Genomic DNA, 112,782 nt, shown 5'->3' on the forward strand with positions numbered 1-112,782 from the left:
GCAACGTGGCGCTCGCCAACTTCATCCGCAGCTACGGCAACCTGCACAACAAACCGCAGGACGTGCTGGATTTCTACTACCTGCAGTGTGCGCTGTGCATGGACTGCGTGGACCTGGCGCGCAGCGTGCAGTACCTGGCCGATGGCGGCCACTGTCCGTCCTCCGGCGTGCAGGTGACTACCAGCGAGGGCGCCACGCGCATCAACTCGGTGATGATGACGGCGGGCACCTACGATGCAGCGGGCGATTTCGCGTTCTATGTCGGCCTGCCCGCCAAGAGCGGCGTGGGCGGCGGCATCGTCGCGGTGGTGCCGCACGTGATGGGCCTGTGCGTGTGGTCGCCAGGACTGGACGAGAAGGGCAACTCGCTGCTTGGTCGCTACGCGCTCCATCGCTTCACGCGGATGACCGGACTGTCGGTGTTCTGAAGGCTTTGCGCGCGTGCCAGGGCGCTACGTCCGTTCCGGCACCACGAAAGCACGCAGTTCGGCAAGCCTGCCATCGCGCAGGCGCCAGACGTCGCAATAGGCCGACCGCATCTGCGCGCCGCCGGCATCGGTGATCGTGATGTCACCGATCGCGACCACGGTGTCGCCGTCGACCAGCAGATCGGCGACGTCGAATTCCGGTGGATGGATATAGGTCTCGTCCATGTAGCGACGGACCGCACCCTTGCCGGTGATCGTCCGGTTGCCGATGAAATGCCAGGTGACATCGTCGGTGCAGAATGCGAGGAAACCCTCGTTGTCGCCGGCTGCGACCGCCGCATTGGCCTGTTGCAGGATGGTCCTTGGGTCAGTGGGCATTCGTGTCCTCCATGGCTTTTTGATGGATACGGGCAGGCTTTGCGGCGGCAATGTCCCCGGAAGCTCAATCCGATGACGATTTTCATGGCATCTCCGAGGCGGTCGACGGGAATGAGAGAACGACTACCTACGCCGATGGCTGTTAGGCGGCTGCGAATGGAGTGGCACTGCATGTCGCAGATATCGCGGCTGCTGCCGATACGCCCGTCCGTCAACTCGCACTGCGGTCACGGGAGAGGACAGGAAATGTCCTGCAGGCATGGCCCAGTACAGCCAACGGACACGACCGACAGGGTGGACATTCTGATCCTCTGCAAGGACAGTGCACGCTGAATTCCGCGGCCCCTGCGGAGGACTGTCGAGATCAAATGCCCATGAAGCCCAACGCCTTCCTTCCCAGCTTGGTCGCAGTCGTGCTGCTGGTCTGCAGCGCGTACCTGCCGGCCGGCGCGGCGGATACTCCCGTTGCGGCGGTGCATCTGGTGCCGGTGCCGCAGTCGCTGGAAATGCGCTCGGGCGCATTGGAACTCTCCGGTTCGGTCAAGCTCGAAGCGGACGCAGCCGCGCCGAATGCGACGCGCGCACTGAAGGCGGCACTGGACGGCCTGGGAATCGCCATCAGCGACGCGGCCACGACGCGCGTCCGCATGCAGCTGACCGATGATGCCGCGCTGGCGGAGGAGGGCTACCGGCTGGTGGTGGCCGACGATATCCAGCTGAGCGCGCGCAGCGATGCGGGCCTGCTGCATGCGGTGCAGACCCTGCGCCAGCTGCTGCCGGCAACCACGCAGCCACAGCTGGCGCTGCCGCACATGGAGATCGTCGATGCACCGGCCTACCGCTGGCGCGGACTTTCACTGGACGTGGCGCGCAGCTTCCTGCCGGTCGAGTACGTGGAAAAGACCCTCGACCGCATGGCCTTTTTCAAGTTGAATCGCCTGCACCTGCACCTGACCGACGACCAGGGTTGGCGCATCGAGATCAAGCGCTATCCGAAGCTGATGGAGATCGGTGGCGCCAGCGCGGTAACGGGCGGGCGCAGCGGCTGGTATACGCAGGACGAGCTGCGCCAGCTGGTGGCCTATGCGCAGGCGCGCGGCATCACCATCGTGCCGGAGATCGACGTGCCCGGCCACGTGCAGGCGGCGCTGGCCTCGTACAACGAACTGGCCTGCGACGACGAGGACAACCTGGCGCCGTACTCGGGCCTCGAAGTGGGCTTCAGCGTGCTGTGCCTGGACAAGCCGGACGTGGTGTATCCCTTCGTACGCAACGTGCTGGAGGAAGTGCTGGATATCTTCCCATCGCACGAGATCCACATGGGCGGCGACGAGATCAAGCATCCGCTCTATGCCGATTTCGTGGCGCGCACCGCGGCGATGGTGGAGGAGATGGGACGCACCGCCATCTTCTGGGAGGAGGGCTCGGTGGCCGACACCAGGCCCAATGTCCTGCTGCAGTTCTGGAACGACGGCTACGACATCAGCGCGGCAGTCGCGAAGGGACACCCGCTGATCCTGTCGCCGTGTTCGCACTTCTACATCGACCATGGCAACTACGCCGGCCAGCCGCAGACCTACGACTGGTGTCGCAAGGAGGGCGTGCCGCTGGTGCGGCTCTACAGCTTCGACCCCGCGCCGTTCAAGACCGCGGTAGGCATCGAGGCGGCGCTGTGGACGGAGCTGGTGCACACCGACGCGGCCGCGGACAACCGGTTGTGGCCACGCCTGGCCGCCGCGGCGGAGTTGGCCTGGAGCCCCGCGGAGCAGCGCAGCTACACCGGCTTCGTGAAGCGCATGGGCGCGTTGCGGTCCCATCTGGATGCGATGGGGATCGCGTACCACCCGGAGCCGGATCTTGGCTGGGCTGACGAGGCAAGCGAGCCCTGAGGGGCTGCGTCAACGCCGGGAGTCGCTCCCAAGCAAGGCGGTGAGGCCGTGGCCGTTTGCGGCCTTGCCGTGATCCAGCCGACCCTGGCTGTTACCCTTCGCATCCTCGCAGCCATGCCCGCGCACCCGATGTCATCACTACGCGCTGTACTGATCCTGTCCATCGTGGTGCTCAACACCGTGCTGCACGTGACGCCGCTGCTGCTGGTGGCGTTGCTGAAGGCATTGCTGCCGTTCCGGCGCATGCGGCGGGCCTGCAATTCGTTGCTGACCGGCATCGCCGAAAGCTGGATTGCGGTCAACACCTTCCTGGTCGACCGCCTCAGCGGTACGCGCTTCCATGTGACCGGTGCGGACGACCTGCAGGTCGACGGCCATTACCTGGTGCTGGCCAACCACCAGAGCTGGGTCGACATCGTGGTCCTGCAGAAGGTGTTCAACCGCCGCATCCCGCTGCTGCGCTTCTTCCTCAAACGGCAGCTGATCTGGGTGCCGCTGCTGGGCCTGGCGTGGTGGGCCCTGGATTTCCCGTTCATGGGCCGCCACACGCGGGCCCAGATCGCGAAGAACCCCGGCCTCGGGCGGCGCGACATGGAGGCCACGCGGCTGGCCTGCGAAAAGTTCCACGAGATTCCGGTGGCGGTGATGAATTTCGTCGAGGGCACGCGCTTCACGCCGGAGAAGCACGCGCGCCAGTCGTCGCCGTACCGCCACCTGCTCAAGCCGAAGGCGGGCGGGGTGGCCTACGTTCTCGATGCGATGGGCGACGCGCTGCACGGCATCCTGGACGTCACCATCGCCTATCCGGGTGGACGGCCGACGATGATCGACCTGATGGGGGGTCGTTTGCCGATGGTGCACGTGTCGGTACGCCAGCGGCCGCTGCCGCTCGATATCCCCGGCCGCGGCGATGGCGACGAGCGCGCCGCGCGCGCCCGCTTCCAGCAGTGGATGAACGGGCTCTGGCGCGAGAAGGACGAAGAGTTGGAACGGCTGCTGGGGGATGGGCGCGGCAACGCGGGTTGAAGCGTGGTCGAGCCAGACCCCGTCTCAGGCAGCAGGAAACCGCACCATCCTGTCCATCAGGTGCTCGAGGATCGCATCCATGTCGCCGCAGCGACCCATGTGCACCGCCGAGGTCTGGATGATCGCGCTGCGCCGGGCAGTCAGCCAATGGAAGCGGGCACGCTGCGGCAGCAGGCCGATGGGGCCGGCGTCAGCGCCTCCCTCGCAGATGCGCTGGATGGCGCCAAGGTGTCGCCGGAGCGTGGCGAGATCCACGTGCGGATCAAGCGCGAGCAGGCGGGCCTCGTCGAGTTCGATCGCGGCTTCCAGGTACCCGGCCTGCTGGCAGGACACGATCACTCCCACGTTCATGAACTCTCCCCGTTCCACGCGCGGGACCACGCGGATCACCGCATAGTCGTAGCTGTCATGCGCGCGCACGCTGGGCCTCCTCGACGAAGGCATGCGGCAGCGCCAGGCGTTGCTGCAGGTACCCGGTATAGGCATCGCGCTGTTGCTGCGGGCTGCCGAAAGCGTCTGGGCCCTGCAGCCACGCATCCGGGACCAGCGCGACAATGTCCGCCAGTCGCGCGGGCGAGAGCAGTGGGCTGAGCGTCGCGTCGGCTTGCGCCAGCTCGCTGGCCAAGGGCAGCAGCACGTGGTCGCCGATGAGCGGGAAGGGCTTGCCGGCGCCGGAGGTGTCTCCATCCCAACCATGGTGGAAATACAGCGAAGCACCGTGGTCGATCAGCTTCAGCGTGCCGTGCCAGACCAGCAGGTTGGGGTTGCGCGCGCTGCGGTCGACGTTGCTGGTGTAGGCGTCGAACCACACGATCTCCGAAGCCAGCCTTGCCGGTGGCTGCTCTGCCACCGGATCGAAGTTGGCCGCGCCCGGCAGGTAGTCGAGGGCCAGATTGAGGCCGCCGCTCGCGCGGATGAGCTCCTGGATCTCGGGGTCGCCCTCGGTGCTGGCCAGCGCGACGTCCAGTTCCACGAGCACGATTTCGGGAATCGGCAGGCCCAGCGCTCGCGCGATTTCCCCCGACACCAGCTCCGCCACCAGGGCACGCGGACCTTGTCCGGCGCCGCGAAACTTCACCACGTACATGTTGTCGTCGTCGGCTTCCATGATCGCCGGCATCGAGCCGCCCTCGCGCAGCGGCGTGACGTAGCGGGTGGCGGTGACGGTGCGCAGCATCGGGCAAGGATAGCGTCTGGCGCTGATGCACGAGCATCGCCGCGGCTCCGGCCCGGGCCGATCGGCACCGGCCGCCAGACCAGACGACAGCGGGTCGTCATCTGCCCGGACTGATCCTCGCCAAGTTGGCCGGGTTGCGATCTGCCCGGCGGCCGCGCCCGGATGGCGGCCGCAGCGGGCCTGCCATCCACGTGGAGCGGATTCAGGCCACGCCAAGTTTTCCGCGCACGCCATCGGGCGGCGCACGTTCCTCCGGAGACAGCGGCTCCGCAAAGTCCGACATCTCGTAGAACGGCCGCAGCTCCAGTTCGCTCGGACCCGGCATGGGGTTGGGGCAGCGTTTCGCCCAGGCCACCGCTTCGTCCATGTCCTGCACCTCCCAGAGCCAGAACCCGGCAACAAGCTCGCGGGTTTCAGTGAACGGCCCGTCCATGACCGAGCGCTTCGGGCCATCGAACGCGATGCGCCGGGCCTGCGACGTGGGTTTGAGCCCGGCACCGGCCAGCATCACGCCTGCGCTGGCGAGTTCTTCATTGAACCGGCCCATCGCTTCGAGAGCCTCCGCCGTGGGCAGCAGGCCCTGTTCACTGTCCTCGGTAGCTTTCACGAACACCATCACGCGCATCGTGTGTCTCCTGGTCTGCATGGTGCCGGGCATCGGTCGCCTGTGGTGTGACGACGAAGCAGGGGGCTGCAGATCGACATCGGCGCGCGCGCAGGCGTCCGTGGCGATGGCCTTTGAGGTGGAGGCGCAGGCCCTCTGGGGATGGCAGCCCGAGCGCGGCGCAAGCGCAGCGTCTTCACCATTCGCCGCCTATCCTTCTGCCATGCAGAAACTTGCCGAAACCTTCTGGAATATCCGCGGCGTGCACCGGGTCGCGGGCGTGCTCGATGTGGGCACGCACATGTCGCTGGTGCGGCGCGACAATGGGCGGTTCGTGGTCATCGACGGCTGCCCCCTGGACGATGCAGCGCGCGGCGCGCTGCTGTCGCTCACCGGCAATGGCGAACGCGTGGATGCGGTGGTGCACGTACGCCCGTTCCATACCCTGCACGTCGAGGCGACGCAGCGGCTGTTTCCGTCGGCTGCCCTGCACGGCACCGCGCGCCATCGCCGGCTGTTGCCTTCGCTTGCGTGGGCCGGCGCGCCGGTGGAGGAGTGGGGCGAGGACCACCCGCTTGCCGATGTGTTCGACCTTTCGGTGCCCGACGGGGTGGACTTCATCTGTCCCGACGAACGCGTGCATGTGGCGTCCGTCCTGATGCGCCATCGCCAGGCGGGCATCGTGCACGTGGACGACACGCTCAACGTGGTGACCCCGCCGCGATGGCTGCGACGGGTGCTTCCGCAATCCTCGCTGCGCATGCATCCATTGCTGTCGCGCGCGCTCAGGCCAGAGGCCGGTGCCGCGGATGCCTATGTTGCGTGGGCACGCGGGCTGGCTTCGCGCTGGGCCGACGTCCGCATCGTCTGCGCCGCGCATTCGGCGGTCCGCGAGTTGCTCGCAGGTGGCTTTGCGCAGGAGGTCGATGCGGCGCTGCATCGGGTCTCGCGCGCACTGGAACGCCACCGCGCGCGTCACGGCTGAATTTGCTACCCGGATTCGATGCGCGTACCGCAGCGCGTCCGTCCCATCCCACAATCATTTGGAGATCCCATGCATCCGCATCTGCTGGCACCGCTCAAGACCGGCTCCCTCATGCTGCCGAATCGTGTATTCATGGCGCCGCTCACCCGCTCGCGTGCTGGCCAGCCCGGCGACGTGCCAACCGCCATGAATGCCGAGTACTACGCACAGCGCGCCGACGCCGGACTGATCGTGTCGGAGGCCACGCCGATCTCGCCGCAGGGCCAGGGCTATGCCTGGACGCCGGGGATCCACACCGATGCGCAGGAAGCCGGCTGGAGGCTGGTGACCGACGCCGTCCATGTGCAGGGCGGACGCATCGCCGCGCAGCTCTGGCATGTGGGACGCATCTCGCATCCGCTGGTGCAGCCCGATGGTGCCGATCCGGTGGCGCCTTCGGCGATCGTCGCCAAAGGGGCGAAGTGCTTTGTCGTGCAGGCCGATGGCACGCCGGGCAACGTGCCCAGCGCGATGCCGCGCGCACTGGTGACCGACGAGATCCCGGGCATCGTCGCCGACTACGCGCAGGCGGCACGACGCGCCGACCGCGCCGGCTTCGACATGGTCGAGATCCACGCCGCCAACGGATACCTGCTGCAGCAGTTCCTGTCGACCAACAGCAATCGGCGCTGCGACGGCTATGGCGGTTCGCTGGAGAACCGCGCCCGCATCACCCTGGACGTGGCGGACGCGGTGATCGCCGAACTGGGCCCGGACCGCGTCGGCGTGCGGCTGTCGCCGCGATTCACCGGGCACGGCATCTCCGACGACGAACCCGAGGAGAGCGCCCTGTACCTGGCGCGGGAACTCGACCGGCGCGGCATCGCCTACCTGCATATCGCCGAGCCCGACTGGGCGGGCGGGCCCAAGCTCAGCGACCACTTCCGCGGCGCCCTGCGCGAGGCGTTTGCCGGCGTGCTGGTCTTCTGCGGCGGCTACAAGGCCGAAACCGCGGAAGCGCTGATCGCCTCGGGCATCGCCGATGCGGTGGCCTTCGGGCGGCCGTACCTGGCCAACCCGGACCTGGTCGAGCGCTTCCGCGTGGGTGCCGATCTCAACGAGCCGGATCCGTCGACGTTCTATGGCGGTGCCGAGCGCGGCTACACCGACTATCCCACGCTCGGGCAACTGGGCTGACGTTTCGCGCAGGCAGCGGGCAGTCGGTAGACTGCACCGCATTCCCACGCCGGTTCCGGTTCAATGATCACCAACGACGTCCTGCGCAGCCTCCGTTACATGCTCGATCTGAGCGACCAGAAGGTCGTCGATATCGCCCACCTGGCGGATCCGGCGTTCGCCCTGGAGCGCGAAGACGTGCGCGCGATGCTGCTGAAGGAAGAGGAACCGGGTTACCAGGCCTGCAGCGACGAGGCGCTGGCGCATGTGCTGGACGGGCTGATCGTGCATCTGCGCGGTCGCGAGGAGGGCAAGCCCGCGCGGCCGGTGGAGAAGCGCATCAGCAACAACGTGGTGCTGAAGAAGCTGCGGGTCGCATTCGAGCTGTCGGACCTGGACATGCACCAGGTGTTTGCCGACGCCGGCTTTCCGGTGACCAAGCCCGAGCTGTCGGCGCTGTTCCGGCAGGCCGGGCACCGCAACTTCCGCCTCGCCGGCGACCAGCTGCTGCGCAATTTCCTCAAGGGACTGACGCTGCGCCTGCGCGGCAGCTAGCGCCGCGCGAGTACTGGATTGCCGCGCATCACGACTCACGAGGAAACTCGGCAGGGCGCCCACGAGGAGGGCGGCGGCATGCAGGGATCGCTGCCGCCCAGCCGCCTGCAGCTTCCGCGCGGGCCCTGGACGACGGTGCTCGAGGCGTTGGCTGCGCACTTCCCCGGCGTGGACGAAACCACCTGGCGCAGTCGGTTCGCGCGTGGACGCGTGCTCGATGCGGAGGGGCGCGCGCTTGATGTATCGGCTGCATATCGCGCGGGCGCCGAGGTCCGCTATTTCCGCGAAGTGGCCGACGAGCCCGACATCCCCCTCGCCGAAGCCGTGCTGCATGCCGATGCGCACTTGGTGGTGGCCTGCAAGCCGCACTTCCTGCCGGTGGCGCCGACGGGTGCCTACGTGCGCGAGACGCTGCTGACCCGTCTGGTCCGCCGCTTCGACAATCCGGCGCTGGTCCCGCTGCACCGTATCGACCGCGACACCGCCGGCCTGGTGCTGTTCTCGGCGCATCCCGGCAGCCGCGCGCAATACCACGCGCTGTTCCGCGAGCGGCGCATCCGCAAGCACTACTTCGCGATCGCGCCGCCGCTGCCCGGGCTGGCGTTTCCGCATGTGCACCGCAGCCGGCTGGAGCGCGGCGAGCCGTTCTTCCGCATGCACGAAGTGCCTGGTGAGCCCAACAGCGAGACCGTGATCGAGGTGGTCGCGCGCGGCGAGGGCGCCTGGACCTATCGCCTGGAACCCGTCACCGGGCGCAAGCACCAGCTGCGCGTGCACATGGCGGCGCTGGGTGCGCCGATCCTGCACGATCGACTGTATCCGCTACTGCAAGCGCAGGCGCCGGATGACCCGGGTCGCACACTGCGGCTGTTTGCCCATGCGCTGGCGTTCGAGGATCCGATCAGTGGGGAGCCGCGGCACTTCATGGCGGCACCGGGGTTCGATGCGGGGATGGGTGACGGGGCTTGAGGCATGGCCGACGGGGGCGTGCCGCGAGTGCGTCGTCAAGTTTGGTCTTTGGTATTACAACGAGGGAAGAAACCTCCCCTGTGTCATTTCGACCGAAGGGAGAAATCCGTCCCCCCTCAACGGTAGATCTCTCCCTTCGGTCGAGATGACAGGCTAAGGGGCAGGCCGAGGGGCAGGCTGAGGGGCAGGCTGAGGGGCAGGCTGAGGGGCAGGCTGAGGGGCAGGCTGAGGGGCAGGGATATCGTGTGGGTGTGGGGCGCGGAGTGCGTGTGCTTGTCATTTCGACCAAAGGGAGAAATCTCAGGCTCGGGACAGCAGATCTCTCTCTCTGGTCGAGATGACAGGGTGAGCGAGCACGGGCACGCCGGGTGGTCGCGGCGCGGCACACTCGGCACGCAGCCGGCTAACCCCCCCTGCACGCGCCCTTGCGCCAGCAGCAGCCATGCTGCCGCCATCCAATAGGGAGGGATGCCATGTCCATCCAGCTGCAATGCCGCTGCAGGACGCTGCGCGGCGAGACCGATGCGCACGGCACATACGCAGGGGCGGCGTGCTACTGCAGCGACTGCCAAGCCTATGCGCACTGCTCGGGCACTCCGGGGCTGCTCGATGCGCGTGGCGGGACCGATATCGCGTTGTTGAACGCGCCCACGGGGCAGCCGGTGCCGCCGACTACCCCGGCAGGCCGTACAAGGCTGGCGTCGTGAGCACGCGCGGAGGCGATGTGCTGCGCGCCGCGCTCGTCGTGCTGGCACTGCTGCTGTCGGGTTGCCAGGGACAACAGGACGGGAAGGTGCCAGACGAGGTGCCAGCGTCCGCCACGAGCACGGCTTCATCCGCGCCGGATGAACAAGCGGCAGGCCCTGCGGCGGACCACGCCGGCCTGCCGGGGAATACTCGGCAAGCCTCGGCGGTTCGTGGAGTGACCACAGGCGGCGACGGCTCGGCAATTGAACTCGAAGCGCTGTCATCTTCCGACCTGGAGGCGCTCACGCTCGAGGGTGAACTGGCCTGCGGATTCAGCGTCGACGGCGACATGCTGCTGCTCGCCAGGGGCCACGTGGCATCGGACGACCCTGCGCGCGGCGTGGTCAAGCTGGGCGATCAAGTGGAGGCGGTGGCCGCGCCCGGCGGTTTCAACGCGATGCTGCGCGGCGCGCGCTTCCACGGCGCCGGCAAGACCATCGACATCGAGCCCACTGGACCGGCCTCCGGTGGCGGCGAATCACCGCCGAGCCCGGCGACCCTGACCTACCACCGCGCCGATGGTGCCAGGCGTACAGTCACGGGGCAGTGGCAGTGCGGACCCTGACCGCCGGCATTCCATTCGACGACCGCTGATTCCCGCGACCCTGGCTGCGAGGTGCGCAAGTAGCGTCTCCGGCCGCTTTCACTGATCGCCGTCGCCAGCACCGGCCGCTTGCGCGATCAGCGTCGCCACGCCGCGCGGGTCTTCCTGGTGGGCGACATGGCCACCGGGAAAGCTGCGGATCACCCATCCACGTGCCTGCGCGTTCTGCCAGCTCTTGTCGGTCTTCGCCCGCTGTTCGACCGACTGGTCCGCCGGCACGAAGGCCACATAGGTGACCGGCAGCGCAAGCGCGGCGGGATTGCGATACGACACTGGCTGCTCGAAGCACTTGATCGAATGCTTGACGCTGTACGGCGGCTTGTCGCCCGGCTTCACCCACGGCACCTGCATGAAGCCGTCGCGGAAGCGGTCGGCGGGCATCGGTCCGCGGCTGCCGAACAGGTCCCAGATCGACTGGCCGTCCTCGGGCACGGCGGCGTCGAGGAACACCACGTGGCGCAGGCGTTCGGGGATCCGGTCCATCACGCCGGTAACCACCATGCCGCCGTAGCTGTGCCCGGTGAGCACGACGTCGTGCAAGTCCTCGAACAGGATCAGGTTGACGATGTCGTCGATGTGCGTCTGCAGGTCGACCTCGCTGCTGTTGAGGTGTTCGCGCTCGCCCAGGCCGGTGAGGGTGGGGCGGTACACGGTATGCCCGTCGTCGGTGAGGAACTGGCCGGTGCGCTTCCACTCCCAGCCGCCGGCGGTCGCGCCATGCACGAGGACGAAGGTCTGCTTTTCACCCGCCAGCGCAACCGGCATGACGAAGCATGCAAGGAACAGGGCGCCCAGCAGCAGGGCGATGGGGCGGAATGGCAGCTGTGTCATTGGTCGCTCGCGATGTCGGGAAAGGAGATGCGCAGGGCAGGTTGCCACGTCGGGGACGGCGCGGGGCGCGCAAACCGGCTGCGATTCCATATCCGTCCGCAGCGATGCCTGCCGGGAATCGGAACGGCCCGACGGACCCCGCGACCGGCCCGCTGATGACGGGCGGCGCGTGTGCGCGGCGGAAGGCGCGGGGAGGTTGCCGGGGTTGCGGCGCGCACGGACAGGAGCCGTCAACCCGTCGCCGTGGATGTTCTATGCTCCAGCCACCATCCGGTCGGAGGCATGGTGATGAACCCGCTGGTGAAAGCGCTCGAATCGCGCTTCAAGGCCATGGCCCCGGAGCTGCTGGCCATCTACGAAGACCTGCACCGCAACCCCGAGCTCTCCATGCGCGAAGAGCGCAGCGCAGGCATTGCCGCCGACTGGATAGAACGGCTCGGTTACGAGGTCAGCCGCGGCGTGGGCGTGACCGGCGTGGTCGGCGTGCTGCGCAACGGCGACGGCCCCACGGTGCTGCTGCGCGGCGACATGGATGCGCTGCCGATGGACGAGGACACCGGGCTGCCGTATTCCAGCCAGGTGCCCGGTGTGGCGCACAGCTGCGGGCACGACCTGCACATGGCCTGGCTGATGGGCGCGGCACGGCTGCTGGCCGAAGCGCGCGACGCCTGGCGCGGCACGCTGCTGGTGGTGTTCCAGCCCGGCGAGGAGACCGCCCAGGGCGCGCGCGCGATGGTCGAGGACTGGGACAAGGCCGGCCTGCCGCGTGCCGACGTGGTGCTGGGCCAGCACGTGATGGTGGGCGCGGCTGGCAGCGTGAGCTATCGGCCTGGGGTGATCCTGTCGGCGGGCGACAGCCTGCAGGTGCGGATGTTCGGCCGCGGCGCGCACGGCTCGCAGCCGCAGAACTCGGTCGACCCGGTGGTGATGGCGGCGTCCACCGTGCTGCGCCTGCAGACCATCGTCTCGCGCGAGGTCGCGCCGCTGGACAGCGCGGTGCTCACCGTGGGCTCGCTGCAGGCCGGCACCAAGGAGAACATCATTCCAGAAGAGGCCACGATCAAGCTCAACATGCGCACCTACGACGAGCGCGTGCGCGCGCACATGCTGGATGCGGTGCGCAGGATCTGCTGCGCCGAGGCGCATGCCTCGGCCGCGCTGAAGGAGCCGGAGTTCACCACGCTCAGCAGCTATCCACTGACCGAGAACGACCACGTCGCGACGGCGAAGGTGGTGGCCGCGTTCCACGCGCAGTTCGGCGATCGCGCCCGGGAAACCAGGCCCTCCGCCGCCAGCGAAGACTTCAGCATTTTCGGCCGCAGCTGGGGCGTGCCGTACGTGTTCTGGTTCGTCGGCGGCACCGATCCAGCCACGTACGAGCAACACCGGCAGGCTGGCACGGTGAAGGACATCCCCGACAACCACTCGCCGCGCTTCGCGCCGGTGCTCGACCCCACGCTCAGGACGGGCGTCGAGGCGATGCTGGCGGCAGCGTCGGCATGGCTGTGTGCACCGGACGCGGGCGATTCACCGGGAAATGCGGCATGAGCACGGTCGGCATCGCCGGCTCCCCGCCGGTCGGTCGATCGCGGGCTGGAGGTGCAGCTTCCCGGCGAAGCCCGGCACCACCTTTCGCAGCCTGCAGGGCTGCGCGTGCGGGACGAAAACTTCACCCTGGCCCGCTTTCGCACCGCACTGGCCCGGTTCTGTCTTCGCAAAGTCGCGACGCTTGCGTAGCATCGACCGCCACGCCAGCGCGGAGCCGTCATGAAGATCGTCCACTCGCCCCTGCACCAGCGCCACGCCGGCGGGGTCGAACTCCATCGCGCCGAGCTGGTGCCAAGCTACGAGTGTCCCGAGCGCGCGGAGTACATCCGCGAAGCGCTGGTCGAGGCAGGGCATGCACTGGTGGGGCCACGTCCGTTCGCGGTCGATGTCCTGCTGGGCGTACACGAGGCGGGACTGGTGGAGTTCCTGCGCACCGCTTACGCACGCTGGCAGGCGGAAGGGCGCGGTGGATCGATGCTGCCCAGCGGCTTTCCGGCGCGCGGGCTGCGCCAGGACCGGGTGCCGACCGGTATCAACGGGGCGATGGGCTATTACGCCTTCGATGCAGGGACGCCGATCGTCGCCGGCACCTGGGATGCCGCGTTCGCCGCGGCGCAGTGCGCGCTCACGGCCGCCGAACTGGTGGCCGAAGGCGAGCGTGCGGCCTATGCGCTGTGCCGGCCGCCGGGGCACCACGCGGCGCGCGGCAGCTATGGCGGCTACAGCTATCTCAACAATGCGGCGCTGGCGGCACAGCGGCTGCGCGATCGCGGTTTCCAGCGCGTCGCGCTGCTGGATGTGGACTACCACCACGGCAACGGCAGCCAGGACATCTTCTGGGAGCGCGGCGACGTGCTGTTCTTGTCCATCCACGGGACGCCCGAAACCGAATACCCCTACTTCCTCGGCTATGCCGACGAACGCGGCGCGGGAGCGGGCGAGGGCGCCACACTCAACCTGCCGCTGCCGCGCGGCACCACCTGGGACGAATACGCGCAGGCGCTGGATACCGCGCTGCAGGCGGTAGCCACTTTCGGCGCGGACGCGCTGGTGGTGTCTCTGGGCGTGGACACCTACGAAGGCGATCCGATCAGCGCGTTCCGGCTCGGCGCCGCACATTTTCCGCAGCTGGGCGCGCGCATGGCGGCGCTGGGACTGCCCACCGTGCTGGTGCAGGAAGGCGGCTACGCGGTGAAGGAGATCGGGACCAACGTGGCCGGGGTGCTGGGCGCGTTCGGCTAGCGCCTGCGGGGATCGTCACCGCAGGCCGGATGCCGCTTTCCGGCCCCATGTTCGGGTTCGGTCGGGCTAGCCCATCATCGGATGGTAGTCGGCGGACCCGCAGACCTGGGCCGCTGGCGGGTGGAGTCGCGTCCCTCTGACTCCACCCCCTGGTGCTTTTGAGACAGGCTCTGCTCAGGCGGGTCCGAAGCGCTTGGTTTCGGTCTTCTCGCGCTTCTCGGCCTTCTTCTCCTTCATGGTCTTGGCCGGCTTCTTCTTCTGTTCCTTCTTCTGGTTCAGGCCCTTGCTCATTTCTTCTCCTGGCGCTCTGGCGCTGACTGCGGTGCAGTCGTCAGGGGGATTATGCGCCAGCCTGCGTCGCGGCAACATGGCGCCATCGGACCGCGGCGACTTCGCGCCCGGCCCAGGCCAGCAGGCGATGCGCCACCTGTCGGCGGTGGTACCGCGTCCGGCATGACCAACCTCGGCCGTCGCGAGGCACCTCGCTGGATGGCCGCCCGGGTTGGTATTGCGACTATCGCAGGCCTGTCACCACCGTGCGGTTGCGCCCGGTGCGCTTGGCCTCGTACATGGCCGCGTCGGCGCGGGCCAGCCATTCGCCGGGAGAGTCCGTGGGGTGAAACGGGGTGGCCCCGACCGAGATGGTGACGGTGCGTCCCTGCGCCTGGACTTCCCGCTCCACCGCGCTGCGCAGCTTCTCGGCGACCTCGCGAAGCGAGCCTGCGGTCGCGCCCGGCAGCAGCAGCACGAACTCCTCGCCGCCCGGCCGGAAGAAGCGGTCGTCCATGCGCGTGCTGGCGCGGACCACGTCGGCGATCTGCACCAGCACCTCGTCACCGGCCTCGTGGCCGAAGCTGTCGTTGATCTGTTTGAAGTTGTCGAGGTCGAACACCAGCAACCCCATCGGCACGCCGCTGCGGACGCTGGAGGCGATGGCGATCTCCAGTTCGGCCTCCATGCCGCGGCGGTTGCCCGCCCCAGTGAGCGGATCGCGCAGCGCGATCGCCTGCAGCTGCGAGCGCTGTACTGCTGCGCGCGACGCGAAGACGAAGGAGAACAGGCTCACCACGACCGCGGTGGTGATGAAGCCGATCTTGTGCGCAGCGGTGCCCAGCGCCGGGTCGCTGAGCACGACGCCGGTGATGGCGACCACCGACATGAGCAGCGCGGGCCTGCGCCGCACCAGCAGGAAGTTGGCCACCAGGACCGGATACAGCCAGAGCACTCCAGACAGGCCAGCCACATGCGCGATGCCGATGCATCCGATCGAGTAGCTGACCGCCAGGAAGGTCGCCGCGCCGTCCGTGCGCCCGGTTCGCCACGCATGCACTGCGCCCACGCTGATGCAGGCGACGATGAGCAGATCGATGATGCCCGTCAGGGGCTGGCCGGACATGAATCTGTACACGGCGAACGGGGTGACCCCCAACACCGTGATCGCGGCGAACATGAGGACGGTCGCGAGCTGGAAATCGGCCTTGATCCTCTCTTTCCACATGTCGACTTTCGAGGTCCTGGGCAGGGAATACGGGGGCAGCGCACGCATTGCCTGCGTCGCGCGCGAGCAGGCCACGTTTGAGGCGCACTCAAGCCTGGCAGGCTAGCGGACAGCCACGCGAACGCGCGTGAACGCGCGCGCCCGGTGCAGGGTGCCGTGCCCGGCGCAAGTGGGTGCCTTCGATGCCACCTGACGATGGACGCCGCCCCGGCAGCCTGCGCTAAGCTGCCGCGATGCAATCCGACCAGATCGTTGCCCTGTTCGACCAGCAGGCCGCCGGATACGACAGCCGGTGGGCGAAGACCGCTGCCATCCGCGACTGTCTCCACCTCATGCTGGAGCCCCTGCTCGCGGGGCTGCCGCAGGACGCGCGCGTGCTGTGCGTCGGCGTCGGCACGGGCCAGGAGATGGCCCATCTGGCGCGCCGCTTCCCGGGGTGGACGTTCACCGCGGTGGAACCCTCCGGCGCCATGCTCGCGGCGTGCCGGGAGCGGGCCGAGGCCGAGGGCTTCGCGCAGCGCTGTCGCTTCCACCAGGGGTTCCTGGAATCGCTGCCCGCGGATGCGCCGTTCGATGCGGCCACCTGCCTGCTGGTGTCGCAGTTCCTCGTCGACCAGGTGCAGCGCACGCAATTCTTCCGCGCGATCGCGACGCGCCTGCGCGTTGGCGGGCTGCTGGCGAGCTCGGATCTCGCGTCGGACGTGCACTCGGCCGCTTACGAAGTGCTGCTGCCTGCGTGGACGCGCATGATGGCCGCCGCCGACGTGCCTGCCGAGGCCATCGAGCGGATGCGGGCGGCTTATTCGGAGGACGTCGCGGTGATTCCCGCGGCCGATGTGGCCTCGATCATCGCGGCGGGTGGTTTCGAGCCGCCGGTGCAGTTTTTCCAGGCCGGGCTGATCCACGCGTGGATCTCGTCGAAGCGGGCCTGAAGCCGCGCGGCGACCACTGCAGGCCGAGGGTCAACGGCGGTGTGACGCTCGCCATGCCCGCCGCGCGTGCTCAGCCGGCAGCGGCGATCCGCACGCGCGGCGTGAGCGCGACGTTCTGGCGATCGCTCATCAGCTGCAGTTCGCCGTCCTGGATCATCGCGGTCAGGCGCATGCCGCGTTCGAGCAGCCCGACGATGACCTCGATGTCGTCCGGCGCCAGGTCGATCACGGTCAGGTTCTTCAGCCGTGACAGCGCGCTGGCGGCCTTGTTCCACCAGATTTCGGCGCCGTTGCCGCTGTAGTTGATCACCACCACCTGGCGCGCGCGGGCGCAGGCCTTGCGGACGCGGCTCTCGTCGGGCTGGCCCAGCTCGATCCACAGGTCGATGTCGCCGGTGTAATCGCGCAGCCACAGGTCCGGGTCTTCGTCGGTGCTCAACCCGCGGCCGAACTCCAGGCGCTCATGGGCGTACAGGGCGAACGCGATCAGCCGCACCATCAGCCGCGCCGGCGTTTCCGACGGGTGCTGGGCGAGGGTGAGGTTGTGGCTGGCGTAGTAATGCCGGTCCATGTCGCTGACCTGCAGTTCCAGCTTGTAGATCGTCGAGTTCAGGGCCATGCGCGTGCCGGGATGCGGGAAGCGGGCAATTGTAGTCGCCCGGGGCGACAGTCCAAACGGTCGCGGCCATGCCTGTTACCAGCATCGGCCGGCTCACGGGCACGTGCAGGCCGCGTGGGCGCATTCGCACAGCCATCACCAAACTGGCAGGTCAGGGGCACGAATCTCGATCAGTCGGCAGGCGCCGCCGTGCAATCATCCCTGACGCGTCGCCGAAGCAGGCTGGCTGCGCATGCCGCCGGGACTCCGTGTCCACCCTACGGCGGGCCCACCGAGGAGAGCAGGATGCATCCGTTGCACCGGATACGTTGCGCCGTGGCGCTGTTGGCGATGATCACGATGGCGCCGCTGGCCGCGCAGCAGGGCGGGGGGCGTGGCACGCAGGCGGGCGGGGCGGAGGCGCTGGCTACGCAACTGGTCGCACGCATGACCACCGACGAGAAGCTGGCGCAGCTGCTCAACACCGCGCCGGCCATCGATCGGCTGGACGTGCCGTCCTACAACTGGTGGACCGAGTCGCTGCACGGGGCGATGGGCTCGCTGCCCACGACCAACTTCCCCGAACCGATCGGGCTGGCGGCGAGCTTCGACGACGCACTCGTGCAGCGCGTGGCCGCGGTGATCAGCACCGAGGTGCGAGGCCTGCATGCACTGGCGCGGCAGACCGGGCGCACCGGGCGCATCGGCACGGGCCTCAACACCTGGTCGCCCAACATCAACATTTTCCGCGATCCGCGCTGGGGCCGCGGCCAGGAAACCTACGGCGAGGATCCGTTCCTCGCCGCGCGCATGGGCGTGGCCTACGTGCGCGGCATGCAGGGCGCGCACCCGGACTGGATCGACGTCGTCGCCACGCCCAAGCACTACGCGGTGCACAGCGGCCCGGAGTCCACGCGGCACGAGGCGAACGTGTTCGTGTCCAGGCGTGACCTGGAGGACACCTACCTGCCTGCCTTCCGCGCCGCGATCGTCGAGGGTGGCGCCGCGTCGGTGATGTGTGCCTACAACCGCATCGACGGCCAGCCCGCCTGCGCCAGCGACATGCTGCTCAAGGACTACCTGCGTGATGCCTGGTCGTTCAAGGGCTATGTGGTGTCGGATTGCGATGCCGTGACCGACATCCGCAAGCACCATCATTTCGCCCCGGACCCCGCGAGCGCGGTGGCGGCGGCGATGCGCGCGGGCGTGGACAACGAATGCAGCGGCGCCACGCTCACCGATACCGATGGCCTGGCCGAGCCCTACCGCGAGGCGCTGGCACGCGGGCTGCTGTCGATGGCCGACATCGACCGCGCCCTGGTGCGGCTGTTTGCGGCCCGCTACCGCACCGGCGACCTGCCGGGCCTGCGTCCTCTGTCCATCGACAGCGCATCGCCCGCCGATGTGGGCACGCCGGCGCATGGCGCAGTCGCGCTGGAAGCGGCGGAAAAGAGCCTTGTGCTGCTCAAGAACGACGGCGTGCTGCCGCTGCGCGCGGACACGCGTGTCGCGGTGATCGGACCGCTGGGCGACGCGACCCGCGTGCTGCGCGGCAACTATTCATCGCCGCAGTCGGCGCCGCCGGTGTCCGTGCTCGAAGGGTTGCGCCGCGCCATGCCTGATGCGCAGGTGCGCCACGTCCCGTTCGGCGAGACCTTCACCGACGGCGATCCGGTGCCCACCAGCGCGCTGCGCACGCCCGACGGCGCACCCGGCCTGCTCGCCCGCTATTACAACGCGGCCGCAGTTCCGCCGGCGCGTTTCGGGCCGGGCGAACTTGATGCCTGGGTGCAGCGCACCGGGTTCGAGGCCGAGCCGGTCGTGACCCGCGTCGAGGCCGACGTCAACTCGCGCAGCCTCGACCTGGCGCAGGTGCGCGACGTGCACCGCGTGCAGTGGAGCGGCTACCTCGTTCCGCCGGAAACCGGCCTCTACCGGCTCGGCATCGGCGGTTTCAACGGCGAGATGCAGTTCGACGGCAAGCCGTTCGTCGACCTGCGCGGCGCGTCCTGGAACAGCCTGCCGACCATGAAGACCGTGCGCCTGGAGGGCGGCCGGCGCTATCCGGTGACCGTGACCACCGAGGCGCGGATCCTGACCGGCATCGGCATGGTCTGGAAACGCGTGTCCGACACGCCGGAAGCCGACATGCGCGCGGCCGCCGCCGACAGCGACGTGCTGGTGGCGGTGGTCGGGCTGACCTCGGACCTGGAGGCCGAGGAAGCGCCGATCGAGGTGCCAGGCTTCAAGGGCGGCGACAAGACCTCGCTGGACCTGCTGGCCGACCAGCAGGCGCTGCTGGTGGCCGCGCGCGCCACCGGCAAGCCGCTGGTGGTGGTGCTGATGAACGGCAGCCAGGTCAACCTGGCCTGGGCGAAGGAGCACGCCGACGCCATCGTCGAAGCCTGGTATCCGGGCCAGTCCGGCGGCCTGGCCGTGGCCAACGTGCTGGCTGGCCACGTCAATCCGGCCGGTCGCCTGCCGCTGACCTTCTACCGCTCGGTCGACGAGCTGCCCCCGTTCGGCGACTACGACATGCGCGGCCGCACCTACCGCTACTTCGAAGGCACCCCGGTGTATCCCTTCGGGCACGGCCTGAGCTACACCCGCTTCGACTACGCGCCGCTGCAGCTGGTACCCGCGGCCGGCGGTGCCTCGGAAGGGCTACGCGTGAGCGCGCAGCTGCGCAACGCGGGCGAACGCGCCGGCGACGAGGTCGCCCAGCTGTATCTGGAGTTCCCCGAGCTCGAAGGTGTGCCCCGGATCGCGCTGCGCGGATTCCAGCGGGTGACGCTGGCCCCGGGCGAAACCCGCACGCTGGAATTCGAGCTGGACTCGCGCGACCTGAGCGCGGTCGACGTGGAAGGCGACCGCCAGGTGATGCCAGGACGCTATCGCATCTGGGTGGGATCGGGGCAGCCGGGCGCGGATATCGCGGGCCAGCGCGTGGAATTCACGATCGATCGCGGGCGGCAGGTGGCGCGCTGAGGCGAACAGGGCAGGGACGCCCGCGCCCGCACTTCGATCGGCTGGACGGCCGGCTCAGAACTTCTCGCCCACCGGCAGGTAGCGCCAGCTGCCGGCGGGCATCTTGGCCAGCGGGATCCTGCCGATGCGGATCCGGCGGATGGACACCACTTTCAGGCCCACCTGCGCGCACATGTCGCGCAGTTGCCCGTCGCGCACCGCCTTGATCGCGAAACGCAGGCGGATCTCGTTCTGCCAGCTGACCTTGCACGGCGGCAGCGGCCGGCCCTCGTAGACCAGGCCGTGGTTGAGCCGGCTCAGGCCCCACGGGCCCAACGTGCCGTCGACCTCCACGATGAATTCCTGCTCGATGGTGTCCACGTCCTCGACCAGCCGCCGCCGCACGCGGCCGTCCTGGCTCAGCACGACCAGCCCGCTGGCCTCGCGCTCCAGCGGCATCAGCGGCACCAGCCGCTGGAAATGCTGCTGGAGCGGGCGCACGCCGCTGGCATCCTCGCTCCATCGCCTGGCGGGCGTGACCAGGGCCGCGGCCGGGTTGGCGCCCGTGATCGCGTCGAAACCGGGTGGCTTGTGCAGCAGCAGGGTGGCGGGCTCGCTGGCCTGCAGCTGCGCGGCGTCGTCGATCTCGACCGCTTCCTCCGTGACCATGCGATTGGGCTCTTCCACCACCTGGCCGTCGACCTTCACCCAGCCGCCCTGGACGTACTGTTCGGCGTCGGCGCGTGAACACCGCGCCAGTTCGGCCACGCGCCTGGCCAGTCGAACCGGGTCGGACATGAATGATGTGCCACGGGATCAGGGACGCGCAGTGTATCGTTCGCGCACTCTGGCGCGCCGGACGGCGCCGGTTCCGGTGTCGAACCGGGCGCGCCGTCGACCCGTTTCCTCAAGAGGTGCCATGAAAACTCCCGCAGGCCTGCAGGCGCTGATCGAAGACGGCGTGATCGATGCCGTGATGCGTCCGCTCAAGAGCGGCAAGGAGGCGGCCGTGTACGTGGTGCGCGCGGGCGAAGAGATCCGCTGCGCCAAGGTGTACAAGGACATGGCCCAGCGCAGCTTCCAGCAGCGCGTGCAGTACCAGGAAGGGCGCAAGGTGCGCGGCAGCCGCGAGGCGCGCGCGATCGGCAAGGCCAGCAAGTACGGGCGCAAGCAGCAGGAAGCGGCCTGGAAGAACACCGAGGTCGAGGCGCTGTACCAGCTGCGCGACGCCGGCGTGCGCGTGCCCGAGCCCCATGGCTATTTCCACGGCGTGCTGGTGATGGAGCTGGTGGTGGATGCGAACGGGCATTCGGCGCCGCGGCTGGGCGAGGTGGAGCTGTCGCCGGACGAGGCGCGCGGCTTCCACCGGTTCCTGGTGCGGCAGGTGGTGAAGATGCTGTGCGTCGGCCTGGTGCACGGCGACCTGTCGCCCTACAACGTGCTGGTCGCCGCCGACGGGCCGGTGCTCATCGACTTCCCGCAGGTGGTCAGCGCCGCCGGCAACAACGCCGCGCGCACCATGCTGCTGCGTGATGTGAACAACATCACCGCCTGCCTCGGCGGCTGGGCGCCCGAGCTGCTGGAGACCTGGTACGGCGAGGAAATGTGGGCGCTGTTCGAAGCCGGCGAACTGCGGCCGGACAGCGAGCTGACCGGCGAGTTCGAACACGATGAGTCCGCCCCCGATATCGACGGCGTGCGACATGCCATCAACGATGCGCGCGAAGAGGCGCTGATCCGCCAGCAGGGGCGCGAGGCGGCGGAGGAATCGGACTAGGGATGGACTGGGCCCTGTCGATCGGCATTTCCGCGAAAGCACATTGCCGTCCGGGCCATCGCGCGGCCATCCGATAGCTGTTTGTCATTTCGACCGAAGGGAGAAATCTGCCTTGTCTGCCGGACTGCAGATTTCTCCCTTTGGTCGAAATGACAGTTCCAGTTCTCACGCTCTCCGAGAGATCCCGCTTCCCGTCCTGACGGGGACGACAGGCGTGCAGGCCTTGCGGCGGAGGAACGACTGCAACCGGGCCGACTGGACCAGCCCGGTTGCTTCAAGACCTCAGGAGCCCTTGCCTTCCAGCATGCCGTGCATCTTCAGCCAGCTGACCCAGGCCTCGAACCAGCCGGTGCTGGTGGTGTCCTTCGGGTACATGCCGAAGCCGTGGCCGCCGCGCTCGTAGTAGTGGAACTCCACCGGGCGCCCGGCCTTCTGCCAGCTCTCGATCAGGCCGAAGCCGGTGTTCGAGAACAGGCCGTCGTCGGCAGCCAGCGCGACGAACAGCGGCGGCGCATCGGCCGGCACTTCCAGCGGCGCGATCGGACCATAGATGTTGCCGATGAAGGCCGGCTTGGCGTCTTCGCCCGACAGCGCGGTCACCATCGTCAGCATGGCGCCGGCCGAGAAGCCGATCATGCCGATGCGGTCCGGATCCACGTTCCACTCTTCGGCGCGGCTGCGCACCAGGGCGAAGGCCGCGCGCGAATCTTCCAGCTGCGGCGCGAGCATGGTTGCCGACTCGGATGAACCCGGATCGCGCGGCGGACGCGGACCGGCCAGCATGTCGCGGATCGACTTGGCGAAACCGTCAAGGTCAGCCGGCGTCTGGTTGAGGCGGTACTTGAGCACGAAGGCGGCGACGCCACGATCGGCGAGCGCGCGCGCCACGTCCCAGCCTTCGTTCTCCATCGACAGCGAGCGGAAGCCGCCGCCCGGTGCCACGATCACCGCGGCGCCGGTCGCCTTCGCCGGATCGGGCAGGAACGGCGTCAGCGTGGCATCGGTGACATTGCGCGCGAACACGCTGCCGTACTGGCGATGCCAGGCTTCCTTCTGCTTCGCATCGGGCAAGGGGCCTGTGTCGAGCGCGATCGCGTTCGGCTGGTCCGGAGTGTCGATGATCGTCATCTTGTCGTCCTGTGCGGACGCAAGCGGCACCACGGCCCAAAGCAGGGCGAGCGTGGCGCCCAGGGCGATGCGGTGGCGCGACCGCGGGTTCGCGGTTCGGAGCGGGCTGGTATTCGTTGTCATGGTGTCCTCCCTAGGCTGCGCATGCAGCGCCCGGGCGAGCATAGGCCACGGCGACGTTGGCGCGGCGCTGCGATCACAAACTGGCGTGGAGCGATCACTGAAGCGGAATAAGTCTCGCTTCTGGACGTTTCCCTGGGCAGGCGGGATCTACGCCGGGCCCGGCGCAAGCTGCATGCGTGCGGCGATGCCCCGGGAGACGTCAGGAACGTGAACGGTTGGGGCGCCGACTGCCGGGCTTTGCAAGGCGCGAATCACATCGATGTCACCCGACTTGCTGCAAGCGCAAACCAGGCATGCCGGGCATGCATGGATCGACTTGGCGCGCGCTGCCGCTACCATCCGCACCGCGCACCATGCGCGTGGGACACGCGGTGCCCGCTTACAGCATCGCCAGTTCCACGTTGGACAGGTTGCCGCGATACTGGTTGCGCAGCCGCACCTTGCGCGCCAGGTCCTCGATGATGTGGCCACTGAAGTCCACGCCGGTCAGCTCTTCGGCCATGTTGATGCCACCGGGCGTGTCGACGTTCACCTCCATCAGCTTGTCGCCGACGATGTCGAGCCCGGCCAGGTACATGCCGTCGCGGATCAATTTGGGCGCAACCAGTTCGGCCAGGCGCAGCGCGTCCGCATCGGGCTCGGCCAGTTCGATCTTGCCGCCGGCGCTGATGTTGCTGCGCGCGTCGCCGCTGTCGTTGTAGCGGCGGAAGCAGGCGTAGCGCCCGTCCACCTGCAACGGCCGGCCGTTGAGCGTCAGCAGGCGCAGGTCGCCGTCGGCCGCCTTGGGCAGGTACTCCTGCGCGATCGCGTAGCCGTCGCGTGTCACCGCATCGATCATCTGGTTGACGTTGGCGCCGCCGTCGTCGTTCACCACGAACACGCCCTGGCCGCCGGATCCCTGCAGGGGCTTGATCACGCCGCGTCCGCCCTGCGCGGCGATGAAGGCCTTGATCTCGTCGGCATCGCGGCTGATGCAGGTGACCGGCCGCACGTCCTCGGGGAAATGCTGGAAGTAGGTCTTGTTGGAGGCGTCGGTCAGATGGGTCGGGTCGTTGAGTACGATCACGCCGCGGCGCACCACCAGCTGGGCGAACAGCAGCGCGCTGTTGGGCGCCCATGGGCGGTCGACCAGCTCCTCGGCCGGGTCGCTGCGCAGCATCAGCACGTCCAGTTCCTCGACGCTGACGCGCTCGACGGCGGCATCTTCGTCCTGGATCTCCGCAAGCAGCGCCGCATCGTCGGCATAGGCGTCGCCGCGCGGCACGTGGGCCTTGGCGTACACGTGCCCGTCCTGGTCGTAGATGAAGCCTTCCAGCCCGATCAACGCAACGGAATGGCCCATGCCGAGCGCCCTGCGCGCCAATCGGATGGTGGTGTAGTTGTCCTGTTCGGTGGCCACGTCGTTGACGACGAAGCCCAGGCGCAGGGGTCGCTCGCTCATGCAGGTTGTTCCTCGAGGGGAAGGGGTGCGGGGTGGGAATGGTGGAGCTGCCCGACGTCGACGGTCCGGCAGCGTTCGAGCACTTGGGCAAAGCCGTCGGCGCTGGCGTAGCGCGGCAGCAGGCGCGGCGGCGCCACCCAACCGTCGTCGATCAGCGCGGCCAGGATCCCGCGGTGGGCCAGTGCGAACTTGCCGCTGAACAGCGCAGCGAAGTCGCCGCCCTCGCGCAGGTCGGCGAGGAGCTCGCGCAGGCCGCGCAGATAGACCGCGTCCTTGGTCAGTCCGCCGCCGCGCAGTGCGCGCACGGCCACGTCGAAGGCATCATCGGTGGCGAAGCCGTGGCAATCGTGCAGGCAGGCGAAGATCTCCGGGATGCCCTGCCGGTGGATCGCCATGTCGGCGGCGAGCACGCGTGCGGCGAGGATGCGCAGCCGTTCGCCCGGCAGGTAGCCGGCCAGGTATTCGGCCAGCACGCCCAGCCCCTCCTGCAGCGGATCGTACTGGGCCAGGCCGACTGCCAGCTGGCGCAGCGGCTGGCGCGCGCCGTTGTAGTGGGTGATCACGTGGGTGCCGATTTCATGCTGCAGCAAGGGCTGCAGGCGCGCTGCCGGCAGGCGCAGGTCCGCGTCCAGGTACAGCCGGCCGTGCGAAACCATCATCAGCGAGCCGACGTCGGCGTTGATGGTCACGTCCAGCACGAAATCCGGCGCCTGTTCGCGATACCACGCGACTTCGGCCTCGACTGCGGTCACGACCGCGTCGACACCGATGTCCGCCTCAAGCGGCTCACCGGGTTCGACATCGGCAAGGATGCGGCGCGCCAGCTGCAGCAGGTCCGCCTCGACGCCACCAAACAGCTCGATACTCGCGCCGATGAAGCCTTCGGTGCCGCGCAGGCGGACCAGTTCGATGGTGCGCGCGAGATCTCGCTGCTTTTCGCCCAGAACCTCAGCCAGCAGCGGCGATTCGATGTGGTCGACCGGCAGCGCAAGCAGCCGCTGGCGCATGGCGTCGAGGTCGAGCAGCGGCTCGGCATAGCGCAGGCCGGAGACGCGGGTGCGACCGCTGGCGTCGAACTCATCCCACAGCGCGTCGGTACCGAGCGGGTTGAGCGCCAGCAGCCAGTCCAGTTCGGCATCCATTGCCAGCAGCGCGGCATCGACGTCGGCCGCGATCGGGGGCAGGGCCCGCAGCGGCGGTGCAAACGCGTCCACTAGGCGCGTTTCCGGAAGGCGGGCCGCACGGCGTCAACGGCTTTGCGCAGGCCACGTTCGAGTGCGTGCAGCGCCGCGATGTCCGCGTGCCCGGTCCACTCGTCCATGAAGATCTTCTTGTACTCGGGCGAGATCGTGCACACCCGGGATCCCCAGCGGGCATACACCCATTCGGGGAAGTGCCCGCCGGTGGGGAAGCGCACGTTGGCGCGCACGTCCGGCGTGCGCCCCGCGACCGGGACGCTGCGCAAGGCCTGGGCAAAGCGTTCCGTCGCTTCACCCCAGCGGTCGGGATCGGCGGTGGTCAGGCCCAGCTCGATGTCGGGGTTGTCCGCCCGTGGGGCGCAGGCCGCGGCGGCGCCGTCGCGCCGATGGTTGTAGCTGTGCAGGTCGATCAGCAGCACGGCCTGCCAGCGCTCGAGCATGTGCTCGATGAGCTCGGCGAACATGCCGTAGAAGCGGTCCCAGCGATCGAGCGAGCGCGTGATCTCGTTTGCGGGCAGCGGCGACTTCCACGCTTGCAGTCCCCAGCAGTGCTCCGGCTGCGCATAGACGGCCAGCTCGCGCGGACGATTGAGGTCGACCTCGAAACGCGACACGGGCACGCGGATGCGCACGTCGCCGGCGCTGGTCAGCAGACCCGTCAGCGGGTCCTCCTCGCGCCAGCGTTCTTCGTCGGAAAGCGCAAGCAGCGAGTGCAGCGACGGGCGAATCGCATGCCCGTCGTGGATCGCGGTGGCCACGATGGGGCCATCGGCAAGGCGGATGTCCCAGTCGCCTGCCTGCGCCGTCTGTACCAGTTGTGGGCGCGTTTCGAACCAACCCCGCGCCGGTGCATTGCCCTCGGGTGCCATCATGGGTGCCGATGCTGTCAGGCACACAATGATCGATTCGTGATGGGGCGGCATTCTGCGCCACGGCGGGAAAACGTACGCCGCGTTACGTCGTCGTCCAGGCTCGACGCCACCGCGTCGCAAGCCGCAAGGCAGTGCCGCGGCCGGTATCAGTCCACGCGCAGCCCGATGATCGACTTCGCCATCTTCACCGCACGCTCGAAATTCGAGGCCAGGTGCAGCGCGACCGGGCCATTGTGCAGCCCCATCTTCGCGATCACGCGGTTGGGCTGTTCCTGCAGGCCCGAGACGATCAGCGCAATGCCTTGGCGATGGCAGCGTTCGGCCAGCTTCTTGAGCGCATGCACGCCGCTGGAATCGATCACCGGTACCAGCCGCATGCGCAGGATCAGCACCTTCGGCGGCTCGAAGAACTGGTCGAGCAGGTTGTCCAGGCGGTTGGCCGCGCCAAAGAACAGCGGGCCGCCGATCTGGTAGGCCTCGACACCCGCGGGAAGTTTCGCCCGCTGGTCGAGATCGACCTCACGACCTGGATCGGCATGCAGGTCGTCGTCGATCATGCTGATGCCCGAGCTGACCTCCACCGCCTCGGCCATGCGGAACATGAAAACGAAGGCGGCCAGCACGACGCCCGCCTGGATCGCGATGGTGAGGTCGAACATCACCGTCAGCACGAAGGTCAGCAGCAGCACCAGCCGGTCGCCCCAGGGCGCGGACATGGTGTTGCGGAAGTTCTCCGCCTCGCTCATGTTCCAGGCCACCACCAGCAGCACCGCCGCCAGCGCGGCCAGCGGCACGTAGCGCATCAGCGGCGCGAGCAGCAGCACGAACAGCAGCAGGAAACCCGCGTGCAGGATGCCGGCCATGGGCGTGCGGCCGCCGGCACGGATGTTGGTGGCGGTGCGCGCGATCGCGCCGGTGGCGGGCAGGCCGCCGAACAGGGCCGACCCCACGTTGGCAATGCCCTGTGCCACCAGTTCGCCGTTGGAACGATGGCGCCCGCCGGTCATTCCGTCGGCCACCACCGCCGACAGCAGCGATTCGACGCCGGCCAGGAAGGCAATGGTGAACGCGCTCGGGAGCAGTTCGAAGAAGCGATCGAAGGGAATGTGCGGAAGTTCGAATTGCGGCAGGGACGTGGGCAGGTCGCCAAAGCGCGAGCCGATGGTTTCGGCGGGCAGCCCCAGCCCCGTCGCCACGAAGGTGCATGCGCACAGCGCGATCAGGAAGCCAGGCCACTTCGGCCGCCGGCGCCGCAGGCCGAAGATCAGCGCCAGTCCCAGTACCGTGAGCGCCACGGCCGCCGGCTGGGTACTGGCCAGGTGCGTGCCGTACGCACTCCAGCGCTCCAGGAATCCCACGGGCACTTCGCCCATCTGCAGGCCGAGCGCGTCCTTGACCTGGCTGGAGAAGATGCTGACCGCGATGCCGGCGGTGAAACCGGTGATCACGGGTTGCGGCATGTACTTCATCAGCGTGCCCAGCCGCAGCAGGCCGGCGGCGATCAGCATCAGCCCGGCCATCAGCGTGCACAGGATCAGTCCGCCGTAGCCGAAGGTCTGGATGACCACAAACACGACCGGGATGAACGCGGCGGTCGGCCCGCCGATCTGTACCCGCGAGCCGCCGAAGAACGAGATCAGGAAGCCGGCGATGATCGCCGTATGCAGGCCTTTTTCGGGAGTTGTCCCCGACGCGATGGCCAAGGCCATTGCCAGCGGCAGCGCGACCACGGCAACGGTCAGGCCGGCCAGCGCATCGGCCTTGAGTGTCTGCAGCCCATAGCCCTCGCGCAGCACGCTGAGCAGCTTGGGCTCGAACATGCGCAGGTACCGGCTGCGATCCTCGGGTGTCATGGCTCAGCCCTCCCGTGGTGCTTTCAACCGGATACCGCGTCCTTGCCCGACGCTGGCCTGGCCATCGCCGATCATCTCAATGCCAGAAGCCTCGAGCGCATCCACCACCTTCATCAGCGTGCCCACCACGCCGCGCACCGTGCCATCGCTCGCTTCCATGCGCTGGATGGTCGGCAGCGATACGCCGGCCAGTTCGGCCAGCCGGCGCTGGTCGATGCCAAGCAAGGCGCGCGCGGCGCGCAGTTGTGGGGCGGTGATCACGGGGTCTCCTGCATGGTTCGATTCTAAGGTCCAGCACCGCATAATTGATATGAAAACATTGAAAGATGATGTTTCATGCATCAATCATCGGAAATCCCGGGTCGATCCGAAGCCTTGCGTCCGCGCCGGGGCTTCGTCGCGTCAGGGCGCCGGGCTGGAGGGATCGACGTCCCCGGCCAGCGTCCAGACGGGCTCACTGCCGGCCGCGTCCCGGCTCAGCAGGAAGTAGGCCGGCGCCCCCGGCGAGAAGCCGGTCGGCCCCGCATCCGCCGAGGCCGGCGAGAATGGCAGGATGTAGAGCCCGCTGGCGTCGATCGTGCGGCGGGCGCGGGTGTCGCGCAGATCACCGATGTCCTCGATGCGGCCGCCGCGCTCGAGCAGGGGTTCGCTGAAGTCCACCAGCACGTCCACCTGCGCCGGCGACTGTCCGGGCAGGACCAGGGTGCCACCCCGGACCAGCAGGTCCGGCCAGGGCTTGCCGTTGCGCGGGAGTTCGTCATAGCGCGCGTGCGGAAGGCCGGCGTGCGAGCCGGTGGCGATCGCCTCCAGCCCGGCGACCAGGGCCAGGAAGTTGAGTTTGCGCAGCTGCTGCTTGTGCAGGTCCCCCTCGATGCCGCCCGATTCGATTAGCACGGTGGAAACGCCGGCCTTCGCGGTCAGGTCACCGAAGGCGCGCGGGTTGAAAGTGTCGTCCCACTTGGCGATGTGTCCGCCGACATGGGGCTCGAGCACCGCCCTGATGGCCACCGCAACCTCGATGGCCCGGCCGCGGCTGGCGTCGACGTCGCGCGCCTCGTTGAACGCCGGCGCGAGCAGGGCGATGGCGGTGCCGCGGTCGGAACTGCCGGCGCGGTAGCCCACCTGCTGGTCATGCAGGTTGAAACCGAACGCGGGTTTGACGCGTTCGCGCAACGCGTGCAGCACGCGCGCTTCGGGCGAGGCGAGGGCGCGTGCGTCGCGGTTGATGTCGATGCCCTGCGCATTGCGGCGCTGGAAGCGCGCCGCGCCATCGGGATTGACGATGGGCAGCACGTGCAGGGTCGTGCCCTGGCGCAGGCGCTGCACCAGCGGATGGGCGGGATGTTCGCCCAGGAATCGGAACAGGTCCGCCAGCGCCATAGACGCGGTGCTCTCATCGCCATGCATCTGCGACCACAGCAGCACGCGTGTGTCGCCGTCGCCCCAGGACACGTGCTGCAGCGGTCGGCCCTCGGCGCTGCGGCCCACTTCCTCGATCCGGAAGCCGCGGGCGCCGTCGATCAGTGGGTGCGCGATCTGCCACCACTGCTCCGGCTTGAATCGGCGGTCTTCCAGGCCCGCGACGCGGACCTGCCTGTCGTACAGCCTGTCCAGTTCGTCGAGCCACGCAGGCGGCGGTGGCAGAGGCGCGTCCCGGGACGCGGTACGCGCGTCGGCTTCGCCGGCCTGCGCGCTGCCGTGCCAGGTCGGCACCAACGTGGCCAGTGCCGAGAGCAGCAGCAAGGCGGTGATGTGACGCATGCGGTTCGAACTCCGTGGCACAGCGGTGGCGCAGTATTGCAGGCGCGGGTTTCGCGGTGCGCTGGATCGCGCGCGGGGCATTGACGGGGAATGCACGCCGTCATGTCATCTTGCCGCCCTCGATGGCGATCCTGGAGTTGCGATGCCCAGTCCTGCATGCGTTCGAGTTTCGGTCGCGTTGTGCCTTGCCCTGTGCGTTGCCGGCTGCGCGACGGCGCCGGCCGTGGCACCTTCGACGGCCGGGGCCTCCGTGATCGAAGGCACGGTCGCCTCGATCGATACACAGCCGTGGACCTATGACGGCAATGCGGTGATCCGGGTCGACACCGCCGACCGTGGCAGCGTGGCGGTGGAGCTGCCGGCGCGCTGGAACCTGTGCAAGGCCGCCCCGGTCGACGTGGAGGCCCTGGCCGTCGGCATGCGTGTACGCGCCATGGGCGCGGCAGGCGGGGAGGGTGGACTGGTGGTGTGCGAGGACGCAGCGCATCGACTGGTGCCGGTGGAATAAGGCTCCGGCGCAACACTGCAGCGCGCGCAGCACCCTGCCTTTCCGCTGCGCGATGGACGAAAATGCCGCGATGACTTCCCCCCGTCTCCCCTGGGCCGGCCGCCTGCTGGCCCTGCTGTGCATCCTGTTGTCCGCGTTCAACCTGCGGACGGCGGTGACCTCGCTCACGCCGCTGCTGGACAGCCTGGGCCAGACCTTTGGCTTCGGCGCGACCATGACCGGCGTGTTCGGCATGGTGCCGACCGCAGCGTTCGCCGTGTTCGGCGTGCTGACGCCGCGGTTGGCGCACCGGATCGGACTGGAGCGCACCGCGCTGCTGTCGATGCTGCTGGCGGCCGCCGGCCTGCTGGTGCGTTCCTTCGCCGGGGGGACCGGCGGGTTGCTGGGCGGCTCGATCGTGGCCCTGGCCGGCATGGGCATCGGCAACGTCGTGCTGCCGCCGCTGGTCAAGCGTTACTTCCCCGACCGGGTCGGCACGGTCAGCACGCTGTACATCACCGTCCTGCAGCTGGGCACGATGTTGCCGGCGCTGGCGGCGGTGCCGTTGGCGCAGGCCGCTGGCTGGCGCGTGTCGCTGGGCATCTGGTCGCTGCTGGCGGTGGCGGCGGTGCTGTCGTGGCTGGCGGTGCTGTGGCAGGAGCGGCGCCACCAGGGCGTGCTTGCGGCGATCCACGACCGTGCGGTCGCGACCGGCGACGAGGCGCCCGAGCTCGCCCCGGCCCCGGCCCGCGGCAAGGTCTGGCGCTCGCCGCTGGCCTGGGGCATGAGCTTCATGTTCGGCATGACCTCGCTGATCACCTACACGATGTTCACCTGGCTGCCCAAGCTGCTGGCCGAATCCGGCGCCAGCGAAGCCTTCGGCGGGACCATGACCGCGCTGTTCGCCGCGCTCGGGCTGCTGGGCGCGCTGCTGGTGCCGGGATGGGCGACACGGGTGCGCAACCCGTTCCCGCTGGTGGCCGCCTGCGTGCTGGCGTACCTGGCCGCGTTCGCCGGCCTGTGGCTGGCGCCGATGCAGTGGCCGGTGCTGTGGGTGGTCCTGCTGGGACTGGGGCCGACGACCTTCCCGCTGGCCCTGACCCTGATCAACCTGCGCACGCGCACGGCGGGTGGTTCGGCCGCGCTGTCGGGCTTCACCCAGGGCGTGGGCTATACGATGAGCTGCACCGGGCCGCTGTTGTTCGGGGTGCTGCACGAGGCGACGGGCGGCTGGACGTGGTCGTTCGCCTTCCTCGTCCTGTGCGTGGGGCTGATGCTGGCCGGCGCCTGGCAGGCCTGCCGGCCGCGGATGCTGGAAGACCACTGGTAGCCGGCTGCCCCCGGGAGAGGGCGCGGCCCCTCACGTGAGCCCAATGGATGCCGGCATGCACCGACATGACGGCGGTGCGTCGCGGCGTCAAGCGCCGTGCCGTCGAACCAGAGGCAGATCGTGTTCGGGTTGCCCACGTTCCTGCTCCGCTGTCGTGATGCAGGAGTTGTCCTCCTGTTCCTGTCGACGAACGGGAGTCCGGGAAATCGACCGCGGCATGCGCGGACTACGCGGAGGCAGGGACCGCACCCATTCGCGGCATTCGTCGCATTGGCAGGCGGATCCGGCCGGGCCGCGGGTGACCAGCGGCCTGGATGAGCCAGAGGCTCGCCGGCAAGGCCTAGTCCTGCGGGGGTGCGGTGCCCGCCTTGGCATCGCGCTCGGCGCGCTTCTTTGCGTCCTTCTCGTCCTGCTTCTTCTTCTTGGCCAGTTCGCGCTGGCGCTTTTCAAATGAATAGTTGGGCTTGGCCACGGGTACTCCACGTATGAACGAATGCCCAGTGTCGCATTTTGCGCGGGCGCGGTCGCGTGCGCCCCACACGCGGCCTTGGCATGCCTGTCGATAGGGTGCACGAAACCCGATCACGGGATCTCCGCCTGCAGCCAGGAATTCGCGCCAGATGAGAGCGTTTGCCACCACCCGCAACTACCCCGACACGCAGCCGCGCCCGCCACAGCCGCGTTCAGCTGCCAGCAATGGACTGACCGCGCGTTTCCGCGATTTTCTTGGCGAGGCGTCGTTTCCCTGCGTGGGCGCGAAGGCTGCGCTGGCGCGTGAATCGATCGAGGTGCTCGAGTTGGCCGCGCTGGGCGACCGGCACAACGATGCCCGGCTGCTGAGCCAGATCGAATCCTTCATACCGGTCCTGGACGAAGGCGTCGACGGCGATGCGACGATCCTGCGGTCGTTAGTCGCGCTGTTCGACGGCCCCCGCGACACCGACGAGCGACGGTTCGAGGCCCTGCTGTGGTCGCAGCTGCAGCGCCTGCACGATCTGGATGCACGCGCCGGCAATCCCTGGGCAGCGGATGTCAGCCGGAATCCCGACGACCCGGCCTTCAGCCTGAGCCTGGGCGGCCATCCGTTCTTCGTGATCGGGCTGCATCCGGGCGCGTCGCGGACCGCGCGGCGCTTCGAAGTCCCGGCGCTGGTGTTCAATTCGCACCGGCAGTTCGAGCGGCTGCGCGCCGATGGACGCTACGCGAAGATGCAGAAGGCCACGCGCACACGCGACGTCGCGCTGCAGGGCTCGATCAACCCCAACCTGGCCGATTTCGGCGTCGCCAGCGAAACCCGTCAATACAGCGGTCGCGCGGTGGAGCCGGAGTGGGGTTGCCCGCTGCGGATCCGGAAGACCCGATGAGCGGGCAGGGAACGCAGCCGACGGCGCCCGCGGATGGCGGGTTCGAGCGCATCGCGCCATGCTCGGGCGTCGCCGTCGAACTGGACACCGGCGATGAGCTGATCGTGGTGGATCCACTGGGCCAGCAGGTGAGTGACCTCACCGCGTTCGCCCGCGACGATCTGGACGAATACCTGTCTTCCGGCCGCTCGATCGACTACGCCTCCAGGCTCTGGCTGACCACCGGCGATGTGCTGTACTCCAACCGCAGCCGCCCGATGTTCACCATCGTCGAGGACAGCTGCGGCCGCCACGACTTCACCCTGACGCCGTGTTCGAAACGGATGTTCGAACTGCTCTACGACGAGAAGGAAGGGCGTCCGGGCTGTGAGGGCAATCTGGCCGCGGCGCTGGCGCCTTACGGCATCGGCGTGGACCGCATCCCGGTCGCCTTCAATATCTTCATGCACGTCACCGTCGATGCCGACACCGGCGCCATCGCCGTGCGTCCGCCGCTGAGCAGGCCGGGAGACCTGGTGCGGCTGCGCGCGCAAATGCCGTTGGTGGTGGCGATGACCGCGTGTTCGGCGGGACAGTCGAACAACTTCAGCTACAAACCCATCGACTACCGGATCGAGCGCGCCCGCGATACGGGTCCAGGCTGAGGCTGAGCTTCATGCGGCCCCGCCGTGGGGAGGCAGAACGCCGCCACCCGGGAACGCAGTGACCCGTGAACGATACGCCCCGCCCATCGTCGCGCCGGTATCCTGTGGGCAGGCATACACGGCGGAGGATGCATGGGACTTCTGATCGACGGCCAGTGGCATGACAAGTGGTACGAAACCAGCGACGGCGCGTTCAAGCGCGAGCAGGCCAGCTTCCGCGATTGGCTGACCGCCGATGGCGGTCCCGGCCCGGACGGGCAGCGCGGTCATCGCGCCGAGGCCGGACGCTTCCGCCTCTACGTCAGCTACGCCTGTCCCTGGGCAAACCGGGCCTTGATCCTGCGCGCGCTCAAAGGATTGGAGGACCTGGTGCCGGTGTCGGTCGTGCACTGGCGCATGCTCGAACACGGCTGGACCTTCGAGGAGGGGCCGGGCGTCACCCCCGATCCGGTGATGGGCGCCGACTACGTGCACCAGCTGTACGTGCGCGCCAGGCCGGGCATGAGCGGACGTGTCACCGTACCGATGCTGTGGGACCAGGCCACCGACACCATCGTCAGCAACGAGTCGTCCGAGATCATCCGCATGTTCAACGACGCCTACGGCCAGCTCGGGGCGAAGCCCGGCGACTACTATCCGCAGGCGTTGCGCGCGGAGATCGACGCGGTCAACGCGCGGGTGTACCCGGAGGTCAACAACGGCGTCTACAAGGCCGGATTCGCGACCACCCAGAGTGCCTACGAGGACGCGGTGCGGCCACTGTTCGCGGCGCTCGACTGGCTGGAAACCCGGCTGGCAGGGCAGCAGTGGCTGGTCGGCGAGTGCATGACCGAGGCGGATATCCGGTTGTTCACCACGCTGGTGCGCTTCGACGCGGTTTACCACGGTCACTTCAAATGCAACCTGCGGCGGATCGCGGACTATCCGGCGTTGAGCGCCTTCCTGGGCAGGATGATGGCCATTCCGGAGATCGCTGACACCGTGCATCTGGACCATATCAAGCGTCACTATTACGAGAGCCACCTCACCATCAACCCCACCGGCGTGGTGCCCCTCGGGCCGCTGCAACCTTTACCGGCTCGCGGTACAGAACCTTAACGTATCCCGGCGCAGCATCCACACAATCTTCACAAGCATAGAGGGCAACGCCATGGCAGATCAGGACGACAAGCACGCAACCGGATCGACAATGAGTACCGGTGCCCCCGCACCCAGCGACCGCAACTCGCTCACCATCGGCCCGGACGGCCCGATCGTGCTGCACGACGTGCATTTCCTGGAGCAGATGGCGCACTTCAACCGCGAGAAGGTGCCCGAGCGCCAGCCGCACGCCAAGGGCGCCGGCGCCTTCGGCGTGTTCGAGACAAGCGCGGACGTGTCGAAGTACACGAAGGCCGCGCTGTTCCAGCCCGGGGCGAAGACCGACATGCTGATCCGGTTTTCGACCGTGGCCGGCGAGATGGGCAGCCCGGACACCTGGCGCGACGTGCGCGGGTTTTCGATGAAGTTCTACACCAGCGAAGGCAACTACGACCTGGTCGGCAACAACACCCCGATCTTCTTCGTGCGCGACCCGATGAAGTTCCCGCACTTCATCCGCAGCCAGAAGCGGCTGCCCGATTCGGGCCTGCGCGACAACCACATGCAGTGGGATTTTTGGACCAACAATCCCGAATCCGCGCACCAGGTGACCTATCTGATGGGCCCGCGCGGCCTGCCGCGCACCTGGCGCCACATGAACGGCTACGGTTCGCACACCTACATGTGGATCAACGCCGCCGGCGAGCGTTTCTGGGTCAAATACCACTTCCATACGCAGCAGGGCATGGACTTCTTCAGCAACGCCGAGGCCAAGGACATGGCCGGCAGCGATGCCGATTTCCATCGCCGCGACCTGTTCGACGCCATTGCCCGCGGCGAGCATCCCAAGTGGGTGCTGTCGGTGCAGGTGATGCCCTACGAGGATGCGAAGACCTACCGTTTCAATCCCTTCGACCTGACCAAGGTCTGGCCGCACGCCGACTACCCGCTGATCGAAGTCGGCACGATGACGCTCGACCGCAACCCGGAGAACTTCTTCGCCCAGATCGAACAGGCCGCGTTCTCGCCGGGCAATACCGTGCCGGGCATCGGGCTGTCGCCGGACAAGATGCTGCTGGGCCGCGCCTTCGCCTACAACGATGCCCAGCGCAACCGCATCGGCACCAACTTCCACCAGCTGCCGGTCAACCAGCCCAAGGTGCCGGTAAACACCTACATGTTCGACGGCCAGATGGCCTACCACCACAGCGGCGCCGCACCCGTGTACGCCACCAACAGCGGCGGCCGTTCCTGGGCCGACGACACCGGCGCGATGGAGGATGGCTGGGAGGTGGACGGCCCGATGGTGCGCAGCGCCTACACCCTGCGGCCAGACGACGACGATTTCATCCAGCCCGGTACCCTGGTGCGCGAGGTGTTCAACGACGCCGAGCGGCAGGCGCTGGTCGACACCGTCGCCGGCGCGCTGCTCGGTGGCGTGCGCAGCCCGGTGCTGGAACGCGCTTTCTGGTACTGGACGTCGGTCGATCCGGACGTGGGCCGGCGCATCGAGGAAAAAGTGCGCAGCGGCAGCGCGCCGGAGCCGGCCGCTGGAATGAGCGAAGCCTGAGCACAAGGGATGGCTGGCGGCGACAACGCCGCCAGCGGAATCCCCCCGCCGACGGGTCGGCGCATGACCGTGAGGCGGCTTCGGGAGCGGAGTCGCCGCATATGTCATCGGTTCCCGGCCCGACCGGGCTTGTGTGTGCTTGACACTCAGGGACGCGCTCCCCACGCTGTGCGCCGACACGGACGTGGGGTGGGGCGAAGCCCCGGCGCACCGATGGGCATTACCGCCTGGTTTCGGACGGCATCTGCCTGACGATCACCGTGTCGCGCAAGCGGTCGCGCCACGCGCGTCGGCCAAGTCCAATCAGGGGAAAAACATGAGTACGAACAGACTGGCGGCCGCGATGGCCGCCGTCATGGTGGCTGCCGTCCTGGCATCCGCGGGCGCGCATGCGCAGAACAAACCGGTCCAGGCCTGGGCGCCGCCACAGGGCCAAGACCCGGACCCGGCCAAGCGCCTGCCGACGGCTACACAGTCCCACGATGGTGGGCATGCAACGCAGCAGTCGGTACAGCCGCAGGTCGGCGAATACCCGCAGGCACAGCCCTACGCGGGCGAACAGCAGGTCAGGTCGCACTACGAGGAAGGCCGCGGTGGCTTCTTCGTGGGCGTGCAGGGCGGCAGGGGCTGGATCTACGAAGACGTGGACCAGTCCGCACGCGCGGTCAGCGCAGGCTATCGATGGCAGGCCGGTCCCGTGGCGCTGGTGGGCATCGAGGTGGCGCGCGGGCAGTTGAGCGACACCACGGACGACGGCTGGCGCATCTCCCAAATCGACTACGCCAGCATCGGGGTGAACGCCCGTTTCAATTTTGGCGCGACCAATCCGGTCTACGGCCTCGTGCGGGCCGGCTACATGGCGGCCGAGGACGAGTTCGACAACAGCGTCGATGGCGGCTACTTCGGCGTCGGCCTGGGCGTCGACTTCAACCGCCACTTCAACATGAGCCTGGTGTACACGAATTACGTCTATTTCAACGACTATTACTGGGAAGACGGCGACTTCTTCTACGACGCAAACCGCGCCGACATGCTGATGCTGGGCGTAGAAGCGCGCTTCTGATCCAACGCGCCAAGCTTGCGAGCCGCCCTTCCGGCACACCGGAAGGGCGGGTAGGGGGCAGTCGCCCGATTTCTGTGGGGCGCGCGGTCCAACCGGCTGGGTCCGATTACGGAACCGACGCCTTTCCCATGCGGCACAAGGATGTCGGCTCGCCGATTGTTGACCGGGCAGGTGACGGCTACCCTGTGTCGGACTTCCGAACCACAGGCGGCGGCATGCACAGGCGACAGTTTCTTGGCAACGCGGCGCTCGCAGGTCTGATGGCGTCGCTGCCGGGCGTTGGTGCTGCAGCTGCAGCCGCATCCGGTCCCGCGCGAGTGCTTCCGCCACCGCTCAACAAGGGCGACACGGTGGCACTGGTGAGCCCGTCGTCGGCGACAGATGACCGGCTCAACCTGCAGCTGTCGCAGGAGGTGATGGAAGCGCTGGGCTTCCGCGTCAGGACCGGCGCGCATTACGGCGCACGGCGCGGACACCTCGCTGGTACGGACGAAGCGCGCGCCGCTGATCTCAACGCGGCGTTCGCCGACGACGAGGTCAATGCCGTCATCTGCGTGCGCGGCGGGTCGGGCGCGGCGCGCGTGCTGCCGCTGCTCGACTACGACATGATCCGGGCCCATCCCAAGGTACTGCTGGGGTATTCGGACATCACCGCGCTGCACAACGCGATCCTTGCCCGCAGCGGACTGGTCACCTTCCACGGCCCCAATGGCACCGGCAGCTGGAACCGCTTCAATGCCGACCAGTTCGAGCGCCTGTTCTTCCAGCGCGAGCTGATGCAGTACCGCAACCTGGTCGAGGCCGGCGACGAGCTGGTGCCGCGGCGCAACCGCACGCTCACCATTGCGGGCGGCAAGGCCAGCGGTGAGCTGGTGGGCGGCAATCTCACGGTGCTGACCGCGCTTGCCGGTTCGCCTTACCTGCCTGACTTCACCGGCAGGATCCTGTTCCTCGAGGACGTGTCGGAAGCGCCGTACCGCATCGACCGCATGCTCAGCACGCTCAAGCTGATGGGCGCGCTCGACCGCATCGCCGGACTCGTGTTCGGTGAATGCACGGACTGCGATCCCGGCGACGGCTACGGCTCACTGACGCTGGACGAAATCCTGGACGACCACATCAGGCCGCTCGGAATTCCCGCCTATCGTGGCGCGATGATCGGGCACATCCGGCAGCAGTTCATCGTCCCGGTCGGCGGCAGGGTGGAGATGGACGCCGATGCCGGGACCTTCCGCCTGCTCGAACCCGTGTTCCAGGCCTGAGCGCTGCGCTGGTCGCGCGCCGTCACGTCGAGACCCGCGCCGCCATCATTCCTCCGGCGGCGTCTCTGCCTCTGCCTGCGCTTCCATCCCCGGTCCGGGCGTCAATTCGCCCGCAGCTCCAGGCACCGGCACCGATTGCACCGCACCATCTCGGCTCACGCGCCAGATCGTGTTTGACAGGTCATCGGCGACGATCAGCGCGCCACGCGGATCCACCGTAACGCCGACCGGGCGGCCACGTGCCTGTTGCGCGTCCTGGTCGAGGAAGCCGGTCAGGAAGTCCACCGGATCCCCGGCGGGCCGTCCATCGCGGAACGGCACGAACACCACCTTGTAGCCCACCGGATCGGCGCGGTTCCAGCTGCCATGCATGCCGACGAATGCGCCATCGGCGAATTCCGGCCCCATCACCGGCTCGGAGAAATCGAGTCCCAGCGCCGCCACATGCGAACCCAGCGCATAGTCCGGCGTGATCGCGGATGCGACCTTCTCCGGATCCTGCGGCCTGACGCGATCGTCGACGTTGCTGCCCCAATAGCTGTAGGGCCAGCCATAGAAGCCGCCGTCGCGCACCGAGGTGAGGTAGTCGGGCACCAGGTCCGGGCCGATCTCGTCGCGCTCGTTGACCACGGCCCAGAGCTGGCCACTGCCGGGCTGGACCGCCAGGGCGGTCGGATTGCGCAGGCCGGTGGCATAGGTGCGGTGCATGCCGGTGGCGACGTCGATCTGCCACACCACCGCCCGGTTGGCTTCGGCGTTCATGCCCCGCTCGGTGATGTTGCTGTTGGAACCGATGCCGACGTAGAGGAAGCGGCCGTCGTCGCTCGCGGCCATCGCCTTGGTCCAGTGATGGTTGATCTTTGAAGGCAGTTCGGCGAGCGTCTCGGGCGGGCCGGATGCGCGCGTCTGGCCGGGCTGGTAGTCGAACCTCACCACCGCGTCCTGGTTGGCGACGAACAGGTCATCGCCGACCAGCGCCAGGCCGTAGGGTGCGTCGAGGCCTTCGGCAAAGACGGTCTTGAGTTCATAGGTGCCGTCGCCATCGGCGTCGCGCAACAGCGTCACGCGGTTGCCGCCCGGCACGGACGTGTTGCCGCGGGACTTGATCATCCCGGCAATCACGTCCTTGGGCTTGAGCGGCTTGGCATAGCCGCCCCGGCCTTCGGCCACGAGGATGTCGCCATTGGGCAACACCAGGGTCTGGCGCGGAATCCCCAGATCGGTGGCAATGGCGCGGACCGTGAAGCCCGCAGGCGCGACCGGCTGCAGCCCACCCCATTCGACGGGGGTCGAAATGGTCATGTTGGGCAGCACGCCGCGGTGTGGCTGCGGCAGGTCGGGTTCGGAGCCGTACTGGCGCTCCGCTGGCTGCGGTGCCGCGTTGCAGGCAACCAGGATGGCCGCGGCCAGGGCGATGGCGGGCAATCGCAGGAACATGGTCATGGCTGTCCTCCAGTACGCGGTGCCCAGAAGCCGAGCCCAACCGCGATCGCGACCAGCACGGTGCCGATCACCGAAAGCACCAGGCCGGCAGGCATGCTGGCCCAGGCATCACGCGCGTGCATCAGGGCATTGAAGAACTGCACGATCCAGGCCGCCGCCAGCACCAGCAGGTAGGCGACCCGGCGGCGGGTTCGCGATCCCTTGCGGGCCAGGCCCACCACGGCGCATGCGATTGCGATGCCCGCCAGGACCAGCCCCCCCGCGATCAGCCAGGATGCGAAGTTGTTCCACTGGATCTCGTAATGCCGCGCATACGCGATGTCGCTCAGCAGCGCGCCGACGAACAGCGGCAGCGCGCCGGCGAGGACGACCGCATGCAGCGGATGGAGGGTATCGGGATACCGGTGCTCGACGATGACGGCCACGCGGGAACTCCTTAGCTGTTGACGACGCGGACAGGCGGATCGCTTTCGTGCAGGGGCTGGCTACCGCCTTTTGCGGGGCCGGGCAGGCGGTGGTGCCGCGCCGGTCGCACGGGTGCGAACCGGGGCCGGGATGGCTGTAGCGCCAGCTAGGCTAGCGGCCGCGGTGTGCACGCGGGGTGGAAGCTTGTTTCCCGGCGGCACGTCCGCTGCGTCTGCGCGCTGTGCTAATGTCGCCCCGGTAAAGACAGCAGGGGCAGTGCGCCCGTGTCGCGGGAGACCCGGCGCAACGCCGGGCCTGGCGATACCCGGCGTAACGATGGACGTGGGGCGACCGGGGGACTTGAAATGTCGAAATTGCTTGGATTGATGAGAAGGCTCGGCAGCGATGCCGCGCTTGCCGAGGAATATGCACGGGATCCTGATTCGGTGCTGCAGCGCGCAGGCCTGACCGATGAAGAGCGCAAGGCGATGGCCGAACGCGACTACGCGGCGGTCAAGCGGCTCACCGGGCTGGCGGATGGCAAGTTCGCGACCAACCACACCATCAAGCTCTACGAGTAATCGCGCCGGCGTCCCGGTGCAGCCGCCATGGGCCGATTGATCGCCGGTGCCCTGCTGGGGCTGGCACTTGCATGCATGCCGGCGTTCGCCCAGGACGATCCCCTGGAGGCGCAGGTCCGCGAGATCGAACGGCTGGCGGTGACCGCGCACTGGCGCGAGTCCGAGGCGGCGATCGCGCGGCTGGCCGAGCAGCCCGGCACGCCAACCGACGTACAGCGGCATCGCCTCGACTTCGTGCGATTGCGCAACCTTGCGCTTGCCGGAGACCAGGCCAAGGCACTTGAAGGGCTGGCCAACCTGCTCGAACACGAGCTCCCCGTCGAGCTGCGGCTGCGTGTGTACAACACGGCCATCAGCGTTGCCGCCAATCTCGAGCAATGGCCACGTGCGTTCGCCTGGCTCGGCGAAGGCCTTGCGTACCTGCCCGAGGCGCCATCCGAATCGGCTGGCCTGCTGAGCGGCGCGAGCTACCTGCATACGCTGGTCGGCGAGACCGGCAAGGCGCGTGACCTGGCCATGCGCGCGCTCGAGGTGGTGCTGCCGGGCAACGATCCCAGGGCGCTGTGCCTGGCGCTGAGCGATGTCGCGCTTGCCGAGGACCACTCGGGCAACTACGCCGAAGCCGAGGCCTGGCGCCGGCGCCAGATCGAGGCCTGCTCACGCGCGGGCGATCCGGTGTTCACCGCCAACGGCAAATACGGCGTGGGCAAGATGGCGGCCCGCCTGGGCCGCCACGGCGAGGCGCTGGACTGGGCCCGCCAGGCGCTGGCGGAATTCGAAGCGGCGGGCTTTACCGCGGGCGTGTGGAGCACGCGGCTGGTGCTGGCCGAGAGCCTGATCGAACTGGACCGGGATCTCGACCAGGCCGACGTCCTGCTCGATGGCACCCTGGCCTACTACCGCAAGCAAGAGGCGCACCTGGCCATTGCCGAAACGCAGAACCTGCGCGCGCGGCTGGCCGAGCGTCGCGGCAATCCGGTCGCCGCATTGGCCCACTTCCGCGCCGGTGCGGAAGCCACCGCGATCGCCGATCGCGACGCGCGCGAGCGTCGGCTGACCTACCTGCAGGTCGAGTTCGACACCCGCCTCAAGGAGCAGCAGATCGCGCTGCTGGAGGCGGAGAAGGAACTGGCTGCCCTGCAGGTGACCGCCACTCAGCGCAGGCAGTGGCTGCTGGCCTCGGGCATGGCCGGGCTGGTGATCATCGCGCTGCTCCTGGTACTGCTGCTGCGCCACTCGCTGCGTGAGCGCCGTCGCTACCGCTGGCGCTCCGAGCACGACAGCCTGACCGGCCTCTACAACTACCAGCAGGCGCGCAAGCTGGGCGAGGACGCGTTCGCGCAGGCGCAGCGCCGCGGCGCGCCGTTCACCGCGATCGTCCTCGACATCGACCGCTTCAAGGGGGTCAACGACCGCCACGGCCACGCCGCCGGCGACGAGGCACTGCGCGCACTGGGTGTCTGGATCCGCGACGAGGTTGGCGACAGCGGCGTCGCGGGGCGCAGCGGCGGCGACGAGTTCACGATCCTGCTCAACGCGGACGCGGCAGCGGCCGAGGCCATGCTGCAACGCCTGCGCGCGCGCATCGAACCGCTTGCGGTGTTCGGGCAGACGGTGCGCTTCAGCGTCAGCTCTGGTGTCTGCCAGGCCAACGACGGCGCCCACACCCTGGAGCAGCTGATCCACGAGGCGGACCAGGCCCTGTACCGCGCCAAGCACGAAGGCCGGGATCGCGTCGTGCATGCCTGCAACGCAGGCGACGGCCCATCGTCCCCGTCCGGCGGGCTGGTGGTCGTGGGCAGCGGCATCGAGTTCGGCCGCCACATCAGCGAGCGCAGCCTGTCGGAGATCCGCGAAGCCGACGTGGTGCTGTGCCTGGTCGATGCGTTCTCGCTGGGCATGATCCGCGATTTCCGTCCCGATGCGGTCAATCTGGGCGTGCACTACGCGGACGGCAAGGACCGGCGCGACACCTACCGCGAGATGGATGCCGCGATCATGGCTGAAGTGCGGTCCGGCAAGCGCGTGTGCGCGGTGTTCTACGGGCACCCGGGCGTATTCGCCGACGTGCCGCACGCGGTCGTGCGCAAGGCCCGTGCCGAAGGCTTCGCCGCACGGATGGAGCCGGGGATCTCGGCCGAGGCCTGCCTGTACGCCGATCTCGGCATCGACCCGGGCCGGCACGGCGTGCAGTCGATGGAAGCCACGCATTTCATGGTCTACGACCGCGTGCCCGACAACAGCGGACTGGTGCTGTTGTGGCAGGTGGCGCTGTCGGGCGACCTGACGTGCTCGCGCTTCCACGCCGAGCCCGAAGGCCTGCAGGCGCTGGTCGAACGGCTGCAGCGCTGGTACCCGGGCGAGCACGAGGTGATCCTGTACGAAGCCGCGCGCCTGCCGATCGAAAGTCCGCGGGCAGAGCGCCTGATGCTGCGCGATCTCGCGCAGGCACACTACGTGGAATACACCACCCTGGTGATCCCGCCGCTGGTGCCGCTGCGCGAGGCCGGTGCGGCCGCCGGGTCGACGAGGGAGGCCGGGGGCGGTGCCAGGGTCACGGGCGCGACGGGTCGCGGCTGAAGTCACGGTGGCGCTGTCTCGCAGCATTCACGGTCCGATCATGATGATCCGGTGTTCCTTCCATGTGCACGGCTGCGTGCCGTGACATCGTCCTTGTCCGGCTGCAACTCGTCCTGCGGGTGAAGGCCCGGCACGACAGTCCGACAAGAGGCCGCCGCAATGCCGCGCGCGAAAACGCTGAAGCTGGCCACCTTCAACGTCAACGGAATCGGCACGCGCCTGCCGCACCTGCTGGCCTGGCTGCAGCGCGAGCAGCCCGACATCGTCGCGCTGCAGGAACTCAAGGCGGTGGACGAGGCGTTCCCCGCCGCCCAGCTCGAACAGGCCGGCTACGGGGCAATCTGGCAGGGCGAGCGCTCGTGGAACGGGGTCGCCCTACTGGGGCGCGACACGGTTCCGGTCGAGAGCAGGCGCGGCCTGCCTGGCGACCGCAGCGATGGCCAGAGCCGCTACCTGGAAGCGGCGATCCACGGCGTTGTCGTGGCCGGGCTCTACCTGCCCAACGGCAATCCGCAGCCAGGCCCCAAGTTCGACTACAAGCTCAAGTGGATGCAGCGCCTGATCCGGCATGCGGCATCGCTGGTGGAGCTGCCGCATCCGGTGGCACTGATCGGCGACTTCAACGTCATCCCGACCGATGACGACATCTACGATCCCAAGGGCTGGCGCAAGGATGCGTTGCTGCAGCCGGAGGTACGCGCCGAGTACGAGCGCCTGCTCGAGCAGGGCTGGACGGACGCACTGCGGCACGTGCATGGCCAAGCGCGCATCTACACCTTCTGGGACTACTTCCGCCAGCATGCCGAGCGCGACCGCGGCCTGCGCATCGACCACCTGCTGCTCAACCCGGTGCTGGCCAACCGGCTGGTCGACGCCGGCGTGGACCGCTGGGTGCGACTGCAGGAGAAGGCCAGCGACCACGCGCCAACCTGGGTGGAAGTGCGGACGCAGGCACCGGGCAAGCGCGCTCCCGCGCGCCGGGTGCAGCCATGACGATCGAGGACTACCGCCGCAAGCGGCGCTTCGACCGCACCCGCGAGCCTGAGCCGGGCAAGGCCGCGCCGCGCGGGAAGCGTCCGATCTTCGTGGTGCAGCTGCACCACGCCAGTCGCCGCCATTACGACTTCCGCCTGCAGGTGGGCGATGCGCTGCGCAGCTGGGCGGTGCCGAAGGGCCCGAGCTACGATCCGACGGTCAAGCGCATGGCGGTGGAGGTGGAAGACCATCCGCTCGATTACGCCTCGTTCGAAGGCGAAATCCCGCGCGAGGAATACGGTGGCGGGCACGTGGCGCGCTTCGACCACGGCGTGTGGACCACCGATGGTGATCCCGCGGCGCAGCTGGCCAAGGGCCACCTGCGCTTCGAGCTGTTCGGGCGCAAGCTCAAGGGCGGCTGGCACCTGGTGCGCTCGGGCAAGCCGGCCCGGCAGCCGCAGTGGCTGCTGTTCAAGGACCGCGACGATTACGCCGGCACCCTCGAGGCGGACGACCTGCTGGCCGATGTCGCCAAGGCGCCCGAAGGCGACGTCAAGCGCGCCGGCGCGGGCAAGACCACGCGCAGGAAACTCGCCGAAGTCCCCGTCGCCAGGGCGCGACGCAAGGACTGGGCGCGCAAGGCCCTGAAGCTGGCGGGCGCGACGAAGGCGGATGCGCCCTCCGGCCCGTTCGAGCCGCAGCTGGCCAGGCTCGGCGACGCACCGCCAAAGGGCGAGCACTGGATCCATGAGCTCAAATGGGACGGCTACCGCATCGTTGCCACGATCGAGGATCGGCAGGTGCGGCTGTGGTCGCGCAACGCGCTGGACTGGACCGACAGGCTGCCCGACATTCGCGCCGCCATCGAGGCGCTGGGCCTGCGCTCGGGCGCATTGGACGGAGAACTGCTGGCCGGCAGCGGCACCCGCGCGGACTTCAACCTGCTGCAGTCCACGCTGTCGGGCGAGCGCCAGGGTCGGCTTGCGCTGGCGCTGTTCGACCTGCTGCACGTGGACGGCGTCGACATCTCCGCCGCGCCGCTGATCGAGCGCAAGTCGCTGCTGGAGGAACTGCTCGAAGGCGCGCCTCCGCAGCTGGCCTACAGCTCGCATATCGAGGGCGACGGCGAGGCGGCCTACAAGCTGGCGGGCGAGGGCGATTTCGAGGGGATCATTTCCAAGCGCGGCGATCGGCCCTACCACGGCGGCCGCGGCGACGACTGGCGCAAGACCAAGCAGTTGGCCAGCGACGAGTTCGCGGTGGTCGGCTATACCGCGCCCAAGGGCAGCCGCAAGGGATTCGGCTCGCTGCTGCTGGCCAGGCCCGACCCGGAACACCGCTGGCGCTACGTGGGTCGCGTGGGCAGCGGGTTCAACGACGCGCTGATGCGCGAGGTGGGCGACAAGCTGCGTGGTGGCGGCAGCAAGGCGACCGCCTTCGTCGGCACCACCGATACCGACCTGCGCAGCGCCACGTGGTTCGCGCCACGTTTCGTGGTCGAAGTGAACTTCCGCGGCATCGGCCGGCAGGAGCTGCTGCGCCAGCCCTCGCTCAAGGCGGTGCGCTGGGACAAGGACATCGGCGACCTCGCCGACAGCGATCGCGACTCCACCAGCACCCGGGTGACGGACATGGCACAGGCAACCGCCGCGACGCGCGGCACCTCGAAGAAGGCGGGCACCACGAAGGCTGCGACGAAGAAGGTCGGCACGAAGACGGTCGGCAGGAAGAAAGCGGCTGCCAAGGGAGCGACGAAGAAGGCCGCCCAGACCGCTGTGGGCAAGAACAGCCGCGGGCCGCAACGCGACACCAGCCTGCCCACGCTCTCCAGCCCCGACAAGATCCTGTTTCCCGACACGGGCACGACCAAGCAGGAGGTGTGGGACTACTACACCGCCGTGATGGACCACCTGCTGCCGGAAATCATCGGGCGACCGCTGTCGGTCATCCGCTGCCCGGGCGGCATCGGCCAGGCCTGTTTTTTCCAGAAGCATCTGACCGCCGGCCTGGAGCGCGTGTCCACCGCGCGGCTCAAGGAGGAGAGCGGGCGCAGTGCCGACTACCTCGTGGTCGAGGACGCGGCCGGGCTGATGGAGCTGGTGCAGTTCAACACGCTCGAGTTCCATCCCTGGGGATCGCACGCGCAGGATCCGGACGTGGCCGATCGCGTGGTGTTCGATCTCGACCCGGGCGAGGGCGTGCCCTTCGCCGAGATCAAGAAGGCAGCCGCGGACATCCGCAAGCTGCTGGAGCAGCTCGAACTCGAATCATTCCTGCGCGCCTCCGGCGGCAAGGGCCTGCACGTGGTGGTGCCGCTCAGTCCGGGCTGCGACTGGGACCTGACCAAGCGCTTCGCCCGCGGCTTCGCCGAGACGCTGGCGCAATCGCAGCCCGACCGCTTCCTGGCCACGGCCACCAAGAGCAAGCGCAGCAAGCGCATCTTCATCGACTACCTGCGCAACGGGCGGGGCGCCACGGCCGTGGCCTCGTACTCGCTGCGCGGGCGGCCAGGCGCGCCGGTGGCGATGCCGCTGGCCTGGCCAGAGCTGTCGAAGCTGCAGGCTGCGAACGTGTTCACCATCCAGGACGTGCCCGCGCGACTCAAGCGCCGACGCAAGGATCCCTGGGAGGGGATTGGCAACATCCGGCAGAACCTGGCGCGCTGGGCGCAGGACGACTGATCAAGCTGCATCCGGCAGATGGAGTGCGGAAACCAACCGCATCCTGCGTCCATGTGTCGCCAGTAGCGCTTCGGGGTGGTACCTTCTGGTAGCGCTAACATGCAGGCGGACCTGCCGCATGTTCCAAGCCGTCCGGCTGTCTCTGGGAGGAACCACATGCCGCTTTCCGTCAATGCGCCGCCGGCGCGTTCACGTCATCTGTTCCGCGCACTCTCGATTCGCATGTTCTCGGTGTTCGTGCCCGTCGTGGCGCTGCTGCTGCCGCTGTCGGCCGCGGCGCAGCCTTCCGGCGGGCCGTATGGCCCGATCCCGCAGTCCTACGCGGTGCCCACGGCAGGCACTATCCACCATGTCGCGCCAGACGGCGACGCGTCTTCCCCGGGGACCTCGCTGCAGAAGCCGACGACCATCGAAGCGGCAATGGCGCGGGTGGTCACCGGCGACACCATCGTCCTGCGGGGCGGCACCTACCGCACCGGCGGCCTGCAGCTCAACCAGGGCATCACCATGCAGCCCTACCTTGGCGAGCGCCCGGTGCTGAAGGGCACGCGGGTCGCCACCGAGTGGGAGGAGCTGCGCGACAACGTGTGGCGCACGAAGTGGGACCGGCTGTTTCCGGCCCAGCCTCTGGCGTGGTGGCGCATCGAGCGCGAGGGCATGCGCACGCCGCTGCACCGCTTCAACAACGACATGGTGTTCGTCGACGGCAAGCCGCTGCTCTCGCAGGGCTGGGCCGGCGATCTTGGCGACGCGGGCTACTACATCGATTACGAACACGGCTACGTCTACGTTGGCGTCGATCCGGCCGAGCACGAAATCGAGATCACCGCCCACGACATCGCCCTGCATCGGCCCTCGCGTCCGGTGCACGGCAAGGACTCCGACCGCAAGGGTCCGACCATCCGCGGCCTGACCTTCACCCAGTACGCCTTCCGCGCCATCGACATCGAAGGCAAGAAGCCATCCACCGGCCCCAACGACGAGCCGACCGATGATCCGGTCGGGATCTCCGACCCGTCGCAGCACGGCAAGGAAGTGGTGGGCACCACCCTCGACAACGTCACCATCAGCTTCACCTCGCGCGTGGCCGGCTATTTCCGCGGCGATGGCCTGACCATCCGCAACTCGCTGATCAGCGACACCGGCACCGAGGGCATCTACGTGATCGGCTCGTCGGACGTGCTGCTGGAGCGCAACATCGTCCGCCGCAACAACATCGAGCAACTCAGTGGCTACTACCCGGCGGCGGTGAAGATATTCAACCAGTCCCACCGCGTCACGGTGCGCGACAACCTGGTGATCGAGCATCCGCATTCGAACGGCGTCTGGTATGACGTGGGCAACGAGGAAGGCGTGTTCGCCAACAACCACGTCGAAGGCACGGGGATCGGCTTCTTCTTCGAGATCTCCAGGGGCGTGGTGGTGGCCGGCAACGTGTTCGCAAACAACGAGCAGGGCATCCGCATCCTCAACAGCGCCGATGCACGCGTCTACCACAACACCTTCTACAACTCGCCGGTGATGTTCGACCGCAACGAGCGCAGCGCCACGGCCGACCATTTCGCCTGGCATCCTGCGACCGGACCGGACGTGGACGAGCGCGAGGGCCATGTGTTCGAAGGCAACCTGCTGGTTCGCGGGGACGGCTTCACCAAGCCGCTGCTGCATTTCGACCAGCCCGCCGCGATGTGCGGCACCCTGACCCGGCCGATGTCGACCCGGGTCGATGGCAACGCCTATGTGCGCGGTCCCAGCGACGAACCCCTCGTGACCTGGAGCCCTGTACGTGGCAAGGACTGCCTGGCGCGCTACGACAATCTGGCTGCGTTCCAGAAAGCGGCGGGCGTGGAGGCGAACGGGGTCGCGCTGGTGTCGCCGCACGGCTCGCTGTTCCGCAGCGTCGACCTGGGCCGCTTCGAACTGTCGCGCCAGCCCGAAGGCCTGAATCCCGCCGCCGTCCCCGCCGAAGCGCGCAAGGTATTGGGCTGGACCGGCGACGCGCTGCCTGGCGCACATTCCACCGCCTGGCCTGCGGGCGCCGTCCAGTAGAGTCCGTCGCAGCACGGGCGCTCCCACGGCATCGTGCAGGAGCGCCTGCAGGCCCAGACCACGGTCTGCCGCGACGCGTCGCGGCAGGCTGTTGCGTTGCGCGACAACGACAGCCGGCTTCGATCGAATGAGACAGGCTGCCGCCATGTCGAACTGGTGGGGATGCCAGGTCGATATACGGCGTCACGCACTATCGAATACTTGCACGCGTCACGTCGGAGCGACACCGCATTTGCGAGCCTGCGCGCAGGCAGCAAGGAGCCCGCGCGATGTCCGACATCCCACTGACCGGAGAGGTCTCCAACAGCAAGCTGGCCGCCGTATTCGACAGCCAGCGTGCCGCGCGAGAAGCTGCGGCTGCGCTCTGCAGGGATCTGGACCTGGCGCCGCCGCAGGTCAAGGTGATCAGCGCCGACTCCACCGACGTGGACATCCAGCTCGAACCCGAGGGTGGCAACATCTGGCACACGATCATCCGCGCGCACATGTGGCTCGGCATCTGGGGCGCAGTGCTGGGGCTCGTCGCTTTCGGATTGCTGTACTGGGGCGGCGTGCCCTTCATCGTGCAGTCGCCGGTGGCGGCAATCCTGGCGCTGCTGTTCTTCGGCAGCACCGCGGGGCTGCTGCTCGGCGGGCTGGTTTCGCTGCGGCCCGACCACGACCGCTACATCCACGCCACCCACGATGCGATGGAGCAGGGCCGTACCACCATCGTGGTGCACGCCTTGAGCAGCGAACAGCGCAGCCGCGCCGCCGAGTTCCTGGCCGCCCGCGGCGCGGATGTAACGCAGACGCTCTAGGCCGCAGCCCGGGCTACCATGCTCCGTCCCCGCGCCGGAGCGCCGATGTCCACGCCGCAGCGTGATCCCTATCCCGATGCCCTGCGGGCCGGCGCACTGCTGGTCGTGGTGTTCGGACACTGGGTGGCCACGCTGCCGCGCATGGTCGATGGGCGCCTGATCGGGACCGACCATCTGCTGGCCACATGGGATGCGGCCGGCATGCTTACCTGGCTGGTGCAGGTGGTACCGTTGTTCGTGTTTGTCTCCGCCGCGGTCAGCGCCGACGGCGTCGCACGGCGGATGGCAGACAACGGGCAGGGCACCTGGTGGGCGGCGCGCGCGCTGTCGCTGGCGCGGCCAACGGTCACCTACCTTGCGGTGCTGGTCGCGCTGGCGCTGGTTGCGCTGCTGTCGGGCGGGCGCCTGCTGGGCGTGTTCGACCAGTCGCTGACCATCCACCTGTGGTTCCTGCTGATGCTGCTCACGGTGCAGGCGCTGCTGCCCTGGTGCCTGAAGCTGGATGCGCGCTTCGGCCTTGCTGCGGTGCTCGCGCTGGTGGTCGCCGCCGCCGCGCTCGACGCGGCGCGGGCGGGTGTGACATCGCTCGACGCGCTGCTCAGCATTGGCGCGCGCGTTTCGGAGCGGCCTGCCGGCATCGCCTGGCTGAACATGCTGCTGGTATGGCTGATCCCGCAGCAGTTGGGCATCGCCTGGAAGCGCGGCCGCTTCCGCGGCGTGGGTGCGGGCGCGGCGTTCGTGCTGCTGGGCGCGGCCTGGCTGCTGCTGGCAATGGCCAGCGGCTATCCGGTGGCGATGGTGGGCGTGGCGCTGGCCGGCAACAACATGCTGCCGCCGACGCTCGCGCTGATCGGCGTGATGTGGCTGCAGGTCGGCGCAGTGCTGCTGTTCGAGCCGCTGGCCAGGCGCCTGCTGGCCGGACGCGTCCCGGCGCGGGCGATCGCGGTGCTCGGCGCGCTCGGCATGCCGCTGTACCTGTGGCACAAGCTGGCCGAACTGCCGGCGGCGTGGCTGGGCGAACGGCTCGGCCTGCCGATCGACGCCGGGCTGCCGGGCGAACCGGGCTTCTGGCTGGGCCGCGCCTGCTGGATCGCGCTGTGCCTGCTGATGGTGGCGCCGGTGATCGCGGCGGTGCTGCGCTTCGAGCTCAGCCGCGATCGCGAGGTGCCTGCGGTCGATGCGATGGGGCGGATCGTCGTCGGCGGCATCGCGCTGTATTTCGGCCTGGCGGCGGCGCTGGTCTGGGGCGTGTGGCCGGGCGCAGTGGCCGGATTGCCTGCCGTGCTGCTGGCTTCGTGGCAGCTGCGCCGGCGCGGCGTCGAGGCAGCGGCCGATGCCGATGCGGCCTGATGCGTCCCGGCGTTCCCACCCGGGAACCGCGATCACCGGCATGCTCATCGCCTGCCTGTTGATGGCACTCGCCGCCTGCCATTCGGTCGAGACCAGCGCGCCCACCTTGCGCGTGATGACCCTCAACGTGCGCCTGCCGCTGGAATCCGACGGCGTCAACCACTGGCCACTGCGGCGCGATGCGATGGCGCGGCTGATCGACGCCACCGTCCCCGACGTGATCGCCACCCAGGAGCTGATGCGCGTGCAGGCCGACGACCTGTCCACGCGCCTGCCGCAGTACGCCTGGTTCGGCCGCGGGCGCCGCGGTGGCGATGGGGACGAACACATGGGCGTGTTCTACCGGCCCGACGTCCTGCGCCTGCTCGAGTCGGGGCACTTCTGGCTGTCGGACACGCCGCAGCTGCCCGGCAGCATCAGCTGGGGCCACCTCTATCCGCGGATGGTGAGCTGGGGCCTGTTCGAACGGCGGGCGGACGGGCTGCGCTTCCACCTGTTCAATACCCATCTGCCGTACCGGCCGGAGGATGGCCAGGCGCGCCTGCGCGCGGCGGAACTGATCCTGGAGCGCATCGCGCACGTGGATGGGCCGATCATCCTGGCGGGCGACTTCAACGACACGCCGGGCAGCGCGGTGCATCGCCGGCTCACCGCCGCACTGCACGATGCCTGGGAACAGGCGCCGCGACGCGAGGGGCCCGCCGGCACCTTCCATGGCTTCAGCGGCACGCCGGGGACGCGTATCGACTGGGTGCTGTCGCGCGGCCTGCAGGCGCGGACCGCAAGCACCCTGGCCGAACCGGTCGACGGCCGCCACGTGTCGGACCACTTCCCGGTGCTGGTGGAGTTCGGACCGGTATGGCCCGACGGGCGCTGAGAGGCGCCTAGGGCAATGCCGAAAAGGCCTGTTTGTCATTCCGAACGCAGTGAGAAGAGCTTTACAACGGCGAAGCCGGTCAATCTCGGAAATTCAGTAACATAGATTGACCAGCTTCGCTGTTGTAAAGCGCCTCTCGCTACGCTCGAAATGACAGTTTTCACCGTTGCCTAGGCCGTGACCACCCGGTTGCGGCCCGCGGCCTTGGCCCGGTACAGCGCGGCGTCGGCGGCTCGCACCCAGCTGTCGAGGCTGGCGTCTTGCGCGGTCGCGGCGGCCACACCGATGCTCAGGGAACAGCGCAGGCCGGGCTCGGCGTCGAACACCTGCCGCTCCGCCTCGCTGCGGATGCGCTCGGCCACCTGGCCGGCCTTCGCGGTATCCGTGTCGACCAGCAACACCGCGAACTCGTCGCCGCCGTAGCGGGCGGGCAGGTCGGTGCCACGCACGCTCTGCCGCAGGATGGCGGCGATGCGCTTGAGCACCACGTCGCCCATGCCGTGCCCGTAGCGGTCGTTGATCGTCTTGAAGCGATCAACGTCGAGCAGCAGCGTCGCGGGCCGCCCCAACCGGTGGAAGCGCTCAAGCTCGGTGGCCGCCACCTCCTCCAGGTGCGGCCGGTTGGGCAGCTGCATGGTCGGGTCGGTGCGGTTCAGACGCTGCAGCTCGCGCTTCTGTTCGGCGATGCGGCTGCCAAGGCGGTGCGTGACCATGCTCAGCACCACGGTGTAGACGAACAGGAACGGGATGGTCAGCAGCAGCGTGCGCTGCGAGGTCAGCGGCTGGAAAGGAAACCCGAGCAGGGTCCAGGTGAGCAGGAATCCGCAGGCCAGCGCGACCGTCGAACGCCCCAGCAGCCGCCATCCGCCAGCCGCGATCTTGTCCGCCGTCGCCATGGTGACGAACAGCGCGGTCGGCGCGACGCTGACCGCCATGAAAGCGATCCACATGCCGGAGAAGGCCGAATCCAGGCTCAGGCAGCGGAACTGCGCGGCGACCGGATTACGCGCGCGGATGCTGATCCAGTGGGCGATCTGCGGCCAGAGCAGGGCATTGATGCCGACCAGGATCCACATGGCCAACGGCGCTTCGCGCTCGGCCAGCACCGAGCCGATCGGCAGGGCGCACAGGGCCGTCCCCAGCATGCGCATGCCGTGGATGCGCCGGACGAACCGCAGCTTTCGGCTACGGTTGCGTTGCGTGTTGGAGTATTCCGTCATCGACGGTCACATTGCCCGGATCGCCGTATGGCCTGGGTCAAATCCGATTAACGGCCGCGGCATTGGCATCCCGAGCTTCCCGACCCATGCCATTCGGCCCGGGTCGGACACGCCGTGCGCCGCTATGCTTGGGGCCGGGGCAGCGCGGCCTGAGGTCGCGTTCCTTTATTTTTCAAAGTATTGGAGATCGATCTTGAAGAAGAACATCCTGTCGGCAGCCATGCTGCTGGCACTGGCCATGTCGGTCCCGGTGGCCGCGCACGAGAGCCACGGCTGCCTGGACGAGGCCTGCACGCTGCAGTCGCTGGTCGCGGTCGACCCCGGTGGCGGAGCGGCGGACCAGGGCGCCATCGAGGCGCAGCGCTATGGCAGCTGGGGCGTCGACACCGCCGGCATGGACCCCAATGTGTCCCCGGGCGAGGACTTCTTCGCCTACGCCAGCGGGCAGTGGGCCAAGACCACGCAGATTCCGTCGGACCAGTCGAGCTACGGCAATTTCCGCGTGCTGCGCGACCTGTCCGAGGCGCGCGTGCGGCGACTGCTTGAAAGCTACCCGAAGGCCGAGACCGCCAGCGGCGACGACGCGGGCAAGATCGCCACGCTCTACCAGGACTTCCTGGACGAGGCCGCGATCGAGGCGCGCGGCGACGCGCCGCTGCAGCCCCTGATCGCGCAGCTGCGCGAGGCCCCGGACAAGGACGCACTGGTGCGCGCCAGCGTTTCGCGCGGCTTCGGCGGCGGCCTGTACCGGCTGATGGTCTCCGACGACCAGCGCAACCCGGACCGCTACACGCTGTACCTGTCGCAGTCGGGCCTGGGCCTGGGCGACCGCGAGATGTACCTGCGCGACAACTTCGCTCCGCAGCGCGAGCGTTACCTGAGCTATGTCGCGCAACTCCTTGAACTTGCTGGATGGGAAGACTCCAAGACAGCGGCCGAAAAGGTGCTGGCGTTCGAAACCCGGATCGCCGAAGCGCACTGGACCCGCGCGCAGAGCCGCGAGCGCGACAAGACCTACAACCCGCTGCCGCTGAAGGAGTTCGCCAGCAAGGCGCCGGGCTTCCCCTGGGCGACGTTCTTCGAGGCGTCGGGCGTCGGCCAGGCCGAACTCGCCGTCGTGCGCCAGGACAGCGCCATCCCGGAGATGGCCAAGGCCTTCGCCGAAACCGACCTCGACACCCTCAAGGCCTGGCAGGCGGCCGAGCTGGTCGATTCGATGGCGCCGCTGCTGCCGGCTCGCTTCGTCAACGCGCACTACGAGTTCCGCGAGAAGTTCATGTCCGGCCAGCCGGAGCAGCGCGAGCGCTGGAAGCGCGGCGTGTCCTTCGTCGAGAGCGCGATGGGCGAGGCGATCGGCCGCGACTACGTGGCCCTGTATTTCCCGCCTGACGCCAAGGCCAAGATGGACGACCTGGTCGCCAACGTGAAGCTTGCGATGGGCGCCCGGCTTGATGCGCTGGACTGGATGTCGCCCGACACCAAGGCCGAGGCGCGCGCCAAACTGGCCGGCTTCGGGCTGAAGATCGGCCATCCGGACGAGTGGCGCGACTACAGCGCGCTGGAAGTGCGCGACGGCGACGTGCTGGGCAATGCGCTGCGCGCGCGCAGCTTCGAGTGGGACTACCGCCGCGCACGCCTTGGCCAGAAGGTGGACAAGGCCGAGTGGGGCATGACCCCGCAGACGGTGAACGCCTACTACAACTCGGTGAAGAACGAGATCGTGTTCCCGGCCGGCATCCTGCAGCCGCCGTTCTTCGACCCCGATGCGGATCCGGCGGTGAACTACGGCGCCATCGGCGGCGTGATCGGCCACGAGATCATCCACGGCTTCGACGACCAGGGCCGCAAGTCCGACGGCGCCGGCCTGCTGCGCGACTGGTGGACGGCCGAGGACGCGGCCAAGTTCGAGGCGCAGGCGGCGAAGCTGGGCGCGCAGTACGAGGCCTACGAGTTCCCGCAGCTGCCGGGCATGCACATCAACAGCAAGGTTGCGATGGGCGAGAACATCGGCGACCTCGGCGGCCTGACCATCGCGCTGGAGGCCTACCGGCGCTCGCTCGACGGCAAGCCGGCGCCGGTGATCGACGGTTTCACCGGCGAGCAGCGCCTGTTCCTGGGCTGGGCGCAGGTGTGGCGCACGCTGTGGCGCGATGATGCGCTGCGCCAGCAGCTGGTCAACGGCACGCACTCGCCGGGGCATATCCGCGCGTTTGCGCCGCTGCGCAACATCGATGCCTGGTATGAGGCCTTCGACGTGAAGCAGGGCGATCCGCTGTGGATCGCACCGGAAGACCGCGTCCGCATCTGGTGACGCACATTGAAGGGGCAGGCTTGGGCCTGCCCCTTCGTCATTGGCGGCACCGGGCGCTTTCCGACGGAAGGGCGGTGGCATATCGTGGCGCTCCTTTCCCCGATGGAACCGCACCATGATCCAGCGCATCGACGCCGGCCCGCGCATGTCGGAAGCCAGCATCCACAACGGCGTGGTCTATCTCGCCGGCCAGGTGCCCGAGACCGACGGCGCGGACATCGAAACCCAGACCCGCGAAGTGCTGGCGGCGATCGATGCCCTGCTCGCGCAGGTTGGCAGCCACAAGCAGCGGATCCTGCGCGCGCAGATCTACCTGGCCGACATCGCCGACTTCGCCGGCATGAACCGCGCCTGGGACGAATGGGTGCTGCCGGGCAACGCACCCTCGCGCGCAACCTTGGAAGCCAAGCTGGCCCGGCCAGAGTGGAAGGTCGAGATCGTGGTGACTGCGGCCGTCTGATCGCCAGGGCTGGCGGCAGGACGCACGATGGGGCGAGTCAGCTGCCGCCCGGGAGCCGCAGCGGGCGACATTGGATCCGGCGCAGGTTTGCCGCGTCTGGCGAATCGGCCGGCTCCGACTTCCGCCATGGGCGGCGCGGCGGCTGCCGGTGGTAGAACGGCGGAACCTTCCCGCGGAAACCCGGCCATGCACACCACCCGCCGCACCCTGTTCAAGCTCGGCGCGCTTGCCGCCGCCGCCACCGCGCTGCCGTCGATCGGCTCGACCACGTCCACGGCACCCATCGCGCGCGCTGCGAAGCCGCTGCGGATATTGATCCTCGGCGGCACCGGCTTCACCGGACCGTTCCAGGTCCAGTACGCGCTTGCGCGGGGCCATCGGGTCACCCTGTTCAACCGGGGCAGGAGCCCGTCGCCTGAGTGGCCGGGCGAGGTGGAGCAACTGCACGGTGATCGCAACACGGGCGACCTCAAGGCGCTGGAAGGCCGCGAGTGGGACGTGTGCATCGACAACCCCACCACGCTGCCGTTCTGGGTGCGCGACGCGGGCCAGGCGCTCAAGGGGCGCGTTGGCCACTACCTGTTCGTGTCCACCATTTCGGCCTATGCCGACGGCTCGAAGCCCGGGATCACCGAGGATGCGCCGCTGGCGCAGTACCAGGGCCGCGACGCCATGGCCGAAACGCGCGGGACGCTGCTCGCCGACATGGCCAACCTCTATGGCCCGCTCAAGGCGCTGAGCGAGGCCGAAGCACGCCGCCAATTCGGCCCACGCGTGACCATCGTGCGCCCGGGCTACATCGTCGGCCCGCGCCACGCGACCGACCGCTTCACCTACTGGCCGCACCGCATCGCGCAGGGCGGCGAAATACTGGTGCCTGGCGACGGCCTCGATCCGGTGCAGATCATCGACGGTCGCGACCTGGGCGAATGGATGATCCGCCTGGCGGAGGACGGCACTACCGGCACCTTCAATGCCTGCGGGCCGGACTACGTCATGGGCATGGATGCGATGGTGCACGGCTGCCACGCCGTCACCGGCGGACCGGCAACATTCACCCACGTGCCGGCAGCGTTCCTCGAGTCGCAGGAGGCGGGCTTCCCGATCTGGGTATCACGCGATCATGCGCAGTACGGCGGCTATGGCTCGGTGGGCAATGCGCGCGCGATCGCAGCCGGACTGACGTTCCGGCCGTTGGCAACGACGGTGGCTGACCTGCTCGAATGGTTTCGCGGCCTGCCGACGGACCGGCAGGCCAAGCTTGAAGCGGGACCAGGCCGGGAACAGGAAGCGGCGATCCTGCGGGCGTGGAGGGAGCAGGGTGGAAGGGCTGCTGGGGGACCGAGCGCTGCCGATCCCGCAGGCGGTCCGAGCCGCACGTGAAGACCTGCCACCAGATCTATGACCGTGCAGACGGGCATGACCCGCAAACATGGATCCCGGCGTTCGCCGGGATGACGGCCAAGGGCGGGGGAGTGCGGGGGACGGGCTACGAGCTAATGGCTTCCGGGCTCTGGCCTACAACTCAACGGCGTACCCGTTCGCATCGCTGCTCCGTCACTCGGTCGCCGCGCTGCTCCTGCCGGTTCTCCTGCACGTTCCGACCAACCGCACCACCGGCGATTGCGCCGCCGACCGTGGCCAGGTCGCGTCCGCGGCCGCTGCCTATCTGGCTGCCCAGCACGCCGCCAATCACCGCTCCCGCCGCCGTACCGGCGATCTTGTTGGGATCCCTGTCCGCGCGACGCACCTCGACCTCCTCGCACACCACGCGGCTGCCGTCATTGAAGCGGCGGCCTTCGTCCTGGGGTCCGTAGGTCTGGGCTTGCGCCAAAGGCATGGCCGCCAGGGCGAGCGTCGCGATCGCAATACCGTGGAATGCTTTCATCGAAATCTCCGTCGGTGACATGTAGGGCGCATGCTGGGAGGCACGGCGCAAAACCGCGGTGAAAATACGCGACTGCCGGCGCCGCGGTTCAGTTGCGTGACATGCCTGTCCACGCCGTCACGCAGGCTTGGGTGCCACGCCGCCACGATGCATGCAATGGATGAAAAACCCCGACGCCGTCCGCTCGGCGGGCTGCTGTTCCTGTTGCTTCTCGCCTTCGCCGGCTGGGCCCTGTGGTCCGGCGCGCTACCCTTTCCCGATCGCTGGAATCCATGGGCGCCGCTGCGCATCGATGATCCGCCCAACATGCTGACGCGCTTCAAGCTCGACCGCGCCTCGGCCGATCGTGCCGCCTGCAGTGACGCGCTTGCGCAGGCGCAACTGGCCACATCGCCCCTTGAGGATCGCAACACCGGCGAAGGCTGCGGTTTCGACAACGCCGTCCGCATCTCCCGCACCAGCGTGGCCGTGGGCGAACCGTTCGCGCTGAGCTGCCGCGCCGCGCTGTCGCTGGCGATGTGGGAACAGCACGCGCTACAGCAGGCCGCGCAGCGCCATCTCGGCAGCCCGGTCGCGCGGATCGAGCACTTCGGCTCCTACAGCTGCCGCAACCTGTACGGCCGCGAAGGCGGCCGGCGCAGCCAGCACGCGACCGCGGACGCCTTCGACATCGGCGGCTTCGTGCTGGAGGACGGCCGCCGGATCCGTGTGCTGGGCGACTGGACCACCGCCCCAGGCGAGGGCGAAGGTGAAGCGGAGCAGGACCCCGAAGCCGCCTTCCTGCGCGAACTGCGCGACGGCGCCTGCAACTGGTTCGATGCCGTGCTCGGCCCCGACTACAACGCCGCCCACGCCGACCATTTCCATTTCGATCGCGGACGCGCGCGCATCTGCCGCTAGGCAGCGTTCAATCCTCGATGCGACCCAGCGGAAAATAGCTCCGGTACGGCCGCGCCTCGTCCACCGCCCGCGCGAACGAGGGCCGCGCCAGCAGGCGTCGCCGGTACGCGTGGACCTGCGTGAGTGCTTCCGGGATGGCATGTGTCCATTGCGCGTAGAACAGGAACGGCGCAGCCCCGCAGTCAGCCAGGCTGAATTGGTCCCCGGCCGCCCACGTGCGTCCGGCCATATGCGCTTCCAGCCAGGCATAGGCTGTCTCGAGCATCGCCTTGGCTACGGCGACGCCGTGCGGGTCGCGCGAACCTGCCGGCCGCAGCGCGTCGAATACGCACTTCTGCTGCGGCGTGGACACGTAGTTGTCGAAGAACCGGTCCAGCATCCGGACCTCGAGCGCTGCCTCCGGATCGGCCGGGATCAGCTGGCATTGGCCCGGGTGATGCAGCTGCAGGTGTTCGATGATCGTGCTGGCCTCGATCACCGTGTGCCCGCCATCGACCAGGACCGGAAATCGCTTCATCGGCCAGTGCGCCGCCAGCTCCTCCATGTGCCCGCCCTCTTCGAGATGGCGGTACTCGAACGGCGTGTCGTTCTCGTACAGCGCGACCAGCACCTTCTGGCAATAGGACGAAAAGGGGTGTGCGTAGAGGATCGGCTTCATCGATGCAGGCATCCGGAGGTGTCGCCTACGACGATCCACCCGCCATACGATCGACAGATGGCAGGTCTGCCGTGGGCCGTTGTGCCAGCGTCAGCCCGGCGGCGTGAGCTTCAGCAGGCGCCCGCCAGCGCCATCCTCCAGCAGCCAGATCGCCCCGTCGGGGCCCTGTTCGATCTCGCGGATGCGCCGGCCCATCGGATAGCGCCGGTACTCGGCCGCGTTGGTGCCGTTGAAGCGCACCCGCACCAGCGCCTGCGACGCCAGCCCGCCGATGAAGGCATCGCCGCGGAACGTGGGGAACAGGCTGCCCGAGTAGATGACCATGCCGGCCGGCGCGATCACCGGCGTCCACCAGGTCTTCGGCGCCTCGAGGTCGGGCCGGGTGTCGTGGTCGGGAATCGGCGCGCCGCCGTAGTGGCTGCCGTTGGAAACAAGCGGCCAGCCGTAGTTGAGCCCGCGCAGGACCAGGTTGAGTTCGTCGCCGCCCTCCGGCCCCATCTCGTGCGACCACAGACGGCCCTCGGCATCGAAGCTGATGCCCAGCGGATTGCGATGACCCAGCGACCAGACCTGCGCCGCCACGCCGCCCTGGCCGGCGAAGGGATTGTCGGCCGGGATGCTGCCGTCGTCGTTGAGCCGGATGATCTTGCCCAGATTGGTCGACATGTCCTGGGCCGGATCGAACTTCTGCCGGTCGCCTGAAGTGATCCATAGCTTGCCGGCCGCGTCGAAGGCCAGGCGGTGGCTGAAGTGGCCCTGGCCGCTCACCTTCGGCGCCTGCTCCCAGATGCGCTCGATGCTGTCCAGGTGGCCGCCGCCCGCGCCATCGAGGGTGAGCCGCGCGCGCACCACCACCGCGCCATAGATGGATCCGCTGCGCTCGATGTAGCTCAGGTAGATGCGGCGATTGCCCGCGTACAGCGGATGCAGGATCACGTCGCCCAGCCCGCCCTGCCCGCCATAGGCGACGGCCGGGACGCCGCTGATCGTGCCAGCCTGGCCGGTGCCCGGATTCAGCAGCCGCAGTGCGCCACCCTTCTCGGTGACCAGCAGGCGTCCGTCGGGCAGGAAGGTCATCGCCCAGGGCTCATTGAAGCTGGTGACCGGCGTGCTCTGGAACGGTGGATCGGGTTCGATGATGCGCCGCCGCGGACCGTTGCCGCCGGTGGCGCGGGTGACGGCGGCTGGCGTGGCCGCTGCAGGCGTACGCACCGGAGCAGGGCTGGCGGTTTCCGCCGTGCTGGAGCTGGCGCGTACGACGGCCACTGGCAGAGTCACGGCAACGGCGGTCTGCCGAGGCGCCGCCTCGGCTGTCTGGTCCTTTCGCGACGTGGTGTCGACGATCACGTCATCGCAGCCGGCCAAGGCGAAGGCGAGACTCACGGGAAGCAACCAGGACAGGCGCATGCGAGAGCTCCTTGCTGGGCAGGGCGCACATCCTCGATGCGCGACGCGTTTCACTACCGCCGCGGACGTTAGCACGCCGTGATTCCGGCAATGCGTACAGCGGCAACGACCGCACCTCCGCAACTACCGATCGATCCCCAGCTCCCGATAGAACGCCACCACCACCGGATCGGTGCGCACGTCACGCATCGAAATCGGCCGCGCCAGGGTGATCCCCTCCAGCGTCCGCGCCCGCGACAGCGCCACATAGGTCTGGCCCTCGGCGAACGCGCCGCCATCGCCCAGGTTGAGGGTCAGCGCGTCCAGGCTCAGCCCCTGCGATTTGTGGATCGTCATCGCCCAGCCCAGCGCCAGCGGAAACTGCTCGAAGCTCCCCACCACCTCAGCCTCCACCCGCCGCGTCTGGTAGTCGTAGGAATACTTGTACTTGTGCCAGGTCTCGCGCCCGACCAGCAGCACGTTCTCGGTCTCGTCCTTGCGCACGCGAATGTGGTCGTCCTCCATCCCGACCACGGTCGCCAGGTCGCCGTTGATCCATTCGGGCTTGCGGTTCTTCAGGAAGATCACCTTGGCGCCGACCTTCAGCTCCAGCCTGTCGGGCACCGGCAGCTTCCACTTGTTGGCCGCCACCGTGCCGCCCACGCGCGCCTCGTACAGCTGCACTTCGCCGGGCAACTGGTCGAGCTCGCGCATGTTGATGCTGCGCGCGCTCTGGTTGGTCGGCACCAGATACGTGCCGACCGTTGCATCGGCCGCGCGGTCGCGATAGCAGGTGCGGTTGAACAGCGCGACCGCCTCGCGGCAATCGTCGTTCAGGCGGATGCGGTTGAGCGCCTCGATGAATTCCCCGTCCGCCTGGCGCCGCACCTTGGCCAGCACCATCGGCACGATCGGCTGCTCGCGGAAGATGTCGGCCGAGAAGAAATAGCGCGTCTGGTAGCGGTGCGAGAAGTACACCACCTCCTCGGGCGTCCCCACCACCGGCGGCAGCTGCAGCAAGTCGCCGACGAAGATCACCGGCACCCCACCGAAGGGCAGCTCGTTGCCGCGGGCGCTGCGCAGGATGTTGCTCATGGTGTCGACCATGTTCGGCAACACCATCGACACCTCGTCGACGATCAGGCACTTCACGTTCTCCAGCACCAGCCGCACCTTGGCGCTGACCGGGTGCTTCTCTTCCGGATCGATCAGCCGCGGCGGCAGGCCGAAGAACGAATGGATGGTGTCGCCCTGGACCGCCGCGGCCGCGACCGCCGTAGGCGCCACCACCGCACAGGAATCGAGCTGGCTGCGCAGCCAGTGGATCAGCGTCGACTTGCCCGTCCCCGCCTTGCCGGTCACGAACAGGGCAGGGCAGCCGGCCCGCAGCGCCTCCAGGATGAATTCGTACTCCGGCAACACCTCCACCCCGACCAACTGGTCCGGCGTCGAGGTATAGCGCTTGTCCTTGCGCTCGCCATGCTCGGGCACGATCACGTCCTGCACCTTCGACAGATCGCGCGCGAGCCACTTGAGGGTGTCGAGGATGCTCATGGGGGAATGATGCGCCGCCTGTCCAGGGCTGGCCAGCAAGTGCGGTGCTGCGGCCGTGCTGTGACAGGCCGTTCGTGGACTGCGGCTGGGTGGTTTCGCACCGGGCGCAAGCCTCGGAGCGCCGGCCGCGAGGAGAATCCGGCTTGCGCGCAAGCGAAACCGGCTCGCGCGCGAGCGGAATGCGGTCGTGGGCGACACGCCCTGCGCCCGATCGCAAGCAGCGCCGGGTTGCGCGCAAGCAAAAAGCGCTTGCGCGCAACCAGGGATCAATTGCGCGCGACCCGCAATCGTCCGCCACCGGACCGGACTGGCTTGCTACGCCCCTCGCGACGGTCGCGCCCCCTGTCGGACCACAGCTGGGAAGCGCCATAGAGCCCGCAGCCCAGGATCAGGATCGTCACGATCCGCACGAGCACCCCTTGCCCAGTCGAGGCAAGAACGTTACGCCGCCAGCAGATATGTCTGGGCACATCTGAGGCCCCATTCGCCCGTCGAGGAAATGGGCCGACCCACCGTCATCCGTTGGATCGGACGGCTTGCCACTCGGAGGAAGTTAACCTGACCTCAATATCCCCGCAACAGAACTGCGTGGGCTGCGTTGCCAGGGCATGGGAGCGCAGCCTGCAAGGTGCCGCTTATGATGGGGCGGCGGGCTGGTCGACCGGGCGGTTTGGCCAACCCCAATTTTCATGCAGCGCCTTTTCTGAGGAGCCGCATGTAAGTTTGCGTCGTGTCTCTATTATCCCACGCGGCTTTAACGTGTTCCGCAATCTTCGGTAGATCAGATTCGATGGTCGAGTGCCAAAGATTAGGGCTGTATTCGTAAACGCGTAGCATGTTGTCGATATCGAAGATTCGCCCAGTATCAGACGCCTTAACGAGAGCGACGGGTTTGTCTTGTGCCATCCGAACACCCAGCTCAAACAAGACGTTTGGGTTGTGGTCAGTCAAATCAGCGATTACTAAGTCAGCTTCCAAAAGCTCATTGATAATCGTGGACTGAATGACATCGCTTCCTTGGCGATTCGCGGTTTCTACGATAAAGCCCGCATCAATCCCGGCTGGTGTCAGCAAACTCCGCAGGACCTCAGTAAAGAAACCCTGAGGTCGCTCTGGGTTGCGCTCAGTGAATGGCATGATGATGAATGCCTTGAAGGTTCCCTTCGTTCCCTTCGTTCCCTTCGTTCCTTTCGGTGCGCCTAGTATCACCGTAGGAGGCCTTTCCCCTTCCGGTGCATTCAATGTTCCGAAATCTACAGAACCACCTGTGATTCCGAGCTCGTTGCAGTTCTCGCGGAATAATTTAGAGAAATCTTCGTGAAATTTTGGCGCTAATTGAAACTCGCGCTCCAGCGTGTTTCCGAGATACTTCATCTCCGGTAGCGAGGAGCCTTTGTAGTGCTCAAGAACCTTGTCGAAAATCGGGATGCGACGGAATGCCTCAATCTTCTTGTTTTGTTCTGCTTCCGCGTTTGACGCGTACAGGATTTCTGTCCCAAGAGCAGCGATTGAGATAGTTGCGGTATCTCGCGTCCCCTCCGTTAACCCATAGTCGCGCGATGCGGCGGTGAGATAGAAGAAGTTGTTTGACATGCCCATATTTAGGGCAGTAGCGACATCCGAGGGTGTCCAAGGATTCCCGCCGTTGAATTCTTTGATTGCCTGAGCGACCCGGAGGGCCTCCTTGACTGTGTAGATCGGATAAGGGCGTTTGAGAGCAGCGCCACCACGCGGCTTAGCGGGAGCCTTCGCGGCATTTGCCTTCTTAGTGGCTGCTCCCTTGGACGCCTTCTTCGTTGCTTTCTTAGCTGCCACTTTTGATTTCCTTGTTCTGCGCTCGATCTCGGAGTGCGGGCCTTCTGGTATCGGTACGCCAGTGAACATCCCCAATCCCAAGCGAATCGGCTTGGCCCTTGTCACGTTTGATAATCCCCTGCACGTGTACGCGCACGTCGAGAGTAGCCGGCGTTTGGGCTACTTGCCAGCAGCAGAAAGAGTAGGCGCGCTGCTGCCATTTCGGCAACTATTCGGCTAGGCGCAGATTTCGTACACAACCCGTACACGGGTCGGCACCCCAAAGAGCAAGGGCCTAGCCTCGCAGCTAAGCCCTTGTTTTTTCACTGTTGCCGGAGGTGGGACTCGAACCCACACGCCTTTAAGGGCGGCGGATTTTGAGTCCCAACTAGGCATTGTTGGCTAGTGCTGGCGCCAATGGGATCAATGGCTTAACTGTTGTCCGGTACTGGGAAATGCTGTCAATTTCGGGTGTCAATGTCCCATGAGTGTCCCACGTTAAACGCCGAACATTGCCGCTTCCAATGAGTCCTTAGAGGGAACGCTACCGCGCTCAATGATCTTTAACAGGACATCCCGCAAGACGTTGAAGGTGTCCACTAGATCCTGCTGCTGATGCTTTGGCTTTCCGTGCGCGGCTGCGGATCGCTTGTCGTAAAGTACTGCCAACCGCTTTTGTAGCTGGAGCCGTGAATTGCCAGCAGGCTCAAGAAAAGTTGCCATGAGCGATGAGACGCGAAACCGAAGCTCCGTCTGCGACGGCGAGAACAAAGCCTCCAATGCGGACCAAAGAGATATTAGAGCTAGGGCTTGATTCTCTACGAACTGCCCTTGGTCGATTGCTTCACGCGCCAGGGAGAATTCAGCTGAGTCTTTAGAAAGACGCTCGACTGTCTGCCAGTTGTCAGTAACCCAGCGAGCCGTTTCAGTGTTCAAAAAAGCTTCGGGCCCCTGCAGCTGGAGGAACCTAGGCAATATCTCGTAGGGCAGTATCCGAGTAGATGCTTCTAGAACACCAGATGGGTCAGCAAAGGAATGAGTAGAGAACACCGGCGCGGTTACGGCTGGATCTATGCCAAGGCGTAGCAGGAAAACCACTGTTTTAGCTGTACGCAATGTCGCTTCATGGTCGCGTGGCGTTCTCTCCGGAACACACAACTCCGCCGTCAATTCGTACTGGAGTCCGCCATCAATGTTCTTCCAAGGGCCGGGGTGATGCTTGCCTGGCTCGGCTTTGGTCAGAGCTATTAGAAATGGAGCCATCACGTGTGAGTAAACACTCCGTACGGTTACCCCTTGGCCTAGGTCGAAGAATTCACCGTCAAGCTTGAGGCCCGACAGACCGGCAAACACTGCACTATCGTTCATGGCAACCCCGCTGAGAACTGCGCAACTGGATTCCTACCTCCAGAAGCACCAACACTAGCGGATAACCGCCAGTAGAGAAATCGGGGACTGTTTTGAGAAACGCGCGCGCGCGCGTAATTCATCCACCCGGCAACGTTCCCAGCAACCCGGATTATTGCAATGACCCTTCAGGAAATCCGGCAGCGCAAGGCTGCCAAGACCGGCGAGGCACGCGATTAACGGGGCCGCGATTAACGGGGCCAGGTTTACTTCTAGCTTCCCGAGAGGAGCCATCCCTCCGCGCGGGGTGCAGGCCAATGCATCCAGCTTGTGCGGCCAGGTCATTGCCACCGCGCCATAGCAAGCCGCAAGCCAGCAGCCGCATCAACACAAAGGGCCTGACCTCACGGTCAAGCCCTTCGCCTTGGATCTGGTGCCGGAGGTGGGACTCGAACCCACACGCTTTTAAGGGCGGCGGATTTTGAGTCCGCTGCGTCTACCGATTCCGCCACTCCGGCGCGGGGGCGCAGTATAGCGAATCAGTTGCCCGGTCCCGCATCAGAACGACAGTCCCCCGTGGCGGGCCATGGCGGCGGCGAGGATCAGGATTACGGCGATCAGGGCGAACTCGATGCGCACGATGGTGCGCAGGCGCGCGACCTGTGCGGGGGCGGGCAGCCATGCGGCGTCCGCGCGCAGCTGGATGCGCCAGCGCAGGAAGGCGAGGGTGGGCCACAGCGAGAGCGCGGCGACCAGCACGAACACGCCGATCTTGGCGTGGAACCAGGGGTTCTGCAGGTAGTACGCGCTGCCCTTGACCCCGAAGAACAGGCGCGCGCCGCCGGCAAACAGCAGCAGGACGGCGGTGAGGCCGTAGCCACGGTCGATGCCGGCCAGCCGCTTCATTGCGGCCGCGTCGATCGGTCGCGAGAGCAGGGCCGACTGCAGCGCGAGCATGGCGATCAGGCCGAAGAACAGCAGGTGGTGCAGGCTGGCAAGCAGGAAGTCGGGCAGCATCGGGCGGTGTCCTTCGACAACGTGGCGCCGAAGCGTAGCGCAGTGCGGTTACGCCGCGCGATCGACCGAAAGCGTCGCCGGCACGCGCCGGTACCATTCGCCCTGCTCGGGTTCGAACCGGCAGCAGTGATCCATCTGGCCCTGGTAGATGTGTACCGTCACCGCGATGGCGGCGTCGCTTCCGTTGCGGATGGTGTGGTACTCGTGCGGCGGGATGAGGCTGCCGGCGCTGCCCGGGCCGGCATGCATGCCACCGGCGGCGCGGAAGCGGCAGCGTTCGCCGTCGGTCTCGAGCAGTTCGTACTGGGTGATCTCCAGCTCGCCGTGCCAGACGCCTTCCACGCACCACAAACCGCAGTGGTCGTGAATCGGCGTGCCCTGGTCGGGGCCCCAGGTCATGGCGATCACGCTGTAGCCAAGGGCGGGGCTGCGGTAGAGCTCGCGGCGGGCGTAGTGGTCGTCGATCCTGTCGTGCACGCAGTCGGGCAGGCGCACGGCGGGGTCGCGGATCAGTTCGCACAGCACGCTGCGCAGGCGGGCGGTCACCGCGTGCCTGTCGCCGCTGCGCACGGCCGCGTCGACGGCCGCAACAAAGCGGTCTCGACCCTGGAAGGGGATGCCGGTCGGGGCGTCGGAAGCCATGGCCGCATTCTAGACCGTACCGGCTGAAACAATTCAAGGCGGGCCCGGGACCGGGCCGCAGCGCCTCAGAGTCCCTGCAGGAAGCCGCCCACCGCCGGCCCGAAGCGGCCCATGTCGACCAGGAAGGCGTCGTGGCCCTGCGGCGATTCCAGCCCGACGAAGTGCGCATCGGCGCCGCCGCGGGCCAGGCCGTCGGCGATCTCCTCCTGCTGCTCGACCGGGAACAGGATGTCGGTGCGCGCACCGATCGACAGGGCGCGCTCGACGCGGAGCCCGGCCAGTGCGGCCATCACGTCGCCGCCCGCGTATTCGGCCAGGTCGAACCAGTCCATGCAGCGGCTGAGGTAGAGGTAGCTGTTGGGGTCGTAGCGCCGCACGAAGCGGCGCGCGTGGCCTTCGAGATAGCTCTCGACCTGGAATTCCAGGCCGAAGGGGTCGTCGTCGGCCTGCTCCGAATCGAGCCGCACGCGGCCGAAGCGCCCGTCCCATTCCAGCGCCGAGCGGTAGGTGATCACGCCCAGCTTGCGCGCGATGCGCATGCCCGACTCGGGGTAGGTCGCCTCGTCGTACTCGCCGTTGTTCCAGTTCGGATCGAGGCGGATCGCCTCGCGCTGCAGCGAGCGCGCCGCGATCGAGAACGGAAGCGCGCGCGCACTGCCGGACACGTTGATATGCGTGCGGGCAAGGCCCGGATGCCGCTGCAGGAACGCAAGCGCAGTCATCCCGCCCATGGAGTTGCCGATCACGCAGGCCAACTGCTCGATGCGCAGGGCGCGCACCACGTGCGCCGCGCCATCGGCGATGTCCTCGATCGACACGTCGGGAAATGACAGGCGATACAGCGCGCCGGTCGCGGGATCCACCGACGCCGGCCCGGTCGAGCCCTTGCAGCTGCCCAGCGAGTTGACGCAGACCACGAACCAGCGGTCCGTGTCGATCGGCTTGCCCGGGCCAAGCATGGCTTCCCACCAGCCCGGCGCTGGATCCGCCTCGCTTGAGGCGGCGTGCGCATCCGGCGAGAGGCCGGTGACGATCAGGATCGTGTTGTCGCGCTCCTCGTTGAGCGTGCCCCAGGTTTCATAGGCGACGCGCGCACCGTGCAGCGCGCCGCCGCGCTTCATCGGGAACGTCGAGGGCAGGTCGATCCAGCGTGTGGCGGGTGGGATGAACTCGGTCATCCGGGAATTCTAACGGGATCGCGCTTTGACCGAGGGCGGAGCGGTTGGGTGGCCCGCGGCGGCCAAGCAGGGGCGATGCGCGGCCCGCACTCAGCGGGCCGGTGCGCCGATCACCAGATCGACAGGCGCATCCGCCGGCAGCTTCACGGTTGCCGCTGCCGATTCGAGGTCGCCTTCGGCGCGGTTGGCGCTGCCGGTGGCGGAGATGCGGGCGACGAGTTCGATCTCGGTCAGCGAAGACAGCTTGGAGGTGGGCATCAGGCTGTCGGCGTCGTCGAGCACGATGTCGAGCGGCAGATCCTGCAGGCTGTGGCGCTCGACCGCGACCGGCATCGGCGGGCCGCCGGCGGCGCGGGCGATGACGAAAACGGTCGCGTCGCCGCGCAGGCGCACGCGGGCGGCGAAGTCCGGATCGAGCGAGACACGGACGCGCACCGCGCCCGCAGTCGCGGCAGTTGCGCCGTCGGGCACGACGGACGACGTCGGTGCGGTTGCCGGTGTCGCCGCAGGCAGCGCAGGCATCCCCGCCACCGCACGCGCCTCGTTGATCTGCGTGCGCAGTGCGGCGGCGGTCTCGGCATCGAGCGCGGGCAGCAGTGATTCCCAGGTGGCGACGGCCGCCGCGTCCTCGCCACGCTGGCGCTGGACCACGCCGATGAACCACTGGGCGCGCTGGTTGGCCGGATCCAGCGCCAGGGCGCGGCGCAGCTGTGCCAGCGCTTCGTCGTCGAACTGGTTGCCCGGCGCGGCCTGGGCGCGGGCCTGTGCGGCTTCGATCAGCAGGTCCGGATCGTCCGTGATCTGCTCCAACGCGCTCATGAATGCGTCGCGCGCCTTCACCTGTTGGCCCTGTGCGGCGTAGGCGCGGGCAAGCAGGCGCCAGCCTTCCGGCTGCGCGGGGTCGCGCTGCAGCGCGGCCTCGAGTTCGGCGATGGCTTCTTCCATGGTGGGCGCGGCGCGATCGGCGGCGACGGCGGCCGCTTCAGCATCGAGCGCCACTGGCGTGCCGACGATCCGGTACAGCGCAAAGGCCATCACCGGCACCAGCAGCACGATCGCGCCGAACAGGCGTGGCGCGCCACGCCGCAGCGGCGCGGCAATGAGCGCCGCCACTGCCAGCGCGGCCACGACCAGCACGACATACAGCAAGGTCACGCTCACCACTCCTGCTCCTCTTCGACCGGCAGCGGCCGCTTGCCGCGCGCACGCACGATGCGCACCACCACCAGGCCGCCCACCACCAGCAGCAGCCCCGGCGCCAGCCACAGCAGGGCGGTGTGGCCGCTGAAGCGCGGGCGGTACAGCACGAACTCGCCGTAGCGCTCGACCAGGAAGCTGCGGATCTCGTCGTCGCTGCGGCCGCTGCGCATCAGGTCGAAGACCTCGCGGCGCAGGTCGTGGGCGATCTGGGCGTTGGAATCGGCCAGCGACTGGTTCTGGCACATCACGCAGCGCAGTTCCGACACCAGCCCGTTGAATCGGCGTTCCTCGGCGGCGTCCTGGAACTGCAGCGGCGCGGCATCGCGCACGGCTTGCGCCGCGGCGATGCCGGGCGCAAGCAGCAGCGCCGCAAGCAGCCAGGCGGCAGGCAGGCTGCAACGGCGCAGCAGGGCGGCGATCATGGCGCCACCCCCAGTCTGTCGAGTACCGGACCAAGGCTTTCGGCGATCACCGTGTCGTCCACCGGGCCGACGTGCTTCCAGCGCACGATGCCCTCGGCGTCGACCAGGAAGGTCTCCGGCGCGCCGTAGATGCCCCAGTCGATCGCCTTGCGGCCGTCGTAGTCCACCAGCACCAGCCAGTAGGGATTGCCGAACTGTTCGAGCCAGCGCATCGCGTCGACGTGCTCGTCCTTCCAGTTGTAGCCGACCACGCGCACGCGCCTGGTCTCGGCGAAGCGCGTGATCACCGGGTGCTCGACGCGGCAGCCCGGGCACCAGCTGCCCCAGACGTTGAGCAGGTAGGGCTGGCCGCGCAGCTCCTGCGACGAGAACATGCGACCAGGCTGGTGCAGCATCGGCAGTTCGAACGCCGGCGCCGGCTTGCCGATCAGCGGCGAGGGCAGGGCTTCGCGGTCGGCGCGGTCGGACACCAGCACGCCGTACAGCAGCAGGCCGACCAGGCCGACGAACACCACGCCGATGACCACGGCGGACAATGTGGCGGGACGTGCCATCAGGTTTCATCTCCGGCCAAGGGCGACGACGGCGCCCGCGCATCGGCGCGTGCTTCGCCGCCTGCAGGCTTCGGGCCGGCTGGGCGGCGGTCGCTACCCGTGACCTTGCGGAAACGCTTGTCGGCAGCCGTGACGAAACCGCCCAGCGCCATCAGGAAGGCGCCGGCCCAGATCCAGCGCAGCAGCGGCTTGATCTGCAGCCGCACCGCCCATGCCCCGTTGCCGAGCGGCTCGCCCAGCGCCACGAACACGTCGGCGAACACGCCGACGTGGATGCCGGCATCGGTCATCACCTGGCCGCCGGAGGCGTAGGCGCGCTTTTCCGGGTGCAGCAGGACCAGCGGCTTGTCGCCGCGCAGCACCTGCACCAGGCCGCGGTCGGCCATGTAGTTCGGGCCGGGCACGCGCTCGACGCCATCGAAGCGGAACGCGTAGCGGCCGATCTCGACGGTCTGCCCGGGCGACATCGCCAGCTCGCGCTGCACAAGCTGCGCCTCGACCAGCAGCGCGCCGGCCACGAACACCGCGAGCCCCAGGTGCCCCAGCACCATGCCCAGCATTTCCGGGGTGAACGCGCGGCCGCTGGCCCGCACCCGGCTCCAGACGAAGCGCAGCGTGCCCAGCCCCACCCAGGCCGCGGCAAACACGCCGGCCGCGGTCTTGAGCGGGCCCTGCGGCGCCATGAACCAGGCGATCACGCCCAATGCCAGCGCGAGCCCCAACCACGGCAACAGCATCGCCAGCGGCTTGGATACCTGCTCCTGCTGCCAGCGCGTGAGCGGGCCGAACGGGACCAGCAGCACCAGCGGCGCCATCAGCAGCAGGAACAGGGTGCCGAAGTAGGGCGGGCCCACCGACACCTTGCCCAGGTCCAGCGCGTCGGCCAGCAGCGGGTACAGCGTGCCCAGCAACACCATCGCGCAGGCGGCGGTGAGCAGCAGGTTGTTGAGCAGCAGCAGGGTCTCGCGCGAGAACGGCGCGAACGGCCGCCCCTCCGGCAAGCGCGGCGCGCGCAGCACGTACAGCACCAGCGCGCCGCCGATGACTGCGGCGAGGAAGACCAGGATGAACAGGCCGCGCGAGGGATCGGCGGCGAACGAATGCACGCTGGTCAGCACGCCCGAGCGCACCAGGAACGCTCCCAGCAGCGACAGCGAGAAGGTCGCGATCGCCAGCAACAGCGTCCAGCCGCCGAAGCTGCCGCGCTTCTCGGTCACCGCCTGCGAGTGGATCAACGCAGCGCCAGCCAGCCATGGCATGAAGCTGGCGTTCTCGACCGGGTCCCAGAACCACCAGCCGCCCCAGCCCAGTTCGTAGTACGCCCACCACGACCCCAGCGCGATGCCGATGGTGAGGAAGCCCCAGGCCACGTTGGTCCAGGGCCGCGTCCAGCGCTGCCAGCGCGCATCGACCTTGCCTTCGAGCAGGGCCGCGATCGCGAACGCGAACGGCACCACGAAGCCGATGTAGCCGATGTACAGCATCGGGGGATGGATGATCATCCCCGGGTCCTGCAGCAGCGGGTTGAGGTCGTGGCCCTCCAGCGGCGCCGGCAGCAGGCGCGCGAACGGGTTGGAGGTGAAGATCATGAAGGACAGGAAGCCGATCGCGACCAGGCCGATCACGCCCAGCACGCGGGCCGACACCACCTGCGGCAGCGAGCGCGACCACAGCGCCACGGCGGCGTTCCACACGCCCAGCATCAGCACCCACAGCAGCAGCGAGCCCTCGTGCGAGCCCCAGACCGCGGTGTAGCGATAGACCAGCGGCAGCAGGGTATTGGAGTTGTTGGCCACGTACGCGACGGAGAAGTCCTGCTGCACGAACGCCACGGTGAGCGCGACGTAGGCAAAGGCGAGCAGCAGGAGCTGGGCGAGTGCAGCGGGGCGCGCGACCGCCATCCACGCGGGCCTGTCACCGGCGGCGCCCGCCAGCGGCAGCACGGCCTGCAGCACGGCCGCAAGCAGGGCGAGGAGGAGGGCGACCTGACCGAGTTCGGGGAGCACTAGCGCTGCGCCCCAGCTGACATTTCGAACACCCGGCCTGTCATTTCGAACGCAGTGAGAAATCTTGCGTCCGCCGAAACAGATCTCTCACTGCGTTCGAGATGACAGGCGGTGCGTGACGGCGCTCGGCACAGTGCCGAAGACAGCGCCAAGTACGGTGCCCGTGACACCACGGCGGATGCGCAACCTGCCATCAGTTCCCCGCCTCGGCCTGCGGCGCGGTCTCGACGTTGTGCCTGGTGTGCGCCAGGCCCATCTTGTCGGCGACTTCCTTCGGCACGTAGGTCTCGTCGTGCTTGGCCAGCACGTCCTCGGCGACGAAACGGCCGCCTTCCATGCGCCCGGTGGCGACCACCGCCTGGCCCTCGCGGAACAGGTCGGGCAGGATCTTGTCGTAGACCACGTCCAGCTGCGCGTCGCCATCGGTCACGCGGAAGTGGGTGCGCAGCGAGCCCTCGTCGCGCCGGAACGAGCCGGTCTCGACCATTCCGCCCAGGCGGAAGCGCGCCTCGCCCGAGGACACGGCTTCGCCGGCGCTGCCGCCCAGGATCTCGTTGGGCGTGTACAGGTAGGCGATGTTGCGCTGGAGTGCGAAGGCGACCAGGGTCGCGGCCAGCGCGGCGGCGGCCAGCAGCGCGACCACGAACCAGATGCGGCGGCGGCGGGTGGGGTTCATCGTTTCAGCTCCTGCGCATTGGTCTGCGCACGGGCGGTGTCGCGGCGCGCCCGCAGGCGGACGGCGCGCAACACCTGGGCGATGCGGATGCGCGGGGCAACGAAATCCCACAGCAGTACCGCGGCAAATACGGCATAGGCCGCGACGACATATCCGGCGTAACTCATCGCGCGACTCCGGCGGCGCGGCGCACCCAGTCCTTGCCGGCCTCGCGCTGCAGATTGTCCGCGCGGGCGCGGGCCAGCAGCGACCCGACCGCCCAAAGTTTGGTGCCGACGATCATCCACAGCAGCGGCGGCAGCATGCTCGCGTCCATCGACGACTCGCCGAACACGCGGATGGTCTGGCCCTGGTGCAGCGAGTTCCACCACACCACCGAGTAACGGATGATCGGCAGCATCACCACGCCCACGATCGCCAGCAGCGAGGCCGCGCGCGCGGCGGCGCGGCGGTCCTCGATGGCGGCATACAGGCCGATCACGCCGAAGTACAGGAACAGCAGCACCAGCTGCGAGGTCAGGCGCGGGTCCCAGTCCCACCAAGTGCCCCACATCGGCTTGCCCCAGATGCTGCCGGTGGCCAGGGTGATGAAGGTGAAGGCGGCGCCGATCGGCGCGCAGGCCATGGCCAGGATCTCGCACAGCTTGATCCGCCAGACCAGGGCGATGGCGCCGTACAACGCCATCAGCGCGAACATCGCCATGCTCATCCACGCAGCCGGCACGTGGATGTAGAGGATCCGGAAGCTGTCGCCCTGCTGGTAGTCGGCCGGCACCACGAACAACCCCAGGTACGCGCCCACCGCCATGACCGCCAGGCCCAGCCCGAACGCCCACGGCGCCCAGCGCGCGGCGAAGCGGTCGAAATACGGGGGTGACCCGAGCTGGTGGAACCAGCGCACCATCGGGTTCATCTTGGACATCGGGCTGTGTGCTCGCTGGGGGAGGGGCCGCGGCGGCGGCCGGGCACGGGGCTGGCTGCCGCCATCCTGGCCAACTGCCTATTTTTTCAGACTCGACCGGCGCGGCCAAGCTTTTGGGGTGGACAGGATGCCCCATGGCGGGGGGGTGCGTCGTGCGGCGCGGGCTTGCGGAGAGCGTGGCTCGCGACGGGCGACGTCGTAGCTTGAGCGGCAATCGCGGCTGAAGCCGCTCCTACATGGTCCCGTGCGGCTGCAGGAGCGGCTGTAGGAGCGGCTGTAGGAGCGGCTTCAGCCGCGATCGTCAATGGCCCCCGCCCGCGACCGCCAAGCGCCAAGCGCCGAAACCCGAGACCCGAGACCCGAGACCCGGCAAGCGCACCTCACCCAGGACACCGGCCCCCGTCCCGCCACGCCTACTGCGACGCGATCCGTATCGCCGTCGCGGCCGCCACCGGCGCCAGCACCAGCGCCATCAGCAGTCCGGCGCCCAGCAGTAGCAGGCCGCCCGCCGGATCATGGCCTTGGGCCGCGGCCGTCACGCTGCCGGCACCGAACACCAGCACCGGCACGTACAACGGCAGCGCCAGCAGCGCCAGCAGGACGCCCGCGCGGCGCATGCCCACGGTCAGGGCCGACACCACCGCCCCCAGCAGGCTCAGCAGCGGCGTGCCCAGCCCCAGCGCCAGCAACAGCACCGGCCACAGCGTGCGCGGCAGGTACAGCAGTTCGGCCAGCAGCGGAACCGCCAGCAGCAGCGGCGCGGCGGTGGTCAGCCAGTGCATCAGGGTCCGCACCAGCACCAGCCAGGCCAGCGGCACCGGCGCCAGCCGCCATTGTTCGAGCGAACCGTCCTCGGCGTCGCCGCGGAACAGCGTGTCCAGCGCCAGCAGGCCCGACAGCAGCACCGCCACCCACAGCACGCCCGGCGCGGCGCGCGACAGCAGCTCGCGTTCGCTGCCCATCGCCAGCGCGAACAGCACCACCACCAGGATCGCGAACAGCGCCGGCTGCAGCGCATCACCACGGCGGCGCCAGAGCAGGCGCAGGTCGCGCAGGACCAGTGCGCGTGCGGCCGAGAACAGCGTCGGCGTGGCGCTCGACATGCTCATGCCTCCGCCTCTACCACCGCACCCAGCGCCAGCAGGCGCGTGCGCACCGGTGGCGCGGCGTAGGCGCCGTGGGTGGTGACCAGCGCGCCGCCGCCCTCGTCCAGGTGCGCACGGACCATGCGGTTGACCAGCTCGATGCCGGGCAGGTCGAGGTTGGCGTAGGGCTCATCCAGCAGCCACAGCGGCGCCGGCGACAGCCACAGCCGCGCCAGCGACAGGCGCTTGCGCTGCCCGGCCGAAAGCGTGCGCGCGGCTGCGTCCTCGAAGCCGCCCAGGCCAACGATGGCCAACGCTTCCTCCAGTTCGAGCGTCGGCCGGCGGCCGAGCAGGCCGCAGAGGTAGTCGAGGTTCTCCAGCGCCGAGAGATCCGCCTTCAGCCCGGGAAGGTGGCCGAGGTAGGCGATATGTCCGGCGCGCGCCGCAGGACCTGCCGGGGCCCCCGCCAGGCGCACGACGCCGCATTCGCCGTCCAGCAGCCCGGCCAGCACCCGCAGCAGGGTGGTCTTGCCGGCGCCGTTGCCGCCCTGGACCAGCAGCGCCTCGCCGCGCTCGACCCGGAAGTCGAGCGGGCCGAACACCGGGCGGTCATTGCGGTCGAAGCTCAGGCCGCGCACGTCGATCAACGGCGCAGCGGCGGTGGTGGTCTCGGGCATCAGGCGCGCTTTGGCCGCGGACCGGCCATCGCGCTCATTCTACTAGCCAGTCGACGAAGCGGTCGTCCTCGTCCAGCTCGGCAGGGCGGCCCCCGTCCATGCGCAGTCGCACCGGCGCGCCCATCCGCCACCACAGTGCGCCGAGCTGGCCGAAGTGGCGCGACAGCGCGTCGTAGGCGGCCGTGTCCATGCCCATCACCAGCCAGCCCGGCTCGCGCCAGCTGCGGTTGCGCGCGGAGGAGAAGGCCGGCAGGTAGGGATGGCCGCTGGCGTCGAGCGCATCGCACAGCAGTTGGTCGGCCTGGCGGTTCTCCGCGGCGCTGCGCTCGACCGACAGCGGATTCCAGGCCGATATCAGGCCGAACGAGTGCGCCTGCGGATACGCCAGGTCCAGGCCCGGCGTAGGCAGGCCGATGTTGATGTCATGCCAGTCGCCGTCGCGCTGCCAGCGATACTCCGCGGCCAGGTAGGCGCGCAGCAGCGTCGTGAGACGCGTCTCATCGGAATCGGCCTGGGGGATCGACATCGGGCACAAGGTTTAACCGATCAGAGCCGGCCCGTAAACTGCCGGGCTTCCCGATCGCGTTGTGGATGGATGTCGATGTTGCAGAGCAAGCTGCCGAAAGTGGGCACCACCATCTTTACCGTGATGTCGCAGCTGGCGCAGGAGCACGGTGCGGTCAACCTCGGCCAGGGCTTCCCCGATTTCGACGTGCCGGCGCGCCTGGTCGAGGAACTCGATCGCGCGATGCGCGCCGGCCACAACCAGTACGCGCCGATGACCGGCGTCGCCGCGCTGCGCCAGGCGATCGTGGGGAAGACCGCGCGCGTGTACGGGCATCGCCCGGATGCGGATGCCGAGGTCACCGTCACCAGCGGCGCGACCGAGGCGATCTTCAACGCCATCCACGCCGTGGTGCGCGCGGGCGACGAGGTGGTCGTGCTGGATCCCTGCTACGACTGCTATGAGCCTGCCATCGACTTGGCCGGCGCCCGCGCCGTGCACGTGCCGCTGGACCCGGCGACGTTCGCGCCCGACTGGCAGCGGGTGCGCGAGGCGATCACGCCGCGCACGCGGATGCTGATGATCAACAGCCCGCACAATCCATCGGGGGCGATGTTCTCGGCCGACGATATGCGCGAGCTGGAGGCGATCCTGGACGGGACCGGCATCCTCCTGCTCTCGGACGAGGTGTACGAACACATCGTCTTCGACGGCGTCCGCCATGAATCGGTGCTGCGCTGGCCGGCGCTGCGCGAGCGCGCCTTCGTGGTGTCGAGCTTCGGCAAGACCTACCACTGCACCGGCTGGAAGGTCGGCTACTGCATCGCGCCGCCGGCATTGAGCGCCGAGTTCCGCAAGGTCCACCAGTACAACGTGTTCTGCACCTTCGCCCCGGCCCAGCACGCGTTTGCGGCGATGCTGGAGGTCGAGCCGGAGCATTACGAGCAGTTGGGCGCCTTCTACCAGGCCAAGCGCGACCGCTTCCGTGCGCAGCTGGCGACCACCCGCCTGGCCCCGCTGCCGGTGCCGGGCGGCTACTTCCAGCTGGTCGATTATTCGGCGATCAGCGACCTGGACGACGCGGCGTTCTGCCGCTGGCTGACCGTGGAGAAAGGCGTGGCCGCGATTCCGCTGTCGCCGTTCTACGAGACGCCGCCGACGGGCCAGCGCCTGGCGCGCCTGTGCTTCGCCAAGAACGAGGCCACCCTCGACGCCGCGATCGAGCGCTTGCAGCACCTGTAGGAGCGGCTTCAGCCGCGAGTTCGCGCTGCGATATGCCGTTCCGTCGCCCAACGCAGCCGCGCGGCCCCGACGTGTTGGTTTCGCCCAACCCCGGCGCTCCAACCCATCCACAGGATTCCCCACATCGGCTAGGCTGGCGTGCATGGACAACCTGCGCATTTCACTGGTCCAGGGCGCGACCCTGTGGCACGACCCGGCCGGCAACCGCGACTACTACGGCGAGCGGATCGCGCCGCTGCGCGGCTTCACCGACGTGGTGCTGCTGCCCGAGACCTTCACCAGCGGTTTTTCGAACGAGGCCATCGACAAGGCCGAGACGATGGACGGCCCGACCGTCGAGTGGATGCGCGCGCAGGCGGCGCAGCTTGACGCCGCGGTCTGCGGCAGCGTGCAGCTGCGGGTGGGCGATGACGTGTTCAACCGGCTGCTGTGGGCCACGCCCGATGGCGCGCTGTCGCACTACGACAAGCGCCACCTGTTCCGCTACGCGGGCGAGCACGAGCGCTACGCCGCCGGGCGCGAGCGGCTGACGGTGGAGTGGAAGGGTTGGCGGATCTGCCCGCTGGTCTGCTACGACCTGCGCTTCCCGGTGTATTCGCGCAACCGCTACGACGTCGAGCGCCCCGGCGCGCAGGACTACGACCTGCTCATCTACATCGCCAACTGGCCGGCGGCGCGGGCGCACGCCTGGAAGACGCTGCTGCGCGCGCGCGCGATCGAGAACCTGTGCTACGTGGCCGGACTCAACCGCGTGGGCACCGACGGCGGCGGCCTGAGCTACTCGGGCGACAGCGCGGTGATCGACTTCCTGGGCCATCCCGCCAGCGAGTGCACGGATGCCGAGGTGGTGGTGACCACGACGCTGCTGGCGGCCGAGCTGGCCGCGCACCGCGCGCACTTCCCGGCGATGCTGGACGCGGACGCATTCGAGCTGCGCTGACCGGTTCGGGCTCGGCGCGGCCGCGATGGTGGGCAGCTTCTGGCAGCCGAGCGCGTGTCCGGAAGGAAACGTATCTTGCGATAGCTCCAGAGGTAGGACACTCCATCGACCATCATCCAGGCGTGGGGGGAGCGCGCATGCGCACCCGAGTCGTGCAGCGACGCGATCAGGCTCGCCGTCGCATGGCAATCAGCACCCATCTGCCGCAACGCGGCGTGCATCGCGGTCGCGCGGACGATCTCGCCTGATCCCAGGGGCAACCAGGCCAGCGGCACCGGTGCGAGCAGCAGCCAGGCGGAAAGGGGCAGGACCGCCAGCCGACGGCGGAACGTCCAGCCCAGGAGCCCGCACAGCAGCAGCCAGACCCCGCCGGTGACGAGCGCGAAAGCGTCGAACCGCTCCAGTATCGCCCCGAGCGCGATCAGCGCCAGCGGTGGGAACACCAGGTACATCACGCCGAGCAGGTTCATGGTCATCGTCAGGTGGAAAGCCAGCCAGACATGCCCGCCTAACAGCATCAGCAGCCGCATGGCGCAGCTGGGGACCTGGCCGCGTGTACTGTGCGTGCCGTTCATACACGATCATCGCGGGCATGGAAGTACACGCGTTCGGCCGTCCAGCGCAGCGGCGCGGTGCCGAGCAGCAGGTCGAAAGGCCAGTCCTGCTGCAAATGGTCGAAGGCCCAGCGCAGAACGCGCTTGGCGCGGAAGCGTGGCGCCGCGCGCGCCGCGACCAGCGCGGGGTCGGGTCCGCCATCGAGCAGGTGTGCGGCGATCGCGTTGCCGACCGCCTCGCCGTGGCGCCAGGCCGAGTGGATGCCGCCGGCGGTGACCGGCGAGACGATGCCGGCGGCGTCGCCGGTCAGGACCACGCCGGGCGCGGCGAGCGGGCGCACCGGCCCGCCACAGGGAATCAGGCCGGCGCGGGTTGCGGTGGGCGACAGTCCGGGATCCAGGCCAAGCCGCTCGCCGACGCGGGCGCGCAACGCCGCGATGTCGGGCACGCCGGCCCGGTCATCGCGATGGCGGAACGCGAGGCCAAGCTGCACGCCGCGCGGATTCTGCGCCGCCCAGCCGATGTAGCCTGGCGCCAGCCTGCGGTCGATGAAGCAGTGCAGGCGGTCGGGCTCGGCCAGCGTGGCGCCGTCGAACTCGTGCTCCACCCCGTAGAGGAACTCGCGCACGCGCGCCAGGCCCGCGCGCATCGCCAACCGCGACTTCGCGCCATCGGCACCGACCAGCCATCGGCAGCTGCCGAGGCCGGCCACCTGCCAGCCGCCGGCCGTGCGCTGCGCATCGGTGAACGACTGCATCAGCCGCAGCTCGACGCCGGCGCGTTCCAGCTCGCCCGCCAGCCAGCGCATCACCGCGGGCGTATCGGTGGCCAGGAAGTAATAGCCGGGTCGCTGCAGCGCCATGCTGCGCAGGCTCGGCGCGTACAGGCGCACGCCATTGATGCGACGCACCAGCGGCGCGGGGATGGCGGCCAATGGCGTGCCTTCGGCCGCTTCGCGCACGATGATCCCGGTGGTGTGCAGGCGCATGCCCGGGTCGCGCTTGCGCTCGAGCACGCACACGCGCAACCCGGCCCGGCGTGCGGCCAGCGCGCAGGCCGCGCCGGCGAAGCTGGCGCCGACCACCACCACGTCCCACCGTGCCGTCGTTGCTGATCCCATGGTCCCGCCTTGTGGCTGTTGCGATGGGTCAAGCGTGTCGTGGCAGCGTGTTGCGGCGATGGGAGGACGATGAAGTGGGGGTGAAGTCAGGATCGTTCGGCCGTGGGATTAATCCCACGCCCCATCGCCATCGCTGCCGATGCCGCATCAAGCCAGGGCCGGCCACACTGCAGGCCTGATCGACGCGGAACAGGCCATGGATGGTCGCCGAGCAACCCATCAACCTGCGCTGGCGCCGTCCGGCCCGGCCATTGCCGCGATGCTCGTGCTGGGCGTGCTGGCATGCTCGCGCCTGCCTGCGCTGCCGCCGCTGCCCGTGCTGGTGCCGCTGGCCGTCCTCGGCGCATGGGCCTGGTGGCGCTTCGGCGACTGGCGCCGACCGGCTGGCGCGCTGGCGCTGGGATTCGCGCTGTTTGGCCTGCACGCCGCCTGGGTGCTCGCGCAGCAGTTGCCGCAGGCGCTGGAACGCGGCGACTTCGAGATCCAGGGCAGGGTGGTGCAACTGCCCGAACACGAACCCCGGCACACGCGCTTCCTGTTCCGGGTGGACCGTGACGCCGGCCAGCACGAAGCCCTGCGCGGCAAGCTGCTGAGGCTGTCCTGGTACGACGACCGCGACGGCGCCGACGCGCCGCGTCTGCAGCTGGAACCAGGCAGCCGATGGCGCTTCACCGCACGCCTGCGCGCGCCGCGCGGCCTGCGCAATCCGGGTTGGTACGACGGTGAGCGCCATGCGCTGGCGGGCCGGCTCGCCGCAACCGGCTATGTGCGATCGGCCGCCCCCTGGGAGCGTACGCGCGCGGCGGCCGGCATCGACGGCTGGCGCGACCGCATCGCGAGCCGCATCGATGACTCGCTGGCGCGTCCCTCCGCGCGCTTCGTGCGGGCGCTCGCCCTGGGCGACACGCGCGGCCTGGCCGATGTCGACTGGGAAATCCTGCGCGCCACCGGCCTGACCCATCTGATCGCGATTTCCGGCTTCCACGTCGGCCTGGTCGCCGGCTTCTTCGCGCTGGTGGTGGCCGGCGTCTGGTGGCTGCTGCCGGGGCTGGGGCGGCGGATGCCGCGACCGCAGGCGGCTGCCTGCGGTGCATTGCTCGGTGCGGCCGGATACGCCGCCGTCGCCGGTTTCGCCCTGCCCACCGTGCGCACCGTGCTGATGATCGCGGTCGTGGTCCTGGCCAGGCTGTGGCGCAGGCCGATGGGCGTGGCCGATTCGCTGGCGCTGGCGGCGATCGCGCTGCTGCTGGTCGACCCGCTGTCGGTGCTGGCGGCGGGCTTCTGGCTCAGCTTTGCCGGCGTCGCCTGGTTGGTGTGGTGCCTGCCGCGGGCGCATACGCAGCCGCTGCTGCGCGGCTTCCTGTCGGCGCAATGGGTGGCCACGCTCGGCCTGCTGCCGCTGACCGCGATCCTGTTCGGCCAGGCCTCGCTGGCCGGGCCGCTGGCCAATCTGGTCGCGATTCCCTGGTGGAGCCTCGTCGTCGTGCCCCTGGCCCTGGTCGGCACCGGGCTGGAGGCGCTGCACGCAGGCTGGGGCGGGCCGGCGTGGCGGCTCGCGGCCTGGTGTTTCGACCTGTCCTGGCCGCTGTTCGAATGGCTGGCATCGGCGCGCCTGGCGCTGTGGTGGTTGCCCGAGGCGCGCTGGTTCGCGCTGCCGCTGGCGCTGCTGGGCGCGTTCTGGCTGTTGCTCCCGCGCGGGGTGCCGGGCAAGGCCCTGGCCCTGCTGCTGTTGCTGCCGCTGCTGTGGCCGGACCGGCGCCTGCCCGCGCCGGGCGGCTTCGAGATGGTGGTGCTGGACGTGGGGCAGGGCACCTCGGTGCTGATCCGCACCGCAGGCCATGCCGTGCTCTACGACACCGGGCCGGCGGTACCGGAGGGTTTCGACGCAGGCGAGCGCGTGGTGGCCCCGGCCCTGCGCGCGCTGGGCGTGCGCCGGCTGGACGCGGTGGTGGTCAGCCACGGCGACGCCGACCACGCCGGCGGCCTGGCGGCGGTGCTGCGGCGCTTCGAGACCGGCCCGGTGTTCGCCGCGCGCGATGCCGGCGTCGAGGGCGCCGCGCCCTGCGTGGCCGGGACGCAGTGGGAGTTCGACGGCGTGCGCTTCGGCTTCCTGCACCCGGACCTGCATTTCCCGGCCATGCGCAACGAATCGAGCTGCGTGCTGCGGATCCAATCCGCGCACGGCTCAGCGCTGCTGGCCGGCGACATCGGCGAGGTCGTCGAGCGCATGCTGGTCCACGACCAGGCGCGGCAGCTGCGCAGCGATGTGGTGCTGGTCGCCCACCATGGCAGCGACAAGTCTTCCGATCCGGCGTTTGTCTCAGCAACGCAGGCGCAGCTCGCGGTCGCCTCCACCGGCCACGGCAACCGCTTCGGCCACCCGCACCCGCGGGTCATGCAGCGCTGGGCCGAGGCCGGCGCCGGCACCGCCGACACGGCCCAGGACGGCGCGGTGCGGATACATATAAGTGACGGCACGCACATCGAGCGGCGCCGCGGCAGCCACCCGCGCCTGTGGGATGCGGTGCGGAGGGCCGACGCGGCGCGCTGACCGGCTATCCTACCGGCAGTACCCGGGGCGGGCCTTCGGGCCGGAGGAATAGCGTGCTTGAACTGGTGATGGCCGGCGGTTGGCCGATGCTGCCGCTGCTGCTGCTCTCGGCGGTCGGCCTGGCGATCATCGTCGAACGGTTTTGGGCGCTGCGGCGCAGCGCGGTGCTGCCGCCCGGGCTGGGGCAGGAAGTGCGGACCTGGGCCGCACGCGGCAAACTCGACCCCGTCCACATCGAATCGCTGCGCAACAACTCGCCGCTGGGCGCGCTGCTGGCGTCCGCGCTCGAGGTCCGCCATCGCCCGCGCGAGGAGATCCGCGAGCGGGTGGAGGACGTCGGCCGCCACATCGCCCACCGCATGGAACGCTTCCTCAACGCGCTGGGCACGATCGCCGGTGCCGGTCCGCTGCTGGGCCTGTTCGGCACCGTGGTCGGCATGATCCAGATGTTCCTGGGGGTGATGGACCACGGCGTGGGCGATGTCGCCCAGCTCGCCGGCGGCATCGGCAAGGCGCTGGTGTGCGCGGCGGCCGGCATGGTCGTGGCGGTGCCGGCGCTGATCTTCCACCGCTGGTTCCGCGCACGCATCGACGGCTACATCGTCGACATGGAGCACGAGGCGATCCAGCTGATGGACGTGATCGACCCGCGTGCGCGCGCCGCCGCCGCCGCCCTGGCCGCGTACCCGCAGGCGGAAGGCCAGCCCGGCGCGCAGCCGGTGCAGGGCTAGGGCCTGACCATGCGGATCCGCGACCGCCGGGCCGAAGACGTGCCAGAGATCAACCTGGTGCCGCTGATCGACGTGATCCTGGTGCTGATCATCTTCTTCGTGATCACCACCACCTTCGACGCGCGTTCGGTGCTCAAGCTCGAGCTGCCGCGTGCCGACGGCCAGACGAACACGCAATCCGATTCGCTGAGCCTGCTGATCAATGCCGACGGCCGCTACTTCGTCGGCGACCGCGAGGCGCTGCGCACCGACGTGGAGTCGCTCAAGCGCACCATCGTCGAAGTGGCCGGCGACGACCGCGAGCGCACCGTACTGCTGCGCGCCGACGCGCGCACGCCGTGGCAGGCGGTGGTGACCGCCTACGACGCGCTGGGCCAGCTCGGCTTCACCCGCATCGCCAATGCGACCGCGCCCGAGCAGGCGGCGCCGGCGCAGTGATGCCGCAATGAGCGATCCTTCCAGCGAGACCGCTGCTCCGCCGGGCGCCTGGCCCGTCTACCGGCGCCTGCTGGGCCATGCCTGGGTGTACTGGCCGTTCCTGCTCGTGGCAATGGCGGCGATGATCATCGAAGCGCTGGCCGGCGCCGCGTTCGTGTGGCTGATGGAGCCGCTGACCAACGACGGCTTCGTCGATCCGAAGCCCGGCATGGCCGTAGTGCTGCCGCTGGCGATCATCGGCCTGTTCGTGATGCGCGGCCTGGCCACATTCGCCACCGACTACGGCATGGCGCGCGTGGGCCGCAGCGTGGTGCGCGACCTGCGCGAGCTGGTGCTGGGCAAGTACCTGCGCCTGCCCAGCACGCGCTTCGACACCGAGTCGGTGCCGGCGATGGTCAGCCGCCTCAACTTCGACACCGAGCAGGTCACCCAGGCCAGCTCTGATGCGCTCAAGGCGATCCTCACCGATGGCCTGACGGTGCTCTTCCTGTTCGGGCTGATGCTCTACACCAGCGTCAAGGTCACCCTGGCGATGATCGTGATCGCGCCGCTGATCGGCGTGCTGGTCTGGTACGTGGGCGGGCGCTACCGCCGCATCAGTCGCGGCATCCAGGACGGCATGGGCGCACTGGCCGCCAGCGCCGAGCAGTCGCTGGCCGCGCAGCAGGACGTCAAGGTGTACGGCGCGCAGGCCTTCGAGCGCAGCCGCTATTCGGCCTTCGCCAACCGCATCCTGCGGCTGAACATGAAGGTCGAGACCACGCGCGCGCTGTCCTCGGCGCTGGTCCAGATCCTCGCCGCGCTGGCGCTGGCCGCGATCGTCTGGGTGTCGATACACGAGGCCCTCGAGGGCCGCCTCAACCCGGGCGAGTTCGTGCAGCTGATGACCGCGATGATGGGCATCATTCCCTCGCTGCGCCGGATCACCAACGTGCAGAGCGTGATCGGGCGCGGTGTCGCTGCGGCCGAGCGCCTGTTCGGCGTGCTCGACTCGGACGAGGAGCGCGACGCCGGCAGCGTGCCGCTGGGGCGCGCACGCGGCGAGCTGGTGTTCCACAACGTCTCGCTGCGCTACCAGCGCGACGAGGTGCGCCACGCGCTGGAGGGCATCAGCTTCACCGCCATGCCCGGCACCGTGACTGCGATCGTCGGCCGATCCGGCAGCGGCAAGACCAGCCTGGTGCGGCTGGTGCCGCGCTTCTACGAGCCGAGCTCGGGCTCGATCACACTCGACGGCGTGCCGCTGGACCACTACCGCCTGTCCGACCTGCGCCGCCAGATCGCGCTGGTCGGCCAGCGGGTGATGCTGTTCGACGACAGCGTGGCGGCCAACATCGCCTACGCGGCGGAGGCGACGCCCGAGGCATTGCGCGCCGCGGCCGAGGCGGCCAACGCCTGGGAGTTCATCGAACGCCTGCCGCAGGACATGGACACGCCGATCGGCGAGAACGGTTCGATGTTGTCGGGCGGCCAGCGCCAGCGCCTGGCGATCGCGCGCGCAATCCTGCGCGATGCGCCGCTGCTGATCCTCGACGAAGCCACGGCCGCGCTCGACACCGAATCCGAACGGCTGGTGCAGGAGGCGCTGACCCGGCTGATGCCCGACCGCACCACCCTGGTCATCGCCCACCGGCTCTCGACCATCGAACACGCCGACCAGGTGCTGGTGCTCGACCAGGGCCAACTGGTGGAGCGGGGCACGCACACCGAGCTGCTGGCACAGGGCGGCCTGTACGCGCACCTGCACCGGATGCAGTTCCGCGAGGGCAACGAAGCGTGAGCCGGGGCAGGCGCGAGGTGCCGGCGTACTGGTACGCCAATGCGGCGGTGCCGGTGCATGCACGCCTGCTGGCCGGCCTCTACGGCGCGGTCGCCGGCGTGCGCCGCGGCCTGTATCGCCGCGGCCTGCTGCGCGCCCGGCATCCCGGACGCCCGGTGGTGGTGGTCGGCAACATCGTCGCCGGCGGCAGCGGCAAGACGCCGCTGACCATCGCCCTGGTCGAACGCCTGCTCGCCGCCGGCTGGACGCCCGGCGTGGCCAGCCGCGGCTATGGCCGCAGCGACGCGGGCAAGCCGGCCTGGGTCGATGCCGGCACCGATCCGGCCGTGGGCGGTGACGAACCGGTGCTGATCGCCGCCCGCACCGGCGTGCGCGTGCGGGTCGACGCCGACCGTGTGGCCGCCGCGCGTGCGCTGGTCGCCGAAGGCTGCGACATCGTGGTCTGCGACGACGGCCTGCAGCACTACCGCCTCGCCCGCGATCTCGAAATCGAAGTGATTGACGGCCGCCGCCGCTACGGCAATGGCCGCCTGCTGCCTGCCGGCCCCCTGCGCGAACCGCCCGAGCGCGGCGCCGACTGCCAGTTCCGGGTGCTCAATGTCGGCAGCGACCCGGACCTCGCCGCCGGCTTCGGCGAGTGGCCGATGTGGCTGGAGTCTGGCGACGCACGCCCGATGGCCGGCGGCAGGCCGCGGCCGCTGGCGTTCTTCGCCGGCCAGCGCGTGCACGCGGTGGCGGGCATCGGCGACCCGGAGCGCTTTTTCTCGATGCTGCGCGGCCAGGGCATCGCCGTCGTCCCGCACGCATTCCCCGACCACCACCGCTATGTCGCCGACGACCTGCGCTTCGGCAGCGACCTGCCGGTGCTGCTGACCGAGAAGGACGCGGTCAAGTGCGCGCCGTTCGCGGGCGAGCGCTGGTCCAGCGTAGGCATCGATGCGCAACTGCCCGAGGCGTTCTGGGTCGCGCTGCTGGGCCGGCTGGGACCAAGGCGGGAGGGCGTCGGCGGTCATTCCTGAAATTTCCCTCCCGACAGGGCGCGCCAACCATCCATGTCATTTCGACCGAAGGGAGAAATCTCCTGCCCGGCGCCGAAGGGCAGATTTCTCCCTCCGGTCGAAATGACAGGCGGGGTGGATGGCGAGGCCGGGGTGGATGGCGAGGCTGGGGTTGGATGGCGAGGCCGGGAGTGGTGGCGAAGCCGCTCCAAGTAGAATGACCACATGCACCTGCCCGATTTTGTTGTCGCCATTCCCGCCCGCCACGACGCCACGCGGCTGCCCGGCAAGCCGCTGCGGCTGCTGGGGGGCGAGCCTCTGATCCTGCACGTGGCCCGGCGCGCGCTCGCCGCCGGCGCACGCGAAGTCTGGGTCGCTGCCGACGACGAACGCATCGCCCGCGCGCTGGAAGGCAGCGGCGTGCAGGTGGCGATGACCCGCACCGACCACCAGTCCGGCGCCGACCGCCTGGCCGAATGCGCCGACATCGCCGGCTGGGACGACGACACCATCGTGGTCAACCTGCAGGGCGACGAACCCTTCGCGCCGGCCGCCGGCATCCGCCGGGTGGCCGCACTGCTTGCCGACGGCCGCGCCGACATGGCCACATTGGCCGAACCCATCACCGAACCGCCGGTGTTGTTCGACCCCAACACGGTCAAGGTGGTGGTCGCCGACACCGGCCATGCGCTGTATTTCAGTCGCGCGCCGATCCCCTGGCATCGCGACGCGTTCTCGCGCGAGGGCGAGATCACGGTGGCCGGGGAGTGGCTGCGGCATATCGGCATCTACGCCTACCGCGCCGGCTTCCTGCGCCGGTTTTCGAAGATGCCGCCGGGGCGGCTGGAGCGGATCGAGGCGCTGGAGCAATTGAGGGTGCTCGAGGCGGGCTTGCCGATCGCGGTGGCGCTCGCGCCCGAACCGTTCCCGCAGGGCGTGGATACGCCCGAAGACCTGGCCCGCGCCGAGACGATCCTGGAGGCTGCCCGTGGCTGAGCCGCTGCGCCTGCTGGTCGTCTGCCTGGGCAACATCTGCCGCTCGCCGCTGGCCGAGGGCGTGCTGCGCCAGCGGCTCGATGAAGCGCGACTGGGGCACCGGGTCGAACTCGACTCGGCCGGCACCGGCGACTGGCACGCCGGCAAGCCGCCCGACCACCGCACCATCGCCAACGCCGCGCGCCACGGCGTGGACCTGACCAGCCTGCGCGCGCGCCAGCTGCGCAGCGCCGACTACCACGAGTTCGACTGGCTACTGTGCGCGGATCGCAGCAACCTGGCCGACGTGCGCGAACGCGCGCCCGCCGGCGCCACCGCGCGCAGCGCGCTGCTGCTGGAATGGGCCGGGCTGGGGCAGGGCGCCGAAGTGCCGGATCCGTACACGGGCGGCCCGGAGGAGTTCGAGCACGCGTGGACCCTGGTCGACGCCGCCGCGCGCGCCATCGTCACGCGACTGGCGGGCCGCACCGCGCGGATTGACGCATAATCGCCCGACATGGACGCGAACACCGCCCCTGAGTTCCCGCCCGGCGTCGAATGGCTCAACCTGCTGACGCCGCTGCGCATGGCACAGCTGCGCGGCAAGGTCTGTGCGCTGGCGTTCGTCAACGCCGGCTCGGCCTGGTGCCAGCAGCGGCTGGCCGACCTGGCGCGGCTGCGCGCGCGCCACGGCGACCGGGTCAACGTGGTGGCGGTGCACGTACCGCGCTTCGACAGCGAGCGCGACGCGCGGCGCATCGCCAAGCGCCTGAATCGCCAGCGCTACGACTTCCCGATCGGGCATGACCCGGACTGGACGCTGTGGCAGCACTACGGCATCGAGGCCTGGCCGACCGTGGTGCTGATCGACGGCGAAGGCCGGATCCGCGACCGCATCGTCGGCGACGGCCCGATCCGGGAACTCGATGCACGGGTGGCCGAACTGGCCGCCGAACTGGTGCCGACCCTGCCCAGCGCCGATCCCATCGAGATGCGGCGCGGCGGCGAACCGCCGCTGCCGCTGCGCTTCCCGACCGGGCTGGTCGTCTCCGGCAACTACCTGTACGTCGCCGACTGCGAGCACCACCGCGTGCTCGAGTGCGACCAGGCCGGACGGGTGCTGCGCCAGTTCGGCAGCGGCGGCCCGGGCTTCATCGACGGCCCGATGGAGCTGGCCGCATTCAACCGCCCGCACGGCATGTGCCTGTGGCGCGACACCCTGTACGTGGCCGACACCGGCAACCACGCGATCCGCCGCGTCGAGCTGCGCAGCGGCGACATCGACACCATCTGCGGCGCCGGTCGTTCCGGCACTCCGCGCGAAGGCCCCGTCGCAGATCCGCGCTCGATCGCGCTTGACCAGCCGCGCGCGGTCGCGCTGAGCGGCAGTTCGCTGTTCATCGCCACCACCGGCGACAACCGCATCTGGAAGTTCGACCTGGGCTCGCCCGGCATCCAGCTGTTGGCTGGCTCCGGGCGCTTGGCCGTCACCGACGGCACCGGCGTGGGCGCCTCGTTCGCCGAGCCGGTGGCGCTGGCCGCCGTGCAGCAGGCGCTGTATGTCTGCGACGCGGCCGGGTCGGCGATCCGCAGCGTCAACGTCCGCACCGGCGCGGTCTCGACCCTGGTCGGCCAGGACCAGTGGCAGTTCGGCGACGCCGACGGCGCCCGTACCGACGCCCGCCTGCAGCAGCCGCAGGCGCTCGCGCTCGATCCCGAGCTGCCGGTGCTGTGGATCGCCGATGGTGGCAACGATGCCTTGCGCTGCCTGCGCCTGGGCGGCGGCCAGCTGTCGACCATCGATCTGCCGCAGCGCCTGCACGGCTCGACCGGGCTGGCGGTGGGCAACGGCGCGATCTGGATCGCCGACACCGACGCCCATGCGGTGCTCCGGTTCGACCCGCGCAACGGCACGCTGCGCCACGTGCCGATAGGCGAATGACCGGCGAAGCATCCGTTCGCTGTACCGGCAGCGCGCCCGACGACGTCCCCTTCGACGGCAAGGCCTTCGCCCGCGGCCTGAGCACCGCGCCCGGCGTGTATCGCATGATCGCCGCCGACGGCGCTGCGCTCTACATCGGCAAGGCCGGCGCGCTGCGCAAGCGCGTGGCCAGCTACTTCAGCAACGTGCCCAAGCCCGCGCGCACCGTCGCGATGCTGTCGCAGACCGCGCGCATGGAAGTCACGGTCACGCGCACCGAGGGCGAGGCGCTGCTGCTGGAGAACCAGCTGATCAAGTCGCTGCGGCCGCGCTACAACGTGCTGCTGCGCGACGACAAGAGCTATCCGTACGTGCTGGTGACCCAGGAGCCCTGGCCACGGCTGGCCCTGCATCGCGGCCCGCGCAGCGTGCCCGGCCGTTATTTCGGCCCGTACCCCGGCGTCACCGCGGTGCGCGAAACGCTGAACATGATGCACAAGCTGTTCAAGCTGCGCAGCTGCGAGGACAGCGTGTTCCGCAACCGCTCGCGGCCCTGCCTGCAGCACCAGATCGGCCGCTGCACCGCGCCCTGCGTGGGCCTGGTGCCGGCGCGCGAGTACGCCGACGCGGTGCGCCGCGCCACGCTGTTCCTCGAAGGCCGCAGCGACGAGCTCACGCGCGAGCTGGGCGAGGCGATGGAGGCGGCCAGTGCGCGGCTGGATTTCGAAGAGGCCGCGCGCCTGCGCGACCTGGTGGCCAACGTGCGCACGCTGCAGGCGCGCCAGTACGTCGACGGCCGCGCCGCCGAGCTCGACGTGCTGGCGGTCGCGATGCAGGGTACCCATGCCTGCGTGCTGCTGCTGGCGTTCCGCGACGGCCGCAACCTCGGCACGCGCGCGTTCTTCCCCAAGACCAACGGCAGCGACAACCCGGCCGAAGTGTTGGCCGCCTTCGTCTCGCAGTACTACGGCGAGCAGCCGGCCCCGCGCGAGATCGTGCTCGACCGCGCGATCGAGGACACCGAACTGCTGGAGCAGGCGCTCACCGCCGCCACCGGCCACAAGGTGCAGATCCGCCACAGCGTGCGCGGCGAACGCGCGGGCTACGTCGACCTGGCACGGCGCAACGCGGAGCTGTCGCTCGCGACCGAACTGGGCAGCCGCGCCGCGCAGCAGGCGCGAATCGATTCGCTGTGCGAACTGCTGGGCCTGGAGCGGGCGCCGACGCGCATCGAATGCTTCGACATCAGCCACACCATGGGCGAGGCGACCGTTGCTTCGTGCGTGGTGTTCGATACCGAAGGCGCGGTGCGCAGCCAGTACCGCCGCTACAACATCGCCGGCATCGAGCCGGGCGACGACTACGCCGCCATGCAGCAGGCGCTGACGCGCCGCTTCCGCCGCGCGGCGGAAGCGCGCGAGCCGGCGCCGGCGCCTCCTCCCGAACTCCCTTCAAGCAGCGAATCCGACGTTCATTCCGATCGCGAATCCGACTCTCTTTCCGATCGCGAATCCGACTCGCATTCCGATCGCGAATCCGCTTGTCATTCCGACCGCAGGGAGGAATCTCCCGCGCAGCCGCCCCCGCCCCATCAGTCCGGGCACAGCGGGCAATCCCCGCAGCCCCCGGACGCACCGTCCCGACCACCACGCGAACCCAAACCCGCCGGCATCCTCCCCGACCTGCTGCTGATCGACGGCGGGGCAGGGCAGGTCGCGCAGGCCCGCGGCGTGCTGGCCTCGCTGGGTATCGAGGCTTCCACCCGCCCGGGCAGCCCCGGCGTGATCATCGTCGGCGTGGCCAAGGGCGAGGAACGTCGCGCCGGCCACGAGCGCCTGCTCCTGCCCGACGGCCGCGAGCTGCGCCCCGGCGCCGATTCGCCCGGCCTGCAGCTGATCCAGCAGGTCCGCGACGAAGCCCATCGTTTTGCCATCACCGGCCACCGCGGCCGTCGCCAGAAGGCGCGCAGCGTCAGCAGGCTGGAAGACATCCCGGGCATCGGGCCGCGCCGGCGCGCCAGCCTGCTCAAGCATTTCGGCGGACTGGGCGGGCTGAAGGCCGCGGGGATCGAGGAGATCGCCCGGGTCGAGGGCGTGAACGCGGCGCTGGCCGGGCGAATCTATGCGACCCTGCACGGCCTGCAGGATGCCGCTCCCCCCGGCCCACCCCCCTCGTCGAAATGAAGCTGACCGTCCCCACCCGGCTGACCCTGCTGCGGATCGTGCTGATCCCGGTGCTGGTCGCCGTGTTCTACATGCCTTCGCAGTGGACCAACTTCGCGTCCGCCTTCGTCTTCATCCTGGCCGCGGTCACGGACTGGCTGGACGGCTGGATCGCGCGCCGCTACAACCAGTACTCCGCGTTCGGCGCGTTCCTCGACCCGGTCGCCGACAAGCTGATGGTGGCGGTGGCGCTGTTCCTGATCGTGCAGGGCCATCCCACGCCGTGGATGGCGTTCTGGGCGGCTGTGATCGTGGGCCGCGAGATCGCGGTGTCGGCGCTGCGCGAATGGATGGCCGAACTGGGCCAGCGGGCGACGGTGAAGGTGGCCGCGATCGGCAAGATCAAGACCATCGCGCAGATGGTCGCGCTGTCGTGCCTGCTGTACTCGATCAACCCGCGCCACCCGCTGCAGCCGGGCACCGACATCTGGATGGGCGTGCCGGTGTTCCACATCGGCGACTGGCTGCTGGGCGCGGCGGCCTTGCTCACCCTGTGGTCCGGAGTGGCCTATCTGCTTGCGGCCTGGCCGGTCCTGCGCGCTGCAGAGGACTCGGCTGTTGACACGCCACGGCCACCAGGTAAAATGCGCGGCTCAACGCGGGAATAGCTCAGTTGGTAGAGCGCAACCTTGCCAAGGTTGAGGTCGCGAGTTCGAGTCTCGTTTCCCGCTCCAGTTTCAAGCAGGCCCCGGCACCGCCGGGGTTTTGTTTATCAGCGCCGCGAGCGTGTATCGTTGCTCGCGGCGAGCGTCACCGGCCTGGTGGCAGAGTGGTTATGCAGCGGACTGCAAATCCGCGTACGCCGGTTCAATTCCGACCCAGGCCTCCATCTCCCGCACAGGGAGCGTGACGCGACCGCCGGCCACGCCCGAGTGGTGAAATCGGTAGACACAAGGGACTTGAACAATTGAGCCCTCCGGTGGAAACGCCGGAGGTGGCACCCGTCAAAGTCGGTGAACGCCCTGGACCCCGGTCCGCGCCAACGCCGAGCCAAGCCTTCCGTTCGCGGAAGGAAGGTGTAGAGAGCAGACGGCGGGCACCTACAGCGCACTGCGCCACGGTGAAGGCGTGCTCCAGACCACGAACGGCTTCGGCCGGCGGCGAAAGTCGAAGTGGTACGAAAATCCCTCGACCTCGCGGTCATGCCGGTTCGAGCCCGGCCTCGGGCACCACCTCATCCTCCCGCGCCCCTGTAGGAGCGGCTTCAGCCGCGATTGCAAAATCGGCCGTGACGCGGCCTGGCGTGCCATCGCGGCTGAAGCCGCTCCTACAGGCCGCTCCTGCAATCGTTGCGCAGCACGGACGCCCGCATCACCCACCTATGTGATCATGGCCTCGCGCCATCCCGCGCGTCGCCCCGCTGCCAATGTTCAATCGCCGTACCGTCTGGTTCGCCTCCATCGCCCTTGCGCTGACCGGAATCGTGCTGGCGCTCGCGTGGTCTCCGGCATGGTGGTGGCTGGCGGCATCGTCCGGCGCGCTGGCGCTGCTGGGCCTGGTCGACGTGCTGCAGACGCGCACGACGCTGCGCCGTCTGTACCCGGTGATCGCGCACTTCCGCTATGGCTTGGAGTCGATCCGGCCGGAGATCCGCCAGTACTTCATCGAGGACGACCTGGCCGAGGTGCCGTTTTCGCGCGAGAAGCGTGCTCTGGTCTACCAGCGCGCCAAGAACGAACGCGACACCGTGCCGTTCGGCAGCGAGCACGACCCCTACGACGTCAGCTACGAGTGGATCAACCACTCGCTGGCTCCCGCCCACGCCGAGTCGCACGACTTCCGGGTGCTGGTGGGCGGCGCGCAGTCCACGCCCTACGACGCGAGCGTGTTCAACATTTCGGCGATGAGCTTCGGCTCGCTGTCGGCCAACGCGATCCGCGCGCTCAACGAAGGTGCCCGGCGCGGGAATTTCTACCACGACACCGGCGAAGGTTCGATCTCGTCCTACCACCGCGAACGCGGTGGCGACCTGGTCTGGGAAATCGGATCGGGCTACTTCGGCTGCCGCGACCAGGCAGGGCGCTTCAGCGAGGAGCGCTTCGCCGCGAACGCGCGCGACCCGCAGGTAAGGATGATCGAACTCAAGCTCTCCCAGGGCGCCAAGCCCGGGCACGGCGGCATGTTGCCGGCGGCCAAGGTGACCGCCGAGATCGCGATCGCACGCGGCGTGCCGGCGGGCGTGGACTGCATATCGCCGGCGTCGCATTCGGAGTTTTCCACGCCTGCGGGGCTGCTCGCGTTCGTGGCGCGGCTGCGTGAACTGTCGGGCGGCAAGCCGACCGGCTTCAAGCTCGCGATCGGCCATCCCTGGGAGTGGTTCGGCGTCGCCAAGGCGATGCTGGAAACGGGCATCACGCCGGACTTCATCGTCGTCGACGGCGCCGAGGGCGGCACCGGCGCCTCGCCGCTGGAGTTCATCAACCATGTCGGCGTGCCAATGCACGAAGGGCTGATGCTGGTGCACAACACCCTGGTCGGGATCGGCCTGCGCGACCGGATGAAGATCGCCGCCGCCGGCCGCATCGCCAGCGCCTTCGACATCGCCCGCACCGTGGCCATGGGCGCGGACTGGTGCAACGCCGGGCGCGGCTTCATGTTCGCGCTGGGCTGCATCCAGGCACGCAGCTGCCACAACGACCTGTGCCCGACCGGCGTGGCGACCCAGAATCCGTCGCGCTGGCGCGCGCTCGACGTCGAGGACAAGGCCACGCGCGTGGCCAACTTCCACCAGAACACCCTGCGCGCACTGCGCGACATGCTGGGTGCGGCCGGGCTGGAGCACCCCTCCCAGCTCGGCCCGGAACACATCCTGCGCCGCGTCTCGCCCACCGAGGTGCGCTCGCTGTCGGCGCTGTACCGTTTCCTGGACCCGGGCGAACTGCTCGAGCACGTGCCTGAGCACGCAGTGTTCCGCGCGTTCTGGTCGAATGCGCGGGCCGATTCCTTCGCGCCGCCCGAACGTACCCTGGAAATGCGGCGGAGCAAGCTGACCTAGTTGGGCAGGGCGTCGCCGGCGGAGCTCAAACCACGTCGTCGATCTCGCCCGCATGCCCCGCTTGCTTGACCACGATCGCGGTCGCGGTGACGTCGGCCGAGGTGTTGGCCACCGTGGCAAACACGTCCGGGATCGTGTCCACCGCCAGCAGCACGCCCAGCGGCTCGATCGGCAGGCCCAGCGACTGGGTAATCGGCATGTTGTTGGTCATGAAGCTCACCTGCCCGGGCAGGCCGACCGAGCCCATGCTCACCACGATGCTCAACCCCACCGCGGTGCCGAGCTGCAGCGCGGTGAGATCGATGCCATACAGCCATGCAATGAAGCAGGCGACCACGATGTACTGCGGCGGGCTGGCGATGCGGAACAGCGATACCGCCATCGGCAGCACCAGCGAGGTGACCGCCAGCGGATAGCCCAGGCGCATGCGCGCGGTTTCGATCATCACCGGCAGCGAGGCCAATGAGGACTGCGTACTGGCCGCGATCGCCTGCACCGGCAGCAGCGCCTTGGCGAAGCGGGCAGGGCGCTCGCCTGCCGCGACAACCGCGACCACGTAAAGCAGCAAGGTGATCGCGATATAGAGCGCGCACTGGGTGAGGATGTAGTAGCCCAGCGCGCTGAGCATGTCGAGGCCGACCCGCGCGCACACCGCCAACACCAGTGCGAACACGCCGACCGGCGCGGCCCACAGCACCCAGCGCACCACCACGAGCATGGTGTCGCCGAGGGTGCGCACCAGCTCGAGCATGCGCACCCGGCGATCCGGATCGATCCGGGTGAGGCCGAAGCCGAAGAACATCGCGAACACCACCAGCGGCAGCATGGCGCTGTTGGCCGCGGCGGCGATCGCATTGCTGGGAATGATGTTGGTCAGCCAGGCGCCGAAGCCGGGCGCGACGGGCAGGTTCTCGGGCGCATCGATCGCGGCGCGAAAGGTGGCGATGAGCGCCTCGTCGCGGGGCACCATCGACAGGAACGCCGGCGCGGCAACCGCGGCGAACGCACCCGCCAGCGCCAGCAACACCAGGAACACCACGATCGCCGTACGCGCCGTGCGCCCGGATGCAGCCGCATCGGCCGCCGAGTTGATGCCCACCACCACCAGCGCGGCAACCAGCGGCACCACGGTCATCTGCAGCGCATTGAGCCAGAGCCTGCCGATCGGCTGCACCGCATCGGCCACCTGCGCGGCCTGGGCCGGGTCGAATGCAGCCAGCGGCAAGCCGACGGCGGCGCCGAGCAGCAGCGCGATCAGAACCCGGGCGGGCGTGGACAGGCGAGGGCGCGCGCCGGGGGTGGCTTTGGTCATGGCGGTCCTGGTGGAGGGGTTGCGGCGGCAGACTGGATATCACGAACCGGCCAGTCGCGCTTGCGGGATCGGGTCGCGGGCCGGCGTGGGCGGCGACCCATGATCGTCGTCGTTGCGGGGGAGGTGCGCCCGACTGGATCCCGGGCGGTGCGGAAGCAGGTCATCGTGCAGACACTCATCCGTCCAGCAGCGAGCGCACGTGTTCCCGGTAATCGTCTAGGCGTCGCCGCCGTGATTCGTCATCGCACAGCCGCAGGAACACCAGGTCCAGCAACTGCTGCAGGGCGGCCTGGTAGAGCAGGGGTTCGACGTGCCGCGCCTCGTCGTAGGCCGAGACCAGCAGCGCCAGGTCGGCGTGGGCGCGCAGCCCGTTGGCGGTGTGGCGGGTCACCGAGACCACCTTGCCACCGCGCGTGCGGAACACGCGCGCCAGCCGGGACAGCGTTGCGGCCTCGCCGCGTTCGGAGAACAGCAGCAGCACGTCGTCACGGCGCGAGCTCGACACCTCGGCCGGCACCAGCACCGGATCGAAATGGTGAATCGCAAGGAAGCCCAGCAGCGACAGCCGGATGGCGAAGGCGCGCGCCATCACGCTGTCCTCGCCGATCCCGACCACGAAGGTCTTGTCCGCGTCGCGCACCATGCCGGCCAGGGCTTCGAGGCGATCGGGCGGGTTGAGCAGCCGCGTTTCCTCCTCGGCGCGCGACTTGGCCTGCCACAGCGTGCGCGCGAACGTGTCCTGCCCATCGCCGGTGCGGAACGGGCTCTCCGGCTCGACGCTTTCACCGGCGCGCGCAACCGCCTCGCCAATCGAATACTTCAGGTCCGGATAGCCCTTGAAGCCAAGCTTCTGACTGAACTTGACCACGCTCGACTGGCTGATGCCGAGCGCATTGGCCAGCTGCTGGGACGAGTAGTCGCGCAACAGCTGAGCGTTGTCGAGGATGAAGTCGGCGATGCGGCGCTCGATCGCCGACATCTGTCCCCGCTCGGAGCGGATGATCAGCAGCGGCTGCATCGGCTCAGCTGACGATCGGCTGGTAGCCACGGATCGCGCGGATGCCCAGGCCCGGCGCTTCGGACACCGAGATCTCGGATTCGTTGAAGCTGACCCCGCCGTCGACCGGGTCGAATGCGCACAGCGAAGGGCCATCGAGGTCGACCTTGGTGATCACGTCGGACTTGGCGATCGCCAGGTGCACGGCCGCGGCCACGCTGATGCTGGTTTCGATCATGCAGCCGATCATGCACTCCACCCCGTACAGCGCGGCGATGTCGGCAATGCGGATCGCGTTGGAGATGCCGCCGGTCTTCATCAGCTTGATGTTGATGATGTCCGCGGCGCGCTGTTCGATCAGCTCGATCACCTCCAGCGGCCCGAACACACTCTCGTCGGCCATCACCGGCGTCCTGATCCGGTCGCTGACGTACTTGAGCCCGGCGATGTCGCGCGCGCGCACCGGCTGCTCGAGCAGCTCCATGTGCACGCCCGCGTCCTCGAGCGCATGCATCGCCTGCACGGCCTGCTTGGCGCTCCAGCCCTGGTTGGCATCGAGGCGGAGCAGGGCGCGGCCTTCGACCGCGGCGTGGATCGCCTTGACCCGCTCCACGTCCAGTCCGATGTCCTTGCCAACCTTGATCTTGAGGGACTCGAAGCCACGCGCCACCGCCGACAGCGAATCCGACACCATCTTGTCGATATGGTCGACGCTGATGGTGATGTCGGTGGTGATCACCGGTTCGCCGCCGCCAAGCATGCGATACAGCGGCGCGCCGTGCAGTTGGCCCCACAGGTCGTACACCGCGATCTCGACCGCGGCCTTGGCGCTCGTGTTGCGCTCCAGCGCCGTCTGCACCAGGCGCACGATGCGGTTGAGGTTGGCCACGTCCTCGCCGATCAGCCGCGGCGCGATGATCCGCCCGATCGCCTCGATGATCGAGCCGTGGGTGTCGCCGGTGATCACCGCCGTGGGCGCGGCCTCGCCGTAGCCCACGTGACCGCTGTCGGTGTGGATCGAGACGATGATGTCCTCGACCATGTCGACGGTACGCAGCGCGGTCTTGAACGGCGTTTTCAGCGGCACCCGGACCCGCCCCAGGCGCACCTCGGTGATCTTCATGCGTGTGGGTTCCCCGCGGCCGCGGCCGCCTTCCCTGTGTCGCTCATGGCCGGATGCGCCGGATGTTGGTGATGCGGTCGACGGTCGCGGTGGTGGCGTCCGACATCAGCGGCAGCAGCGGGGTGACCACCACGCCGTTGAGCCGGTACCTGCGCAGCGCGCCGCCCTCGCCCAGCAGCGAGATGCCGGCGGTGTCGTGGATCACGTACGTCTCGCCTTCGATGCGACCGATCACCATCATCACGTGGCCCGGAATATAGATCAGGTCGCCCACCTCGGTCTGGCGCAGCAGGCGCAGGCGCTCGTCGTGACCGAGGCTTGCGTCGATGGCGATCCCGTCCAGGCCCGGACTGCGCGATTGCGCACTGGTATTGCGCGGCAGCAGCAGGCCGAAGCTGCGGTAGACCTCGGACACGAAGCCGCTGCAGTCGCGCGCGTCGTAACGGTGGCCCCAGCCGTAGCGTTCGCCCAGGAACTTGAACGCCTGCGCGATCAGCGCGGTCTTGGTCAGCGGCAGATAGTCGGGCGAGACATCGGCCGAGCGCGGAATCAGCGCGGGCGCGAACTCCAGCCTGCCATCGTCGCCGCGCACCGGCAGTTCCACCGCATGGCCGAAGCCGGGATGCTGGCCGTTGAGCGGCTCGTCCGTCGGCCAGTCGGCAAGCGGCAGGCGCACGCCCATGTCGAGCAGCACCGCGGAGACGGCCGGGCGCTCGGGCGTGTGCACCGTGCGCACCTGCGCGCCGGTGACCACGAGGAAGGGGATGCGGCGCGTGTAGGCGAAGATATCCGCCTTGTCGCCGAACGCCACCGCGTCCGATTCAATCCACGCCGCATAGGTTTCGCTGAGCACGAACAGCCAGCGCCGGTCGCGGCTGCGGTGCACCACCGCCACCGGCGTCCCGGGGAACAGCGCGCTTTCCTGGAAGCGATCGATGTCGCGATCGTCGGGCGTGCTGAACACGCGCAGGTGGGTCGGGAACGTGCGCAGGTCCGCGCGCCGCACCACCATGCCATGGCGGGTCACCTGGGTCTGCGGGATGCCCTTGAGGTCGAGCGCGTTGACCAGCCTGTCCATTGCGCGGGCGCTGCCTTCCTTGCCGTCCGCGTCGTACAGCGTGCCCTCCGGACGCGGCGAGGCGGCCTCGATCCAGGCGCGCACCTGCTCGGCCTCGATCGTGGAGGGCAGCTGTTCGATGTCGTGCAAGGATGGTTCGGACTGGCGCATCCGCGCGTTGTGCGCGGCGATGGCGTCGGCATCGAGGATGATGCGATCCGCATCGCGCAAGCGGCCTGCCCAGTACGCCGGCTGCAACTGCGCCTGGACCACGCCGGGCAGCACTTCGGCCTGCGGATCGTGGAGCGCCCGCGCACTGGAGCCGCATGCGGCCATCGCAAGCATTCCCGCCACCAGCCATCGCAGTCCTGCGAGCGAACGACGCTCTTGCAAGAGAAATCTCCTGCGGAAAGCCGCGCTTCCGCCGGCTGGGAATACATCATTCATCTTGTTGTTCTGTCAAGAATAATTTATTGACCACGCACTACGGTCATGTTACACAGCCGACAGAGCCACTCCGGTAACGACGGCAGCCGCACGATGACTCCAGGGGCGTGCGGATATCCGGCGCGCGACATTGCGACGCGCACCCGGAAACCGACGGGATTCCGGGGCGCGTTTCAGGCAACAGGGCAGGGGGCAACACACGACAACGGACTCGGGCGTATCTGTTCCAACGCGCCTGTGCGTCGCTTGTCGACCACTTTTTCCGGGGAAATTCCATGGCTGCAGTCCGCACCCGCAACACAACCGCGCTGGTATCCGCGCTTCCGTTCGCCATCGCGCTTGCACTGGCAGGGACTGCCGCCGCCCAGGACACCGCGCCCGCGGACACGGCCAGCGAAGCCACGCGCACGCTCGACCGCATCAGCGTCACCGGCTCGCGCATCAAGCGCACGGATATCGAAGCGGCGTTGCCGGTCACCGTGATCCAGAAGGCGGAGATCGAGGCGCAGGGCATCTCGTCCGCCGAACAGTTGATGATGTACATGAACATCGCCGGCAACGGATCGGACAACCTGTCGGCCAACGCCGGCATCGCGCCGGCCGACCTGCGCGGCAACAATGGCGTGTCCGGCGCCAACCTGCGCGGGCAGGGCGCGGATGCGACGCTGGTGCTGCTCAACGGCCGCCGCGTGGCGACCCACGGCCTGCGCGGCACCGCCGTCGACCTGAACTCGATCCCGTTCGCCGCGATCGACCGTGTCGAGGTGCTGCGCGACGGTGCATCCGCGATCTACGGCACCGACGCCATCGGCGGGGTCATCAACTTCATCACCCGCACCGACTACCAGGGCGCGCAGGCATCGACCTTCGTCGACCTGACCGAGGATGGTGGCGGCAACATCTACCGCACCGACTTCCTGGTGGGCGGCGGCGACCTGGACCGCGACCGCTGGAACGCCTTTCTGAGCGTGGGCGCAAGGAAGAACGACGTGCTCCGCGGCAACGCCCGCGACTTCTCCAACAGCCTGCAGCCCGAGCGCGGACTCTCGCCCGATACGCGCGGCACACCGTTCGCGACCATCTTCAACCTCGCCGGCGGGCTCACCGGAACGACGCTCACCGCGCCTGACGGCGCCACGGTCAACGGCGTCAACACCCTCAACCTGCCCGGCGGCCCCGGCTGTGAGGCCGGCAGCGACATGATGGGGCCGTACGACTACCGGCTGTGGGCCACCACCGCGGCCAGCGTGGCATCGCGCTACGGCTGCACCTGGGACTATCCGGCCGCCGCAGTCATGCAGCAGCCGCTGGAAACCGTGCAGGCGATCGGGCGGGCAACCTTCCGGATCGACGATTCGCACCAGGCCTATGTCGAGTTCATGGGCTCGAACGCGAAGGCCAACCGCATTTTCGAACCCAACCAGATCTCCTCGTCCGCTACCGCGACGGCGGTGTTCAACCCCTCCACCTGGTATCCGCTCAACGACCGCACCCGTGACACCTACGACATGGTCTACGGCGCGATGGCCGATTACTTCGGCGCCGGTGCGCTGACCTACGGCGCGCCCATCGGCTATCGCTGGCGCTGCATGGAGTGCGGGCCGCGCGAGATCGAGTCCACCACCAAAGCCTTCCGATTCATGACCGGCCTGGACGGCACGCTCGGCGGCTGGGACTACAGCCTTGGCCTGTCGCGCGCTTCCAGCGAATCCGAGTCCCAACTCGGAACGGGCTATCACTACGTCGAGGGACTGCAGGCGGCTTTCGCGGATGGCCTGCTCAACCCGTTCCTGATGCCCGGGCAGCAGCAGAGCGCGGAGGCCGTCGCGGCGCTGCAGGCGGCTTCTGCGCAGGGCGTGGTGCTGTATGGCGGCAAGTCCACGGTCACCAATTTCGATGCGGTGATGTCGGGCAGCATTGGCCCTCTGCCCGGCGGCGACCTGCAGGTCGCGGTCGGCGTCGACCTGCGGCGCGAAGCGTTCGAGTTCAACGGCGACCCCCGCGCCGCCGATACGCGCCCGGCGATCTTCAACGCGCCATTCGATGATGCCAACGCCCTCGACGAGGTCAGCCGCGACGTCAAGGCGGTGTTTACCGAGATCCACCTGCCGTTCTTCGAGCGCTTCGAAGCCACCCTTGCCGCCCGTTATGACCACTACAGCGGCTTCGGCGGCACCGCCAATCCCAAGGTCTCGTTCAAGTGGCAGCCGATCGATGCGCTGGCCGTTCGCGGCGCCTACAGCACCGGCTTCAAGGCGCCGGAGTTCAGCAAGCTGTTCAGCGGCATGACCGAGAGCCAGAACAACGCGCTGGACCTGGCCGACCCGGCCTCCTGCCCGGGCGGCGTGGTGGACGTAAGCGTGCCGGGCTGCGAGCAGATAGACCCGGATATCCTCACCGGCGGCAACCCGAACCTCGCGCCCGAAGAGTCCAGGCAGAAGAGCCTCGGCTTCGTGCTCGCGCCAGTGGACTGGTTCAACATGAGCCTGGACTGGTGGCAGATCGAACGCCTCAACACGATCCGCACTGGTCCGGATCTCGACGTCCTGCGCGACAACTACGATATCTTCAGCGCCAACTGGATCCGTGATGCAGCCGGCGAGGTGGTCCTGATCGACCGTCGCTTCGTCAACTCGGGCGGCACCCTGATGAGTGGCGTCGAGCTCGACCTCAACGTCCGCGGCGAACTGGCCGGCGGCAACTGGAACGTCAACCTCAACGGCAGCTACCTGGACAACTACCAGGACAAGCTGCTCGAGTTCATGCCGTACTCCGAGAACCGGGTCGGTGAGTACATCCGCTACTGGAGCCTGCCGCTGCGCTGGAAGCACACGCTCGGTTTCGCCTGGTCGCGCGGCGACTGGTCGCACAGCCTGACCCAGCTCTATCGCCACGGCTACAAGGACGAGGAGCCGACCAGCGTCTCGAACGGCCACTACATTCCTTCGCAGTGGAACCCCGACGTCGACCGTTACATCACCTACAACTACAGCACCACCTACAGCGGCTTCGAGAGCCTGCGCCTCACCTTCGGCGTGAAGAACCTGCTGGACGAGGATCCGCCGTTCACCGCGCACAAGAACGACTGGGCCAGCGGCGCCGGCTGGGAGCCGCGCATCGCCGATCCGCGTGGACGCGCCTATACCTTGCTGGTGCAATACGACTTCTGGTGACCGTGCAGGCTTCAGCTGGTACGCGTGGAAACGGCCCGCACGCGGGCCGTTTCCTTTCCTGTGCGCTGATGATGCTGTCGGCGGCCTGCGCGCACGCTCGCCAACCCGCGCCCGACGTGGGAGCCGACGCGGATGTCGCCGCGCTCGAGGCCGCGTTCGACGACGCCTTCGAGCGCTACGACCCGCCCGGTCTGGCGGTGGGTGTGATCGTCGGTGGCGAGGTCGTGTTCGCGCGCACGCGCGGGGAACTTGCTGCCGGCAGCGGGCAGGCCATCGACCGCGACACGCTGTTCAAGATCGCATCCAACAGCAAGGCGATGACCGCGGCCGTGCTGGCGCGGCTGGTCGACCAGGGCAAGCTGGACTGGACCGATCCGGTGGTGAAGCACCTGCCGCAGTTCCGCATGCACGACGACTGGGTCACGCGCGAGATGCAGGTGCGCGACCTGCTGATCCACAACAGCGGGCTCGGCGCCGGCGCGGGCGACCTGATGCTGTGGCCGGAGCCCAACCTGTTCACGCGCGAGGACGTGATCCGCGGGCTGCGACACCTCAAGCCGGCCTACAGCTTCCGTTCGCGCTACGCCTACGACAACACGCTCTACATCGTTGCCGGCGAGGTGGCCGCAGCCGTGGGCGCCACGCCGTTCGACGAGCTGGTTCGCCGCGAATTGTTCCAGCCGTTGGGCATGGACAGATGCCAGGCCGGGCAGTGGAGGCGCGACGCGGTGGGCAACGTCGCGCAGCCGCACATGCGCCAGCCCGGCGGCACGCAGGTGGTGGTGCGCCAGGATGGCGAAGTGATTGCGGACGTGCCGATGATGGCGGCCGGCGGCCTCCGCTGCAGCCTGGACGACATGCTGCGCTGGGCGGCGATGTGGCTGCAGCCCACGCACCATGGCCTGGACGCAGCCGGCGCACCCTGGCTGTCGGAAACGCAGCGCGGGGAAGTCTGGAAGAACCACATGCCGATGCCGCTGTCGCAACGCATGCGCGACTGGGACAACAGCCATTTCTCGGCTTATGGCTACGGCTGGCGGCTGGCCGACGTCGACGGCAGATGGAAGGTGTCGCACACCGGCACGCTGTCGGGCATGTATTCGGCGCTCACGCTGCTGCCGGAACTCGGTGTCGGCATCGTGATCCTGGCCAACGGCAACGCGGACGAGCTGCGAACGGTGCTGGGCCAGGTGCTGGTCAAGCGCTACACCCAACCGCATGACGCCGCGCTGACGGTAGCCCGTTACGCCGGCCTGCTGGCGACGGCGCGCGCAGCCGCGGGGGAAGCGCCGGCCGATGCGGCCGGCCCAATTGCCGACGACCGCGCAACGGCCACGGCATCCGATCGGCTGCTGGTGCCGGGACGTTACGCCGACCCCTGGTTTGGCGAAGCGCTGGTGTGCGCGGCGGGCGAGGGCGTCGAGTTCCGTGCGCTGAAGTCGCCCAAGCTGCACGGCGCTGTGCTGCGCAGCCGCGACCGGCTGCTGGTGGACTGGCATGATCCCGACGTGGACGTCGAGGCCTGGCTCTCGTTCGACGCCAGCGACGCCTCCACCCGGATGACGATGGCCAAGGTGGACCCGGATGCGGACTTCAGCTACGACTTCGAGGATCTCGCTTTCGAGCGTATCGGCGACTGCCCGGCGCCCTGAGCAGCCTGGTGTCATGGGAGGCCAGGGCAGTTGCTTCATCCATCCGGGGGCCTGGATCCAGCGTCCCGTGGCGCCTGCGCCGGAGGACACTGCATGACCGATGCTTCCCACTGCTGCCAAGCGCCACGCGCATCGGGTGAATCGACAGGCAGGCGCGGACTCGGCCTGGGCATGGCGCTGCTCGGAATGCTGCTTTGCGCGGCCTGCACCACGTCGCCGCAGACCGTTCCCGGGCCAGCTATGCGCGCTGCCGCAGATGGCGTGTCACCCGAACACGCAGGCACGCCCGAATCCGTCGGCATGGTGGACATCGGGCAACTGGTGCCCGACATCGACCTCGACATTCGCTACGCCGGCCCGCGCAACTTCACCGGCAGGCCGGTCGACGGCTACGGCGCAGCAAAGTGCTACCTGCTGCGTCCGGCGGCCGAGGCGCTGCGGAATGTCGAACTGGAGCTGCGGCGGCAAGGCCTGCGCCTGCGCATCTTCGACTGCTACCGTCCCGCACGCGCGGTGCGCCAGTTCGTGCGCTGGGCGGCGGACACGGGCGACCAGTCGACCAAGGCCGAGTACTACCCGGCGCTGGACAAGGCCGGCCTGGTGCCCGGCTACATCGCCGACCAGTCCGGCCACAGCAGGGGCGCGACGGTGGACCTCACGCTGCTTCGCTGCGGGCAGCGCGGCTGCTCGCCGCTCGACATGGGCACGGCGTTCGACTTCTTCGATCCACGTGCCAACACCGACCACCCCGGCATCAGCCAGGGGCAGCGCGACAGCCGCGCACGGCTGCGCGATACCATGGCGCGGCACGGTTTCGAGAACTATCCGTTGGAGTGGTGGCACTACACGTTGCGGATGCATCCGCCACCTGAGGCCTTCCACGATGTGCCGATCCGCTGAGCGGACCGGATCGCGGTATCAGCCGATCTTCTTGAATGTATTGGTGTTTCCGAGCTTCTCGACCTTGCCGCCGGCCTTGCGGAACGCCGTCATGTGGTCTTCGATCTGCTCGCGGGTGAGGGCTGCGTTCTGCTTGCCGCCGGACTTCCCGGACTTGCGGAGGACTGTGTTGTTGTTCTTGGGGGCCATCAAAGGTCTTCTGGTAGCGGATGGTGCGCCACCATAGCGTGAACCGTGTAAAAATTTGTCAATTTGCTGCGGATGTCGGAGAAAATCAGGCGATCTACGCTTATCTTGCCGGGAAGTGACGAACCCACTGGTCCCGGGGGCATCTTCAGCCGCAATCGCCTGCAATTCAATTCCGTTCGGCAGGAGCCGCATCTGCAGAGCCCATCAAAGGCTGCGGGCACGCGCCGCGCCCGGCCTCCTTCATTCGGGTCTTTTCGCCGGAATGAACGGCGACACCGGGTCGCTGGCCGGGAATGTTTCCTCCAGGGCTTCGTCCTGGTTCTCGCTTGCCCGCGCCTTGCGCGCGCGCCGCTCGTCCGGCGATTCGCCAGCTGGTTGGGACGCCGGGTCCTGCAGATCCTTGCGGTCGCGGTTCATGGGTGCGTGCCTCGTGTTGGAAGGGTTGATTGATAGCGCAGCGGATGTTGCGCGGACGTGACTCCACTCGCGTCGCAAAGTGCGGCCGCCGCAACTTACGCCAGGCCGACAACGGTGCGAATGCAGGGACTGAACGCCTGCTAATCACTGCACCCCGGACGCACGTTCCCGCGCCGTTTGCACGCGCGGGCTTGACACGCCGGCACGTAGGATCGGTCGCAGATATCCCCCAGGCGAAGGCTCATGGCGCAACACGCGGACCGGGTGCATACCCGGCAACAGGACATCCAAAGACTCTCGTCGCTGTGCGACACGCTGGAGCAGGAGGCGCGCGTCACCGTCACCCTGGCCAGCGGTGCGTCCGTATCGGGCGTGGTGCTGGCCAAGCCCGGCCTGCAGACCTTCATCGATCACGAGGGCAGGGAGGGCATGAACGCCGTGCTCAAGCTCGACGACATCGGTGGCATGGGCGTGGTGCGCTACTTCTGGCTGGACGACGTGGTGGATGTGAGTCACCGGCCATCGGACGAGGCGCCGGGCAGCTGAAATCCGACGTGAGCCTGGCGCGACGCTCTAAGAGGAGTCGCGGCGATCCCTGATCTGCGTCGGAAACTGCGCAGTTGCCGATGCGCAGCTTCCCACGAACTGGCAGCGTCGAAGGCGCGTGTGACGCAATGCGTTGCCGGTTCCGCAAGACCGCCGCGACACGGACTGCACGGGTTGGATGCCATGGTACCCACCCATTAAGGACGGAGCGCAGAATGAACGACGAACCCGCGAAGCTGCCGCCGCAGGAGCAGGAGCACCAGCCGGGGGAACAGTCGAAGATGCAGCCTCAACCGCAGAGCATCCGCGACAGCTACCGCGGATCGAAGCGCCTGGACGGCAAGGTGGCGCTCATTACCGGCGGCGACAGCGGGATCGGCCGCGCAGTCGCCATCCACTTCGCCCGCGAAGGCGCGAAGGTCGTGATCGGCTATCTCGACGAAGAAGAGGATGCCTCCGAAACGGAACGCCTGGTGGTGGCCGAAGGCAGCGAATGCACCGCTATCGCAGGCGACCTGGGCGATCCGGAGTTCTGCCGCGAGCTGGTGCGCCGCACTGTTGATGCACACGGCCGGCTCGACATCCTGGTCAACAATGCAGCCGAACAGCACACCGTCGACAAGCCCGAGGACCTGACCCCGGGTCAGGTCGAGCGCACGTTCCGCACCAATGTGTTCGCGTACATCAACATGGCCACGTCTGCACTTGAGCACCTGGGCGAAGGCGGATCGATCATCAACACCGGTTCGGTCACCGGAGTGCGCGGGCACGAGAAGCTGATCGACTACGCCGCGACCAAGGGCGCCATCCACGCGCTGACCTTTTCGCTGGCCCAGGCCGTGGCGGATCGCGGCGTGCGCGTCAACGCGGTGGCGCCAGGCCCGATCTGGACGCCGCTGATCCCGGCCAGTTTCAGCGCGGAGGAAGTCGCCGAGTTTGGCGCCTCGACCCTGCTCAAGCGCCCGGGACAGCCTGCCGAAGTCGCGCCGGCCTACGTGTTCCTGGCGAGCGAAGAAGCATCGTTCATTACCGGCCAGACCATCCACATCAACGGAGGAGGGCATATCAGTGCGTAATTCCAACCGATCACGTCGGGGTCATCGCCCCGACAACGAACACAATGTCGCCGGCGTCGGCGAGCTCAGGGCGGTTGCCGAACGCCTGCTTGAAACCGGCGCGCAGTACCTCGAGCAAGGTCGCGAGTGGCTGCATGCCGCAACGCGACGGGAGCAGGGCGACGATCATCCGCCTCGTCATGATGGCGGGGAACAGTTCAACGGGCCGCGCAGCGGGTTCCAGGGAGGGCGCGCCGATGCGGGACGCGACGACTGGTCCACGCCGCGACGGGAAGCCGAGACCGGCTACGCACGCTATACGTCCGACGAGCACTCGTTTTCCGCCGGGGGCGACCATGGTGCACGTGCCCGGCGCGGCGGCCATGACTACGACGACCGACCGGCGCGCGAGTTCGATGCACGCGCCGACGAACTGGCGCGCAACCGTGACCGTCCGGGCTGGGAATCGCGCCATGAAGAACAGGCTGGTGCGCGCCACTACGGCAGCCAGCCTGGCGGATTGCGGCCCCATGAAGACGACTATCTTCCGGGCAGCTTCGGGTTTGGAGGCGAAGGGCGCCGACAGGCCGGGGGCAGGCCGGCGGGCAGGGCCGGTGGCACGCAGGGCGCCGAAGATGCTTCGTCACGCTGGGAGCAGGCCTATCGTACGCAGGGGCAGGGCAGTCATCGTGGCCGCGGGCCGCGTGGCTACACCCGATCGGACGCGCGCATCCTCGACGAGGTGAACGAGCGGCTCTGCGATGATCCGATCGTTGACGCCACGGACATCGAAGTGCGCTGCGAGCAGGGGAGTGTGGTGCTCGAGGGCAAGGTGCCCACGCGCTGGATGAAGCATCGCGCCGAGGACATCGCCGATTCGATCTCCGGGGTCAAGGATCTCGACAACCGCATCCAGGTGGCGGCGGAGGAGCCCGCGGCCCAAGGCGACTTCGATACCAGTACCACCACGGGTGCGCGCGGCGGAGACGATTCTGCGCGGACGCGGGGTGCGAGCGAGCCAGGCAGTGGCACAAGCGCGACCGGCAGCACTGGCGCCGCCGGCGGCAGTGGCAGCACAGATGGCACCCCCAGCGCGGGCGGCACTGGCGGTAGCAGCAGTACCGGACAGACTGCACAGGGTGGTACGCAGACGCCGCAACAACCCCACTGAGGTCTAGCGGAAGGTCTTTGGAAGGGACGGGCCCGTAGGGGTCCATCCCTTCTTGTTGCACCACCGTTGGCGGGTGAGGCCAAGCGGGTTAACCCGGATTTCGCGGCGGCTGTGGTATTCCAGCGCGATGGATGCCCTGCTTCTTTCGCGAATCCAGTTCGGCTTCGTCATCAGCTTCCACGTCCTGTTTCCGGCCTTCACGATCGGGCTGTCGAGCTGGCTGGCCTTCCTGGAGTATCGCTGGCTGCGCACCCGCGACACGGTGTGGAAGGACCTGTATTTCTTCTGGCTGAAGATCTTCGCCGTGTCGTTCGGCATGGGCGTGGTCAGCGGCATCGTGATGAGCTTCCAGATCGGCACCAACTGGTCGGTGTTCGCCGAGCGCGCGGGCGCGGTGATCGGCCCGCTGCTTGGTTTCGAGGTGCTGACCGCGTTCTTCCTCGAGGCGACATTCCTGGGCGTGATGCTGTTCGGCTGGAAGCGCGTGTCGGAGCGGCTGCATTTCCTGGCGACCTGCATGGTGGCGCTGGGCACGCTGCTGTCCACCTTCTGGATCCTGGCTGCCAACAGCTGGATGCATACGCCGCAGGGCGTCGAACTGGTGGACGGGATCTTCCACGTCACTTCGTGGCGCGAAGTGATCTTCAATCCTTCGTTTCCGTATCGCCTGGTACACATGACCCTGGCCGCCTTCCTGACCACCTGTTTCGTGATTGGAGGCGTGTCGGGCTGGTACCTGCGCAAGGGTGTGCATCGGGAGCCGGCGATCCGCATGCTGCGCCTGGCGACCGCGTTCGCGCTGATCGTGCTGCCGCTGCAGATCCTGGTCGGCGACCTGCATGGCCTCAACACGGCCGAACACCAGCCGCTGAAGGTGGCTGCCATGGAGGGCCACTGGGAACGGCTGCCGGAAGGCGAGGGCATGCCGCTGGTGCTGTGGGCGATCCCCGACCAGGCGGCCGCCACCAACCGCCAGCAGATCGCCATCCCGCGCCTGGGCGGCATGATCCTGACCCACACCTGGGATGGGCAGATCGATGCACTGGACTCGGCCCCAGCGGAGGAACTGCCGCCGGTGGCGCCGGTGTTCTACGCGTTCCGGGTCATGGTCGGACTGGGCGTGGCGATGCTGCTGCTGGCCGTCGCCTCGGGCGTGCGCTGGCGACAGGGACGGCTGGCGACGGCCCGACACCTGCATCGCGCATGGAATGTGATGCTGCCTGCGGGTTTCATCGCCATCCTTGCCGGCTGGTTCGTCACCGAGATGGGGCGCCAGCCCTGGGTGGTGTACGGGCAGTTGCGCACAGCGGACGCGGTCAGCGACGTCGGTGCGTCCAGCGTGGCGCTGTCGCTGGGCATCTACATGCTGGTCTACGCGGTGGTCTTCGGCTTTGGCACGGCCTACATCCTGAATATGCTGCGCCGCGGCCCGATGCCGCACGAGCCTGAGCCAGAAACCGAGGGCGGCGAGCGCACCCCTGCGCGGCCGCTGAGCGCGGCAGACGCATCACTGGAAGAAGGAATACGCTGATGCCCATCGAGACCTGGCTGCCGGTGGTGTGGTTTGGCGTGATCGGATTCGGCGTGTTGATGTATGTCGTGCTCGACGGCTTCGTGCTCGGTCTGGGCATCCTCGCGCCCTTCGCCGAGGACGGCGACCAGCTCGACCTGATGATGAACACCGCGGCGCCCATCTGGGACGGCAACGAGACCTGGCTGGTGCTGGGCGGGGTGGGGCTGCTGGCTGCCTTCCCGAAGGCCTACGCGCTGGTGCTGTCGGCGCTGTACCTGCCGGTGCTGCTGATGCTGGTGGCGCTGGTGTTTCGCGGTGTCGCCTTCGAGTTCCGTTTCAAGGCCGGCAGCACGCGGTGGCTGTGGGGCTGGGCATTCGCGCTGGGATCGCTGTGCGCGGCGTTCTGGCAGGGCGTGATCCTGGGCGCGCTGGTGGAAGGCATGCCGGTGCAGGAAGGCCGCTACATCGGCGGCCTGCTGTCGTGGTTCAGCCCGTTCTCGATGCTTACCGGGGCCGCGCTGGTGTTCGGCTATGCGCTGCTGGGCAGCACCTGGCTGATCCTCAAGACCGAGGGCACCCTGCAGCGCATGGCGCGCGTGCTGACGCGGCCGCTGGTGCTGGTCGTCGCGGTATTCATGGGACTGGTCAGCGCCTGGCTGCCGTTCCTGGATTCAAGGGTAATGGCACGCTGGTTCGAAGCCGGCAATTTCTGGTGGCTGTCGCCGGTGCCGTTGCTGACGGTGCTGACCGCGTTTGCACTGTGGCGCGCCGCGATGGCCGAAGGCCGCGACGCACGCCCGTTCGTGCTCACCCTGTGCTTCTTCGGCCTGGGCTTCGCCGGCCTGGTGCTGGGCATGTGGCCCTACCTGGTACCGCCATCGCTGACGCTGTGGGAGGCTGCCGCGCCGCCTTCGTCGCAGGGTTTCATGCTGGCCGGCGTCGTGGTGATGCTGCCGGTGATCCTGGGATACACGGCGTGGTCGTACCGGGTGTTCCGCGGCAAGATCGTGGCGGGGCAGGGCTACCACTGAGCCCATCCGCTCAGGTCATCGCCGATGGCGCATCGTAGGACAGCGGAGTCGCACCCGCGAGTTCCATCGCCTGGTGTACGGCCGGCATGGAATCGGCGTCGGCGTCCACCACCACCAGCACGTCGCCAGCCTCGAGCTCGGACGCGAACTGGCGCCGGACGGGATCCTGGATCGATGCCCCTGCCAGCGAAGCCGCCAGGCCTCCCACCACGGCGCCTCCGGGTATGGCGATCCACAGCGACCACATCGGCGCATCCCAGCCCAGCATCAGCACGATGGCCAGCACCAGCCCGAGGCCTGCGCCGATGAGCATGCCGCGCATGGCCGCAGGGATGAGGTCGCTGTCGGCCATCTTGTGGCGGTCGCTGACCCGTCCCACCTCGATGTCGCCGCGCGCCACGATGTGCACGTCGCCATCGGGAATGCCGCCAGCCACCGCCGCCTGCACGGCCCGGCTGGCGTCATCGACATTGCGCGTTCTGAACACGTGGCGATGCTTCA

The 112,782-nt window shown here is 68.6% G+C and carries 102 protein-coding genes and 3 tRNA genes (2 of these 105 only partly in view); 57 read left to right on the forward strand and 48 right to left on the reverse strand.

What is annotated here, in order from left to right; genetic code table 11:
* Window positions 1-428 carry the 3' end of a glutaminase gene (locus tag ACW5EG_RS07515; protein WP_457018167.1) on the forward strand. 526 nt of this gene lie to the left of the window's left edge, so the window shows 428 of its 954 coding nt (coding positions 527-954); its start codon lies beyond the left edge, outside the window; the stop codon is at window positions 426-428.
* Between the two features lie 24 nt (window positions 429-452).
* On the opposite strand, the gene ACW5EG_RS07520 is transcribed toward ACW5EG_RS07515, so the two are convergent.
* The gene (locus ACW5EG_RS07520; protein ID WP_457018169.1) at window positions 453-806 is read right to left on the reverse strand and encodes a nuclear transport factor 2 family protein; all 354 of its coding nucleotides are present in this window, start codon (window positions 804-806) and stop codon (window positions 453-455) included.
* Window positions 807-1,180: 374 nt separating this feature from the next.
* Between ACW5EG_RS07520 and ACW5EG_RS07525 the strand changes: the two genes are divergently transcribed.
* Both ACW5EG_RS07525 and ACW5EG_RS07530 read left to right on the forward strand, forming a co-directional pair.
* On the forward strand, window positions 1,181-2,695 hold the full coding sequence (locus tag ACW5EG_RS07525) for a beta-N-acetylhexosaminidase (RefSeq protein WP_457021183.1): 1,515 nt from the start codon (window positions 1,181-1,183) through the stop codon (window positions 2,693-2,695).
* A gap of 114 nt (window positions 2,696-2,809) precedes the next feature.
* Window positions 2,810-3,721: an acyltransferase gene (locus tag ACW5EG_RS07530; RefSeq protein ID WP_457021184.1), complete on the forward strand. Its 912-nt coding sequence runs from the start codon at window positions 2,810-2,812 to the stop codon at window positions 3,719-3,721.
* Window positions 3,722-3,745: 24 nt separating this feature from the next.
* On the opposite strand, the gene ACW5EG_RS07535 is transcribed toward ACW5EG_RS07530, so the two are convergent.
* The 3 genes from ACW5EG_RS07535 to ACW5EG_RS07545 all read right to left on the reverse strand — a co-directional run bounded on the left by ACW5EG_RS07535 (window position 3,746) and on the right by ACW5EG_RS07545 (window position 5,523).
* Window positions 3,746-4,141, reverse strand: coding sequence for a DUF3037 domain-containing protein (locus ACW5EG_RS07535; RefSeq protein WP_457021185.1), 396 nt, complete (start codon window positions 4,139-4,141; stop codon window positions 3,746-3,748).
* Window positions 4,128-4,895 carry a HipA family kinase gene (locus ACW5EG_RS07540; RefSeq protein WP_457021416.1) on the reverse strand — a complete coding sequence of 256 codons (768 nt, stop codon included), beginning with the start codon at window positions 4,893-4,895 and terminating at the stop codon, window positions 4,128-4,130. Before ACW5EG_RS07540 ends, ACW5EG_RS07535 begins: the two co-directional genes overlap by 14 nt.
* A 205-nt stretch (window positions 4,896-5,100) precedes the next feature.
* On the reverse strand, window positions 5,101-5,523 hold the full coding sequence (locus ACW5EG_RS07545) for a YciI family protein (protein WP_457021186.1): 423 nt from the start codon (window positions 5,521-5,523) through the stop codon (window positions 5,101-5,103).
* Between the two features lie 202 nt (window positions 5,524-5,725).
* Between ACW5EG_RS07545 and ACW5EG_RS07550 the strand changes: the two genes are divergently transcribed.
* The 6 genes from ACW5EG_RS07550 (at window position 5,726) to ACW5EG_RS07575 (ending at window position 10,478) form a co-directional block, all read left to right on the forward strand.
* Window positions 5,726-6,487, forward strand: a complete 762-nt coding sequence (locus ACW5EG_RS07550; RefSeq protein WP_457021187.1) for a hypothetical protein — start codon at window positions 5,726-5,728, stop codon at window positions 6,485-6,487.
* A gap of 69 nt (window positions 6,488-6,556) precedes the next feature.
* Window positions 6,557-7,663, forward strand: coding sequence for an alkene reductase (locus tag ACW5EG_RS07555; RefSeq protein WP_457021188.1), 1,107 nt, complete (start codon window positions 6,557-6,559; stop codon window positions 7,661-7,663).
* 63 nt (window positions 7,664-7,726) lie between these two features.
* Window positions 7,727-8,197 carry a DUF1456 family protein gene (locus ACW5EG_RS07560; RefSeq protein WP_457018179.1) on the forward strand — a complete coding sequence of 157 codons (471 nt, stop codon included), beginning with the start codon at window positions 7,727-7,729 and terminating at the stop codon, window positions 8,195-8,197.
* A 78-nt stretch (window positions 8,198-8,275) separates the two neighbouring features.
* Window positions 8,276-9,166, forward strand: a complete 891-nt coding sequence (locus ACW5EG_RS07565) for a pseudouridine synthase (protein ID WP_457021189.1) — start codon at window positions 8,276-8,278, stop codon at window positions 9,164-9,166.
* A gap of 473 nt (window positions 9,167-9,639) precedes the next feature.
* Entirely contained in the window at window positions 9,640-9,873 is a 234-nt protein-coding gene (locus tag ACW5EG_RS07570; protein ID WP_457018181.1) for a hypothetical protein, read from the forward strand.
* A 215-nt stretch (window positions 9,874-10,088) separates the two neighbouring features.
* Window positions 10,089-10,478, forward strand: coding sequence for a hypothetical protein (locus tag ACW5EG_RS07575; RefSeq protein ID WP_457021190.1), 390 nt, complete (start codon window positions 10,089-10,091; stop codon window positions 10,476-10,478).
* Window positions 10,479-10,556: 78 nt separating this feature from the next.
* On the opposite strand, the gene ACW5EG_RS07580 is transcribed toward ACW5EG_RS07575, so the two are convergent.
* Window positions 10,557-11,348, reverse strand: coding sequence for an alpha/beta fold hydrolase (locus ACW5EG_RS07580; RefSeq protein ID WP_457021191.1), 792 nt, complete (start codon window positions 11,346-11,348; stop codon window positions 10,557-10,559).
* A 288-nt stretch (window positions 11,349-11,636) separates the two neighbouring features.
* On the opposite strand from ACW5EG_RS07580, the gene ACW5EG_RS07585 reads away from it, so the two are divergent.
* On the forward strand, window positions 11,637-12,896 hold the full coding sequence (locus ACW5EG_RS07585) for an amidohydrolase (RefSeq protein ID WP_457021192.1): 1,260 nt from the start codon (window positions 11,637-11,639) through the stop codon (window positions 12,894-12,896).
* 219 nt (window positions 12,897-13,115) lie between these two features.
* Window positions 13,116-14,138 carry a histone deacetylase family protein gene (locus ACW5EG_RS07590; RefSeq protein WP_457021193.1) on the forward strand — a complete coding sequence of 341 codons (1,023 nt, stop codon included), beginning with the start codon at window positions 13,116-13,118 and terminating at the stop codon, window positions 14,136-14,138.
* A gap of 514 nt (window positions 14,139-14,652) precedes the next feature.
* On the opposite strand, the gene ACW5EG_RS07595 is transcribed toward ACW5EG_RS07590, so the two are convergent.
* On the reverse strand, window positions 14,653-15,636 hold the full coding sequence (locus ACW5EG_RS07595) for a GGDEF domain-containing protein (protein ID WP_457018188.1): 984 nt from the start codon (window positions 15,634-15,636) through the stop codon (window positions 14,653-14,655).
* A 233-nt stretch (window positions 15,637-15,869) separates the two neighbouring features.
* On the opposite strand from ACW5EG_RS07595, the gene ACW5EG_RS07600 reads away from it, so the two are divergent.
* Window positions 15,870-16,568, forward strand: a complete 699-nt coding sequence (locus ACW5EG_RS07600; RefSeq protein ID WP_457021194.1) for a class I SAM-dependent methyltransferase — start codon at window positions 15,870-15,872, stop codon at window positions 16,566-16,568.
* 70 nt (window positions 16,569-16,638) lie between these two features.
* Here ACW5EG_RS07600 and ACW5EG_RS07605 read toward each other — a convergent pair whose 3' ends face one another.
* Entirely contained in the window at window positions 16,639-17,187 is a 549-nt protein-coding gene (locus ACW5EG_RS07605; RefSeq protein ID WP_457018190.1) for a YaeQ family protein, read from the reverse strand.
* A gap of 285 nt (window positions 17,188-17,472) precedes the next feature.
* Between ACW5EG_RS07605 and ACW5EG_RS07610 the strand changes: the two genes are divergently transcribed.
* A complete protein-coding gene (locus tag ACW5EG_RS07610; RefSeq protein ID WP_457021195.1) occupies window positions 17,473-20,154 on the forward strand; it encodes a glycoside hydrolase family 3 C-terminal domain-containing protein in 2,682 nt (893 codons plus the stop codon).
* 54 nt (window positions 20,155-20,208) lie between these two features.
* On the opposite strand, the gene ACW5EG_RS07615 is transcribed toward ACW5EG_RS07610, so the two are convergent.
* Entirely contained in the window at window positions 20,209-20,931 is a 723-nt protein-coding gene (locus ACW5EG_RS07615; RefSeq protein ID WP_457021196.1) for an rRNA pseudouridine synthase, read from the reverse strand.
* 121 nt (window positions 20,932-21,052) lie between these two features.
* On the opposite strand from ACW5EG_RS07615, the gene ACW5EG_RS07620 reads away from it, so the two are divergent.
* Window positions 21,053-21,910 carry a PA4780 family RIO1-like protein kinase gene (locus ACW5EG_RS07620; RefSeq protein WP_457018193.1) on the forward strand — a complete coding sequence of 286 codons (858 nt, stop codon included), beginning with the start codon at window positions 21,053-21,055 and terminating at the stop codon, window positions 21,908-21,910.
* Between the two features lie 282 nt (window positions 21,911-22,192).
* On the opposite strand, the gene ACW5EG_RS07625 is transcribed toward ACW5EG_RS07620, so the two are convergent.
* The 7 genes from ACW5EG_RS07625 to ACW5EG_RS07655 form a co-directional block, all read right to left on the reverse strand.
* The gene (locus ACW5EG_RS07625; RefSeq protein WP_457018194.1) at window positions 22,193-23,161 is read right to left on the reverse strand and encodes an alpha/beta hydrolase; all 969 of its coding nucleotides are present in this window, start codon (window positions 23,159-23,161) and stop codon (window positions 22,193-22,195) included.
* Window positions 23,162-23,540: 379 nt separating this feature from the next.
* Window positions 23,541-24,602, reverse strand: coding sequence for an ATP-grasp domain-containing protein (locus ACW5EG_RS07630; RefSeq protein ID WP_457021197.1), 1,062 nt, complete (start codon window positions 24,600-24,602; stop codon window positions 23,541-23,543).
* Entirely contained in the window at window positions 24,599-25,816 is a 1,218-nt protein-coding gene (locus tag ACW5EG_RS07635) for a tyrosine/phenylalanine carboxypeptidase domain-containing protein (RefSeq protein ID WP_457018196.1), read from the reverse strand. Before ACW5EG_RS07635 ends, ACW5EG_RS07630 begins: the two co-directional genes overlap by 4 nt.
* The gene (locus ACW5EG_RS07640; protein ID WP_457018197.1) at window positions 25,816-26,673 is read right to left on the reverse strand and encodes an N-formylglutamate amidohydrolase; all 858 of its coding nucleotides are present in this window, start codon (window positions 26,671-26,673) and stop codon (window positions 25,816-25,818) included. Before ACW5EG_RS07640 ends, ACW5EG_RS07635 begins: the two co-directional genes overlap by 1 nt.
* 146 nt (window positions 26,674-26,819) lie before the next feature.
* Window positions 26,820-28,526: a SulP family inorganic anion transporter gene (locus tag ACW5EG_RS07645; protein WP_457018198.1), complete on the reverse strand. Its 1,707-nt coding sequence runs from the start codon at window positions 28,524-28,526 to the stop codon at window positions 26,820-26,822.
* Between the two features lie 3 nt (window positions 28,527-28,529).
* Window positions 28,530-28,787 (reverse strand): helix-turn-helix domain-containing protein, encoded by a 258-nt coding sequence (locus tag ACW5EG_RS07650; protein ID WP_457018199.1) that lies wholly within the window; start codon window positions 28,785-28,787, stop codon window positions 28,530-28,532.
* A 141-nt stretch (window positions 28,788-28,928) separates the two neighbouring features.
* Window positions 28,929-30,287 (reverse strand): M14 family zinc carboxypeptidase, encoded by a 1,359-nt coding sequence (locus ACW5EG_RS07655; RefSeq protein ID WP_457018200.1) that lies wholly within the window; start codon window positions 30,285-30,287, stop codon window positions 28,929-28,931.
* 223 nt (window positions 30,288-30,510) lie between these two features.
* Here ACW5EG_RS07655 and ACW5EG_RS07660 point away from each other — a divergent pair, with 223 nt between their 5' ends.
* A complete protein-coding gene (locus ACW5EG_RS07660; RefSeq protein ID WP_457021198.1) occupies window positions 30,511-30,795 on the forward strand; it encodes a hypothetical protein in 285 nt (94 codons plus the stop codon).
* A 52-nt stretch (window positions 30,796-30,847) separates the two neighbouring features.
* Window positions 30,848-32,104 (forward strand): CynX/NimT family MFS transporter, encoded by a 1,257-nt coding sequence (locus ACW5EG_RS07665; protein ID WP_457018202.1) that lies wholly within the window; start codon window positions 30,848-30,850, stop codon window positions 32,102-32,104.
* A gap of 340 nt (window positions 32,105-32,444) precedes the next feature.
* On the opposite strand, the gene ACW5EG_RS07670 is transcribed toward ACW5EG_RS07665, so the two are convergent.
* On the reverse strand, window positions 32,445-32,576 hold the full coding sequence (locus ACW5EG_RS07670) for a hypothetical protein (protein ID WP_457018203.1): 132 nt from the start codon (window positions 32,574-32,576) through the stop codon (window positions 32,445-32,447).
* Between the two features lie 148 nt (window positions 32,577-32,724).
* Between ACW5EG_RS07670 and gntA the strand changes: the two genes are divergently transcribed.
* The 6 genes from gntA (at window position 32,725) to ACW5EG_RS07700 (ending at window position 39,087) form a co-directional block, all read left to right on the forward strand.
* The gene (gene gntA / locus ACW5EG_RS07675; protein ID WP_457018204.1) at window positions 32,725-33,468 is read left to right on the forward strand and encodes a guanitoxin biosynthesis heme-dependent pre-guanitoxin N-hydroxylase GntA; all 744 of its coding nucleotides are present in this window, start codon (window positions 32,725-32,727) and stop codon (window positions 33,466-33,468) included.
* Window positions 33,465-34,112, forward strand: a complete 648-nt coding sequence (locus ACW5EG_RS07680; protein WP_457018205.1) for a DUF1989 domain-containing protein — start codon at window positions 33,465-33,467, stop codon at window positions 34,110-34,112. Before gntA ends, ACW5EG_RS07680 begins: the two co-directional genes overlap by 4 nt.
* 132 nt (window positions 34,113-34,244) lie before the next feature.
* Window positions 34,245-35,210, forward strand: coding sequence for a glutathione S-transferase family protein (locus tag ACW5EG_RS07685; RefSeq protein ID WP_457018206.1), 966 nt, complete (start codon window positions 34,245-34,247; stop codon window positions 35,208-35,210).
* 91 nt (window positions 35,211-35,301) lie between these two features.
* On the forward strand, window positions 35,302-36,762 hold the full coding sequence (locus ACW5EG_RS07690; protein ID WP_457018207.1) for a catalase: 1,461 nt from the start codon (window positions 35,302-35,304) through the stop codon (window positions 36,760-36,762).
* A 316-nt stretch (window positions 36,763-37,078) separates the two neighbouring features.
* Window positions 37,079-37,825: an outer membrane beta-barrel protein gene (locus ACW5EG_RS07695; RefSeq protein ID WP_457018208.1), complete on the forward strand. Its 747-nt coding sequence runs from the start codon at window positions 37,079-37,081 to the stop codon at window positions 37,823-37,825.
* A gap of 317 nt (window positions 37,826-38,142) precedes the next feature.
* Window positions 38,143-39,087 carry a S66 peptidase family protein gene (locus tag ACW5EG_RS07700; protein WP_457018209.1) on the forward strand — a complete coding sequence of 315 codons (945 nt, stop codon included), beginning with the start codon at window positions 38,143-38,145 and terminating at the stop codon, window positions 39,085-39,087.
* Window positions 39,088-39,132: 45 nt separating this feature from the next.
* On the opposite strand, the gene ACW5EG_RS07705 is transcribed toward ACW5EG_RS07700, so the two are convergent.
* Complete coding sequence (locus ACW5EG_RS07705) at window positions 39,133-40,530, reverse strand: PQQ-dependent sugar dehydrogenase (RefSeq protein ID WP_457018210.1); 1,398 nt, start codon at window positions 40,528-40,530, stop codon at window positions 39,133-39,135.
* Window positions 40,527-40,955: a DUF2231 domain-containing protein gene (locus ACW5EG_RS07710; protein ID WP_457018211.1), complete on the reverse strand. Its 429-nt coding sequence runs from the start codon at window positions 40,953-40,955 to the stop codon at window positions 40,527-40,529. The genes ACW5EG_RS07705 and ACW5EG_RS07710 overlap by 4 nt, the downstream gene beginning before the upstream one ends.
* A 345-nt stretch (window positions 40,956-41,300) precedes the next feature.
* On the opposite strand from ACW5EG_RS07710, the gene ACW5EG_RS07715 reads away from it, so the two are divergent.
* The 8 genes from ACW5EG_RS07715 (at window position 41,301) to ACW5EG_RS07750 (ending at window position 52,828) form a co-directional block, all read left to right on the forward strand.
* Window positions 41,301-41,516, forward strand: coding sequence for a hypothetical protein (locus ACW5EG_RS07715; RefSeq protein ID WP_457018212.1), 216 nt, complete (start codon window positions 41,301-41,303; stop codon window positions 41,514-41,516).
* Window positions 41,517-41,543: 27 nt separating this feature from the next.
* The gene (locus ACW5EG_RS07720; protein WP_457018213.1) at window positions 41,544-44,096 is read left to right on the forward strand and encodes a diguanylate cyclase; all 2,553 of its coding nucleotides are present in this window, start codon (window positions 41,544-41,546) and stop codon (window positions 44,094-44,096) included.
* Between the two features lie 159 nt (window positions 44,097-44,255).
* Window positions 44,256-45,089 carry an exodeoxyribonuclease III gene (gene xth, locus ACW5EG_RS07725; RefSeq protein WP_457018214.1) on the forward strand — a complete coding sequence of 278 codons (834 nt, stop codon included), beginning with the start codon at window positions 44,256-44,258 and terminating at the stop codon, window positions 45,087-45,089.
* Entirely contained in the window at window positions 45,086-47,752 is a 2,667-nt protein-coding gene (ligD, locus tag ACW5EG_RS07730; protein ID WP_457018215.1) for a DNA ligase D, read from the forward strand. The genes xth and ligD overlap by 4 nt, the downstream gene beginning before the upstream one ends.
* Before the next feature lie 156 nt (window positions 47,753-47,908).
* Window positions 47,909-49,801 carry a right-handed parallel beta-helix repeat-containing protein gene (locus tag ACW5EG_RS07735; protein ID WP_457021199.1) on the forward strand — a complete coding sequence of 631 codons (1,893 nt, stop codon included), beginning with the start codon at window positions 47,909-47,911 and terminating at the stop codon, window positions 49,799-49,801.
* Between the two features lie 269 nt (window positions 49,802-50,070).
* Window positions 50,071-50,601: a hypothetical protein gene (locus tag ACW5EG_RS07740; protein WP_457021200.1), complete on the forward strand. Its 531-nt coding sequence runs from the start codon at window positions 50,071-50,073 to the stop codon at window positions 50,599-50,601.
* Between the two features lie 45 nt (window positions 50,602-50,646).
* A complete protein-coding gene (locus ACW5EG_RS07745) occupies window positions 50,647-51,951 on the forward strand; it encodes an acyltransferase family protein (RefSeq protein WP_457018218.1) in 1,305 nt (434 codons plus the stop codon).
* A 40-nt stretch (window positions 51,952-51,991) separates the two neighbouring features.
* Window positions 51,992-52,828, forward strand: coding sequence for an endonuclease/exonuclease/phosphatase family protein (locus ACW5EG_RS07750; RefSeq protein WP_457021201.1), 837 nt, complete (start codon window positions 51,992-51,994; stop codon window positions 52,826-52,828).
* A gap of 170 nt (window positions 52,829-52,998) precedes the next feature.
* Here ACW5EG_RS07750 and ACW5EG_RS07755 read toward each other — a convergent pair whose 3' ends face one another.
* Window positions 52,999-54,048, reverse strand: a complete 1,050-nt coding sequence (locus ACW5EG_RS07755) for a diguanylate cyclase (RefSeq protein WP_457021202.1) — start codon at window positions 54,046-54,048, stop codon at window positions 52,999-53,001.
* Window positions 54,049-54,241: 193 nt separating this feature from the next.
* Between ACW5EG_RS07755 and ACW5EG_RS07760 the strand changes: the two genes are divergently transcribed.
* The 3 genes from ACW5EG_RS07760 to ACW5EG_RS07770 all read left to right on the forward strand — a co-directional run bounded on the left by ACW5EG_RS07760 (window position 54,242) and on the right by ACW5EG_RS07770 (window position 58,202).
* The gene (locus ACW5EG_RS07760) at window positions 54,242-56,359 is read left to right on the forward strand and encodes a M13 family metallopeptidase (protein ID WP_457021203.1); all 2,118 of its coding nucleotides are present in this window, start codon (window positions 54,242-54,244) and stop codon (window positions 56,357-56,359) included.
* Window positions 56,360-56,474: 115 nt separating this feature from the next.
* Window positions 56,475-56,819, forward strand: a complete 345-nt coding sequence (locus ACW5EG_RS07765; protein ID WP_457018222.1) for a RidA family protein — start codon at window positions 56,475-56,477, stop codon at window positions 56,817-56,819.
* 186 nt (window positions 56,820-57,005) lie between these two features.
* The gene (locus tag ACW5EG_RS07770; protein WP_457021204.1) at window positions 57,006-58,202 is read left to right on the forward strand and encodes an NAD-dependent epimerase/dehydratase family protein; all 1,197 of its coding nucleotides are present in this window, start codon (window positions 57,006-57,008) and stop codon (window positions 58,200-58,202) included.
* Between the two features lie 142 nt (window positions 58,203-58,344).
* Here the strand turns inward: ACW5EG_RS07770 and ACW5EG_RS07775 are convergent, their stop codons facing one another.
* Window positions 58,345-58,707 (reverse strand): glycine zipper 2TM domain-containing protein, encoded by a 363-nt coding sequence (locus tag ACW5EG_RS07775; protein ID WP_457021205.1) that lies wholly within the window; start codon window positions 58,705-58,707, stop codon window positions 58,345-58,347.
* Window positions 58,708-58,863: 156 nt separating this feature from the next.
* On the opposite strand from ACW5EG_RS07775, the gene ACW5EG_RS07780 reads away from it, so the two are divergent.
* The gene (locus ACW5EG_RS07780; protein WP_457021206.1) at window positions 58,864-59,607 is read left to right on the forward strand and encodes an extensin-like domain-containing protein; all 744 of its coding nucleotides are present in this window, start codon (window positions 58,864-58,866) and stop codon (window positions 59,605-59,607) included.
* Between the two features lie 7 nt (window positions 59,608-59,614).
* Here ACW5EG_RS07780 and ACW5EG_RS07785 read toward each other — a convergent pair whose 3' ends face one another.
* The 19 genes from ACW5EG_RS07785 to ACW5EG_RS07875 form a co-directional block, all read right to left on the reverse strand.
* On the reverse strand, window positions 59,615-60,265 hold the full coding sequence (locus ACW5EG_RS07785) for a glutathione S-transferase family protein (protein ID WP_457021207.1): 651 nt from the start codon (window positions 60,263-60,265) through the stop codon (window positions 59,615-59,617).
* A 90-nt stretch (window positions 60,266-60,355) separates the two neighbouring features.
* On the reverse strand, window positions 60,356-61,672 hold the full coding sequence (locus ACW5EG_RS07790) for a PQQ-dependent sugar dehydrogenase (RefSeq protein WP_457021208.1): 1,317 nt from the start codon (window positions 61,670-61,672) through the stop codon (window positions 60,356-60,358).
* Between the two features lie 123 nt (window positions 61,673-61,795).
* Window positions 61,796-63,205, reverse strand: a complete 1,410-nt coding sequence (locus tag ACW5EG_RS07795; protein ID WP_457021209.1) for an ATP-dependent DNA helicase — start codon at window positions 63,203-63,205, stop codon at window positions 61,796-61,798.
* 687 nt (window positions 63,206-63,892) lie between these two features.
* A complete protein-coding gene (locus ACW5EG_RS07800; protein ID WP_457021210.1) occupies window positions 63,893-65,125 on the reverse strand; it encodes a hypothetical protein in 1,233 nt (410 codons plus the stop codon).
* A 372-nt stretch (window positions 65,126-65,497) separates the two neighbouring features.
* Window positions 65,498-66,367, reverse strand: coding sequence for a hypothetical protein (locus ACW5EG_RS07805; RefSeq protein WP_457021211.1), 870 nt, complete (start codon window positions 66,365-66,367; stop codon window positions 65,498-65,500).
* A 410-nt stretch (window positions 66,368-66,777) separates the two neighbouring features.
* Window positions 66,778-66,864 (reverse strand) — tRNA-Leu (locus ACW5EG_RS07810).
* A 40-nt stretch (window positions 66,865-66,904) separates the two neighbouring features.
* Window positions 66,905-67,363 carry a DUF2214 family protein gene (locus ACW5EG_RS07815; protein ID WP_457021212.1) on the reverse strand — a complete coding sequence of 153 codons (459 nt, stop codon included), beginning with the start codon at window positions 67,361-67,363 and terminating at the stop codon, window positions 66,905-66,907.
* 48 nt (window positions 67,364-67,411) lie between these two features.
* Window positions 67,412-68,005 carry a cysteine dioxygenase gene (locus ACW5EG_RS07820; RefSeq protein WP_457021213.1) on the reverse strand — a complete coding sequence of 198 codons (594 nt, stop codon included), beginning with the start codon at window positions 68,003-68,005 and terminating at the stop codon, window positions 67,412-67,414.
* 65 nt (window positions 68,006-68,070) lie between these two features.
* Window positions 68,071-69,183 (reverse strand): homoserine O-acetyltransferase MetX, encoded by a 1,113-nt coding sequence (gene metX, locus ACW5EG_RS07825; protein WP_457021214.1) that lies wholly within the window; start codon window positions 69,181-69,183, stop codon window positions 68,071-68,073.
* Window positions 69,184-69,273: 90 nt separating this feature from the next.
* Window positions 69,274-70,344 carry a tetratricopeptide repeat protein gene (locus tag ACW5EG_RS07830; RefSeq protein ID WP_457021215.1) on the reverse strand — a complete coding sequence of 357 codons (1,071 nt, stop codon included), beginning with the start codon at window positions 70,342-70,344 and terminating at the stop codon, window positions 69,274-69,276.
* On the reverse strand, window positions 70,341-70,775 hold the full coding sequence (locus ACW5EG_RS07835; RefSeq protein ID WP_457018433.1) for a cytochrome c-type biogenesis protein: 435 nt from the start codon (window positions 70,773-70,775) through the stop codon (window positions 70,341-70,343). Before ACW5EG_RS07835 ends, ACW5EG_RS07830 begins: the two co-directional genes overlap by 4 nt.
* A 26-nt stretch (window positions 70,776-70,801) precedes the next feature.
* Window positions 70,802-71,359 (reverse strand): DsbE family thiol:disulfide interchange protein, encoded by a 558-nt coding sequence (locus ACW5EG_RS07840; protein ID WP_457018236.1) that lies wholly within the window; start codon window positions 71,357-71,359, stop codon window positions 70,802-70,804.
* Entirely contained in the window at window positions 71,359-73,365 is a 2,007-nt protein-coding gene (locus ACW5EG_RS07845) for a heme lyase CcmF/NrfE family subunit (RefSeq protein ID WP_457021216.1), read from the reverse strand. The genes ACW5EG_RS07840 and ACW5EG_RS07845 overlap by 1 nt, the downstream gene beginning before the upstream one ends.
* Before the next feature lie 193 nt (window positions 73,366-73,558).
* On the reverse strand, window positions 73,559-74,041 hold the full coding sequence (gene ccmE / locus ACW5EG_RS07850) for a cytochrome c maturation protein CcmE (RefSeq protein ID WP_457021217.1): 483 nt from the start codon (window positions 74,039-74,041) through the stop codon (window positions 73,559-73,561).
* On the reverse strand, window positions 74,038-74,208 hold the full coding sequence (gene ccmD, locus ACW5EG_RS07855; RefSeq protein WP_457021218.1) for a heme exporter protein CcmD: 171 nt from the start codon (window positions 74,206-74,208) through the stop codon (window positions 74,038-74,040). The genes ccmE and ccmD overlap by 4 nt, the downstream gene beginning before the upstream one ends.
* Entirely contained in the window at window positions 74,205-74,954 is a 750-nt protein-coding gene (ccmC, locus tag ACW5EG_RS07860) for a heme ABC transporter permease CcmC (RefSeq protein WP_457018434.1), read from the reverse strand. The genes ccmD and ccmC overlap by 4 nt, the downstream gene beginning before the upstream one ends.
* Window positions 74,955-75,376: 422 nt before the next feature.
* The gene (gene ccmB / locus ACW5EG_RS07865) at window positions 75,377-76,072 is read right to left on the reverse strand and encodes a heme exporter protein CcmB (protein ID WP_457018240.1); all 696 of its coding nucleotides are present in this window, start codon (window positions 76,070-76,072) and stop codon (window positions 75,377-75,379) included.
* Window positions 76,069-76,725, reverse strand: a complete 657-nt coding sequence (ccmA, locus tag ACW5EG_RS07870; RefSeq protein ID WP_457021219.1) for a heme ABC exporter ATP-binding protein CcmA — start codon at window positions 76,723-76,725, stop codon at window positions 76,069-76,071. Before ccmA ends, ccmB begins: the two co-directional genes overlap by 4 nt.
* Before the next feature lie 34 nt (window positions 76,726-76,759).
* A complete protein-coding gene (locus tag ACW5EG_RS07875; protein ID WP_457018242.1) occupies window positions 76,760-77,251 on the reverse strand; it encodes a DUF3293 domain-containing protein in 492 nt (163 codons plus the stop codon).
* A gap of 75 nt (window positions 77,252-77,326) precedes the next feature.
* On the opposite strand from ACW5EG_RS07875, the gene ACW5EG_RS07880 reads away from it, so the two are divergent.
* The gene (locus ACW5EG_RS07880; protein WP_457021220.1) at window positions 77,327-78,472 is read left to right on the forward strand and encodes a pyridoxal phosphate-dependent aminotransferase; all 1,146 of its coding nucleotides are present in this window, start codon (window positions 77,327-77,329) and stop codon (window positions 78,470-78,472) included.
* A gap of 142 nt (window positions 78,473-78,614) precedes the next feature.
* A complete protein-coding gene (locus tag ACW5EG_RS07885; RefSeq protein WP_457018244.1) occupies window positions 78,615-79,412 on the forward strand; it encodes an amidohydrolase in 798 nt (265 codons plus the stop codon).
* A gap of 571 nt (window positions 79,413-79,983) precedes the next feature.
* On the opposite strand, the gene ACW5EG_RS07890 is transcribed toward ACW5EG_RS07885, so the two are convergent.
* A complete protein-coding gene (locus ACW5EG_RS07890) occupies window positions 79,984-81,087 on the reverse strand; it encodes an NAD(P)/FAD-dependent oxidoreductase (RefSeq protein ID WP_457018245.1) in 1,104 nt (367 codons plus the stop codon).
* Window positions 81,088-81,283: 196 nt separating this feature from the next.
* Between ACW5EG_RS07890 and ACW5EG_RS07895 the strand changes: the two genes are divergently transcribed.
* The 13 genes from ACW5EG_RS07895 to ACW5EG_RS07955 all read left to right on the forward strand — a co-directional run bounded on the left by ACW5EG_RS07895 (window position 81,284) and on the right by ACW5EG_RS07955 (window position 95,698).
* On the forward strand, window positions 81,284-83,638 hold the full coding sequence (locus tag ACW5EG_RS07895) for a DNA internalization-related competence protein ComEC/Rec2 (protein WP_457021221.1): 2,355 nt from the start codon (window positions 81,284-81,286) through the stop codon (window positions 83,636-83,638).
* Between the two features lie 53 nt (window positions 83,639-83,691).
* On the forward strand, window positions 83,692-84,369 hold the full coding sequence (locus ACW5EG_RS07900) for a MotA/TolQ/ExbB proton channel family protein (RefSeq protein ID WP_457018247.1): 678 nt from the start codon (window positions 83,692-83,694) through the stop codon (window positions 84,367-84,369).
* A 9-nt stretch (window positions 84,370-84,378) separates the two neighbouring features.
* Window positions 84,379-84,807 carry an ExbD/TolR family protein gene (locus ACW5EG_RS07905; RefSeq protein WP_457018248.1) on the forward strand — a complete coding sequence of 143 codons (429 nt, stop codon included), beginning with the start codon at window positions 84,379-84,381 and terminating at the stop codon, window positions 84,805-84,807.
* Window positions 84,808-84,814: 7 nt separating this feature from the next.
* Window positions 84,815-86,587: a lipid A export permease/ATP-binding protein MsbA gene (msbA, locus tag ACW5EG_RS07910; RefSeq protein WP_457018249.1), complete on the forward strand. Its 1,773-nt coding sequence runs from the start codon at window positions 84,815-84,817 to the stop codon at window positions 86,585-86,587.
* Window positions 86,584-87,606: a tetraacyldisaccharide 4'-kinase gene (gene lpxK, locus ACW5EG_RS07915; RefSeq protein WP_457018250.1), complete on the forward strand. Its 1,023-nt coding sequence runs from the start codon at window positions 86,584-86,586 to the stop codon at window positions 87,604-87,606. The genes msbA and lpxK overlap by 4 nt, the downstream gene beginning before the upstream one ends.
* A 204-nt stretch (window positions 87,607-87,810) precedes the next feature.
* Window positions 87,811-88,581: a 3-deoxy-manno-octulosonate cytidylyltransferase gene (kdsB, locus tag ACW5EG_RS07920; RefSeq protein ID WP_457018251.1), complete on the forward strand. Its 771-nt coding sequence runs from the start codon at window positions 87,811-87,813 to the stop codon at window positions 88,579-88,581.
* 4 nt (window positions 88,582-88,585) lie between these two features.
* The gene (locus ACW5EG_RS07925) at window positions 88,586-89,068 is read left to right on the forward strand and encodes a low molecular weight protein-tyrosine-phosphatase (RefSeq protein ID WP_457018435.1); all 483 of its coding nucleotides are present in this window, start codon (window positions 88,586-88,588) and stop codon (window positions 89,066-89,068) included.
* 9 nt (window positions 89,069-89,077) lie between these two features.
* Window positions 89,078-90,502: a thioredoxin-like domain-containing protein gene (locus tag ACW5EG_RS07930; protein ID WP_457018252.1), complete on the forward strand. Its 1,425-nt coding sequence runs from the start codon at window positions 89,078-89,080 to the stop codon at window positions 90,500-90,502.
* Window positions 90,499-92,664 carry an excinuclease ABC subunit UvrC gene (gene uvrC / locus ACW5EG_RS07935; RefSeq protein ID WP_457018253.1) on the forward strand — a complete coding sequence of 722 codons (2,166 nt, stop codon included), beginning with the start codon at window positions 90,499-90,501 and terminating at the stop codon, window positions 92,662-92,664. Before ACW5EG_RS07930 ends, uvrC begins: the two co-directional genes overlap by 4 nt.
* Entirely contained in the window at window positions 92,661-93,311 is a 651-nt protein-coding gene (gene pgsA, locus ACW5EG_RS07940; protein WP_457018254.1) for a CDP-diacylglycerol--glycerol-3-phosphate 3-phosphatidyltransferase, read from the forward strand. Before uvrC ends, pgsA begins: the two co-directional genes overlap by 4 nt.
* Window positions 93,302-93,377, forward strand: a tRNA-Gly gene (locus tag ACW5EG_RS07945). Before pgsA ends, ACW5EG_RS07945 begins: the two co-directional genes overlap by 10 nt.
* 81 nt (window positions 93,378-93,458) lie before the next feature.
* A tRNA-Cys gene (locus tag ACW5EG_RS07950) sits at window positions 93,459-93,532 on the forward strand.
* 537 nt (window positions 93,533-94,069) lie between these two features.
* On the forward strand, window positions 94,070-95,698 hold the full coding sequence (locus tag ACW5EG_RS07955) for an FMN-binding glutamate synthase family protein (RefSeq protein ID WP_457021222.1): 1,629 nt from the start codon (window positions 94,070-94,072) through the stop codon (window positions 95,696-95,698).
* 25 nt (window positions 95,699-95,723) lie between these two features.
* Here ACW5EG_RS07955 and ACW5EG_RS07960 read toward each other — a convergent pair whose 3' ends face one another.
* The 4 genes from ACW5EG_RS07960 to ACW5EG_RS07975 all read right to left on the reverse strand — a co-directional run bounded on the left by ACW5EG_RS07960 (window position 95,724) and on the right by ACW5EG_RS07975 (window position 100,532).
* A complete protein-coding gene (locus tag ACW5EG_RS07960) occupies window positions 95,724-97,010 on the reverse strand; it encodes a dicarboxylate/amino acid:cation symporter (RefSeq protein ID WP_457021223.1) in 1,287 nt (428 codons plus the stop codon).
* Window positions 97,011-97,185: 175 nt separating this feature from the next.
* A complete protein-coding gene (locus ACW5EG_RS07965) occupies window positions 97,186-98,028 on the reverse strand; it encodes a MurR/RpiR family transcriptional regulator (RefSeq protein WP_457018257.1) in 843 nt (280 codons plus the stop codon).
* Between the two features lie 4 nt (window positions 98,029-98,032).
* Window positions 98,033-99,130 carry a dipeptide epimerase gene (locus ACW5EG_RS07970; RefSeq protein ID WP_457018258.1) on the reverse strand — a complete coding sequence of 366 codons (1,098 nt, stop codon included), beginning with the start codon at window positions 99,128-99,130 and terminating at the stop codon, window positions 98,033-98,035.
* Window positions 99,131-99,173: 43 nt separating this feature from the next.
* The gene (locus ACW5EG_RS07975; protein WP_457021417.1) at window positions 99,174-100,532 is read right to left on the reverse strand and encodes a C40 family peptidase; all 1,359 of its coding nucleotides are present in this window, start codon (window positions 100,530-100,532) and stop codon (window positions 99,174-99,176) included.
* Between the two features lie 377 nt (window positions 100,533-100,909).
* On the opposite strand from ACW5EG_RS07975, the gene ACW5EG_RS07980 reads away from it, so the two are divergent.
* From ACW5EG_RS07980 to ACW5EG_RS07990, 3 genes are all read left to right on the forward strand, one after another.
* Complete coding sequence (locus tag ACW5EG_RS07980) at window positions 100,910-103,807, forward strand: TonB-dependent receptor domain-containing protein (protein WP_457021224.1); 2,898 nt, start codon at window positions 100,910-100,912, stop codon at window positions 103,805-103,807.
* A gap of 116 nt (window positions 103,808-103,923) precedes the next feature.
* Complete coding sequence (locus ACW5EG_RS07985; RefSeq protein WP_457021225.1) at window positions 103,924-105,459, forward strand: serine hydrolase; 1,536 nt, start codon at window positions 103,924-103,926, stop codon at window positions 105,457-105,459.
* 93 nt (window positions 105,460-105,552) lie between these two features.
* Window positions 105,553-106,359 (forward strand): M15 family metallopeptidase, encoded by an 807-nt coding sequence (locus tag ACW5EG_RS07990; protein ID WP_457021226.1) that lies wholly within the window; start codon window positions 105,553-105,555, stop codon window positions 106,357-106,359.
* 18 nt (window positions 106,360-106,377) lie between these two features.
* On the opposite strand, the gene ACW5EG_RS07995 is transcribed toward ACW5EG_RS07990, so the two are convergent.
* The gene (locus ACW5EG_RS07995; protein WP_457018263.1) at window positions 106,378-106,548 is read right to left on the reverse strand and encodes a hypothetical protein; all 171 of its coding nucleotides are present in this window, start codon (window positions 106,546-106,548) and stop codon (window positions 106,378-106,380) included.
* A gap of 240 nt (window positions 106,549-106,788) precedes the next feature.
* On the reverse strand, window positions 106,789-106,965 hold the full coding sequence (locus tag ACW5EG_RS08000; protein ID WP_457018264.1) for a hypothetical protein: 177 nt from the start codon (window positions 106,963-106,965) through the stop codon (window positions 106,789-106,791).
* 243 nt (window positions 106,966-107,208) lie between these two features.
* Between ACW5EG_RS08000 and ACW5EG_RS08005 the strand changes: the two genes are divergently transcribed.
* Both ACW5EG_RS08005 and ACW5EG_RS08010 read left to right on the forward strand, forming a co-directional pair.
* Window positions 107,209-107,511 carry a DUF3247 family protein gene (locus tag ACW5EG_RS08005; protein ID WP_457018265.1) on the forward strand — a complete coding sequence of 101 codons (303 nt, stop codon included), beginning with the start codon at window positions 107,209-107,211 and terminating at the stop codon, window positions 107,509-107,511.
* A gap of 215 nt (window positions 107,512-107,726) precedes the next feature.
* Complete coding sequence (locus ACW5EG_RS08010; protein WP_457018266.1) at window positions 107,727-108,587, forward strand: SDR family oxidoreductase; 861 nt, start codon at window positions 107,727-107,729, stop codon at window positions 108,585-108,587.
* A 10-nt stretch (window positions 108,588-108,597) separates the two neighbouring features.
* Here ACW5EG_RS08010 and ACW5EG_RS08015 read toward each other — a convergent pair whose 3' ends face one another.
* Window positions 108,598-109,098, reverse strand: coding sequence for a hypothetical protein (locus ACW5EG_RS08015; protein ID WP_457021227.1), 501 nt, complete (start codon window positions 109,096-109,098; stop codon window positions 108,598-108,600).
* Between ACW5EG_RS08015 and ACW5EG_RS08020 the strand changes: the two genes are divergently transcribed.
* The 3 genes from ACW5EG_RS08020 (at window position 109,087) to cydB (ending at window position 112,281) form a co-directional block, all read left to right on the forward strand.
* A complete protein-coding gene (locus ACW5EG_RS08020) occupies window positions 109,087-109,737 on the forward strand; it encodes a BON domain-containing protein (RefSeq protein WP_457021228.1) in 651 nt (216 codons plus the stop codon). The two genes, ACW5EG_RS08015 and ACW5EG_RS08020, sit on opposite strands and share 12 nt — an antisense overlap.
* 127 nt (window positions 109,738-109,864) lie before the next feature.
* On the forward strand, window positions 109,865-111,268 hold the full coding sequence (locus tag ACW5EG_RS08025; protein ID WP_457021229.1) for a cytochrome ubiquinol oxidase subunit I: 1,404 nt from the start codon (window positions 109,865-109,867) through the stop codon (window positions 111,266-111,268).
* Window positions 111,268-112,281, forward strand: coding sequence for a cytochrome d ubiquinol oxidase subunit II (cydB, locus tag ACW5EG_RS08030; protein WP_457021230.1), 1,014 nt, complete (start codon window positions 111,268-111,270; stop codon window positions 112,279-112,281). Before ACW5EG_RS08025 ends, cydB begins: the two co-directional genes overlap by 1 nt.
* 10 nt (window positions 112,282-112,291) lie before the next feature.
* Here the strand turns inward: cydB and ACW5EG_RS08035 are convergent, their stop codons facing one another.
* Window positions 112,292-112,782: the 3' portion of a hypothetical protein gene (locus tag ACW5EG_RS08035; RefSeq protein ID WP_457021231.1), read on the reverse strand. It continues 7 nt past the right edge of the window; only the last 491 of its 498 coding nucleotides appear in the window; the start codon falls outside the window, past its right edge; the stop codon is at window positions 112,292-112,294.

It is taken from the genome of Luteimonas sp. A611, from assembly GCF_054072715.1.

Bases quoted from the DNA above. Each gene is read 5' to 3' on its own strand.
- pgsA (WP_457018254.1), top strand. From the start codon at position 92,661: ATGAAGCTGACCGTCCCCACCCGGCTGACCCTGCTGCGGATCGTGCTG.
- ACW5EG_RS07555 (WP_457021188.1), top strand. From the start codon at position 6,557: ATGCATCCGCATCTGCTGGCACCGCTCAAGACCGGCTCCCTCATGCTG.
- ACW5EG_RS07570 (WP_457018181.1), top strand. From the start codon at position 9,640: ATGTCCATCCAGCTGCAATGCCGCTGCAGGACGCTGCGCGGCGAGACC.
- ACW5EG_RS07765 (WP_457018222.1), top strand. From the start codon at position 56,475: ATGATCCAGCGCATCGACGCCGGCCCGCGCATGTCGGAAGCCAGCATC.
- ACW5EG_RS07820 (WP_457021213.1), bottom strand. From the start codon at position 68,005: ATGGCTTCCGACGCCCCGACCGGCATCCCCTTCCAGGGTCGAGACCGC.
- ACW5EG_RS07695 (WP_457018208.1), top strand. From the start codon at position 37,079: ATGAGTACGAACAGACTGGCGGCCGCGATGGCCGCCGTCATGGTGGCT.
- ACW5EG_RS07960 (WP_457021223.1), bottom strand. From the start codon at position 97,010: ATGACCAAAGCCACCCCCGGCGCGCGCCCTCGCCTGTCCACGCCCGCC.
- ACW5EG_RS07815 (WP_457021212.1), bottom strand. From the start codon at position 67,363: ATGCTGCCCGACTTCCTGCTTGCCAGCCTGCACCACCTGCTGTTCTTC.
- ACW5EG_RS07645 (WP_457018198.1), bottom strand. From the start codon at position 28,526: ATGACACCCGAGGATCGCAGCCGGTACCTGCGCATGTTCGAGCCCAAG.
- ACW5EG_RS07685 (WP_457018206.1), top strand. From the start codon at position 34,245: ATGGGACTTCTGATCGACGGCCAGTGGCATGACAAGTGGTACGAAACC.
- ACW5EG_RS07955 (WP_457021222.1), top strand. From the start codon at position 94,070: ATGTTCAATCGCCGTACCGTCTGGTTCGCCTCCATCGCCCTTGCGCTG.
- ACW5EG_RS07790 (WP_457021208.1), bottom strand. From the start codon at position 61,672: ATGCGCCTGTCCTGGTTGCTTCCCGTGAGTCTCGCCTTCGCCTTGGCC.
- ACW5EG_RS07775 (WP_457021205.1), bottom strand. From the start codon at position 58,707: ATGAAAGCATTCCACGGTATTGCGATCGCGACGCTCGCCCTGGCGGCC.
- ccmA (WP_457021219.1), bottom strand. From the start codon at position 76,725: ATGCCCGAGACCACCACCGCCGCTGCGCCGTTGATCGACGTGCGCGGC.
- ccmE (WP_457021217.1), bottom strand. From the start codon at position 74,041: ATGAACCCCACCCGCCGCCGCCGCATCTGGTTCGTGGTCGCGCTGCTG.
- ACW5EG_RS07770 (WP_457021204.1), top strand. From the start codon at position 57,006: ATGCACACCACCCGCCGCACCCTGTTCAAGCTCGGCGCGCTTGCCGCC.
- ACW5EG_RS07715 (WP_457018212.1), top strand. From the start codon at position 41,301: ATGTCGAAATTGCTTGGATTGATGAGAAGGCTCGGCAGCGATGCCGCG.
- ACW5EG_RS07610 (WP_457021195.1), top strand. From the start codon at position 17,473: ATGCATCCGTTGCACCGGATACGTTGCGCCGTGGCGCTGTTGGCGATG.
- ACW5EG_RS07840 (WP_457018236.1), bottom strand. From the start codon at position 71,359: ATGGCACGTCCCGCCACATTGTCCGCCGTGGTCATCGGCGTGGTGTTC.
- ACW5EG_RS07590 (WP_457021193.1), top strand. From the start codon at position 13,116: ATGAAGATCGTCCACTCGCCCCTGCACCAGCGCCACGCCGGCGGGGTC.
- ACW5EG_RS07970 (WP_457018258.1), bottom strand. From the start codon at position 99,130: ATGAAGATCACCGAGGTGCGCCTGGGGCGGGTCCGGGTGCCGCTGAAA.
- ACW5EG_RS07690 (WP_457018207.1), top strand. From the start codon at position 35,302: ATGAGTACCGGTGCCCCCGCACCCAGCGACCGCAACTCGCTCACCATC.
- ACW5EG_RS07630 (WP_457021197.1), bottom strand. From the start codon at position 24,602: ATGAGCGAGCGACCCCTGCGCCTGGGCTTCGTCGTCAACGACGTGGCC.
- ACW5EG_RS07735 (WP_457021199.1), top strand. From the start codon at position 47,909: ATGCCGCTTTCCGTCAATGCGCCGCCGGCGCGTTCACGTCATCTGTTC.
- ACW5EG_RS07655 (WP_457018200.1), bottom strand. From the start codon at position 30,287: ATGCGTCACATCACCGCCTTGCTGCTGCTCTCGGCACTGGCCACGTTG.
- ACW5EG_RS07745 (WP_457018218.1), top strand. From the start codon at position 50,647: ATGTCCACGCCGCAGCGTGATCCCTATCCCGATGCCCTGCGGGCCGGC.
- ACW5EG_RS07890 (WP_457018245.1), bottom strand. From the start codon at position 81,087: ATGGGATCAGCAACGACGGCACGGTGGGACGTGGTGGTGGTCGGCGCC.
- ACW5EG_RS08005 (WP_457018265.1), top strand. From the start codon at position 107,209: ATGGCGCAACACGCGGACCGGGTGCATACCCGGCAACAGGACATCCAA.
- ACW5EG_RS08025 (WP_457021229.1), top strand. From the start codon at position 109,865: ATGGATGCCCTGCTTCTTTCGCGAATCCAGTTCGGCTTCGTCATCAGC.
- ACW5EG_RS07895 (WP_457021221.1), top strand. From the start codon at position 81,284: ATGGATGGTCGCCGAGCAACCCATCAACCTGCGCTGGCGCCGTCCGGC.
- metX (WP_457021214.1), bottom strand. From the start codon at position 69,183: ATGACCGAGTTCATCCCACCCGCCACACGCTGGATCGACCTGCCCTCG.
- ACW5EG_RS07785 (WP_457021207.1), bottom strand. From the start codon at position 60,265: ATGAAGCCGATCCTCTACGCACACCCCTTTTCGTCCTATTGCCAGAAG.
- ACW5EG_RS07720 (WP_457018213.1), top strand. From the start codon at position 41,544: ATGGGCCGATTGATCGCCGGTGCCCTGCTGGGGCTGGCACTTGCATGC.
- ACW5EG_RS07560 (WP_457018179.1), top strand. From the start codon at position 7,727: ATGATCACCAACGACGTCCTGCGCAGCCTCCGTTACATGCTCGATCTG.
- ACW5EG_RS07805 (WP_457021211.1), bottom strand. From the start codon at position 66,367: ATGAACGATAGTGCAGTGTTTGCCGGTCTGTCGGGCCTCAAGCTTGAC.
- kdsB (WP_457018251.1), top strand. From the start codon at position 87,811: ATGCACCTGCCCGATTTTGTTGTCGCCATTCCCGCCCGCCACGACGCC.
- ACW5EG_RS07750 (WP_457021201.1), top strand. From the start codon at position 51,992: ATGCTCATCGCCTGCCTGTTGATGGCACTCGCCGCCTGCCATTCGGTC.
- ACW5EG_RS07780 (WP_457021206.1), top strand. From the start codon at position 58,864: ATGGATGAAAAACCCCGACGCCGTCCGCTCGGCGGGCTGCTGTTCCTG.
- ccmD (WP_457021218.1), bottom strand. From the start codon at position 74,208: ATGAGTTACGCCGGATATGTCGTCGCGGCCTATGCCGTATTTGCCGCG.
- ACW5EG_RS08015 (WP_457021227.1), bottom strand. From the start codon at position 109,098: ATGGGGCCGCAATCCGCCAGGCTGGCTGCCGTAGTGGCGCGCACCAGC.
- ACW5EG_RS07795 (WP_457021209.1), bottom strand. From the start codon at position 63,205: ATGAGCATCCTCGACACCCTCAAGTGGCTCGCGCGCGATCTGTCGAAG.
- ACW5EG_RS07885 (WP_457018244.1), top strand. From the start codon at position 78,615: ATGGACAACCTGCGCATTTCACTGGTCCAGGGCGCGACCCTGTGGCAC.
- ACW5EG_RS07990 (WP_457021226.1), top strand. From the start codon at position 105,553: ATGACCGATGCTTCCCACTGCTGCCAAGCGCCACGCGCATCGGGTGAA.
- ACW5EG_RS07740 (WP_457021200.1), top strand. From the start codon at position 50,071: ATGTCCGACATCCCACTGACCGGAGAGGTCTCCAACAGCAAGCTGGCC.
- ACW5EG_RS07875 (WP_457018242.1), bottom strand. From the start codon at position 77,251: ATGTCGATCCCCCAGGCCGATTCCGATGAGACGCGTCTCACGACGCTG.
- ACW5EG_RS07905 (WP_457018248.1), top strand. From the start codon at position 84,379: ATGCGGATCCGCGACCGCCGGGCCGAAGACGTGCCAGAGATCAACCTG.
- cydB (WP_457021230.1), top strand. From the start codon at position 111,268: ATGCCCATCGAGACCTGGCTGCCGGTGGTGTGGTTTGGCGTGATCGGA.
- ACW5EG_RS07525 (WP_457021183.1), top strand. From the start codon at position 1,181: ATGAAGCCCAACGCCTTCCTTCCCAGCTTGGTCGCAGTCGTGCTGCTG.
- ACW5EG_RS07595 (WP_457018188.1), bottom strand. From the start codon at position 15,636: ATGTGGAAAGAGAGGATCAAGGCCGATTTCCAGCTCGCGACCGTCCTC.
- ACW5EG_RS07975 (WP_457021417.1), bottom strand. From the start codon at position 100,532: ATGCTTGCGATGGCCGCATGCGGCTCCAGTGCGCGGGCGCTCCACGAT.
- ACW5EG_RS07565 (WP_457021189.1), top strand. From the start codon at position 8,276: ATGCAGGGATCGCTGCCGCCCAGCCGCCTGCAGCTTCCGCGCGGGCCC.
- ACW5EG_RS07580 (WP_457021191.1), bottom strand. From the start codon at position 11,348: ATGACACAGCTGCCATTCCGCCCCATCGCCCTGCTGCTGGGCGCCCTG.
- ACW5EG_RS07930 (WP_457018252.1), top strand. From the start codon at position 89,078: ATGGACGCGAACACCGCCCCTGAGTTCCCGCCCGGCGTCGAATGGCTC.
- ACW5EG_RS07755 (WP_457021202.1), bottom strand. From the start codon at position 54,048: ATGACGGAATACTCCAACACGCAACGCAACCGTAGCCGAAAGCTGCGG.
- ACW5EG_RS07705 (WP_457018210.1), bottom strand. From the start codon at position 40,530: ATGACCATGTTCCTGCGATTGCCCGCCATCGCCCTGGCCGCGGCCATC.
- ACW5EG_RS07615 (WP_457021196.1), bottom strand. From the start codon at position 20,931: ATGTCCGACCCGGTTCGACTGGCCAGGCGCGTGGCCGAACTGGCGCGG.
- ACW5EG_RS07665 (WP_457018202.1), top strand. From the start codon at position 30,848: ATGGACGAAAATGCCGCGATGACTTCCCCCCGTCTCCCCTGGGCCGGC.
- ACW5EG_RS07625 (WP_457018194.1), bottom strand. From the start codon at position 23,161: ATGACAACGAATACCAGCCCGCTCCGAACCGCGAACCCGCGGTCGCGC.
- ligD (WP_457018215.1), top strand. From the start codon at position 45,086: ATGACGATCGAGGACTACCGCCGCAAGCGGCGCTTCGACCGCACCCGC.
- ACW5EG_RS07640 (WP_457018197.1), bottom strand. From the start codon at position 26,673: ATGATGGCACCCGAGGGCAATGCACCGGCGCGGGGTTGGTTCGAAACG.
- ACW5EG_RS07545 (WP_457021186.1), bottom strand. From the start codon at position 5,523: ATGCGCGTGATGGTGTTCGTGAAAGCTACCGAGGACAGTGAACAGGGC.
- ACW5EG_RS07980 (WP_457021224.1), top strand. From the start codon at position 100,910: ATGGCTGCAGTCCGCACCCGCAACACAACCGCGCTGGTATCCGCGCTT.
- ACW5EG_RS08000 (WP_457018264.1), bottom strand. From the start codon at position 106,965: ATGAACCGCGACCGCAAGGATCTGCAGGACCCGGCGTCCCAACCAGCT.
- ACW5EG_RS07620 (WP_457018193.1), top strand. From the start codon at position 21,053: ATGAAAACTCCCGCAGGCCTGCAGGCGCTGATCGAAGACGGCGTGATC.
- gntA (WP_457018204.1), top strand. From the start codon at position 32,725: ATGAGAGCGTTTGCCACCACCCGCAACTACCCCGACACGCAGCCGCGC.
- msbA (WP_457018249.1), top strand. From the start codon at position 84,815: ATGAGCGATCCTTCCAGCGAGACCGCTGCTCCGCCGGGCGCCTGGCCC.
- uvrC (WP_457018253.1), top strand. From the start codon at position 90,499: ATGACCGGCGAAGCATCCGTTCGCTGTACCGGCAGCGCGCCCGACGAC.
- ACW5EG_RS07605 (WP_457018190.1), bottom strand. From the start codon at position 17,187: ATGGCCCTGAACTCGACGATCTACAAGCTGGAACTGCAGGTCAGCGAC.
- ccmB (WP_457018240.1), bottom strand. From the start codon at position 76,072: ATGAGCATGTCGAGCGCCACGCCGACGCTGTTCTCGGCCGCACGCGCA.
- ACW5EG_RS07520 (WP_457018169.1), bottom strand. From the start codon at position 806: ATGCCCACTGACCCAAGGACCATCCTGCAACAGGCCAATGCGGCGGTC.
- ACW5EG_RS08010 (WP_457018266.1), top strand. From the start codon at position 107,727: ATGAACGACGAACCCGCGAAGCTGCCGCCGCAGGAGCAGGAGCACCAG.
- ACW5EG_RS07995 (WP_457018263.1), bottom strand. From the start codon at position 106,548: ATGGCCCCCAAGAACAACAACACAGTCCTCCGCAAGTCCGGGAAGTCC.
- ACW5EG_RS07965 (WP_457018257.1), bottom strand. From the start codon at position 98,028: ATGCAGCCGCTGCTGATCATCCGCTCCGAGCGGGGACAGATGTCGGCG.
- ACW5EG_RS07880 (WP_457021220.1), top strand. From the start codon at position 77,327: ATGTTGCAGAGCAAGCTGCCGAAAGTGGGCACCACCATCTTTACCGTG.
- ccmC (WP_457018434.1), bottom strand. From the start codon at position 74,954: ATGAACCCGATGGTGCGCTGGTTCCACCAGCTCGGGTCACCCCCGTAT.
- ACW5EG_RS07585 (WP_457021192.1), top strand. From the start codon at position 11,637: ATGAACCCGCTGGTGAAAGCGCTCGAATCGCGCTTCAAGGCCATGGCC.
- ACW5EG_RS07680 (WP_457018205.1), top strand. From the start codon at position 33,465: ATGAGCGGGCAGGGAACGCAGCCGACGGCGCCCGCGGATGGCGGGTTC.
- xth (WP_457018214.1), top strand. From the start codon at position 44,256: ATGCCGCGCGCGAAAACGCTGAAGCTGGCCACCTTCAACGTCAACGGA.
- ACW5EG_RS07600 (WP_457021194.1), top strand. From the start codon at position 15,870: ATGCAATCCGACCAGATCGTTGCCCTGTTCGACCAGCAGGCCGCCGGA.
- ACW5EG_RS07550 (WP_457021187.1), top strand. From the start codon at position 5,726: ATGCAGAAACTTGCCGAAACCTTCTGGAATATCCGCGGCGTGCACCGG.
- ACW5EG_RS07530 (WP_457021184.1), top strand. From the start codon at position 2,810: ATGCCCGCGCACCCGATGTCATCACTACGCGCTGTACTGATCCTGTCC.